91 protein-coding genes and 8 pseudogenes (2 of these 99 running past the window's edge) are annotated in these 115,343 nt (G+C 34.9%); 83 read left to right on the top strand and 16 right to left on the bottom strand.

Annotation, left to right across the window (positions count from 1 at the left end; translation table 11 throughout):
• The 10 genes and pseudogenes from PGC14_RS10385 to tnpB all read left to right on the top strand — a co-directional run.
• A protein-coding gene (locus PGC14_RS10385; protein WP_039765031.1) for a class II glutamine amidotransferase crosses the window boundary here: on the top strand, window positions 1-799 show its 3' portion. It extends 296 nt beyond the left edge of the window; the window shows 799 of its 1,095 coding nt (coding positions 297-1,095); its start codon lies beyond the left edge, outside the window; it ends in the stop codon at window positions 797-799.
• Complete coding sequence (locus tag PGC14_RS10380) at window positions 796-2,304, top strand: glutamate synthase-related protein (RefSeq protein ID WP_011916151.1); 1,509 nt, start codon at window positions 796-798, stop codon at window positions 2,302-2,304. The genes PGC14_RS10385 and PGC14_RS10380 overlap by 4 nt, the downstream gene beginning before the upstream one ends.
• A 4-nt stretch (window positions 2,305-2,308) precedes the next feature.
• The gene (locus PGC14_RS10375; RefSeq protein WP_271628867.1) at window positions 2,309-2,776 is read left to right on the top strand and encodes a 4Fe-4S dicluster domain-containing protein; all 468 of its coding nucleotides are present in this window, start codon (window positions 2,309-2,311) and stop codon (window positions 2,774-2,776) included.
• A 21-nt stretch (window positions 2,777-2,797) separates the two neighbouring features.
• On the top strand, window positions 2,798-4,066 hold the full coding sequence (locus PGC14_RS10370; protein WP_271628866.1) for an NAD(P)/FAD-dependent oxidoreductase: 1,269 nt from the start codon (window positions 2,798-2,800) through the stop codon (window positions 4,064-4,066).
• A gap of 1 nt (window position 4,067) precedes the next feature.
• Window positions 4,068-4,823: a hypothetical protein gene (locus tag PGC14_RS10365; protein WP_039765025.1), complete on the top strand. Its 756-nt coding sequence runs from the start codon at window positions 4,068-4,070 to the stop codon at window positions 4,821-4,823.
• A gap of 114 nt (window positions 4,824-4,937) precedes the next feature.
• On the top strand, window positions 4,938-5,399 hold the full coding sequence (locus tag PGC14_RS10360; protein ID WP_307742515.1) for an HD domain-containing protein: 462 nt from the start codon (window positions 4,938-4,940) through the stop codon (window positions 5,397-5,399).
• Window positions 5,400-5,641: 242 nt separating this feature from the next.
• The gene (locus tag PGC14_RS10355) at window positions 5,642-5,830 is read left to right on the top strand and encodes a response regulator transcription factor (RefSeq protein ID WP_202804050.1); all 189 of its coding nucleotides are present in this window, start codon (window positions 5,642-5,644) and stop codon (window positions 5,828-5,830) included.
• Window positions 5,824-5,985, top strand: a complete 162-nt coding sequence (locus PGC14_RS13265) for a response regulator transcription factor (protein ID WP_083931441.1) — start codon at window positions 5,824-5,826, stop codon at window positions 5,983-5,985. The genes PGC14_RS10355 and PGC14_RS13265 overlap by 7 nt, the downstream gene beginning before the upstream one ends.
• Window positions 5,986-6,175: 190 nt before the next feature.
• Window positions 6,176-6,480, top strand: a pseudogene (locus PGC14_RS10350) (transposase).
• Window positions 6,477-7,655, top strand: coding sequence for an IS200/IS605 family element RNA-guided endonuclease TnpB (gene tnpB, locus PGC14_RS10345; protein WP_039765017.1), 1,179 nt, complete (start codon window positions 6,477-6,479; stop codon window positions 7,653-7,655). Before PGC14_RS10350 ends, tnpB begins: the two are co-directional and overlap by 4 nt.
• 125 nt (window positions 7,656-7,780) lie before the next feature.
• Here tnpB and PGC14_RS10340 read toward each other — a convergent pair whose 3' ends face one another.
• Window positions 7,781-8,410 (bottom strand): hypothetical protein, encoded by a 630-nt coding sequence (locus PGC14_RS10340; protein ID WP_237738193.1) that lies wholly within the window; start codon window positions 8,408-8,410, stop codon window positions 7,781-7,783.
• A gap of 306 nt (window positions 8,411-8,716) precedes the next feature.
• Between PGC14_RS10340 and PGC14_RS10335 the strand changes: the two genes are divergently transcribed.
• The 12 genes from PGC14_RS10335 (at window position 8,717) to PGC14_RS10280 (ending at window position 24,365) form a co-directional block, all read left to right on the top strand.
• Window positions 8,717-11,029, top strand: coding sequence for a glycoside hydrolase family 3 N-terminal domain-containing protein (locus PGC14_RS10335; protein ID WP_271628864.1), 2,313 nt, complete (start codon window positions 8,717-8,719; stop codon window positions 11,027-11,029).
• 183 nt (window positions 11,030-11,212) lie between these two features.
• A complete protein-coding gene (locus tag PGC14_RS10330; protein WP_271628863.1) occupies window positions 11,213-11,911 on the top strand; it encodes a TraX family protein in 699 nt (232 codons plus the stop codon).
• Between the two features lie 132 nt (window positions 11,912-12,043).
• Window positions 12,044-13,030, top strand: a complete 987-nt coding sequence (gene dusB / locus PGC14_RS10325) for a tRNA dihydrouridine synthase DusB (RefSeq protein WP_271628862.1) — start codon at window positions 12,044-12,046, stop codon at window positions 13,028-13,030.
• A gap of 41 nt (window positions 13,031-13,071) precedes the next feature.
• The gene (locus tag PGC14_RS10320; RefSeq protein WP_422653027.1) at window positions 13,072-16,092 is read left to right on the top strand and encodes an S-layer homology domain-containing protein; all 3,021 of its coding nucleotides are present in this window, start codon (window positions 13,072-13,074) and stop codon (window positions 16,090-16,092) included.
• A 57-nt stretch (window positions 16,093-16,149) separates the two neighbouring features.
• Entirely contained in the window at window positions 16,150-17,589 is a 1,440-nt protein-coding gene (locus PGC14_RS10315) for an S-layer homology domain-containing protein (protein WP_422653042.1), read from the top strand.
• A gap of 44 nt (window positions 17,590-17,633) precedes the next feature.
• Window positions 17,634-19,052 (top strand): S41 family peptidase, encoded by a 1,419-nt coding sequence (locus PGC14_RS10310; protein WP_039765005.1) that lies wholly within the window; start codon window positions 17,634-17,636, stop codon window positions 19,050-19,052.
• 156 nt (window positions 19,053-19,208) lie between these two features.
• Complete coding sequence (locus PGC14_RS10305; RefSeq protein ID WP_271628859.1) at window positions 19,209-20,228, top strand: rod shape-determining protein; 1,020 nt, start codon at window positions 19,209-19,211, stop codon at window positions 20,226-20,228.
• A 19-nt stretch (window positions 20,229-20,247) separates the two neighbouring features.
• A complete protein-coding gene (flgF, locus tag PGC14_RS10300) occupies window positions 20,248-21,021 on the top strand; it encodes a flagellar basal-body rod protein FlgF (RefSeq protein WP_039765000.1) in 774 nt (257 codons plus the stop codon).
• A 55-nt stretch (window positions 21,022-21,076) separates the two neighbouring features.
• Complete coding sequence (gene flgG, locus PGC14_RS10295) at window positions 21,077-21,880, top strand: flagellar basal-body rod protein FlgG (RefSeq protein ID WP_039764998.1); 804 nt, start codon at window positions 21,077-21,079, stop codon at window positions 21,878-21,880.
• A gap of 24 nt (window positions 21,881-21,904) precedes the next feature.
• Entirely contained in the window at window positions 21,905-22,255 is a 351-nt protein-coding gene (locus PGC14_RS10290; RefSeq protein WP_039764995.1) for a rod-binding protein, read from the top strand.
• Between the two features lie 190 nt (window positions 22,256-22,445).
• Window positions 22,446-23,261, top strand: coding sequence for a sugar phosphate isomerase/epimerase family protein (locus PGC14_RS10285; RefSeq protein WP_039764993.1), 816 nt, complete (start codon window positions 22,446-22,448; stop codon window positions 23,259-23,261).
• Window positions 23,262-23,264: 3 nt separating this feature from the next.
• Window positions 23,265-24,365, top strand: a complete 1,101-nt coding sequence (locus PGC14_RS10280) for a Gfo/Idh/MocA family protein (protein ID WP_039764990.1) — start codon at window positions 23,265-23,267, stop codon at window positions 24,363-24,365.
• A 76-nt stretch (window positions 24,366-24,441) separates the two neighbouring features.
• Here the strand turns inward: PGC14_RS10280 and PGC14_RS10275 are convergent, their stop codons facing one another.
• Window positions 24,442-25,209: a sugar phosphate isomerase/epimerase family protein gene (locus PGC14_RS10275; protein ID WP_039764988.1), complete on the bottom strand. Its 768-nt coding sequence runs from the start codon at window positions 25,207-25,209 to the stop codon at window positions 24,442-24,444.
• 490 nt (window positions 25,210-25,699) lie between these two features.
• Between PGC14_RS10275 and PGC14_RS10270 the strand changes: the two genes are divergently transcribed.
• The gene (locus PGC14_RS10270) at window positions 25,700-26,650 is read left to right on the top strand and encodes an AEC family transporter (protein WP_271628858.1); all 951 of its coding nucleotides are present in this window, start codon (window positions 25,700-25,702) and stop codon (window positions 26,648-26,650) included.
• Here the strand turns inward: PGC14_RS10270 and PGC14_RS10265 are convergent.
• Entirely contained in the window at window positions 26,643-27,875 is a 1,233-nt protein-coding gene (locus PGC14_RS10265) for an MFS transporter (RefSeq protein ID WP_271628857.1), read from the bottom strand. The genes PGC14_RS10270 and PGC14_RS10265 overlap by 8 nt on opposite strands.
• A 443-nt stretch (window positions 27,876-28,318) precedes the next feature.
• On the opposite strand from PGC14_RS10265, the gene PGC14_RS10260 reads away from it, so the two are divergent.
• From PGC14_RS10260 to PGC14_RS10235, 6 genes are all read left to right on the top strand, one after another.
• Complete coding sequence (locus PGC14_RS10260; protein ID WP_271628856.1) at window positions 28,319-30,670, top strand: AAA family ATPase; 2,352 nt, start codon at window positions 28,319-28,321, stop codon at window positions 30,668-30,670.
• A 15-nt stretch (window positions 30,671-30,685) separates the two neighbouring features.
• Window positions 30,686-32,041 (top strand): hypothetical protein, encoded by a 1,356-nt coding sequence (locus PGC14_RS10255; protein ID WP_271628855.1) that lies wholly within the window; start codon window positions 30,686-30,688, stop codon window positions 32,039-32,041.
• A 43-nt stretch (window positions 32,042-32,084) separates the two neighbouring features.
• The gene (gene glmM / locus PGC14_RS10250) at window positions 32,085-33,434 is read left to right on the top strand and encodes a phosphoglucosamine mutase (RefSeq protein WP_271628854.1); all 1,350 of its coding nucleotides are present in this window, start codon (window positions 32,085-32,087) and stop codon (window positions 33,432-33,434) included.
• A 314-nt stretch (window positions 33,435-33,748) separates the two neighbouring features.
• On the top strand, window positions 33,749-35,584 hold the full coding sequence (glmS, locus tag PGC14_RS10245) for a glutamine--fructose-6-phosphate transaminase (isomerizing) (RefSeq protein WP_271628853.1): 1,836 nt from the start codon (window positions 33,749-33,751) through the stop codon (window positions 35,582-35,584).
• Between the two features lie 727 nt (window positions 35,585-36,311).
• Window positions 36,312-37,301, top strand: coding sequence for a hypothetical protein (locus PGC14_RS10240; RefSeq protein WP_271628852.1), 990 nt, complete (start codon window positions 36,312-36,314; stop codon window positions 37,299-37,301).
• A 392-nt stretch (window positions 37,302-37,693) separates the two neighbouring features.
• The gene (locus tag PGC14_RS10235; protein ID WP_271628851.1) at window positions 37,694-37,900 is read left to right on the top strand and encodes a hypothetical protein; all 207 of its coding nucleotides are present in this window, start codon (window positions 37,694-37,696) and stop codon (window positions 37,898-37,900) included.
• A 105-nt stretch (window positions 37,901-38,005) separates the two neighbouring features.
• On the opposite strand, the gene PGC14_RS10230 is transcribed toward PGC14_RS10235, so the two are convergent.
• Both PGC14_RS10230 and PGC14_RS10225 read right to left on the bottom strand, forming a co-directional pair.
• Window positions 38,006-38,404: a four helix bundle protein gene (locus tag PGC14_RS10230; protein WP_271628850.1), complete on the bottom strand. Its 399-nt coding sequence runs from the start codon at window positions 38,402-38,404 to the stop codon at window positions 38,006-38,008.
• A gap of 262 nt (window positions 38,405-38,666) precedes the next feature.
• Window positions 38,667-38,873: a hypothetical protein gene (locus PGC14_RS10225; protein ID WP_271628849.1), complete on the bottom strand. Its 207-nt coding sequence runs from the start codon at window positions 38,871-38,873 to the stop codon at window positions 38,667-38,669.
• 706 nt (window positions 38,874-39,579) lie between these two features.
• Here PGC14_RS10225 and PGC14_RS10220 point away from each other — a divergent pair.
• The 12 genes from PGC14_RS10220 (at window position 39,580) to PGC14_RS10165 (ending at window position 55,473) form a co-directional block, all read left to right on the top strand.
• Window positions 39,580-39,903 (top strand): hypothetical protein, encoded by a 324-nt coding sequence (locus PGC14_RS10220; RefSeq protein WP_271628848.1) that lies wholly within the window; start codon window positions 39,580-39,582, stop codon window positions 39,901-39,903.
• A gap of 41 nt (window positions 39,904-39,944) precedes the next feature.
• Window positions 39,945-41,489 carry an N-6 DNA methylase gene (locus PGC14_RS10215; RefSeq protein WP_307742514.1) on the top strand — a complete coding sequence of 515 codons (1,545 nt, stop codon included), beginning with the start codon at window positions 39,945-39,947 and terminating at the stop codon, window positions 41,487-41,489.
• Window positions 41,479-42,702: a restriction endonuclease subunit S gene (locus PGC14_RS10210; RefSeq protein WP_271628846.1), complete on the top strand. Its 1,224-nt coding sequence runs from the start codon at window positions 41,479-41,481 to the stop codon at window positions 42,700-42,702. The genes PGC14_RS10215 and PGC14_RS10210 overlap by 11 nt, the downstream gene beginning before the upstream one ends.
• A gap of 35 nt (window positions 42,703-42,737) precedes the next feature.
• The gene (locus PGC14_RS10205; RefSeq protein WP_271628845.1) at window positions 42,738-44,471 is read left to right on the top strand and encodes a DUF262 domain-containing protein; all 1,734 of its coding nucleotides are present in this window, start codon (window positions 42,738-42,740) and stop codon (window positions 44,469-44,471) included.
• Window positions 44,472-44,506: 35 nt separating this feature from the next.
• On the top strand, window positions 44,507-47,608 hold the full coding sequence (locus tag PGC14_RS10200) for a type I restriction endonuclease subunit R (RefSeq protein WP_271628844.1): 3,102 nt from the start codon (window positions 44,507-44,509) through the stop codon (window positions 47,606-47,608).
• A 55-nt stretch (window positions 47,609-47,663) separates the two neighbouring features.
• Window positions 47,664-49,640 (top strand): ATP-dependent nuclease, encoded by a 1,977-nt coding sequence (locus tag PGC14_RS10195; protein ID WP_271628843.1) that lies wholly within the window; start codon window positions 47,664-47,666, stop codon window positions 49,638-49,640.
• Between the two features lie 123 nt (window positions 49,641-49,763).
• The gene (locus tag PGC14_RS10190) at window positions 49,764-49,964 is read left to right on the top strand and encodes a hypothetical protein (RefSeq protein WP_271628842.1); all 201 of its coding nucleotides are present in this window, start codon (window positions 49,764-49,766) and stop codon (window positions 49,962-49,964) included.
• Window positions 49,958-51,034: an LPO_1073/Vpar_1526 family protein gene (locus tag PGC14_RS10185; RefSeq protein WP_271628841.1), complete on the top strand. Its 1,077-nt coding sequence runs from the start codon at window positions 49,958-49,960 to the stop codon at window positions 51,032-51,034. Before PGC14_RS10190 ends, PGC14_RS10185 begins: the two co-directional genes overlap by 7 nt.
• Before the next feature lie 115 nt (window positions 51,035-51,149).
• Window positions 51,150-51,698: a DUF7662 domain-containing protein gene (locus PGC14_RS10180; protein WP_271628840.1), complete on the top strand. Its 549-nt coding sequence runs from the start codon at window positions 51,150-51,152 to the stop codon at window positions 51,696-51,698.
• An 841-nt stretch (window positions 51,699-52,539) separates the two neighbouring features.
• Window positions 52,540-53,337, top strand: coding sequence for a helix-turn-helix domain-containing protein (locus PGC14_RS10175; RefSeq protein ID WP_271628839.1), 798 nt, complete (start codon window positions 52,540-52,542; stop codon window positions 53,335-53,337).
• Window positions 53,334-54,437 (top strand): toprim domain-containing protein, encoded by a 1,104-nt coding sequence (locus tag PGC14_RS10170; protein WP_271628838.1) that lies wholly within the window; start codon window positions 53,334-53,336, stop codon window positions 54,435-54,437. Before PGC14_RS10175 ends, PGC14_RS10170 begins: the two co-directional genes overlap by 4 nt.
• A gap of 874 nt (window positions 54,438-55,311) precedes the next feature.
• Entirely contained in the window at window positions 55,312-55,473 is a 162-nt protein-coding gene (locus tag PGC14_RS10165; protein WP_271628837.1) for a hypothetical protein, read from the top strand.
• A gap of 83 nt (window positions 55,474-55,556) precedes the next feature.
• On the opposite strand, the gene PGC14_RS10160 is transcribed toward PGC14_RS10165, so the two are convergent.
• The 3 genes and pseudogenes from PGC14_RS10160 to PGC14_RS10150 form a co-directional block, all read right to left on the bottom strand.
• Window positions 55,557-56,432: a tyrosine-type recombinase/integrase gene (locus PGC14_RS10160; protein ID WP_271628836.1), complete on the bottom strand. Its 876-nt coding sequence runs from the start codon at window positions 56,430-56,432 to the stop codon at window positions 55,557-55,559.
• A 165-nt stretch (window positions 56,433-56,597) separates the two neighbouring features.
• Window positions 56,598-57,131: a helix-turn-helix domain-containing protein gene (locus tag PGC14_RS10155; protein WP_271628835.1), complete on the bottom strand. Its 534-nt coding sequence runs from the start codon at window positions 57,129-57,131 to the stop codon at window positions 56,598-56,600.
• Between the two features lie 288 nt (window positions 57,132-57,419).
• Window positions 57,420-58,664: pseudogene (locus PGC14_RS10150) on the bottom strand (IS110 family transposase).
• A 626-nt stretch (window positions 58,665-59,290) separates the two neighbouring features.
• Here PGC14_RS10150 and PGC14_RS10145 point away from each other — a divergent pair.
• A pseudogene (locus tag PGC14_RS10145) lies at window positions 59,291-59,722 on the top strand (IS110 family transposase); the annotation flags it as partial.
• 7 nt (window positions 59,723-59,729) lie between these two features.
• Here the strand turns inward: PGC14_RS10145 and PGC14_RS10140 are convergent.
• Complete coding sequence (locus PGC14_RS10140) at window positions 59,730-60,959, bottom strand: IS256-like element ISCsa2 family transposase (RefSeq protein ID WP_271628833.1); 1,230 nt, start codon at window positions 60,957-60,959, stop codon at window positions 59,730-59,732.
• A gap of 181 nt (window positions 60,960-61,140) precedes the next feature.
• On the opposite strand from PGC14_RS10140, the gene PGC14_RS10135 reads away from it, so the two are divergent.
• From PGC14_RS10135 to PGC14_RS10120, 4 genes are all read left to right on the top strand, one after another.
• Window positions 61,141-62,814 (top strand): ATP-binding protein, encoded by a 1,674-nt coding sequence (locus PGC14_RS10135; protein ID WP_271628832.1) that lies wholly within the window; start codon window positions 61,141-61,143, stop codon window positions 62,812-62,814.
• Window positions 62,811-64,619, top strand: coding sequence for a TnsD family transposase (locus PGC14_RS10130; protein ID WP_271628831.1), 1,809 nt, complete (start codon window positions 62,811-62,813; stop codon window positions 64,617-64,619). The genes PGC14_RS10135 and PGC14_RS10130 overlap by 4 nt, the downstream gene beginning before the upstream one ends.
• Window positions 64,620-64,970: 351 nt before the next feature.
• A complete protein-coding gene (locus tag PGC14_RS10125) occupies window positions 64,971-65,849 on the top strand; it encodes an SMODS domain-containing nucleotidyltransferase (RefSeq protein ID WP_271628830.1) in 879 nt (292 codons plus the stop codon).
• Window positions 65,827-66,408 (top strand): SLATT domain-containing protein, encoded by a 582-nt coding sequence (locus tag PGC14_RS10120; protein WP_271628829.1) that lies wholly within the window; start codon window positions 65,827-65,829, stop codon window positions 66,406-66,408. Before PGC14_RS10125 ends, PGC14_RS10120 begins: the two co-directional genes overlap by 23 nt.
• Before the next feature lie 449 nt (window positions 66,409-66,857).
• Here PGC14_RS10120 and PGC14_RS10115 read toward each other — a convergent pair whose 3' ends face one another.
• Window positions 66,858-67,187 (bottom strand): winged helix-turn-helix transcriptional regulator, encoded by a 330-nt coding sequence (locus tag PGC14_RS10115; RefSeq protein ID WP_271628828.1) that lies wholly within the window; start codon window positions 67,185-67,187, stop codon window positions 66,858-66,860.
• A gap of 131 nt (window positions 67,188-67,318) precedes the next feature.
• On the opposite strand from PGC14_RS10115, the gene PGC14_RS10110 reads away from it, so the two are divergent.
• From PGC14_RS10110 to PGC14_RS10095, 4 genes and pseudogenes are all read left to right on the top strand, one after another.
• Window positions 67,319-67,873, top strand: coding sequence for a flavodoxin family protein (locus tag PGC14_RS10110; protein WP_011916180.1), 555 nt, complete (start codon window positions 67,319-67,321; stop codon window positions 67,871-67,873).
• Window positions 67,874-68,121: 248 nt separating this feature from the next.
• Window positions 68,122-68,406: pseudogene (locus tag PGC14_RS10105) on the top strand (UPF0236 family transposase-like protein); the annotation flags it as partial.
• 61 nt (window positions 68,407-68,467) lie between these two features.
• Window positions 68,468-69,643: pseudogene (locus tag PGC14_RS10100) on the top strand (IS256 family transposase).
• A gap of 146 nt (window positions 69,644-69,789) precedes the next feature.
• Window positions 69,790-70,434: a LysE family transporter gene (locus PGC14_RS10095; protein WP_011916183.1), complete on the top strand. Its 645-nt coding sequence runs from the start codon at window positions 69,790-69,792 to the stop codon at window positions 70,432-70,434.
• A gap of 108 nt (window positions 70,435-70,542) precedes the next feature.
• On the opposite strand, the gene PGC14_RS10090 is transcribed toward PGC14_RS10095, so the two are convergent.
• The 5 genes from PGC14_RS10090 to dinB all read right to left on the bottom strand — a co-directional run bounded on the left by PGC14_RS10090 (window position 70,543) and on the right by dinB (window position 73,732).
• Window positions 70,543-71,001 carry a protein-export chaperone SecB gene (locus PGC14_RS10090; protein ID WP_011916184.1) on the bottom strand — a complete coding sequence of 153 codons (459 nt, stop codon included), beginning with the start codon at window positions 70,999-71,001 and terminating at the stop codon, window positions 70,543-70,545.
• A gap of 2 nt (window positions 71,002-71,003) precedes the next feature.
• Window positions 71,004-71,321, bottom strand: a complete 318-nt coding sequence (locus tag PGC14_RS10085) for a hypothetical protein (RefSeq protein ID WP_011916185.1) — start codon at window positions 71,319-71,321, stop codon at window positions 71,004-71,006.
• Window positions 71,302-71,838 carry a hypothetical protein gene (locus tag PGC14_RS10080; protein WP_011916186.1) on the bottom strand — a complete coding sequence of 179 codons (537 nt, stop codon included), beginning with the start codon at window positions 71,836-71,838 and terminating at the stop codon, window positions 71,302-71,304. Before PGC14_RS10080 ends, PGC14_RS10085 begins: the two co-directional genes overlap by 20 nt.
• A 379-nt stretch (window positions 71,839-72,217) precedes the next feature.
• The gene (locus tag PGC14_RS10075; protein ID WP_011916187.1) at window positions 72,218-72,451 is read right to left on the bottom strand and encodes a hypothetical protein; all 234 of its coding nucleotides are present in this window, start codon (window positions 72,449-72,451) and stop codon (window positions 72,218-72,220) included.
• Window positions 72,452-72,496: 45 nt separating this feature from the next.
• Window positions 72,497-73,732: a DNA polymerase IV gene (gene dinB / locus PGC14_RS10070; RefSeq protein ID WP_271628827.1), complete on the bottom strand. Its 1,236-nt coding sequence runs from the start codon at window positions 73,730-73,732 to the stop codon at window positions 72,497-72,499.
• Window positions 73,733-74,042: 310 nt separating this feature from the next.
• Here dinB and nuoE point away from each other — a divergent pair, with 310 nt between their 5' ends.
• The 32 genes and pseudogenes from nuoE (at window position 74,043) to PGC14_RS09915 (ending at window position 113,238) form a co-directional block, all read left to right on the top strand.
• The gene (gene nuoE, locus PGC14_RS10065; RefSeq protein WP_271628826.1) at window positions 74,043-74,567 is read left to right on the top strand and encodes an NADH-quinone oxidoreductase subunit NuoE; all 525 of its coding nucleotides are present in this window, start codon (window positions 74,043-74,045) and stop codon (window positions 74,565-74,567) included.
• A gap of 14 nt (window positions 74,568-74,581) precedes the next feature.
• On the top strand, window positions 74,582-76,336 hold the full coding sequence (gene nuoF / locus PGC14_RS10060; RefSeq protein WP_271628825.1) for an NADH-quinone oxidoreductase subunit NuoF: 1,755 nt from the start codon (window positions 74,582-74,584) through the stop codon (window positions 76,334-76,336).
• 17 nt (window positions 76,337-76,353) lie between these two features.
• Window positions 76,354-79,890: an NAD(P)-binding protein gene (locus PGC14_RS10055; RefSeq protein ID WP_271628824.1), complete on the top strand. Its 3,537-nt coding sequence runs from the start codon at window positions 76,354-76,356 to the stop codon at window positions 79,888-79,890.
• A gap of 120 nt (window positions 79,891-80,010) precedes the next feature.
• On the top strand, window positions 80,011-81,222 hold the full coding sequence (locus PGC14_RS10050; protein ID WP_271628823.1) for an iron-containing alcohol dehydrogenase: 1,212 nt from the start codon (window positions 80,011-80,013) through the stop codon (window positions 81,220-81,222).
• Window positions 81,223-81,658: 436 nt separating this feature from the next.
• A complete protein-coding gene (locus tag PGC14_RS10045) occupies window positions 81,659-81,862 on the top strand; it encodes a hypothetical protein (RefSeq protein WP_011916194.1) in 204 nt (67 codons plus the stop codon).
• A gap of 101 nt (window positions 81,863-81,963) precedes the next feature.
• A pseudogene (locus PGC14_RS10040) lies at window positions 81,964-82,176 on the top strand (DUF4846 domain-containing protein); the annotation flags it as partial.
• Window positions 82,177-82,310: 134 nt separating this feature from the next.
• Window positions 82,311-82,568, top strand: coding sequence for a hypothetical protein (locus PGC14_RS10035; protein WP_228369989.1), 258 nt, complete (start codon window positions 82,311-82,313; stop codon window positions 82,566-82,568).
• A 154-nt stretch (window positions 82,569-82,722) separates the two neighbouring features.
• Window positions 82,723-83,097 (top strand): helix-turn-helix domain-containing protein, encoded by a 375-nt coding sequence (locus PGC14_RS10030; RefSeq protein ID WP_011916196.1) that lies wholly within the window; start codon window positions 82,723-82,725, stop codon window positions 83,095-83,097.
• On the top strand, window positions 83,094-83,552 hold the full coding sequence (locus PGC14_RS10025; RefSeq protein ID WP_011916197.1) for a protein-export chaperone SecB: 459 nt from the start codon (window positions 83,094-83,096) through the stop codon (window positions 83,550-83,552). Before PGC14_RS10030 ends, PGC14_RS10025 begins: the two co-directional genes overlap by 4 nt.
• 69 nt (window positions 83,553-83,621) lie before the next feature.
• A pseudogene (locus tag PGC14_RS13500) lies at window positions 83,622-83,721 on the top strand (NERD domain-containing protein); the annotation flags it as partial.
• 103 nt (window positions 83,722-83,824) lie between these two features.
• A complete protein-coding gene (locus PGC14_RS10020; RefSeq protein WP_011916198.1) occupies window positions 83,825-84,070 on the top strand; it encodes a hypothetical protein in 246 nt (81 codons plus the stop codon).
• 287 nt (window positions 84,071-84,357) lie between these two features.
• Window positions 84,358-84,483, top strand: a complete 126-nt coding sequence (locus PGC14_RS10015; protein ID WP_271628821.1) for a hypothetical protein — start codon at window positions 84,358-84,360, stop codon at window positions 84,481-84,483.
• 198 nt (window positions 84,484-84,681) lie between these two features.
• Window positions 84,682-84,978: a UPF0175 family protein gene (locus PGC14_RS10010; RefSeq protein WP_011916199.1), complete on the top strand. Its 297-nt coding sequence runs from the start codon at window positions 84,682-84,684 to the stop codon at window positions 84,976-84,978.
• The gene (locus tag PGC14_RS10005; RefSeq protein WP_237738191.1) at window positions 84,962-85,117 is read left to right on the top strand and encodes a hypothetical protein; all 156 of its coding nucleotides are present in this window, start codon (window positions 84,962-84,964) and stop codon (window positions 85,115-85,117) included. The genes PGC14_RS10010 and PGC14_RS10005 overlap by 17 nt, the downstream gene beginning before the upstream one ends.
• 137 nt (window positions 85,118-85,254) lie before the next feature.
• A complete protein-coding gene (locus tag PGC14_RS10000; RefSeq protein ID WP_271628820.1) occupies window positions 85,255-85,455 on the top strand; it encodes a DUF3368 domain-containing protein in 201 nt (66 codons plus the stop codon).
• An 82-nt stretch (window positions 85,456-85,537) separates the two neighbouring features.
• A complete protein-coding gene (locus PGC14_RS09995; RefSeq protein ID WP_011916201.1) occupies window positions 85,538-85,741 on the top strand; it encodes a hypothetical protein in 204 nt (67 codons plus the stop codon).
• A 13-nt stretch (window positions 85,742-85,754) separates the two neighbouring features.
• Window positions 85,755-86,693 carry a DUF4846 domain-containing protein gene (locus PGC14_RS09990; RefSeq protein WP_271628819.1) on the top strand — a complete coding sequence of 313 codons (939 nt, stop codon included), beginning with the start codon at window positions 85,755-85,757 and terminating at the stop codon, window positions 86,691-86,693.
• Window positions 86,694-86,711: 18 nt separating this feature from the next.
• Window positions 86,712-87,356, top strand: coding sequence for a nuclease-related domain-containing protein (locus tag PGC14_RS09985; protein ID WP_271628818.1), 645 nt, complete (start codon window positions 86,712-86,714; stop codon window positions 87,354-87,356).
• A gap of 170 nt (window positions 87,357-87,526) precedes the next feature.
• Window positions 87,527-91,648 (top strand): AVAST type 2 anti-phage system protein Avs2, encoded by a 4,122-nt coding sequence (gene avs2 / locus PGC14_RS09980; protein WP_271628817.1) that lies wholly within the window; start codon window positions 87,527-87,529, stop codon window positions 91,646-91,648.
• 594 nt (window positions 91,649-92,242) lie between these two features.
• A pseudogene (locus tag PGC14_RS09975) lies at window positions 92,243-92,518 on the top strand (hypothetical protein); the annotation flags it as partial.
• A 183-nt stretch (window positions 92,519-92,701) separates the two neighbouring features.
• Window positions 92,702-93,304, top strand: a complete 603-nt coding sequence (locus tag PGC14_RS09970) for a DUF1819 family protein (RefSeq protein ID WP_271628815.1) — start codon at window positions 92,702-92,704, stop codon at window positions 93,302-93,304.
• Between the two features lie 11 nt (window positions 93,305-93,315).
• Entirely contained in the window at window positions 93,316-93,876 is a 561-nt protein-coding gene (locus PGC14_RS09965; RefSeq protein WP_271628814.1) for a DUF1788 domain-containing protein, read from the top strand.
• 22 nt (window positions 93,877-93,898) lie between these two features.
• Window positions 93,899-97,459, top strand: coding sequence for a BREX system P-loop protein BrxC (gene brxC / locus PGC14_RS09960; RefSeq protein ID WP_271628813.1), 3,561 nt, complete (start codon window positions 93,899-93,901; stop codon window positions 97,457-97,459).
• Window positions 97,460-97,509: 50 nt separating this feature from the next.
• Complete coding sequence (gene pglX, locus PGC14_RS09955) at window positions 97,510-101,070, top strand: BREX-1 system adenine-specific DNA-methyltransferase PglX (RefSeq protein ID WP_307742490.1); 3,561 nt, start codon at window positions 97,510-97,512, stop codon at window positions 101,068-101,070.
• A gap of 99 nt (window positions 101,071-101,169) precedes the next feature.
• Entirely contained in the window at window positions 101,170-103,722 is a 2,553-nt protein-coding gene (pglZ, locus tag PGC14_RS09950; protein ID WP_271628811.1) for a BREX-1 system phosphatase PglZ type A, read from the top strand.
• An 18-nt stretch (window positions 103,723-103,740) separates the two neighbouring features.
• Window positions 103,741-105,795: a protease Lon-related BREX system protein BrxL gene (brxL, locus tag PGC14_RS09945; RefSeq protein WP_271628810.1), complete on the top strand. Its 2,055-nt coding sequence runs from the start codon at window positions 103,741-103,743 to the stop codon at window positions 105,793-105,795.
• Window positions 105,796-105,880: 85 nt separating this feature from the next.
• Window positions 105,881-106,012: a hypothetical protein gene (locus PGC14_RS09940; RefSeq protein WP_271628809.1), complete on the top strand. Its 132-nt coding sequence runs from the start codon at window positions 105,881-105,883 to the stop codon at window positions 106,010-106,012.
• A complete protein-coding gene (locus tag PGC14_RS09935) occupies window positions 105,969-107,717 on the top strand; it encodes a DUF262 domain-containing protein (protein WP_271628808.1) in 1,749 nt (582 codons plus the stop codon). Before PGC14_RS09940 ends, PGC14_RS09935 begins: the two co-directional genes overlap by 44 nt.
• Before the next feature lie 306 nt (window positions 107,718-108,023).
• Window positions 108,024-109,769: an ATP-dependent nuclease gene (locus PGC14_RS09930; RefSeq protein WP_271628807.1), complete on the top strand. Its 1,746-nt coding sequence runs from the start codon at window positions 108,024-108,026 to the stop codon at window positions 109,767-109,769.
• Entirely contained in the window at window positions 109,766-111,571 is a 1,806-nt protein-coding gene (locus PGC14_RS09925) for a UvrD-helicase domain-containing protein (RefSeq protein ID WP_271628806.1), read from the top strand. Before PGC14_RS09930 ends, PGC14_RS09925 begins: the two co-directional genes overlap by 4 nt.
• A 354-nt stretch (window positions 111,572-111,925) precedes the next feature.
• Window positions 111,926-112,798, top strand: coding sequence for a DNA adenine methylase (locus PGC14_RS09920; RefSeq protein WP_271628805.1), 873 nt, complete (start codon window positions 111,926-111,928; stop codon window positions 112,796-112,798).
• Window positions 112,799-112,812: 14 nt separating this feature from the next.
• Window positions 112,813-113,238, top strand: coding sequence for a PD-(D/E)XK nuclease superfamily protein (locus PGC14_RS09915; RefSeq protein ID WP_011916205.1), 426 nt, complete (start codon window positions 112,813-112,815; stop codon window positions 113,236-113,238).
• A gap of 54 nt (window positions 113,239-113,292) precedes the next feature.
• Here the strand turns inward: PGC14_RS09915 and PGC14_RS09910 are convergent, their stop codons facing one another.
• Window positions 113,293-114,615, bottom strand: coding sequence for an ATP-binding protein (locus PGC14_RS09910; RefSeq protein WP_271628804.1), 1,323 nt, complete (start codon window positions 114,613-114,615; stop codon window positions 113,293-113,295).
• Window positions 114,616-115,032: 417 nt separating this feature from the next.
• Between PGC14_RS09910 and PGC14_RS09905 the strand changes: the two genes are divergently transcribed.
• On the top strand, window positions 115,033-115,343 hold the 5' portion of the coding sequence (locus PGC14_RS09905; RefSeq protein WP_039767221.1) for an ArsR/SmtB family transcription factor. It continues 37 nt past the right edge of the window; 311 of the gene's 348 nt are visible here — the first part of the coding sequence; the start codon lies at window positions 115,033-115,035; the stop codon falls past the right edge of the window.

Here is a 115,343-nt window from a genome sequence, read left to right as displayed (position 1 = left end):
AAGTATTCAGAACGCTCCAATTGTTTGGCGATATTTTGTAAAACCTCTTGAAAAAAGGTTGAGAGACACAGAAAAAACAGAAGAGGACTTTGTGGTGGACAGTGTTATGTTCATAAACAGCCAGATTGATGGTGCATATGTCTTTTCAAGCGGTAAGAACATGGGGGCATTCAAAGGAGTTGGATATCCCGAGGACATAGGCGAGTTTTTCAGAATTGATGAGTACAAAGCATACATCTGGACAGCGCACTCAAGATTTCCGACAAACACACCTGGTTGGTGGGGCGGTGCGCATCCGTTTACGCTGCTTGACTGGTCAATTGTCCACAATGGCGAGATTTCGTCATATGGCACAAATTATAGGTACTTAGAGATGTTTGGATACAAATGTACACTCAGGACAGACACCGAGGTCATGGCATATCTTTTTGACCTTCTTCTAAGAAGGCACAGACTTCCTGTTGAGATTGCAACAAAAGCGTTAGCAGCGCCGTTTTGGAGTGTGATCGACAGGCAAAGCGAACAAGAAAGAGATAAGCTGAGAGCTATCAGGATAGTTTATCAATCATGCCTTGTAAATGGACCATTTTCTATCATTTTAGGTTTCTCAAACGGAATATTAGCATTAAATGATAGGATAAAGCTAAGACCGCTGGTTGCAGCACAAAAAGGCGATTTTGTGTATGTTGCATCAGAAGAGTCGGCTATTAGAGAGATTTGCAAGGATCCAGAAAAGGTCTGGATGCCAAAGGGTGGCGAAGCTGTTTATGTTACTTTGGACGAAGGGGTGATAGTATGATTTCGCTATATGAAAACGAATTTGAGGTCGTAAGGGACGAGCTAAAGTGTATTCGCTGTAAAGTATGTGTGAGACAGTGCGCAAACGAAGTTCATGAATATGATGAAGAAGAAGACAGAGTGGTTGCAGATTCTTCAAAGTGTGTTGCATGCCACAGATGTGTTGTAATGTGCCCAACAAAGGCGCTGACAATCAAAAAGACAGAAAATGCATTCAAAGAGAATGCAAACTGGCTACCTTCTTATATAAATGAAATATACAAACAAGCAGAAACAGGCGGGATACTTTTAACTGGTATGGGAAATGACAAGCCAATACCAATTTACTGGGATAGACTCTTAATAAACGCAAGCCAAGTTACAAATCCGTCAATTGACCCGCTGAGAGAGCCGATGGAGCTTAAAACCTTTATTGGCAGAAAACCTGACAAGCTTGAGTTTGATGAAAATGGTAATCTTAAAACCAAACTTCCGCCACAGCTTGAGTTAGAAGTACCTATTATGTTTTCTGCGATGTCGTTTGGCTCTATTTCACTCAATGCTTGCGAGTCTTTGGCGGCAGCAGCAGTTGAGGTAGGAACATACTGGAATACAGGTGAAGGTGGCCTTCATCAAAAGCTTTACAAGTACAAAGAAAGAGCAATAGTTCAGTGCGCATCAGGAAGATTTGGAGTTGATGTTGACTATTTGAATGCAGGTGCGGCAATTGAGATAAAGATAGGTCAGGGTGCAAAACCGGGGATTGGCGGGCACCTTCCTGGTGAGAAGGTTGGTGAAGAGGTATCAAGAACAAGGATGATTCCAATTGGTTCTGATGCAATCTCACCAGCACCACACCATGATATTTATTCAATTGAAGACTTAAGACAGCTCATTTTTGCGCTAAAAGAGGCAACAAACTACACAAAACCAGTTGGTGTCAAGATTGCAGCAGTTCACAACGTTGCAGCAATTGCCTCTGGTATTGCAAGAGCTGGCGCTGACTTTATCACAATAGACGGTGTCAGAGGCGGAACAGGTGCAGCACCGCTTAGAATAAGAGATAATGTTGGTATACCTATTGAGCTGGCTTTGGCAGCGGTGGACTCAAGACTTAGAGAAGAAGGAATTAGAAATCAGGTGTCAATCATTGTTGCAGGTTCAATCAGAAACAGCGCAGATGTTGTAAAAGCCATTGCACTTGGTGCTGATGCTGTTTTCATTGGAACAGCAGCGCTAATTTCCTTGGGGTGCCACGTTTGCCAAAAGTGCCACACTGGAAAGTGCAACTGGGGTATTGCAACACAGGACCCTGTTTTGGTAAAAAGACTAAATCCAGAGATTGGTGCAAGAAGAGCAGCAAACTTGCTTCGTGCATGGGCTCATGAGATAAAAGAGATGCTGGGTCTGATGGGGATAAATGCTTTGGAGAGCTTGAGAGGAAATAGACTTATGCTTCGAGCAGTAGGACTTACAGAAAAAGAGATGGAGATCTTAGGTGTGAAGCATGCAGGAGAGGGGGTCTAAAAAGGTGGCAAAGAAGATATTTCCAAAAGAAGAGGTGTGTGTGGGCTGCCATTTGTGCGAGGTCTACTGTGTGTATGCCCATTCTAAATACAAAAAGCCAACTGTGAAGGCCCATGAGCTTGTAAAACTTTACAACAAACATAGGGATTCAAAACCAACTCCAAGGATTTTAGTTGAGGAAAAAAGTGGTGAGTGGACAACCTTTGCACTGCAATGCAGACATTGCGACGATGCCCCCTGCACTAAAGCTTGTATCACAGGTGCTATGAAAAAGCTTGAAGACGGAAGAGTCATTTGCGATGAGGAAAAGTGTGTCGGCTGCTGGTCGTGTATAATGGCATGTCCGCACGGGGCAGTAAGGCGTGGGGAGAACAAAAAAGCAGCATCCAAGTGTGATTTGTGCTTAGAACTTGGGGAGCCTGCGTGCGTCAAGAACTGCCCGAACGAGGCACTTGTAATCAAAGAGGTGTAAAAAAGGGGGAAATGAAGCAAGATGAGATATGTTATAATAGGAAACTCTGTTGCAGCCTGTGGCTGTATTGAGGCGATAAGAAAAGTAGATCTCCAAAACCCTATTGTTGTAATCTCAGATGAAAAGTACAGGGTGTATTCAAGACCGCTTATTTCATACTATCTTGGTGGAAAAGTTGACGAGAACAAGATGTATATAAGGGATGAGGATTATTATGAAAAAAACAAGGTAGAAGCAATCCTTGGCAAAAGAGCAGTTTCGGTTGATTTTAAAAACAAAGAGGTTGTGCTGGATGATGGAAGTAAAGTAAAATACGATAAGCTCCTTATTGCAACAGGTGGGAAGCCTTTCGTGCCACCTACAAAAGGATTTGAACTAAAAAATGTCTTTACATTTATCAAGTTTGACGATGTAAAGGCCATAGATGTGGCTATCAAGAATGGTGCAAAAAAGGCAATGGTTATTGGTGCGGGACTTTCTGGTCTTAAAGCAGCAGAGGCGCTTATCAAAAGGGGCTTAGAGGTTACAGTTGTTGAGCTTGCAAACAGGATTTTGGGCTCTATCTTGGATTTAGAGGCATCAAAGATAGTTCAGGATGAACTGGAAAAACACGGGATTGTTTTTAAGCTTGAAACATCTGTTGATGAGATAATTGGGGATGGCAAGGTTGAAAAAGTAAAGCTGAAAAATGGTGAGGTTTTAGATACCGACATAGTTGTGTTTGCCATAGGTGTTGTTCCAAACATTGACTTTTTGAAAGGGACAGAGCTCAAAATCAACCGTGGAATTGTTGTAGATGATCATATGAGGACAAACATTGAAGATGTATATGCAGCAGGTGACTGCGCAGAGGGGTATGACTGCGTCTATCAGCAGCAAAGAGTAATTCCTATTTGGCCAAATGCGTACAATCAGGGCGAGACGGCAGGTTATAATATGGTAGGAGTTGAAAAGACATTTGACAGAGGCTTCCCAATGAACTCTATAGGATTTTTTGATGTGCATATGATAACAGCAGGAATTGTTATGCCAAACTCAGATGATATAGAGGTTCTTGTAAAGCATGATAAGGAAAAAAATAGCTATAGAAAGATTTACATCAAAAACGGTCGTGTTTTAGGGTTTATGTTTATAAACTCAATTGACAGAGCTGGTATGATAACAAACATGATAAAAGAGGGCTTAAATGTTGAGAGCATAAAGCACAGACTCCTTGACGATGATTTTGGATACTTAGATTTGCCAAAAGAGCTGAGGCAAGAGAAGATTTTAGGGGGTGCAAAAGCTTAAAATGGCAGATAAAGGTAAACTTACAATAGATGCAAAGGGTATACACTACAAAGAACTCAATGAGATGATTGAAAATGCCCTAAATGAGGGGTATAAACAGATAGATTTGATAAACGTAAACGGTCAACGCTATATAGGTGATGGGCTAACTTTCCCAGACAGAAAACTTAACATCTATGGCACCCCTGGCAATGATATGGCAGCCTTTATGAACGGGCTTACAATAGAGGTTTTTGCAAACGGTCAAGACGGTATTGGCAATACCATGAACGCGGGCAAAATCATAGTTCATGGCTCAGCAGGGGATATTATAGGCTATGGTATGCGCGGTGGCGAGATATTTATTAAAGGTGATGTTGGATACAGAGTTGGAATTCACATGAAAGAGTATATGGACAAAGTACCTGTACTTGTTGTCGGGGGTAAGGCGGGAGATTTTTTGGGTGAGTACATGGCAGGTGGAAGGATTATTGTACTTGGCCTTACTTTAAAGGAAGATGAGGAGATAACAGGGCTTTATTGTGGAACTGGTATGCACGGCGGAGTCATGTATTTAAGAGGCCAGCTTCAGCCGTATCAGCTGGGAAAAGAAGTGAAGATAGTTGATATGGAGGAAGAAGATTACAAGTTTATAGACAAGTACGTAACAGAGTTTGTAAAATACTTTGGCTACAGCAAAGAGTTTATAATGTCAAAGCCGTTTTATAAGCTAATTCCATACAACAAGCGTCCTTACGGAAAGCTCTATGCTTATTAATAAAAAATTTTTTAGGTGGCCAGTGGTAATTTTGTTTTTGCCATTGGCCGCTTTATATTATTTTTCTCAAAAGAGGGGGTTTTGCTTTTGGATATTGAAAAGATTTTATTTGAAATGATAAAATACTTTAAAACGGACGTGCGAAGAATAAACCATGCAATAAAGGTATTATCATTTGCAAGGCTGATTGGGAAAATGGAAGGGTTAGATGATAGTAAACAGCAGATTTTAGAGATAGCAGCTATACTTCATGACATTGGTATAAAGGTTTGTGAACAAAAGTATGGTTCTACTGCTGGGCATCTTCAAGAAATAGAAGGACCAGAGGTTGCAAAAAGTATTTTAGATGGCTTTGATATAGACAAAAAGACATTAGAAAGGGTTCTTTTTTTAATTGGTAATCATCATTCATACCACAAGATAGATGACATAGACTTTCAGATTTTAGTTGAGGCTGATTTTATTGTAAATATCTACGAGGATGGAATGTCAAAAGACGCTATAAAGCAGGTCAAGGAAAAATACTTTAAGACAAAAACAGGCACAGCACTTCTTAAAACTATGTTTGAGGTGTGAGGGGAAAGCTTTAAAGCAGTAGTTTGGCAGCACGGTCAACAACAAAAGTGTGTGTTGACGTTGAAGAAAATAGAAAATGTTGTACTGATGAAAGAAAGATATTTTTTGCCCTTTAGTGGGGTTGTTTCTTTTAGGGCGTATATGTCCTTTCAAGCAAAGTGTATATAAATTTCCTGAGGGTGATAATTTTACAACATTCAAAAGTGATGAGTTTATCAAACAAGCATTTTCTTGCGGTGCAGATGGATATTATATACCAACCAAAAAGTAGCTCTTCTGAAAACTTAGCAGAGTCAATCAATGCAATTTTACAAAGCAGGCTTATGCTTGACAAAGAGATTGCAAAGGTCTTGCCACCTTTTTTAAGTGAAAAAAGCAAGAAGTCCTGCTTAGAAAAGTTTGATTTAACTGATAGGGAAAAGAGATTATAAAGCTTGTTACAGAAGGCTTTCCAAATAAGGAAATAGCAAAAGCCCTCTTTTTAACAGAGGGCACAGTGAGAAATTACATGTCGGTTATGTTAGAAAAATTAAACTTGGAGAACAGAACTCAGCTTGCAGTGCTTTATTATAAAAATCTTAAATAGAGCTCGCGTAATTTCTAAGAGGTTAATTCTTTTACCTCAATATTGATAAGGTTAACGCCTGTCTACTTGTGTCTTCAGACATGAGTAAAGGCGTTATCATTATGTAATTGCAATATTAGATAAAACTACAATAGATGCTTGTTAATCTCCTTTGCATATATTATAATATATGCAAAGGAAATGACACAAAATGGCAGCAGTTCACCATGGAAGGGGATATGTATATTCCATTCAGTACCATATAGTTTGGTGTGTAAAATACAGTCATAAAATTCTGCAGGGAGAAATAGATACAAAATTAAAAGAAATACTTTTTGAGATAGCAAAAGAACAGGGGTTTGAAATAATAGCAATGGAAACAAATCAGGGCCATAAACTAAACTCTGGGGCGGACATTTATGGAATCCTTCATACTTTGTTGCAACAGTGAGTGAAAATACTGAAGAGCAAATAAGAGAGTATATTAATTCTCAAAAGGAGAAGTATTTCAAATGATAATCACATACAGATACAGGCTATACCCCACGAAAGAACAGGAAAGACAACTGAAGAAAACCTTTGGTTGTGTCAGATTTATATGGAATTATTTTCTTGCGTACCAGAAAGAAGTTTATCAAGAACAGAAGAAATCACCAAATGCTTTTACATGGATAAGACAACTGCAGCAACATCTCAAAAGAGAGTATCCATGGCTTAAGGAAGTGGACAAGTTTGCACTTGAGAACGAAATTAAGAATCTTGAACAAGCATTTAAAAGATTTTTCAGAATACAAGCTAAATATCCAAAGTTTAAGAGAAAGAAATCGCACTACTTTTCATACACAACAAACTTCACAAACAACAATATTCAAGTGGACTTTGGGAGATTAGCTAACAATACCAAACTAAACCGCTGCTGGGGTAGAATAAAACTTCCCAAACTCGGCTGGGTAAAAGCAAGAATTCACAGAACTTTTGACGGCAAAATTAAAACAGCAACTATAAAACTGTTCCCAACCGGGAAGTATTATGTATCTATAACGATAGAACAGGACAAAATAGAAAACCCGAAGATAAATGAGACACCACCAAACTTTGCGATTGCTTTAGACCTTGGAGTCAAAGACTTCTTTGTAGACAGCAGTGGCAGACATGTCGAAAATCCTAAAATCCTTGCAAAGTACGAAAGAAAAATAAAAAAAGTACAGAGAGAACTTTCGAGAAAGAAGGTTGGTAGCAATAACTTTGAGAAAACAAGAAAGAAACTTGCAAAACTGTATGAAAAGGTAGCAAATATCAGGATAGATTTTCTGCACAAATGGTCTTCACAGATTATTTGCGAAAACCAAGCAATAATTTGTGAAGACTTAAAAGTAAAAAATCTTGTGAGGCATCATCATTTGGCAAAGAGTATTATGGATGTATCATGGTCAAAATTTGTGGAGATGCTGGAATACAAATCGAAGAGGTATAACAGGATATTTCTAAAGGTACCATCAAATTTTCCCTCATCCCAGATTTGCAGCAATTGTGGATATAGAAATGAAGCGCTAAAGGACTTAAAAATAAGGACATGGCAATGTCCAGGTTGTGGAGTAGTACATGATAGGGATGAGAACGCAGCCAGAAACATACTGAAGCAGGGGTTGTTACAACTGGGTATTACTGTAGCTGTCGAGAATAGCAGGTAGGGCTGGGGCGGTCCGAGCCAATTCAAGGCAATGTCTGTGGAGACTGGACCTCTACTGCTGGGGTATCCCCAGTAGCAAGCCCGGTCAATGAAGCAGGAAGCCCGCGACTTCAGTCGTGGGTGGCTTCACGAATATTTAGGATTTAGAATCTTTAATCTTTCAAGGGAGTACGACTTTAGATACTCTTTCATTATACCTTCAAAATATTTAGCAGGTATTTGGACCTTGACCTTGTACACAGGGATTTTTGTGTTGCGAATATTCAGATAAGTTTCGTTAATTACTGTTTTTTGTTTTAAAACAAGCTCATAAATCTTTTTTTCTCTTTTTTCAAAAACTGGATTTATCTCAGACAGCCCCGAAGAAGCAAAAAATAACTTATACATCTGGCTATTTTCTGGAACTTCACAGAAAATAAGAGAGTCTGCTGGACTTTTAATGTAAAGCTTTTTATCCTTAACAAAATATATAGTATCATCTGTTTGAGAAATGATATAGATTTGATTGTTTTTCCTATCTAAAATCAGTTCTTCCTGATAGCTCAATAGTCCAAGTTCATAGTTTTCGGGATTTATTACGGTTTTTTGTTTATACCTTATTTTGGAGGCTTTATTTAAATTATCTAAAGCATCTCTTAAAGAAACATTAGGTACTGTTGTTTTAGTCTGGGCAATTACAATAGAAGCTTGATACGAAATTGTTAAAAGGCAAATTGAAAGAAGAATGGATAATACTGAGGCAATTTTCTTTCTCATGGTTAATTTCCTCCCTTACGTAGATAATTTGTAAATTTTCTCAAAGAATTATAACATCCAGTAGAAAATATTTCAATTCCTATTTTTGCATGTCAATTTCTTATTGAAGTTGTTTACTAGAACTGATATAATAAATATGCACACATTGTAGAGTGTGATAATGTAACTTTTAAGAAGTTACATTTAATTTTTAGTTTGTTTGAAACCGTTTTCTAAATTCAATTTTGTTTGATTTTATTTGGTATCTACCCCCAGCACATTTTTTTAAACCTTTTAAAATCCAAAAAATTGGAGGTGTTTTAAAAAGTGTCAATTGAAAAGAAAGTGATTGATCTTTTGCAGAAGATGACAATTGAAGAAAAGGTGTATCAACTCACAAGCATTCTTATACAAGATATTTTGGAGAATGACAAATTCTCACCACAAAAAGCAAAAGAAAAGATACCACACGGAATTGGGCAGATTACAAGGCTGGCAGGTGCGAGCAATCTGTCACCACAAGAGGCAGCAAAGACTGCAAACGAGATTCAAAAGTTCTTGATTGAAAACACACGACTTGGGATTCCTGCAATGATACATGAAGAATCTTGCTCGGGCTTTATGGCGAAAGGTGCAACTGTTTTTCCACAGAGCATAGGCGTTGCCTGCACATTTGACAATGAAATTGTTGAAGAACTTGCAAAAGTGATAAGAACACAGATGAAGGCGGTAGGTGCGCATCAAGCTTTAGCACCGCTGATTGATGTTGCAAGAGATGCACGCTGGGGAAGGGTTGAAGAAACTTTTGGAGAAGACCCATACCTTGTTGCAAATATGGCAGTAAGCTATGTAAAAGGGTTGCAAGGTGATGATATAAAAGAAGGAATTGTTGCAACAGGAAAACACTTTGTTGGGTATGCAATGTCAGAAGGTGGAATGAACTGGGCACCTGTCCACATTCCAGAAAGAGAGCTGAGAGAGGTATATCTTTATCCATTTGAGGTTGCAGTAAAAGTTGCGGACTTGAAGTCCATCATGCCTGCATATCACGAGATTGACGGGATTCCGTGCCATGCTAACAGAAAATTACTTACCGATATAGCAAGAAATGAATGGGGATTTGACGGAATATATGTTTCAGACTACAGTGGTGTGAGGAACCTCTTAGATTATCACAAGTCTGTAAAGACTTATGAAGAGGCAGCAGCACTTTCACTTTGGGCAGGGCTTGACATTGAGCTTCCAAAGATTGAATGTTTCACAGAAGAATTTATAAAAGCTTTAAAAGAAGGCAAATTTGACATGACTTTGGTTGATGCAGCAGTAAAAAGAGTTTTAGAGATGAAGTTCAGACTTGGGCTTTTTGACAATCCATATATCAAAACTGATGGTATTGTAGAGCTATTTGATAACAAAGAACAGAGACAGCTTTCAAGAAGAGTTGCACAAGAGTCTATGGTACTTTTGAAGAACGACAATTTCCTGCCACTTTCAAAGGATTCAAAGAAGATTGCAGTAATTGGTCCAAATGCAAATTCTGTGAGAAATCTTTTGGGTGACTATTCATACCCTGCTCATATAGCAACACTTGAGATGTTCTTCATCAAAGAAGACAAAGGAGTTGGCAACGAAGAAGAGTTTGTTAGAAACGTAATCAACATGAAGTCTATTTTTGAAGCGATAAAGGACAAGGTTTCAAGCAATACTGAAGTTGTGTATGCAAAAGGTTGCGATGTGAATTCACAAGATAGGTCAGGATTTGAGGAAGCAAAAAAAGCAGCAGCGGACGCAGATGCGGTAATTTTGGTTGTTGGCGACAAGGCAGGTTTAAGACTTGACTGTACATCTGGCGAGTCAAGAGACAGAGCATCTTTAAGACTGCCTGGCGTTCAAGAGGATTTAGTAAAAGAAATTGTAAGCGTAAATCCAAACACAGTTGTGGTTTTAGTAAATGGTAGACCGGTTGCACTTGACTGGATTATGGAAAATGTCAAAGCTGTGCTTGAGGCATGGTTCCCAGGTGAGGAAGGTGCAAATGCTATTGCAGATGTTCTGTTTGGGGATTACAACCCAGGTGGTAAACTTGCAATTTCATTCCCACGAGATGTTGGTCAGGTTCCAGTTTACTATGGACACAAACCATCTGGTGGAAAGTCTTGTTGGCATGGGGATTATGTTGAGATGTCAACAAAACCGCTTTTGCCATTTGGCTATGGGCTTTCATATACCACTTTTGAGTACAAAAACTTTGCTATTGAAAAAGAAAAGATTGGCATGGACGAGAGCATAAAAATATCTGTTGAAATTGAGAACACAGGAAAATACGAAGGAGACGAGATTGTACAGCTTTACACAAGAAAGGAAGAGTATTTGGTAACCAGACCTATCAAAGAGCTAAAAGGCTACAAGAGAGTTCATCTAAAACCGGGTGAGAAGAAGAATGTTGTATTTGAACTCTATCCAGACTTGTTTGCGTTCTATGACTATGATATGAACAGGGTAGTGACACCTGGAGTTGTTGAGGTTATGATAGGTGCATCATCAGAGGACATTAAGTTTACAGGAACTTTTGAAATAGTGGGAAGCAAGAAGGATGCAAAAGAGCTTAAACACTACTTTAGCAAAGTTTGGTGCGAATAATATTTGAAGTTCAAAAAAACGAGGTTGCTGCACTTTTCTGAATTAAAAGGGAGTGTGGCAGCCTCATTTTTTTATAGCAACAATTTCTTTAAGGTAGTAAACAATATTTAAAAAGGATTTTAGTCTCGTAAAGTAGAAATATACAATTAATTACCTTATTTTAATTTGAAGGGAGAGTTATTTGTGGAAAAAATAATTTCAAATTTAAATACACTACCTTTGTTTATGCTTATGTCAAAAAAGCTTACAAAATCTAAGTCCAATCTTTTAAAGCTCATTGCTGCTGCTTCTATGCTAATTGACCACATAGGTTATTTGTATTTTCCCAATAGAGTACTTTTTAGAATAGTTGGACGAATTGCATTTCCTATCTTTGCTTTTCAGGTAGCAGCTGGTTTTAAGTTTACATCAAATCCTAAGAGGTATTTAAAAAGACTTTTCATATTTGCGCTGGTTTCACAGATTCCGTTTAGTCTTATGACAGGGGACCCATACGAGCTAAATGTAATTGCTACATTCTTCTTTGCAGCTGTAGCTTTATTTTTTATTCAGAAGAGATGGTATTTTCTTGTTATAATTCCACTTGCAATCTCTTATTTTGTTCCTATGGACTATGGAATATATGGTGTTTTGTCAATTCTAATTTTTTACTTATCCTTTGATATGCCGCTTTTGCAACTGATAGGATTTTGTATCCTTACGTGGTTTGAAGTACACCTTATTGGCTGGCCTGTCCAGTTTTATTCAATAATATCTGTAGTCCTGATTTTACTAATTAGAATGCTACCAGTTGAATTTGAACTAAGGCTAAACAAATACTTTTTCTACTGGTTTTACCCTGTTCACATGCTGCTTCTTGTTGTGATAGGAAAGATATTTTAAGATGGGAATTTTCAAAGATTTGTAATTTTGAATGTTTAAAAAATGTGATAAGATTATGATAAGTAAAGACAAATTAAAACAAGAGAGAGATTGTATTATAAAAAGCCTTTTTGAAGGGAGCAATAAGCCAGAATGCTAAACATCAAAGGAAAACTCTTCTTAGCACCAATGGCAGGGTTTACAGACAAGGTATTTAGAAGCCTTTGCAGCAGGTTTGGTGCAGATGTTACCGTAACTGAGATGGTGAGTGCAAAGGCGATCGCAATGGGAAGCCAAAAGACAAAAGAACTAATTTCGTTTTCTGAAGATGAAAAGATAAAAGGTGTTCAAATTTTTGGAAGCGACCCACATGTAATGGCTGAAGCGGTCAAAATTATTCAGGATGAATTTGAGTACGATTTTGTTGACATAAACATGGGCTGCCCTGTTCCAAAAGTTGTAAAAAGCGGTGAAGGAAGTGCGCTGATGAAAAATCCTTCTTTGGCAGCAAAGATAGTTGAAAAGGTTACCAGAGTGAGCAGAAAACCTGTGTCTGTCAAGATACGAAAAGGGTTTGATGAGGAGAATATAAATGCACCAGAGTTTGCCTATATCATGCAAGAAAGTGGTGCAAGTTTTATAACAGTCCATGGCAGGACACGCACACAGATGTATTCAGGGAAGGCTGACTGGGAGATAGTAAAAATGGTAAAGGAAAAGGTTAAAATTCCGGTTGTTGCCAACGGCGATATAGTGGATTTTGAGTCAGCAAAAAAAGCGTATGAAATAACAGAAGCAGATAGCATCATGATAGGAAGAGCAGCTCTTGGGAACCCTTGGGTATTTCTTCAGATAAAAGAGGGATTTGAAAACGGGCAGGTTACAACAAGAGTCTTACCTCATGAGAAAATCAAAGTTGCAATTGAATTTTTCAGGCAGCTATGCACTGAAAAAAGCGAGAAGATGGCAGTGCTTGAGGCAAGAAAGCATCTTAGTTTTTTTATAAAAGGGATAGAAAATGCAGCCAAAATTAGAGATAAAATTAACAGGATTGATAATGCAGAGATTTTGATTTCGTATCTTGAACAGCTGAAGGCCGAGCTTGAACAGAAATTAAAAAAGGTCGATAATATTTTATAGAATTTTTTTAAAATCTTTTTTGACATAATGAAAATGAGAAGGTGGACAAGTTGAGAAGGAAAAATCCGTTTTTATCTTTATTGATAATTTTGGTGTTTGCATTAAGCCTTTTTACACCTGCATGGGCTCAACAGGCTATTGAATACACAACTGTTGCCGATTATTCCAAGATGATTAAAAATACCGAGATACTACAGCTTCCTCAGAATCCAGTATCCAAAAAGGGACTTTTGTTTTTAGCAGCGCTGGGATTTCTAAATTCGACAAACAAGGAAAATATAAAACCATCTGATATACTTACAAAAGAAGAAGCACTTTCGATAATTTTAAACAGTGCAGGAAAACAGCAAGATGCCTTCTTGAGAGCAGAAAAGTTAGAATCAAAAAGAGTATCTGGCACAAAGCTTGTGGTACCATACAACTACCTTTATTTAGGATATATACAACTTGCATATGACCTGAAAGTAATTTCCAAAAAAGAATATCAAGATGCAATGTCACAGGTACGGCCAAGTCAAAAAGACCATGAAAAGATGACAGATGATCTTATCAAAAAGAACAACGAAATTGTTTCAAGAGCTATCTATGAAGGTAGGCCATATTCATATGATGACCTGATTTTTGTAAGGTCGGCACCTGCCACACGTCAGGAAGTTGCCCGCTGGGTTGTGTTAACATTCAAAATACCGCAAAGCTACGAAAACTTAGCCAAAACCTACCCTGACTATGATAAGATTGATAGTAAGTTTTTATCTTCAATAAATACTCTTCTTAAAAACGGAAGCTTAATCGGAAGGACTGATGGTTATCTTCATCCTGATGACTATATAACATATGAGGAGCTAAGTTTCATTTTGTATAATCTTAAAGATTACATTGTAAAGGCGAACAATCTTAAAGAAATGTCTGCTGAGTTAAAAAATATTCAAAGATATTCTGATAAGACTGTGTACAACTTTGAAGACGACAATGGAAATGATATAGAAATAACTACAATTCCAGGGAAACAAGATTTTGTTGTTCTAACAGACTCTGGTGCAGGTTTGTCCTCTTCATTGCAACAAGGGGACTATATTGACCTTTATGTAAATGACAAGGGTCAGGTTGTATTGGGTGAGGTTTTATCCAAAGCAGGAACAGTGACATTGAAAGGTGTCATTACGAAGATTGATGTAAAAAAGAATACAATTCAAATAAAAATGCCAGATGGCAAGGCCTATGATCTTTTAGTAAATCCCAAGGCTATAATTTACGATACAAGAGCTTCAAAAGCTATAAATCTTTCAGATTTGTCAGTTGGAAATATTGCTGTAGTAGTTGCAAAAAAGAACAGAGCAGATAACATTGAGGTTTTGTCTTATCAAGACCAAGACATCAGCAGAGTGGAAGGTGTTATTTCTCAGATCTCAAATGACAGAATTGTTATTAACTCAAACGGGAAGCTAATGTCGTTTTTGCTATCCCCTGATACAGCTTATATTGACAAAGGAGATTTTACAAGAGGACTTACAAAAAATGATTTTTATCAAGGCATGAAGGTTTTAGTTGGAGAGTATGGTGGGTTTGCTCAGTATATCAGCACAACCTATGATGAGAGAGCTGAGGATATAGTCGGTGGTATACTTTATGAGATTGATACAAACTTAAGTTATATTGAAATTTACAATCAAGACGGTGTCAGAAAAAGCTACAGGTTTTCTAAAAAAATGGGACTAAAGGTTATAAAAGATGGTAAAACCACTTCACCTGACAGTCTTTCGAAGGGCGATATAGTATATCTTTATTTTAATGGCGATTTTGTTAGAAGTATCACTGCAAGCTCAAATCTCCAGCCAAAGATTGCTAAAATCGAAAATATCCAGAGAAATCCGATTACAAAAATGCCTGAGAAGATATATCTTAATATTAATGGCAAAGTATATGGACCTTATGAACTGAGTAGCGATGTTGAGGTTGTAAAAAGTAACTCAAAAGGAAGTCTTAAGGATTTGGTTCAAGGTCAGTATGTAAAAGTCACCGGGTCCTTTTTTGGAGCCTCAGCAAATATCAAAAAGATTGAAATATCTACAAATGATTATGTAAAGAATATCTATATTGCAAAAGCAACTACAATCGGTAATATTTTGTATTTGTCAGATATTTCTATTTTGCGAAACAACCAGTTTGAAAGGTTGTATGACTACAAGACATTTAAAATACCATCTGACGCACTGTTTATTGTAGATGGTATAAAACAAAAAAGCACACCCATTTTACAGAATTTCTCTGTAGTGGTAATTACAAAGGATAGGTTTTCGCAAGAGACTGTAGCTACAGTCTTTGCTCTTTCAAAAGGGTGGTTTTCTCAACTGCAAGGTGAAGTGACAAATGTTAAGTCAGGTACCATTACGCTATCTGGTGAGCAATTAAACTTCAACCAAAACTCATACATTGTTGAAAATGGACTTCTTTCAAATACAGCTCCAAAAGTTGGGGATGAGATTATAGCTGTATCTGATGGGAAAAACCTTGTTGTTGCAAAATACAAAGAAGCAGTTTCAAAACCTATTATAGTAAGAGGCGAAGTTTCAGAGATTAGCGAGCTTGAATATATTAAGCTTAAAAACTTTGTATACCTTGACAAACAAAATGGCTGGCAATTTGTTTCAACCCCGCTTGTGCTTTCATACGACACCCAGACAGTATACTGTGATGTATATGGCATAAATAATCCAAAGGATATTTTAGGGCTTATAAACAAAAGTGTGTATGTTATTCATGATGGAAAGTACGCAAAGTCCATTATTGATGCAAGTTTTGGTGGGTATATAGTTATAGGGACAATTGGTAAAAATGGACAAGTTTTAAATCCGCAGTACCATGATATGGTTACAAAAACCTGGAATAAGATAAACACAAGCCTTGTTTTAGATCCGGCAAATGCAATTTTGATAAATAGTTCAGGTGATATTACATCGCAGCCACCGCAGTATGGGGATGAAGTGATCTTGCTTGTGCCTCAAACCAGCTTTAACATTTCTAAAGGAGTAGTAGAGCCATCTATTGTTATAATTAATTACTAAAAAACTTTAAGGTTTTTTGAGCAGTTTTAAAAGGGGGCATAACTTTTGAAGAAAAGGATTCTTGCTTTATTAATTGTCATTGCAAGTATTTTTCTTGGTCCCATTAAAATGGCATTTTCTGAAGAAGGGTATTTAGGTTATGAAGGTGGAATATCTTCCTACAAGGAATCTGACCCGAAGAAGACCAAAATAGATTATTACGAATACACTTTTGTGACGGGCCAACCTGTTTTGCTTTCTGGAACACTTGATGCAAAAATTAGAGCTGCTGGAAAGTCTGAGACAATTTCTTACTCATATGATTTAAAGGACTCAACAGGCAAGATTACAGTAAAGAGGACGGTTAGTTTCAAAGGGAGCTTGACAAAACTTCCAAATGGTAGTATAACAAAGGAGTATACGTTGAGCAGCTACAAAGAGACACTGACAGTTGGTGGGGCTGTTTATAACCTTCAAAACTATTCATTTTCAAAATCAACAGCAGTAGATACAAACCCTGCTGTGAACTTCTATCAAGGTGAGTGGAATCTTATCAAAACATATGATGGAGGTTTGAAGATTTCGATTGAAGGTGAAAACTATGGATATGATGGGTACTGGGGGAGTGGTGAATTTCAAAAAGTAAAACAGACTATTGAAACACCTTCATGGTTTGGCGTTGCAAACTTTAACATCGCACTTGTACAAAAAACGCTGTTAGAATTTAAAAAGAACGATACACCATCAAGTATCACCGGTACATATGTTCTAAAATCTAAAGTAGAGGGTAACCTTGACATAACCTATGACATGCCTACATTTACCAAAAACGGTGAGGTCTTGACAAAGCGAAACAAGGGTAAGATTCAAAAAAACATTGAGAAGTCTCCAATCATCAGAATGGCTGTTATTCCAAGCCTGCCCAAGGTAAAAGGATATGAATATGAAGAGGCGGTAAATACATGTTTTGCCTTCAATGGTTTTGACAACAAAGATGATTTTGTTCCAACAGAGTATATTACAAGAGCTCAATTTGCAAAGCTTTTACTTGACACGCTGAACATTTATAGTAACTATTACAACCCGCGAACAGTTCAGAAAAAATCAATCTACAAGGATGTTCCGCTAAATCACAAGTATTATGGGTATATATATGCAATTACAAAAGCCGGACTTATGAAAGGGAAGTCCGATGATTATTTCAAACCTGAAGACTATATAACAAGAGCTGAAGCAGCTTTGGTAATTTCAAGAGTAATAGGTTTTGACAAAAAGATAACTCAGCCCATAACACAGACAAGCTATTTAGACGATAGCAGCATTCCCACATGGGCAAAAGATGCTGCTCAGGTTTTAAAAGACACAGGAATTATGGCAGGTACTGAAGAGAATATGTTCATGCCCCAGGAAAGGCTTACAAAAGGTGTTGCTGCTAATATCATATTTAATCTTATTAACTATCTTAGAAATGATCTTCCACAGCAGTATCTTAACATGAGCATTTTTCACACTGATTAAAAAAGAAGATAAAAACAATATATTAATGGAGGTAAAGGTGTAAAATGAGCAAAAACAAGAAACTTTTTCTCAAAATTATTGCAATTGTAATTGCATTGTCTTTATTTGTTGCAATTCCTGTATATTCTCAGTTTTTTATAATCTCAAATGACTATCCCACAGATCAGCAAATGGACTATATCAAAAAAGTGCTGCAAGTTGCCAAGGTTTATCATATTGGAAAGTACAGCTATGATGATTTGATTGACATGATGTTTGCAGGACTTTTCAAGAGCCTTGACAAGTACTCAGAATATATGAAACCACAAGAGGCTAAAGACTTTACAGAGAGTGTGAATGGGGAGTTTTCTGGAATAGGTGTTCAGATAGAAAAACAAGATGATTATATTGTGATAACTGGTGTGTTTGATGGAACGCCAGCAAAAGAGGCAGGATTAAAGGTTGGTGATAAAATCATTGCAGCAGATGGGAAATCTCTTGTTGGCAAGACAACAGATGATGCTGTAAAGCTTATTCGCGGGCAAGAGGGAACAACTGTTGTGATTGACATCTTGCGAGATGGCAAAACTTACAGATTTTCTATTGTAAGAAGAAAGATAAAGATTCCTGTTGTTGAGTACAAGGTGTTAGAAAATAATATCGGTTATATTAAACTTACACAGTTTTCACAAGGTGCGTCAAATGAAGTCAAGAGGGCTCTTGATGAGTTTGACAAAAAGGGAATTAGAAATATCATATTTGATGTACGAAACAATCCCGGTGGGCTTTTGGATGAGGTTGTAAAGATTTGTGAGTTCTTTGTACCAGAGGGACCAATTGTAACAATTGAATACAATACCTTCAAGGATGAGTATAAATCAAAGAATAAAAATCCAAAATACAAACTTGCTGTTTTGACAAATGAATCAAGTGCTTCTGCCTCTGAGATATTTGCCCAAGCTATTAAAGACAGGAAGGTTGGTGTTGTGATTGGTACAAAGACATACGGCAAAGGGACAGTCCAGACACTAATCTCGCTTCCCGAAACAGCTACTAAAAAAGGGTATATGGCAAAGGTTACAGTTGCTAAGTATAAATCACCGTCTGGGTACTATGTAGATGGCAAAGGTGTTATACCAAATATTGAGGTGCAGGATGATTCGCTTTCCCAGTTTGGACCTGACAAGATTTTGGCTTTAACAGCAACTAAGAAATACAAAAAAGGCGATATGGATTTTGAAGTACTTGCTGCTCAGCAAAGACTTTATTATTTGAGGTATTTGGGTAGCTGGACTGGAAAAATGGACGATGCGACTGTGAATGCACTCAAGAAGTTCCAAAAAGATAATAAACTTTCACCAAATGGAGTACTTGATATAACAACTCAAAAGAAGTTAAATGAAAGGTTTACGGAGTTTTTAAAGTCAAAGTATGTTGACAAGCAGCTACAAAGAGCTATTCAGTACTTTAAGCAAGGAAAGTAAAAATGGAAAGGGACCTTCTTTGGCAGAATCCTGAGAAGGTCCCTTTTTTGATTTTGAAATTTGTTAATAAAATTGATTGAAAATATCTAAATTAAAAATTAAAATATTGTTAAGGTAATATAACAAAAATAAAGAGAGGAAAGGATAGGTCTCAATATGGCATTTGGAACAGATATAGGAATCGATTTGGGAACAGCAACAGTTTTGGTGTATGTCAAGGGCAAGGGTATAGTTTTGAGAGAACCGTCTGTTGTTGCAATAGAGCAGACAAGGAAACAGATTTTAGCAGTTGGGGAAGAAGCAAGGCGAATGATAGGAAGAACTCCTGGAAACATTGTGGCGGTAAGGCCACTCAGAGATGGTGTTATATCAGACTATGAAGTGACAGAAGCAATGTTAAAGTATTTTCTTGGGAAAGTGCTTGGCAGGCGTGTATTTTTCAAGCCGAGGGTTGTTGTGTGTGTCCCATCAGGTGTAACAGAGGTTGAAAAAAGGGCTGTTTTGGATGCTACATATGAAGCAGGAGCAAAGCAGACATTCTTGATTGAAGAGCCAATTGCAGCAGCAATTGGTGCAGGTCTTGATATTTCAAGGCCGATGGGATGTATGGTAATAGACATTGGTGGGGGTACAACAGACATTGCAGTAATTTCGCTTGGTGGAGCGGTTGTGAGTGAGTCAATTAAAGTTGCAGGGGATAAATTTGACGAGGCAATTATCCGATATATAAGAAAGAAGCACAGTGTTGCAATTGGTGAAAGAACAGCAGAAGAACTCAAGATAAACATAGGATGTGCTTACAAAAAACCAAAGGTAGAATCTATGGAGGTCCGTGGAAGAAGCCTTCTTACTGGTCTTCCAAAGACAATTATTGTCACATCAGACGAGATGTTGCAGGCCTTAGAAGAACCAGTGTCGGCTATAATTGAAGCTGTTCACAGAGTACTTGAGAACACGCCACCTGAGCTTGCAGCTGATATTACATCGACAGGGATTGTTATGACAGGTGGGGGAAGTCTTTTATGGGGTTTGGACAAGCTGATTTCTGAAAAGACAGGTATTCCAACCAGAATTGCAGATGACCCAATTTCATGTGTTGCGCTGGGTACAGGAAAGGCGTTAGAAGCACTTGATCAACTGGAATCAAGTTTGATAAAGGACTCAAGAGTAAGGTAAAAAAAGGGGATTTTATAAAATGATTAGAGGAATTTACACATCTGCATCAGGGATGATTCTAAACCAAAAACTCATGGATTTAACTGCTAACAATATTGCAAATGTGAGTACAACTGGGTTTAAAAGAGATATTGCCCAGGTTGAAAGCTTTAGAAGGATGATGACCTACAGGATATACGATGACTCTTCAAATAGTATTGACAATGCAATTGGGTATATGTCACTCGGAGCAGACGTTTCAAGGATTGTTAGCGATTTTTCTCAGGGGCTTTACATAAAGACAGACGAACCTTTGAACTTGGCGATAAGAGGAAGTGGATTTTTTGCTGTAGAAAAAGTTGATCCTCAAACAGGTCAAGTTCAGGTTTACTATACAAGAAATGGTGCATTTACACTAAATTCAAATGGTGAGCTTGTGACACTTGAAGGTTTTCGTGTCCTTGGACAAAACGGAAGGATTGTACTGCAAAATCAGGGACAAATCAGGATTGATGAGCAGGGTAACATCTATCAAGACGGCAGATTTGTTGACCGTTTGAGACTTGTCGATTTCCAAGACAAAACTCTTTTGCGTAAAATCGGCAATAATCTTTTTGAAGCAGATGCACAAAGTCAGCAGATAGCTTTTAGTGGAAGGGTTTTACAAGGATATTTGGAAGGGTCAAATGTAAATTCTGTCCAAGAGATGGTCAATATGATAAATGTTTTGAGAGCGTATGAGGCTAACCAAAAGGCTTTTATTGCACAGGATGAGACTTTGCAGAAGGCTGTGAATGAGATTGCGAGAAAGTAGTCAAAATGTAACTTGTAAGAAGAATTAGAGAGGTAAAAGGAGGAAAGGAAATAAGATGATGAGAGCTCTTTATTCTGCTGCCCTGGGTATGAAAGCGCAGCAGACAAATGTTGATATCATATCCAACAACCTTGCAAATGTGAACACAACAGCTTTCAAAAAAGACAAAGCAGAGTTTAAAGACCTTTTGTATGAGACTTTGTCGCGAGCAGATGTTGTTGCAGGTGATGGGAAGCCTGTAAGTCTCCAAATAGGTCATGGTGTGACAATATCTGCTATCACAAAGAGCTTTTCAGAAGGTAACTTGGAGAGGACTGAAAACCCGCTTGATTTGGCAATTCAGGGGGAAGGATTTTTTGTGGTATCAACCCCTAATGGTCCAAGGTATACAAGGGATGGAAGTTTCAAGGTTTCCAACGTTGAAGGACAGATAAAACTTGTGACCTCAGATGGATATCCTGTCTTGGCAGAGGGCGACACAGAGATTGTTCTTCCGGAAACTGCAATATCAAGTATCACAATAGATGAAACAGGAAGGATAACTTACAAGGACGCAGAAGGTCAAATCCAGGATTCAGGATTTAAAATCAAGATAGTAAGGTTTATAAATCCTCAAGGACTTTTGGCAGAAGGCAAGAACTTATATAACGTCTCTGCTGCATCTGGCGACCCTGTTTCTGAAGAGGAGATAGAAGGTCCAAAGAGCAGAATACTTCAAGGATTCCTCGAGATGTCAAACGTTCAGGTTGTTGATGAGATGGTAAAGCTTATTATTGCCCAAAGAGCGTATGAGATCAATTCCAAGGCTATCCAAACAGCTGACGATATGCTCTCTATGGCAAACAACCTGAAGAGATAAAAGAATAGAGGCAGGTAGTTATCAATGAATGGGATAATGAGTTTTAATATTCAGGCAGGTTATCAGAAGTCGATAGATAATTCTGTAATAGACAGGCTTGAAAAAGCGTATTCTGAGAAAGACGAACAAAAGCTAAAAGAGGCTTGTGAGGAATTTGAAGCTGTCATGTTGTCGGCCATTTTTAAGCAGATGCAAAAGTCAATTCCCAAAGGTGGTCTTTTTCAAGAAAGTATTGCAGATGATATTTTTAACGACATGTTTGTTGACGAGGTTTCAAAAAAGGCTTCAAAACAAGGTGGAATTGGTCTTTCCAAGCTTTTGTATGATTCGATGATAAAAAAGATTGAAAATGAATATAAATTCAAAGGGGAATAAAAACAGCCGGCAATTTTGCCGGTTTATTTTTTTGCTTTGTTGAAAATTGAAACTAATAGGTGTAAAATATATTTAAAAACACACAAAAGCAAAAAATTTTTCTTAATCCCAATTTTTTAACCGTTTTCATTTTGACATTTTAGTTGGGATTTGTGCAAAATGGAATTTAAACAAGGGGGCGCAAAAGAAAGTGTATAAATTTATATTCTCAGCATTTGGAGATGAGATAGCAAGCAATTTAGATGAGCAAATAGAAGTTTTGCAAAGACATGGTATTGAATATTTAGAGTTTCGTTCTGCAAATGGCAAAAGCGTTGCTGACTATACTGAAAATGAAGCAAAGGAGGTTTTAAAAAAGTTAAAAGACAGTGGTATAAAGGTTTCAGCAATAGGGTCTCCAATCGGCAAGGTTGATGTAAACTGCGACTTTGAAAAGTATCTTGAGCTTTTCAAGCACATCGTTGAGCTTGCCCACATCCTTGAGACAAGGTACATACGCATCTTTTCGTTTTATGTTCCAGAGGGTGAAGAAGAAAAGTATACAGATGTCGTCATAGAGAGGATTTCAAAGTTTACCGAGATTGCTAAGAGAGAAAATCTTGTTCTTCTTCACGAGAACGAAAAGGAGATATATGGAAGCAATGCCGAAAGGTGTTTTAAAATCCTCTCCACAATCAACTCACCAAATTTGAGAGCAACATTTGACCCGGCAAATTTTGTTCAGTGCAAAGTAGAGGTCTATCCTCACGCATTTGAGCTTTTAAAGGATTATATTGAGTACGTGCATGTAAAAGATGCAAAATTTTCAGACGGGAGTGTCACAGTTGCAGGTGAAGGTGATGGAAGGATAAAAGACGTGATAGCTGCACTAAAGAGGAGAGGTTTTTGTGGTTTTTTGTCGATAGAGCCTCATCTTAACAATAACCTTCCTGGTGGTGGACCTGAAAACTTTGCAAAAGCTTTTAGAGCGATTAAAAAGATTATAGATGAGGAAGGAGAGGTTTAAAAAATGTCAAAGCTTAAGTTTGGCATTGTTGGCTGTGGGGTTATATCAAAGACGCATGCGACTGCTATCTCAGCTCTTTCAAGCGATGCAGAGCTTGTTGCTGTGTGCGATGTGGCAGAAGACAGAGCCAGAAAACTTGCTCAAGATTTTGGTGTAAAAAAGATATATACTGACTATGAAAAGATGCTTCTTGATCCTGAGATTGATGTTGTATCTGTCTGCACACCCTCTGGTATGCATGCTGACATGGCAGTCTTGGCAGCAGACGCAAAAAAACATGTGATTGTTGAAAAGCCAATGGATATAACGTTGTCTAAAGCTGACAAAATAATAGAAGCTCAAAACAGGAACAACGTGGTGATTTCTATAATTTCACAGCACAGGTACAGCGATTGTATGCAGCTTTTAAAAAGGCTCACAGCAGAAGGAAAGTTTGGAAACATTGTTTTAGCAACAAGCTATACTAAATGGTACAGGTCTCAGGAATATTATGACAGCGGAGATTGGCGTGGGACATGGAGCTTAGATGGTGGCGGTGCACTTATGAACCAGTCTATACACTATATAGACATGGTTCAATGGATTGTTGGAAAGGTCATAGAGGTGTATGCATATTGTGTAACCCGGGCACACAAGCGTATTGAGGTTGAAGATGGAGCTGTTGCAGCGGTCAAGTTTGAAAATGGGGCGATAGGCGAGATAGTTGGAACAACAAGTGCATATCCAGGTTTTGAAACAAGGCTTGAGATTTTTGGTGAAAATGGTTCTGCAATAGCTATTAACACCCAGCTTAAAAGTCTTTACTTCAAAGATGGGTCTGAAAAGGAGTATTTGGAGAGCTACAAAAAAGAGGAAGATGGCCCTGCTGGTGCATCTTCTGCTGCCATCAAAGAAGAAGGACATGTAAGACAGTACAGAGATGTAATAAATGCTATAAAAACCAGGACAAAACCACTTATCCCTGCTGAGGAAGGGAGACATCCTGTTGAAATAATACTTGCCATTTACCTCTCAAGCCTGAGAGGGAAACCTGTAAAGCTTCCTCTTGAAAGTGACGAGGAGGTCTTAAAGGAGATTGAAAAGATAAAAGGTAAAGGATTCTAAATAGGAAAAAAGGGGCTTGCACAGAATTTGTGCTAAAAGCCCCTTGATTGTTCTTATCTATGTTTGAAAGGTTTCTTTACTTTACATAATTTTTCGTTAAAAAATCTAAGCTGAGTCTCAAACTTTCAAAAGGACTTCTTTGACAAATATCCTGCTCAATTATATACCACTGAACACCTGCATCAATACAGGCTTCTATTATTCCATCCCAGTCTAAATTTCCAAAACCCACCTCAAACATGCCTTGCTTAAAATCTTCAAGCATTCCCATGTCTTTTAAATGAACAAGTGGAATTCGACCTTTTAGTTTTCGTATCCACTTTTCAGGACTTGCTCCAGCAAACTGAACCCAGTAAGTATCGATTTCAAACATTAATACTTCTGGGTCAGAATTTTCAATTAAAATCTCAAGCCATGTTTTACTGTCATATCTTTTAAACTCAAAACTGTGGTTGTGATAAGAAAGCGATATATTTTCTTCTTTTAACTTTTTTCCAATTTCATTGCACTCTTTTGCAAATTCAAGTGCTCCTTCAAAACTTCTAAATTTGTTTGGAGCAGAGGGGATTACAATATGATAACAGCCTAATATCTTATGCTCTTCGATTACAGATTCAATTTCATTTTTCAGCCTTTCAAAAGGGGTATGTGTTGCACAAACTGTTAATGAAAGTTCGTCAAGCATATTTTTTAATTTACAAGTATCAATCTTAGCCATGCCTGAGATTTGTACAGCTCTAAAACCAATTTCGCTAATCTTTTTTAAGGTGTTATATATATCTTCTTCAGTTTTTAAAAACTCACGCAGTGTGTAAAGCTGAGCTGCTATTTGTTCTTGCTTCATTTGAATTTAACACCACTTTTCTTTTTTATTTGTAAGATCTATTTAATTGTAGCACAAAACTTTACTCTTTAATAGCCCCAAAAAATGTTATCACGAATAGACAAAAGAACGGAGATGACCTTATTATCAAGATGTTGTAGTTTAGAAGGAAAAATTACAAAACCTTGATATTTTGTTATAAACAACTGCTGAAAAATTTAATACACCCTGCAATATTTATGCTGCTCTTTTTCTTCATCCAGGGCGGATGGTGCTGGTCTGCCAAAACACGAAAATGGCTTGTTACCAATTTTAAAATCATTCCAATCTAAAAGCCCAAAGATGTTTCCAAGACCAATAAAGCCCATGCACCGTTTTAAGACTTATGAGTTGCCCCAGTTGTCAGTATGGTGACAATCAAATATTGTCTACCAAATGAAATTTTTGATGGTATAATAATTTGAAAACTGTCCTTTTTTGCAAATAGAAGTTTTAAAGGGGGCAAAAAATGTTGTTGTATACATTTTTAAATGCCATTCAGGGAGTACTGGTGATTTTATTTGTTCTCATGCTCGGGTATTTTCTTGCAAAGTACAGATGGTTTGACTCAAAAGTATCAGACCTTTTTGCAAAGCTTGTTGTAAATGTGTCACTGCCGCTTTATATGATAGCAAACCTTACTTCCACCTTTACAAAAAGTGAACTTGAACATTCAGCAAAAGGGCTTTTGATTCCGTTTTTGTCAATCCTGCTTTCTTATAGCGTGGCTGTTATAATAGCAAAAGTTGCAAATGTAAAGGCTCACAGAAGAGGCCTTTTTGCAGCCATATTTTCGCTTTCAAATTCGATATTTGTAGGGCTTCCTATGTCTCTTGCGCTTTTTGGAGATGTCGCAACACCTTATACACTGCTGTATTACATGGCAAACACTACTATATGGTGGACATTGGGTGTATATGGGATTATCCGAGACAACAAAACCGAAAATCAAAAGGTTTTGAATATAGATACTCTAAAGCGCATATTTAACCCGCCTTTGATTGGATTTTTGATAGGAGTTGGTCTTGTACTTTTGCAGATAAAGCTTCCAAAATTTATATTTGACAGTTTTAAAATGGTAGGAGGGCTTACCACCCCCCTTTCCATCTTCTGTGTAGGTATAACAATGTACGAGATGGGATTTAAAAATTTCAGGTTAGATAAAGATAGCATTTTAGTATTTGCAGGAAGATTTCTTGTCACACCTTTTATCACATGGCTTCTTTCACATTTTATTCCCGTTCCTAAACTCATGCGAGATGTATTTATCATAATGTCTGCAATGCCTGTGATGGTAAATTCAGCTATAATTTCAAGGGTATATAATGGTGACTATGAATTTGCTACTGCTATGATTACATATTCCACTGTGTTTTCGGTTGTAATAATGCCGTTTTTGATGGTGCTAATTAAGATTATTTAGTTTTCTCAAGGGACTTTCTCTCAAATGTGGTGATAAGAACCATTGTGGTTAAAACTATAGTAACCAGGCCGGATATATAAAACCCAGCCCAGGGAGAGATTTTTTGCGAAATTGTTCCTGTAAATAGATTGCCAATCGGTGTTGTTCCAGCATTGCAAAGAAAGTAAATACTCAGTACCCTTGCTCTGAAGTCATCGCTTGATGAAAGCTGCAAAAGAGCGTTTGCGCTTGTGTTAAAGCTTATTGCAAGAAGCCCTACAAGCACAAATAGCACGCAAGCAACTTTATAGCTTTTGTTTATTCCCAGAAGAATGTAAACCAGTGAAACAGAAAGAATGAATTTAAAAAGAAGATTTAGATTAATCTTTTCCTTTCTTCTTGTAGCTGTCAAAAATGCGCCTATAAGTGATCCAATTCCCATCGATGACATCAAAAGCCCAAAACCTGTTTCATTTCTGCCCAGAGCAAGTTTTGCATACACAGGGATAAGAACGTTAAAATTGAGTATGAATGTGCCCATGATTAAAACAAGCGATATTGCTCTCAGAAGCACTTTGGTCATATATACATACTTGAGCCCTTCTATCACCTCTGCAAAAACACTTTTACCATTTTCCTCTTTTTGAGGCTCTTTGGCGTCAATCAGAAATACGCCTATAATGACTGGCACAAAACTTATAGCGTTTGCCAAAAAACACATTTCAATTCCAACTGTTGATATTATCAAGCTTGCGACAGCAGGACCTATGATTCTTGCAAGGTTGAAAATCATAGAGTTAAGACCAACAGCGTTTGGCAAGTCCTCTTTTCCAACGAGAATTATCATGTAAGATTGCCTTGCAGGATTATCAAATGTTGTAACAACTCCTCTCATAAGGGCTAAAACAACTAAGTGCCAGTACTGAACAACATCTGTGTATGTAATCAAAAATAAAACAAAAGCAAAGAATAAAAGAAGGCTTTGAGTGATCAGAATTACTCTTTTTTTCTGCTTTCTGTCCAAGATTGCACCGGCAAAAAGGGAAAGAATCATAACAGGGACCTGCTCTATAGCTGTGACAATACTTAGAAGCAGTGCTGAATTTGTAAGCTCTAAAGCCAGCCATTGCATTGCCATGTTCTGCATCCATGAACCAATCACAGATATTGCCTGCCCAAACCAGTAATATCTATAGTTTCTGTGCCGGAGAGCTCTGAACGGTCCAGACGTTAAAACAAGTTGCATCAATTTTCCACCTTCTTGTAGATGTTGTGAGGAATATATTTGATTCTTGTGGGTAAAAGTATCACCCTCCTTTTGATATTAAATTTTAATATAACACCTCTTAGAATTATTATAACATCTGAACTAATCACAATCAAATCAGCATTTTGAAAATAGTCAATATGTACAAATTTAATTGGATATTGTGTACAAAGGTAGTTTTTTCGAAAAAAAAGTTAAGCAGAATTCAATAGCAGTATATGTGGAAATATTGTGTTATTATGTTGAATAGTTTTGATATAGAAGATAGACAAATGTATAAAGAAAGTTTCAAGATCTGAGGCAAAAGTTAAGATTAAAAAGATATTTGAGGATTTTGTAGCACCAATAGTGAAAAGAGTGTGCTATAATAGCATTAAAGTAAATAAAGGAGAAACAACCCTGCTTTGGAGGCATAGACTAAAATGAAGGTTGAAGATGTGAAAGAAAGGCTTTTTCAAGATAGTTATATAGATATAGCTGTTGAGGAATATTTAAGGTTTAAAGAAAGTAACGAATATGGCGAAAGATACAAAGAGCCAGTTTTGAAAAAACTCAATGATTATTTAAAGAACAAAAGAATAACAGCAGAAAATATCCTGGAAGTTATCAAAGAATTTCAAAATCAAAATCCAACAAGTGGAAGTTTTGTTCATTGGAAAAGCTTGCTTGATTTGTTCAACTTTGCAATGCAAGAACCTTTTAAAGTGGCTGAGCTTTTAAACTTTTTATATGAAGACTCTGCGGATTTAACTCTGAGGATAAAAAGGTTTATAGAGAGTGCTAAAGATTACAATCCTAAGAGCAGTTTTGGCACTCCACTTATTGGATATTTATTAGCAGGGTACGATATGCGCAGGTATCCCTTGTATAAAGATGATGCTTTTAAAGATTTTCTTAGGTCGTTCGGAATTGATGAATTTGCAAAAGATGTTGCTGAAAAGTATTACAATTACTACTCAATATGCGGAATTTTAATAGATTACTTTGTAAAAAAAGACTATATGAAAAATCCTTCTATGTTAGATGCTCAAGATTTTATTTTTTGTATCACATCTTACAAACAGTTAGTGTGTAAGATAGCTGTCAAGTATCTGTATAGTCATGCAAAACTCCTTCATGCTTTTGAGAGGGATATTACAAAATTTATTAATTATATTAATAATCTTCCAGAAGATTATATTGTACACTTAAAGGACAAATATTCAGAGAATGAAAAAGTAAATCTCATAAGATTTAAAATAGCTGAGATGATTTTGGAAAACAAAAAGATAACAGTTGAAGATTTTGAAGAGCTGAAAAATGACGTTCAAAGCAAATCAGAGAAAAATATCTTAAAACCCTGGTCTGATTTTGGAATTTTGTTTCCTTTTTATTTTGATAGATTTAAAGAAAAAGTAGATATAGAATTGAGAAAAATTTACAATGCTATAAAATCAATAGAACACTTTTCTGATTTTGAATTCAAAGAAAACAAATACATCTGCAACTTTGAAGGACCAGCTAATTTTGGATCTTCAAGATGTTGGATTGCTTTGTATCCTAAGGATAAAGAGACACACAAAACATCAGCACAACTGTTTATTGATGTGAGCGCAGAAGGTGTTAAGTATGGTCTTTGGATTGGTTCAGAATTAAAACAAAGAATAAAGGGAGAAGTAGAAGATATTGAAATTATTACGAACGTAGAAGATTTTTCTTTTTCAAAGGTTGAAAAAAAGCTTGTTGATGTTTTTGATAAATTCAAAGAACTTAATTATTCGGAGCAAAATAATGAAGTTAGCACTCAAGAAGCAAAGAAGCCTGAAATAAGTGTCGATTTTGACAAAACCCTAAGAATAGAAAATTTATTTTTCGAAGATGAAGAGGTTTTACTCAAAAGAATCTCCACAGCACTAAAATTGGGTAAACATATTATCTTGATTGGTCCACCTGGCACAGGTAAAACAAAACTGGCAAAAGAAATATGCAAAAGTTATGGTGTTGAGTATGAAATGGTCACAGCTATGTCAGATTGGTCAACATATGATACAATTGGTGGATATAAACCTGACATTGATGGCCGTCTGTTCTTTGATGAAGGAGTATTCTTGAGGCTTTTTAAAGACAAAAATAGCAAAATACTCACCAATAAATGGCTAATAATTGATGAGATTAACAGAGCAGATATAGACAAGGCATTTGGTGCTCTTTTTTCAGTGATAACAGGTCAAAAAGTAATTCTGAGTTTTAAAACCAAGGAAGGTGAAAACATAGTTATAAGGCCTCAAGAAAGTGATGACGATATCTATCCCAAAGATCACGAATATATTTTGCCAAGAGATTTTAGAATAATTGGCACAATGAATACATTTGACAAAACTTCACTTTATGAGATGAGCTATGCATTCATGAGAAGATTTGCCTTCATTCCTGTCACCATTCCCAAAAACATTGATGGTGAACTTGTAGACAAGTATTTGAAAATTTGGGGAATAGAAGATAGGAGTATTAACAACATTAACTTAAAAGAGGGTTTAGCAAAGGTTTGGGAAATCACTAATAGATATCGAAAAATTGGGCCAGGAATTATTGAAGATGTAGCAAGATATGTAAGCATTGAAGGGGATTATACTTCTGCAGTAATTTTGTATATTTTACCACAGTTTGAAGGACTTTTAGAAAATGAGATAAAAAACTTTGTGGAAGAATTATGTCAAAGTGAAGTCGATGATTTTGCAAAGCAGAAAGAAAAGTTAAAAGATTTTGTAAGTGATTTTTTTGGTATTAGCTTTTGACAATGGGTGATAGTTATGAAAACACCAAAGGAAGTACTTTATGAAGCCATTAAAGACCATTTGATTATTTACCTCAAATCCGGCAAATTGTCACTGTTTACTTTTTTAAACAAATTGAATTTGAATATTCATAGGATAGAAGACCTATTAAGAATTCATTTTTTACTAAAATCAGAAGTAAGAGATTTTGTATTAAATCTTCCAAGTATGCTAAGAAAGTTAAAAGTCTCAACCATTCTAAGTGAAGAAACAAATCATGTTCAAGTTAAAGGTCAGATAAATTGGCAGAAGACACTTATAAGAAGATTTAACCAAAATTGTAAAGATTCAACACTCTTGTGTTGCAATCAGACAAATAAACTGTATAGTACAAAGGAAAACCTTGTTTTGAAGGAATTCGTAAGAGTATTGTATGAAACTATATTTCTGGATATTGGTATGGAAAGGTTTACCAAATTTGAATGGTATGAAAAGGGAAAAGAGATAAATAAAATTGTTAAGGAACTGTATGAAAAAAATTCATACTTAAGTAAGATAGACCTTAACCATGCAAAGATAACGGATAGAATGATTGAAATGGTTTCAAAGCACAGAAATAATTTATATAGTCAAGCTGCAAAGCTTTTAAGAGAATATAGAAGAGTTGTGCGGCTTGATTTAGAAGAGGAAGAAATAAAAAATCTATTTGAGAAAACTTTTATTGAAGTGGCTGATGAGAGTACGTTGTTTGAACTCTACTGGATAATTAGAATTTTGCGAGATAACGCTTCAGATGAAAAGTTATTTGTTGTAGATGGGAAAAATAATAAAATTGCTATGTGGGAAGATGAGGTATTTGAGTATCATCTTTATCACAATGTTTCTAATTTAAAAGACATTATGTTTAAAGTGGGGTTTGAAGAGGTGGAAGATGTAGATAATGAGTATTTCAAAAGATATACAAATGCAAGGAAAATGGCTAAACAACTGGCTCTTTGTATTTTTGGCAACAGAGATATTTCTGATGACAGTTTTTGGAGTGGTAGGCCTGATATTCTAATAGAAATTCGCAATAAAGACAATGGCGAATTGGTGAAATTGGTAATTGGAGAGGTGAAATATACTACAGATAGGGAATACATGGTGGAAGGCCTTTGCCAGTTATTGGAATACATCTATTTTGTGAAACAAAACGGTAAATATCTCTTTAACAATCAGAAAAATAGAGTTGAACTTCAAGGTATTCTTTTTGTTGATAACATTGAATTTATACCTCTTGAAAAAAACTACTGGATTAAAATTTATACTCCACACTCCAGTAAAGTTATTCTTTGCCCAAAGAACCAACTAAATAAATGTTCACATTGTTATTTTTCGAACATAGGTATATAATAGATAAAGTAATAAATCACTTTCATATGAAAGGGGGACGAGAATGGGAAGACTTTTTGGGACAGATGGTGTGAGAGGCGTTGCAAATAAAGAACTTACATGCGAACTTGCGTTTGACTTGGGAAGGGCTGGAGCGTATGTGCTCACTGAAACCAAGCAAAAGCCCAAAATTTTAATTGGCAAGGACACGAGGATCTCATGTGATATGCTGGAAGCTGCACTTTGTGCTGGACTTACATCTGTCGGAGCAGATGTGTATTTGGCAGGAGTTATTACAACACCTGCAATAGCTCACTTGGTAAAATCCCACGGATTTGATGCAGGGATTATGATCTCCGCATCACACAATCCTTATGAATTCAACGGTATTAAGTTTTTTAATTCTCAGGGCTTCAAGCTTTCTGACCAGATTGAAGAAAAAATTGAGGACATTATTTTAAACAAAAAATGGAATGAGGTTCCACACGCTCAATTTGATGCAATAGGCAGGGTAAATAGAGTTGATCTTAAAAAGGACTATCAAGAATACTTAAAATCGACATTAAATGGTGCAAGCTTCAAAGGACTTAAGATTGTCATTGACTGTGCAAATGGTGCAGCCTCTGCAATAGCACCAGAAGTTTTTGAAGATCTTGGAGCAGAGGTCGTGGTAATAAACAATCAGCCAGATGGTACAAACATCAACAAAGAGTGTGGCTCTACGCACCTTAAAATGTTGCAGCAAGAAGTTGTTAAAAACAAAGCTGACTTTGGCATTGCATATGATGGTGATGCAGACAGGACGCTTTTTGTTGATGAAGAGGGCAATACTGTTGATGGGGACAAAATAATGCTTCTTTTAGCACAAAACCTAAAACAGCAGGGAAGACTAAGTTGCAACACCTTGGTTGTGACAGTCATGAGCAACATGGGACTTTTTGTTGCAGCAAAAGAACTTGGCATCAACCTGGAAGTTACAAAAGTTGGAGACAGGTATGTTCTTGAAAAGTTGCTTGAAGGCGGATATTCAATTGGCGGCGAGCAGTCAGGCCACATAATACTTTTAGACTATGCAACAACAGGCGATGGAATTTTAACCAGCCTTCAGCTGACAAAGCTTATTAGAGAAAGCGGTAAGAAGCTTTCTGAGCTTGGAAAGATCATGAAGGTATATCCTCAAGTGCTTGTAAACGCTAAGGTTGAAAATGGAAAGAAAGACCTTTATTCAAAAGACCCTGTAATTTTAGAGGCAATCAAGAAGGTTGAAGAAAAGCTAAACGGCAAAGGAAGAGTCTTGATAAGACCATCTGGCACAGAGCCTTTAATCAGGGTAATGATTGAAGGCGAGGATTATGAAGAGATTAAAAAAGATGCAGATAATCTTGCAAGCTTGATTGAGTCAAGGCTTTCATAAAAGTTTCTAAGCTAAGTTAAAAAAAGCTTTTTTTAACAAAAAGCTTTTTCAAAGCGCCAGGACCTCTGGAAATTATAGCGCTATTGCCTTTGCGCATTTTTTCCAGAGGTTGACGAGGACTGGGGAGAATCGAGGTTTTCGGCGGGTGCCCCAGCGGGGTTTTGCCTTTTTCCCTCGCAACTTTCTGCTACAAACCCCGGAAGGCAACTTCTGGGACAAAGGCAGAAAGAAAAAAGGCTTATATCCTTGTATTGGCTATGAGAAAATAGCAGCTTGGAAATTAAATATAAAGCTCAAAAGGAGGACAAAAACAAATGTGCGGAATTGTTGGCTATGTTGGCACAAAAAACTGTGTCCCTATTTTGCTCTCTGGGCTTAAAAGACTTGAGTACAGGGGATACGATTCTGCCGGTGTGGCAGTTATCGATATAGATAAATCAAAGATTGACATAGTAAAGACAAAAGGAAGGCTTACCATTTTGGAAGAGAAGCTAAATCAGAATCCAATTGAAGGTTTTGTTGGGATTGGTCATACAAGATGGGCAACACACGGTGAGCCGTCTGATGAGAACTCACATCCGCATGTGAGCCAGAACGGCAAGGTTGCAATTGTCCACAACGGAATCATAGAAAACTATTTGAAGCTGAAAGAATTTCTCATAAAGAAAGGTTACACTTTTGCATCAGATACAGACACTGAGGTTGTTGCTCATCTTATAGAGTATTACTATGACGGTGACATTTTAGATGCATTTATAAAGACTCTTGAAAAGATACAGGGCTCATATGCGCTTGGTGTTCTTTGTCTTGACAGACCGGATATGATACTTGCAGCAAGAAAAGACAGTCCATTAATTGTGGGACTTGGCCAGGGTGAAAACTTCATAGCATCAGATATCCCAGCTATACTGGAGTACACAAGAGATACCTATATTCTTGAAGAAAATGAGATTGCCATTGTGACAAAAGATAAGGTAGAGATTGTAAATACCGAAAAAGAGCCAGTTAAAAAAGAGGTATTTCATGTTACATGGGATGTATCAAGTGCAGAAAAGGGCGGCTATGAACATTTCATGATAAAAGAGATAATGGAGCAGCCCAAGGCTATCAGAGATACCTTGACAGGTAGGCTTCCAGACAGTGGTTTTGAAGTGAACCTTGATGGAATTAAGATTACCAAAGAGGATTTACAAAAACTCAACAAGATATTTATCGTTGCATGTGGTACAGCATACCATGCGGGGATTGTAGGAAAGCATGTCATTGAAAAGCTCACAAGAATTCCTGTTGAGGTTGACATAGCAAGTGAGTTCAGATACAGAGACCCAATCGTAGATGAGAATACATTAACAATTGTGATTTCCCAGTCTGGTGAGACAATAGACACACTTGTTGCAATGAGAGAGGCAAAGGCAAGAGGTTCAAGAACGCTTGGGATTGTCAATGTTGTTGGCTCCTCAATTGCAAGAGAAGTAGATGACTGTCTTTATACATGGGCAGGGCCAGAGATTGCGGTCGCATCAACAAAAGCTTACACAACACAGCTAATATGCCTGTATCTTATTGCACTTGACTTTGCGACAAAGCTTGGAACAATTTCTTATGAAGACTTTGCAAAAATCAGAGATGAGATCAAACGACTTCCTGAAAAGGTTGAGTATGTTTTGATACACAGGGAAAATATACAAAAGTATGCGTCTGAGCATTTCAATGCAAAGGACATCTTTTATTTGGGAAGAGGCTTGGACTTTGCAGTTGCAATGGAAGGGTCTTTAAAACTCAAAGAGATTTCGTACATTCACTCAGAAGCATATGCAGCAGGTGAGCTAAAACATGGAACAATTGCACTGATTGAAGACGGAACATTTGTAATTGCGCTGGCAACACAGGAAAAGCTTTTTGAAAAGATGGTAAGCAACATAAAAGAGGTAAAATCACGTGGTGCTGTTGTACTTTCTGTTGCTCAGGAGGGAAATACCGACATAGAAAATGTATCAGACCATGTTTTGTATATTCCAAGGACACTTGACATTTTAGCACCAGTTTTGACAGTTGTGCCACTGCAGCTTTTTGCATACTACACAGCAGTCCAGAGAGGCTGCGATGTTGACAAGCCAAGGAACTTGGCAAAGAGTGTGACTGTGGAGTGATTTGAAAAAATTCAACAAAATAGTGTATATTTCATTTAAATCTTTTCCGCATGCGAAAAAAGTGGTTCCGTTGAGTGAGTGTTAAGGGAAAAGGATTAAGGTTCAAGCAGTATTGAGGAAGATGAGGGATAAGTGGTGAGGAGTCGAGAAATGCAGCTGCGACGCCACTTATCCCTTTTTCCTTTTATCCTTGACCCTGTTCCATTTAGAAAGACTTTTTTCGCACAAAATAGGAGTATGATTGGGAATTTTTAGTAGAAATATTGTTGTTTCACGGAAAAACTTTATTACCTCCCAGGAAATGCCATGCAGGTTTTATGCGGGTTGGAGGGATTGGAAATGGAAAGGGTTTTTTTTAAATCAACATAGTTAGGGGCAAGGAAAAAGGAGATAAGGATCAAGTTTGGAAATTGTTTTTGTCTGAAGTTTTGCCGTGAAAAATAAAGTCATTCCGAAAAGGGAAAAAAGTTTTTCCATTTAATTGAATGAAAAAGGAAGTAATCTTATAAGAAATAAGATATTTTATGAAGAATAATGATTTGTTATATTTAGATTAGTTTAAGTTAGCAAAGAAAGGCTTGGGAAAATATCAACTTCTTAAAAATCTTAAAAAATTTTTTTAAAGTCATGCGAAACAAAGCTCTAATATCTTTCAATCAAGTGCATTAGGATGTGATATTCAAGAATTTAGGAGTGGAATAAGAAGTATTAGTTTGGAGGTGTTGCTATGGGTGATCTTATTAAAAATGCAGATATGAAACGACCGCATGTTGTAATATTGGGAGCTGGTGCAAGTAGGGCTGCTTTACCTAATGGCGACAAGAATGGAAGAAAATTACCCATTATGAATGGGTTCCTGAAAACAACAGGCCTTGAAAATATATTAGATGGCGTGAATTTAACTTTTAAAAGCGACAACTTGGAAGATATATATAGCGAATTACATAGTAAACATGAATATAAAGATGTATGTAAGAGACTGGAAGATGCTATATGGGATTATTTTAGTAGTCTTGAATTACCCGATTATCCAACTATATATGATTATTTGCTTTTGTCTCTTCGAAAGAAAGATGTTATAGCATCATTTAACTGGGATCCATTACTTTTACAAGCATATAGAAGGGTATACAAAATTACCTCAAAACTGCCAGAATTATTATTCTTGCATGGGAATGTGGCAGTTGGTGTGTGTGAACAATGTAAGAAAGTAGGGTTTATAAGTGATAGATGTAGTGGATGTGGGAGACAATTTAAAAAGTCAAGGTTACTTTATCCGATTAAAGAAAAGAATTATCATTTAGATCCATTTATAAAAAGTCAATGGGATAATATTCAGCGTTATTTAAAAAATGCTTTTTCCTTTACGGTTTTTGGATATAGTGCACCAAAATCGGATGTAAGTGCTATTGAATTGCTCAAGCAAGCTTGGGGAAGGCCAAGTGAAAGAAATTTGGAACAAATTCAAATTATAGATATAAAAGAAGATGAAGAATTAAGAGAAGCATGGGATGATTTTATACATACTCACCATTATGAGATCCATAAGTCTTTCTTTGAGTCTTCCCTCGCAAAGTTTCCAAGAAGAATAAATGAAGCATACTGGGCAATGTTCATGGATTGCATATTTGTCGATACACATGAGTTTCATCAAGGCTCAAGTTTTGAAGAGTTAAAAAAACAGGTTCAAAATCTTGTACAATACGAGAATGATTAGTTAACTTAAGGTAATTTACTAAATTCATAGTTTTTAAGTGAGGAATTTCCAATATTTATATTATATTTGATCGAATTCTCAATATTTTAGAGGATGTATGGGGGAATATAGCATTTAAAAAATTTAGGGAAAGAAAAATGGAAAGAATTACATAGTTAGGGGCGAGGAAAAAAGAGAGAAGGGTTAAGTTTGGAAATTGTTTTTGACCAAAGTCTTTTATGAGTAAAAATGTTGTTCCAAAAATGTAAAAAAGTTTTTTCTTTATTTCTTAGACCCTTGAACCTTGTTTAAAAACATCTTCTTTTAATAGATATAAAAATTTGATATTATTATGGCAGGGAGATAAGGAGGGACAGAAACTGGAGCGAAGGATATTTTTCAGAAGTGGCTGTATGATAGAATGCTATGATAATGACAAGAAGGCATTAGAACAAAAGGTTACTGAAATAATCAATAAAAGCAAAGATTATCTTAGACAACTCGAAGAAGGGGATGTTGGCAGAATTGCTGATATTAACGAACGAATTTTTATCAGGTTCTATGTTACGGAAAAAAGTATAATAATAGATGAAGTGCAGGAACAGGTTTATATAGTGTAAGGAATAGGTTGATGAAGGATTTTAGGAATAAAGTAGTAAAAAAGGGGAATAGGTAGAGTGGCTGTAAATTACCTATTCCCACGAAATTCAGAAAGAATGCAGAGATTATACTATTTCCTTTTCATCTGCTCGTTCTTGCAGTTTTCTTATATAGCCGATTAACATTCTAATTATTTCAATTGTTTTTTGTTCGAGCTTATTATAGTCTTCTTGTGAGATATATTTGTTATCAAGGGCTGTAATAAGCCAGTGTCTTGTTTCTGATGCGCTTGCTAATGCATTATTTAAAAAGTTTATCTGCTTTTTCTTATAAAGCTGGCCGTTGCCCTCAGCAATATTAGAGCCAATGGAGGTGACGGCCCTTATTATTTGTGATTTTGTTGCATATGTTTCAAACTGAGGGAAATTAGCAGTTATTAAATATATATCTTGAGCTAATTCCCTTGCCTTTTGCCAGACAATTAGCGTCTTAAAATCCTTTATGCAGATATCATTTTGCTCCATCCCTATCACTCTCCCTTCTTAAAATGTTATTATTTGCTCTTATAGTAACTGAAAATGGATTTTAAAATCAAATTTTACTAAAAGTTTATTAGAAAAAGGATTAAGGATTTAAAAGTATTGGTGCATAGAACTATAAAATAAAAAGCCTCTACCCTGCTTCTCAGAGTAGAGGCTTTATTTTTCGTTTTTAAAAATGAACGGAACGATTTTGAATATGTGAAACTTTAATCAAAGATTTTCCTTTTTAAAATCGAAATTGTATTTATATTACAAAGGCTTCAGCCAATCTTGCTGCAAATACTGTGAAGCAATTTAGCGGCAAGAAAAATGTTTTTTTGTATACCGTTTCAAGCTCCCTGTTTTCATTCGGGACTGCTATTTCAACTTCATCTCGCCAAAAATCTTTTCGCCGCACGCAAATCCAAAAAATGCCTTTTGGCGAGCAGACCAGTTTAACAAATTTTACCATATTGAATTTTCAGCCCCTTTCATAATCTATTTATTTGGCGCATACACATCTTAGCATTTATAATCGGATCCATCAATAGGTTTATAAAAAAATTGCAAAAAATATTCGAATTAAAACTTGAACAAAGCAGTATAATACATTTTTAAAAACGCTTTACTATAAGCATTATCTTTTTTCTAAACCTGTTTTGGTTTTCAAAAACGAATTTAGAATTATAAGACTGCATTCCGATGGTATTAGTTTATGTAGCTCCAAAGTTATTTTTTGGATGAGGCAGCTTTATTAATGTCTGTTAATTTCTATTAATCTTTATTAATCCGTATTAATGTCCGTTAATTGAAATTAATAGAGATTAACAGCAATTAATTAATTTTTGTATCAATACATCAAAAGCCAATTAGGTTAGGCATTATGCTTGAAAATAACAATAAGGAAAGATATTGAAGATATTGGACACGATTTTAAAAACAAATCAAGCATTAGAGAATAAAAGGAATTCACTGCTAAAAACATTAGTATTGTGAGAAAAACAGAGTATATTTGCAATAAAACAAAATAATTTGCCAAAGTCAGTCTTAAAAGGTAATTTTCAATGCTGCAGTATAAGCTTAGTTTTACTCATGAAGTTTAAAGAAAAATCTAAAAAAAACTTGATGAATTTTATTATACATTGTGCTATGATTAAAGAGAGGGAGGGATTTGTTTCGTGAGAAAGCCTCATCAGATTTGGGCTTTAGTGAGTCCAGCGATGCATAGGAAACTAAAGGAGTATGCAGTTGAAAACAAAATAGCTTCTACCCGTGCCAAGATGATTATGTATATCCTTTACAATTTTCATCCAGACAACCTTTTGGAAGATTACACTTTCCAGTCGAAGTTGGGGAAAATGGTTAATATAAAAGTTTCCGATGCAGAGCTTGAGTATATCAAAAGCCTTGCTCAACGCTACAATGTAACTATTAGCCGCTTGCTGAGAAATATGGTTTATACTTATTTCCATAGTATGGAGAAGGAAAAGCAGAAAGCCTAATTTTTATTAACAAAATAACATCTGGAGGAGTGAAAAGAGAAATGGGTCAGAATAACGATGGAGTGTTAAACTTTGCTTCAACTCTTTGGGCAGCAGCCGATAGATTGCGAAACAACATGGAACCCTCAGAGTATAAACACATTGTGCTTGGACTTATATTTTTGAAATACATTTCTGATGCATTCAAATATCGAAGGGAAGAGTTAGAGCGCTTAGTAAAAGACCCTGAAAACGAGGAATATTATTGCGAAACTGAAGAGGAAGCGCAGCTTGTATTGGAAGATAAAGATGAGTACATAGCTGCGAATGTATTCTATGTGCCTAAGGAGGCACGATACGAATACATAATGGCAAATGCTCGGCGAAGCGATATAGGAAAACTTATTGATGACGCTATGGATTTGATTGAGAAAGAAAATCCAAAGCAGCTACGAGGTGTTCTTCCAAAGGTATACACCAAAGCGCCTTTAGATCCACACACTCTTGGTGAAATTGTCAATTTGATTGGCAGCATTAATTTTGGTAGAAACGAGGAACTGGATGTTTTAGGGAGAGTTTATGAGTATTTTCTTTCCGAATTTGCCAGAAAAGAGGGCAAGAGAGGTGGCGAGTTTTTTACGCCACCAAGTGTTGTCAAACTTCTTGTTGAAATGATTCAGCCTCTTCATGGCAGGGTTTTTGACCCATGCTGCGGTTCTGGGGGTATGTTTGTCCAGAGCATACGCTTTGTAGAGGCTCATGCAGGCAAGAAGGGAGACATTTCAATCTATGGGCAGGAGTCCAATCCGACCACTTACAGGCTGTGTAAAATGAATCTTGCAATTCGGGGCATTGAAGCAGATATAAGATTGGGCAATTCCTTCACAGATGACCAGTTTAAAGATTTGAGAGCAGATTATATATTAGCAAATCCGCCGTTCAATGACAGTGCCTGGGGAGCAGATAGGTTGGCGAATGATGTGAGGTGGAAATACGGGCTGCCACCAGATTCCAACGCAAATTATGCATGGATACAGCATTTTATTTATCATCTTGCGCCAAAAGGTGTTGCTGGTTTTGTACTCGCCAACGGTTCTATGACTACCAGCAACAATGCGGAGTATGAGATAAGGAAAAGGATCATAGAGGATAATCTTGTAGATTGTATGGTAGCACTGCCACCACAGCTATTTTACACAACAGGAATTCCTGCATGTTTGTGGTTCATCCGCAAAGGCAGGGAAACGAAGGAAACTCTTTTTATCGATGCCAGAAAGATGGGGGTTATGGTAGACAGGACACATAGAGAACTTACCGATGAAGAAATTCAAAAGATTGCACAGACTTATCACAACTGGAGAAATAAAAGTGGGTATGAAGATGTAAAAGGCTTTTGTGCTTCGGTTCCTATGGAGGTTATCGCACAAAACGATTATGTCCTTGCACCTGGAAGATATGTAGGTGTAGAGGATACACAAGAAGATGATATACCTTTTGAAGAAAAAATGGCAGAGCTAACTGAAAAACTATATCAGCAGATGAAAGAAGCAAGAAGGCTTGACGAAATTATAAAGGCGAATCTGGAGGAGTTGGGATATGGGGAGTGAGTGGATAAATGTAAAATTGGGTGATATATGTAATATAAATATGGAGCAATCTCCAAAATCTGAAACTTATAATGAAAATGGAGAAGGGTTACCTTTTTACCAAGGCAGAACAGACTTTGGGGATAGAAAACCAAAAGTCACTAAATATTGTAGTCATCCAATGAAAATTGCTGAAAAAGGAGAAGTCCTGTTAAGTGTAAGAGCTCCTGTTGGGGATGTAAATATTGCTAATAATAAATGTTGTATTGGAAGAGGTATTGCTGCTCTTTCAATAATTAAAGGTGATAACCGATTTCTATATTATTTACTAAAAGCTAATAAAACGAGATGGGATAACTATTCTTCGGGAACTGTTTTTCCTGCTATTAGTAAAGATGATATAAAAAATTTTGAAGTGTACATACCAAGCAATTTATATGAACAACAAAAGATTGCCTCCATTCTTTCTGCTTTTGACGACAAGATCGAACTCAACAACGAGATGAACAAAACCTTGGAAGAAATAGCCCAGGCTATATTTAAACACTGGTTCATTGATTTTGAGTTTCCAGACGAAAATGGAGAGCCTTATAAATCAAGCGGGGGAGAATTTGTAGATAGCGAATTGGGACCGATACCGAAGGGGTGGGAGGTTAAAGAGATTAAGGATATATGTAAAGATAATAGGGTTATAACTGGAAAAACACCTTCAACAAGAATAAAGGAAAATTATGGAGATTATATGATGTTTATTACTATTCCTGATATGCATGACAAAGTATTTGTAATTGATACACAAAAGAAATTATCTCGAAAAGGCGTTAATGCGCAAAAAAATAAAACTATACCTCCATTAAGTATTTGTGTTAGTTGTATTGCTACACCAGGACTGGTCAGTTTAACTTCTGAGTATAGCCAAACGAATCAACAAATTAATAGTATAGTATGCAAAGACGATATTAGTCCATATTATGTTTATTTTTTAATGAAATCATATAAACACCATATTATTAACTTAGGTAGTGGAGGAACAGCGACTTTGAATTTAAATAAGAGTGAATTTGAAAAGATAAAGGTTATTTTACCAAAAGATGATGTTATGGAAAAGTTTCACCGTAAAGTAGAAAGCATTTTTGATAGGATTTTATTAAATCTCAAATCAAACCTTATTTTGTCAAGTTTACGCGATACCCTGCTTCCCAAACTTATCTCAGGCGAAATAAGGGTGATGTGAAAATTGATTAAAGATCTTGAAAGGAGAATAAAAGTATGTCATTTCAAACGCCGATTACTATATATGATGCCATAAAAAATATAAGCAGCAGAAAGTATCTGCTGCCTGCAATACAGAGGGAATTTGTTTGGAGCGAAGATCAAATAGAGCGGCTTTTTGATTCAATTATGAGGGGTTATCCTATTGGTTCATTTCTCTTTTGGAAAGTTTCAAAAGAAAGCGTTAAAAAATATCAGTTCTATGAATTTATCTGCCACTATCATCAAGGCAAGACCCACAATCAGAAAGCAGTTTTGCTGGGAGATGAGGAGATAATCTCAGTGCTTGATGGACAGCAGAGGCTAACTTCCCTTTATATCGCTTTAAAAGGAAGTTACGCCTCAAAAGTTCCTTACAGGCGATGGAATGACCCTGCCGCTTTTCCTAAGAAGTATCTCTATTTGAATTTGCTTAAAGAAGCTGATGATGAAGATTTGAATTACGATTTTAGATTTCTCACAGAAGAAGATGCTAAGAAAAGGGATGAAAATACATTCTGGTTCAAAGTTGGAGATATTCTTAATTTTGATCCTCAGGACCCTTCACAGATCAATGACTATTTGATCGAAAATCAGCTTGCCACAAATAAATTTGCATCCAGAACCCTTTTCAGATTATCAGATGTGATTTTTAAACGGCCAATAATAAATTACTATCTTGAAGAAGATCAAGAACTTGATAAGGTGTTGAATGTTTTTATTCGAGTAAATAGCGGTGGCACGCAGTTGAGCTATTCCGATTTGCTTCTTTCCATTGCTACTGCCCAGTGGGATGAAAAAGACGCTCGCGAAGAAATTATAAATTTTGTAGATGAAATTAATAGTGTTGGCAGAGGATTTAGCTTTAATAAGGATTTTGTTTTAAAGACATGCCTCGTCCTCTGTGATTTTAATGATATCAGATTTAAAGTTGATAATTTTAACAAACAGAATATGTCAGTTATTCAGGACAATTGGGACAAGATAAAGGAAAGCATAAGGACAAGCATTGAATTGATAAATACATTCGGATTTGATTATCAGACATTGACTTCGAATAATGCCATTATACCGATAGCTTATTACTTGTATAAAAAAGACTTGAATAGCAGTTTTGTAACTTCTGTAAATTTTAAAAATGAACGCGAGAAGATAAAAAAATGGCTTCATATCGTCCTTCTGAAGCAAACTTTTGGTGGCAATTCAGACTATATTTTAAGTGTTACAAGGGACATTATAAGACAAAACTTAAATGGTTTCCCAGTTGAAATTATGAAGCAAAGGTTGAGAGGGACTCCAAAATCACTTGACTTTGGCGACGAGGAAATAGAAAATTTGCTGGAATACAAGTATGGCAAAAAGTATACTTTTTCAGTTTTGGCTCTTTTATATCCCACACTGGACTATAACAATCTCTTTCACCAGGATCATATACATCCTAAAAGCTTTTTTACGAGTAGGGAAAAACTCCTTAAATTAGGAGTAAAACCAGAAGACATTGATTTTTGTCTTGAAAATTACAATAAGATCCCAAATTTGCAACTTTTAGAAGGCAACATAAATATGTCTAAAAGTGCAAAGCCCTTTGTGGAATGGCTTGATGAAAACTACAAAGATGACACTGCCAAAAATCAATATAAAGAACTCCATTATTTGACAGGGTTGGATCTTTCTATTGTTAATTTTAAAGAATTTTTCTGCAAGCGCAGAGAAATGATGAAGAATAGGCTTAGACAGATTTTAGTATCTTGAAAAAATAGATTTTGTGTAAAAAGGGTGAATAATCCATGAATCTCAATCAAAATTTTGAGAGTGTTGTAGAGCAGGCAGCCATCAAATGGTTTAAAGATATAGGCTACGAATATTTACATGGCAGTGAGATACCAGTAGAAGACAGAGAAGACTACAGAGAAGTTATTTTAAAAAACAGGCTTTATAATGCCCTAATAAGATTGAATCCCGAACTTCCGCTGGACTGCATTGAGGAAGCGGTGCGCCAGTTAAAGAACCTCCAGTATCCGAGGATAGAATTGAACAACAGAGAGATACATAAAATATACCGCAATGGTGCGAAAGTTACAAGACGCAACAGAGACGGTGAAGAGGTCGGAGAAATAGTAAAGATATTTGACTATGAAAAACCAGAAAACAATGAATTTCTTGTTTGTAACCAAGTAATAATCAAGGGCGCGGGTGTAAGAATCCCTGATATTGTGGTTTATATTAACGGCCTGCCAATAGGGTTATTCGAACTTAAAAATCCATTGGATGAGACGGCTACAATAGAAGGGGCGTATAGACAGCTTGAGCTATACAAAAGGGATATTCCAGACATTTTTGCTTACAATGAGATCTGCGTTGTGTCTGATGGGACCGAAGCAAAAGCAGGAACGCTTACCGCACCATGGGAGAGGTTTTCTGCATGGAAATCCATTGACGGTGTCAGCAGCGTAGAGGGGATGCCAGAACTTGAAGTTTTGATAAAAGGCATGTTTGATAAAAGAAGAGTTCTCGACATAATAAGAAACTTTATCACCTTTTCCACTGCGAAGGATGAAGTAATTAAAATTATGGCTATGTATCACCAGTATTACGGTGTTAACAAAGCAGTGGAGGAAACAATCAGGGCGACATCTCCAGGCGGTGATAGAAGGATCGGCACATTCTGGCACACGCAGGGCAGCGGCAAAAGCCTTTCCATGGTGTTTTATACGGGAAAAATAATAGAGCTTAAAGAACTTCAGAATCCTACAATTGTAGTCATTACCGACCGCAATGATCTTGACGACCAGCTGTATGAAACCTTTTGCAATGCAAGCGACCTGATTCCATATCCAAAACAGGCAGAGAGCGTTGAAGATTTAAAAGAAAAACTCTCACAGGTTGCAGCAGGCGGCATATTCTTTACAACAATACAGAAATTTCAGGCGGAAGCAGAAGAGGTTCCAGAGGTTGCTGATCAAAAACTTAAAAAAGCTTTAAAGAAGGGCAAAACCTATCCCCTTCTTTCTGACCGTAGCAATATCATTGTTATTGTCGATGAAGCTCACAGGTCGCACTATGAATTTATTGACGGCTTTGCGAAGTATATAAGGCAGGCGCTTCCTAACGCCAGCTTCATTGGCTTTACGGGGACACCTATTGATCTTGAAGACAGGTCTACACTTCAGGTGTTTGGAGACTATATCAGCATCTACGATATGAAGCAGGCGGTAGAAGACAAAGCCATTGTGCCCATTTATTATGAGGGAAGGTTGGTAAAGCTTCATTTGATAAACGAAGATATTGACAGAGACTTTGAAGAAGTGACAGAAGGTGAGGAAGAAGAGGTAAAGAACAAACTCAAGACAAAATGGGCAGCTTTGGAGGCATTAGTGGGGACCAAAGAAAGGATTGAAACCATAGCAAGGGATATTGTAGAGCACTTCGAAGAAAGGTGCAAGGTTCTTGAGGGCAAAGGCATGATAGTATGTATGAGCCGAAGGATTTGCGTTGACCTTTACAACGAAATAATTAAGTTAAGACCGCACTGGCACAGTGATGACTTAGACAAAGGCGTAATTAAAATTGTAATGTCAGGAAATCCTTCGAAAGATCCTAAAGAATTTTTGCCACACCTGTATACGAAGTCTCAAATAAAAGAGATTGAAAAAAGGATGAAAGACCCCAACGATCCTCTTAAACTGGTAATTGTCAGGGATATGTGGCTTACGGGCTTTGATGTGCCGTGTTTGCATACTATGTATATTGACAAACCTATGAAGGGCCACAACTTAATGCAGGCTATAGCCAGAGTAAACAGGGTATTTAAGGACAAACCTGCAGGATTGGTTGTAGATTACATCGGTATTGCTGATGACTTAAAACTGGCACTGGCAAACTACACAAGAAGTACGGGCAGAGAGGCTGCTACCTTACCCATAGACGAAGCAATAAGGATTATGCAGGAGAAGTACGACATTGTTTGTTCATATTTCCACGGTATTGATTTTTCGGGTTGGGAAGAAAAAAGTGCAGAGGACAAATTAAGTCTTTTAAAGCAGGCTATGGATTTGATCAATAAAGATGAAACCACAAAGAAAAATTTTTTGGATCAGTGCATGGCATTGTGCAAAGCTTTTGCCCTTGTAGTACCCCGAGAAGAGGCTATGCGTATTCGTTCGGATGTTGCCTTTTTCCAGGCAGTAAGAAGCAATATTGTTAAATACACTCCACCAAAGGGACTATCCATTGAAGAGCTGGACAGTGCCATAAAGCAGATTATTTCCGAGGGTGTTGCTGCAAGCGACAAACCAATTGACATATTTGACGCAGCTGGATTGAAAAAGCCAGACTTGTCTATTCTGAGTGAGGAATTTTTAGATAAACTTATGGGGCAAGAGAATAAAAACTTACAGATTGAGGTTTTGCGCAAGTTGTTGAATGATGAAATCAAAGCCAAAATCAGGAAGAATCATGTAAAGTATGCTTCTTTTAAAGAAATGATAGAAAGAGTTTTAAATAAGTATCATAATCGTGCTATTACATCTGCTGAGGTTATAAAACACCTTATTGATTTGGCAAAAGAAATGCAGAATATGGACAAACGGGCGAAAGAAATGAACTTAACGGAAGAAGAAATGGCTTTTTATGATATCGTATGTCAAGGGGAAGAGGCTGTTTTAAATGACGAGGAAGCAAAGGAAATTGCAAGAGAGCTTGTGCGAATTATAAAAAGTAAAACCGAGGGACAGGTAGATTGGACTATAAAAGAAAACATTAAGGCATCCATCAGGGCAACAGTAAAAAGATTACTAAGAAGAAAGGGCTTCAAAGATCCACAAAAGCTGGATAATGTAGTTAAATTGGTCATTGAACAGGCTGTATCTCTCTTTGAAGATGCTGCTTGATGGATAAGTATTTGTTTTTAGTGAAATATGACTGTCTTGAGGTGGAGTGGGAAGAATGTATTTACATAGGGTAATTATTAAGAATTTTAGAAGCATTGAATATATCGATATAACTTTTGCTAAGGGGAAAAACATTATTGTTGGGAAAAACAATTGTGGTAAGAGCAATATTATTAAAGCAATAGATTTGGTTTTAGGGGAAAGTAATCCAGCATATGTGAAAAATGAGAATATAACAGAGAAAGATTTTTTCACATACAAAATTAAGGATGAAACGAAAGAGGAAATTGTAGTTACTAATGATATTTTTATTTATTGTGAATTGAGGCGAGATGAAGGAGAAGATATTCCTTATGATATGATGCTTGAGTGCTCGGGGTTTTATAAGTATTCACGATCGATAGATAAAGATGCTATAAAAAGTTGTTTTGAAAATGAATTTTTAATAAATCCTGATGAGTTAAGATATGAGGAAAAACAGTATATAAATCCAAAGAAAAATATTGACCAGGTTATAGAGGAATTTGAAAATAAATATATATTTGCCTTTGTTTTGAAAGCACATAGGAATGAAGATGGAGATGTAAAGAAGGATTTGCGATTTTTTTATAGAGAAGATGAAAATTCAAATTGGACAATGGCATTTTCAGCACCAATTCGCAATGAATTCCTTCAAAGTGCGATAATACCCTCTTTTAGGGATCCAATGGTGCAGTTAAGAATTAACCAGTGGAGCTGGTATGGGAAACTATTACGGCATCTAACTAAAAACCACAATAAAGATGATGAGTTGAAGAAAGCTTTTTCACGAGTTAAAGAAATCGCTGACGAAGTATTTAGTGATGTAAAACAAAAAATTAGTAACGGTTCTTTTAATGTGGCTTTTCCTGGAACTGAAATATTGTTTCAATTTAGTGCGGATGAAAAACCAGATATTTACAAGAATGTGGTCATATATATCGACGATGGATACAAATCATTAATTACGGATAAAGGTTCAGGCATTCAAAGTGCTACGATTATAGGTTTATTTAGCTACTATATAAATTATGTTAATACAAAATCATCTGCTTTACTTTGTTTAGAAGAACCAGAACTTTATTTACATCCCCATGCTTGCAGAACTATTAATTACAAGTTGGACGAGTTTTTAAATGACGGCAAAAACCAGGTTATAATTACCACACATAGTCCAGAATTTTTAAAAACAATAGAACCAAATATGAATATAATCCTTGCAAGAAAAAATGAAGGGAGAACTGCTATACATCAATTAAATGTAAAAAAGTTTAAAGATGTATTGGTTGATAACAATCAAAATGAGGTGTTTTTTGCAGATAAAGTGATTGTTTGTGAGGGATATGATAACTACATAATCAAATGGGTCGCAGAGGAACTGTATGGTAACAAACTTAATGAAGAAAACATATCGGTTATAAGTGTTGGAGGCAAGGATAATATAAGTAAATTTGTTGACTTAACTTTAAAATTAGGAATTGACACTTATATCGTAGCTGATTTTGATTATTTTTTAAGGGATAAAGATGAAGAGAAAGTTAGAAAGTACAAAGACAAAGGTGCTAAGTGTCATGAGAGTATCGAAAATTTAGGAGAAAGGTTCTTTATTAGTCGTTTTGGAGAAGAGGGAAAGAAGATATTTGGGCTAGTGTCGAAAATTAGAAATATTATAAAGCAAAATTATGAAGAGAAGTTTTATACAGCAAAAAGCATAGAAGATTTTAGAGGTGAAGAAAAGTTTGACAGATTAGAAGCCATTTTAAGGACATTAAGAACGAACGGCATATGCATTCTTTCTGGGGATATTGAAAGCTTTTTTAATAAAGACTTCCAATTAGTTAGCGAAACCCATAAATTATCATTAGAAAAAATCTTTGAGATAAATTCTATATTGAACAAGGGAGGTAAAATTTCCAGTATATTTAATGTTGTAGAAATAAAAGAATTTCTTGATGGGATCTTTCACACATCTGAAACATCAGATGGCTGTATGCAGGGATGTGTTAGTGTTTGAATATCAACTATTGGTTTAGCTAAAGCTTGCAGCAGATAAAATATCGCATTATGAATTAGCACAATGTAAGATTTTGAAAAGGGAAAACTCATAAATTTGAAGAGGAAAGAAGGGGTTGTTTTTATGTTAAACTGGCTTATTACTAATAAGGAATGGGTTTTTAGTGGTATAGGTGTTGCTGTTTTAACAGTCTTATTTTCTCTTTTCAAGTCTAAAGGTGATAAGCGTATTAGTCAAAAACAAATTGCAGGGGATAACTCTATAAACATTCAAATTGGCGAAAATGTTAAAATAAGCAAATCTGGAGATGATATTGAATGTTAAATAGAACTAAACAAGTTCAAAAAAGTGGTAATAATTCAACCAACATTCAAGCCAATGAAGTAAAAATAATAAATGGTATAACTTACACAGAAACAAGGCAAATTGCTCAAGAAGTGTTTGAGGCTAATTTTTATCGTCTTTCGGAACAGGCTATGCAAGTAGCTAAAGCAAGGGTCAATGAACTTATGGATTACTTTCTTTCTGAGCTTCAAAAGAGAGCACCGCATGCCCTTTCATCGGTGTTAGACCCTGACATGCAATTCGTTCTCTATACCTCACTAAGAGAATATGCTCGGACAGGTGATAAAGACCTTGGTCAACTACTTGTTGACATTCTGGTGGATCGCGCGAAAAACAACGAGAGAACATTAATGCAAATAGTTCTAAACGAGTCTTTATCCGTTGTACCAAAACTGACAATAGAACAATTCGATGCTTTATCCTTGATTTTCCTTATTAAATACACTAAATGCTCGGAGATGAGGAATATCCAAATTTTATCAGCTTATATAGATGGATATTATGTTCCTTTTATGGGCAACCTAACAAAAGAACCATCATACTATCAACATTTAGAGTATACGGGGTGCGGTTCGATAAGCATAGGGGAAATTCGTATTGAAAGGGTATTTCGTGAGACATATTCGGGTTTGTTTTGTAGAGGGTTTAAAAAAGATGAATTTTTGGCTCAAATTATTTCTGGCGAAACATTTTCTTCTGAGGAGATAAATGCACTCGAAGCATTATTTACTCCATGTTTGCATAACAGTAATTTATACCAACTTAATGCCAAAGACGATGAAGATTTAGAGAAACGGTGTACATCTATGGGTATAAGTAAAGAAAATATTACTAAAATAAAAGACATTTATTCAAAATACCTGATGTCTGAACAAGAAGTGAAAGAATTCTTAAGAAAGGTTCATCCTTGTATGGACAAATTGTTTGATTACTGGGATAACTCCTATATGAAGAATATGGTTCTAACCAGTGTAGGTATTGCAATTGCACATGCTAATATACGGCGAAAAATCAACGAAAATTTTGATTTGTCTATATGGATCAAATAAAAAGAATATTATTATCGAGTATTTTGATCATGGATAACACATTAATATAAGGATTAGGGCTGTAACCTATATAGGGAATCGGTTAAAAGGTAAAAATCAGGGGATGGCTTCATAAATGATTGTTAATATGTTTTATATACATCTATACAAATTTAAGTATGTTTGCAACATAATTCCTGAAATCGATGATAATGGGAATATTATTGAGTATTATCCGCAAGAGTTGTATAGAAAGAAGGAAAATGTTAAATTGCATGAATACGGCAAAAGGCCGTTTTGCAGGTTCAAAATCCCTACTTGTTGGGCTGGTAAAGAAGGTGTCTATTGCATATATTCGGATGATCAATTGGTTTATGTAGGTGAATGTGTAGACCTAAGCAAACGATTTAATATGGGTTGTGGCAATATCTCTCCCGTATTTGTTCGTAACGATGGGTATGAAAAGTTATCTGCTTATCTGAAAAGAATTAATGGAGATTCTATAAAATTGACTTTTAATGAAATTGAGAGGATTATAAACAGACCGCTTCCTCAATCGGCTTATAGATATAAAGCGTGGTGGGCGAATGGTGGGCATTCGCATTCAAATTACTGGTTGAATGCTGGTTGGAAAGTAGAAAGGGTTGCCCTTGGAAACTATATTGTGTTTTCAAGAATAAGATAAAAGCTTGAGAAAGAGAGGTATTTCCGCAACTATCAGCGACGGTAGTTGCTTTTTGTTTTTTGCTTTCATTATTTTCCGAAAGTGTACAAAGGAAAACAAAATAATAAAAATTTATACTGTAATCTTCAGAATTGACTTTACTAACTCAATAAGATGTTTAAGCCAAAATTTTGGAATCGGATCTTACAAAAGAGAGGAAAGAAAAATAACTTTTTATAAATAACTTCTCCTTAGAAAATATGTTACTGATCATGTCATATAATTTAAGGCAATATTTCTCATAGAGGGAGTTGGGGGCGAGTCGGCGAGTCGATTTGACAAAAAAATTTTTTTACGAAAGATTATAGATAAGGCCGTTTTAAATGCTCATTTATTCGTTTTGTGCTTTTTCGATTTTAAAGGTAGAGTTTTTGTAAAATCGTGTATGAAGCATCTTACCCATAGATAACTTGGACTGAAATTTCAAATTTTGTATGGTAGAATCCGAGCAGCTGTTAGCACTGGCAGCTGCTTTTTTTATTTCCTGTATTTTTGGAAAGTCAGTAACTCTGAAAAATTAACGGCAGGGGAGTAAAATTTGAGTTTTATCCTTATTATGTTCTAAAATGATAAGGAAAATCCCCTAAGTAAATTTTATTTTGCGGGCAAGCTTAAAAACGAAATTTTGGAATCGGCTCTTGCAATAAAGCGGAATGAAAGACAAATTAAAAGATAACTTCACACCTTATAAATGTCTATAAATTTTTGTTTAAGTATAAAACCTATATAAGTACTAGTACTCAAGGAAGGAAGTGTCGCTTGCCTGCTGCGCCCGCAAGTTTAAAGAAAGGAGGAGGATCCGATGAGTAAGAATAAAAAGAATAAAGTTATAAAGATTGAACAGGTATCGGATGGATATAAAATCTTTTACGAGACGCCTCAAAAAAATTTGTTGGCTTATACGATTCACTACGGTTTGCTAAATTTTACTGAGAAAGAATTGGCAAATACAAACAGGATAGGCGGTTATACTGCCGTTTATATTGAAGATTCAATTATTTACGCAAAGGACATGAGTCTATGGGAAAAATTGGTCTTTATGATGATTAAGTCATACTGCAACATAAACTACGAAGCATATCCTTCGATTGAGCTGTTGGAGAATGCGGCTGGCCATTCACACACAACTATAATTGAAGCAATCGACAAACTGGCGGAAAAAGGAACAATATTTGCAATTCGAAGCAGACGCAGAAACGGAACTGATCAGCGCTTTATGAATAACTTATACAAATTTAAAAAGGCAAATGATTCCGAATATTTAACTTATGTCCCGCTGAATCTTGTTTTTTCTAAAAGTTTGAACATAAATTCAAAGATGCTGTATATATTTCTGCTTGCAAAAGTGAAGAACGGATACATGGTAACTGTGACAAAAGAAGAGCTCAAAGAGTATTTATGCGTGCGCACATGGGACACTGTAAAGAAACATATAGAAACTCTCCATCGGCTTGGGTTTATTTATACTTACTGTAATGCAACAATAGGACCTGAAAAAGAGAAAGGGATTCGTTTTCTGCTTCGGCGCATTTGCCCGAAAGAATTAATGATTACAGACGAAGACATCGAGAATATTATTGGAACGGAGGTGGTATCTTGATTTCAAAAAGGATTGAGCGGACGGTGATAAGAAATACAAATGTAATTGAATTGCTTGATGATTTAGATGTCAGTTACAAAAAATACGGCGATGAAGTGAGGATTGTTTGTCCTTTTCACAGAAATGCAAACGGTTATAACCTTTCAATAAATGTAAAAAAGAGAGTTTTCTGCTGTTTTAGTCACGGTTGTGAACAGAATGGTTACAACCTTGTTGATCTTGTTATGCGGATAATGAAAACAGATGACAGAGAAAGAGCAATTCGTTATATGGCAAGCTTGGCAAATTTGGAAATAGATTATTTAGGCCGAAACATTACTAAGGATAGTTATAAAACTAAAAAAGGATTATTATCGTTCAAAGACAGCACTCTTTCATTCATAAAGGAATGTAGAACGGTTGAAGAAGAAGATGAATCTGCTGTATATAAAGAATCGCAAATTCGCGAATGGCATAATGCATTATTAGAGAGTAAATATCCTCTCCGTTATCTTACTGAAGAGCGCAAACTCACTGACTGGGACATTGAGAATTTTTATCTTGGCTTTGATCCTGAAGAAAAAGATATTATTTTCCCTGTCTATTCAACAGAGGGAAAACTGAAGGCGGTTGTAAGGCGCACATTGTCAGAGGAAAAGGCTGAGTATTTTGGTAAATATAAAGTTATAGGGGCAAAAAGCGAATGCCTTTATGGTTTAAAGGAAGCACGGGATATGGATTATAATTTAAGCAGGCTTATTTTGGTTGAAGGTGTCTTTGACGCTATAGCCCTACAGCGCATTGGCTACAGTGCGGTAGCGCTATTGGGTACTTCAGTTTCTAAATATCAATTGAAAATACTGTATGAACTGTCGCCTGCTGAGATAATACTGTGTCTTGATAATGACAGCTGCAAAGGTGAAGATGAAGATTCGGGGAAAAACGGAGTGCTCAAAAGTATTAATCAGTTTTCAAAAGCGGGTTTTAATCTTGACGAGATTAGTGTTATCCAGCTTTCAGGATATCAGGATCCTGACGAAGTTCCCGAAAAGGAATTCAGAAAAATGTATGAAAATAGAATATCAGCAATTGATTTTTATCTTACGCAACAAGTACGGTAATTTTGGAATCGGCTTTGACAGAAAAATGGAAGGAAGAACAAAATAACATCGCATATCGATTATGTCTCATAGAGGGAGTTGGGGGGGCGAAACGGCTTGCCGTAAAGAGCTGGGCATATACATTTGTTACAAAGGAGAAAAGGAGCTTTTTGCAACATCAGTCTTGCCAAGTACTAAAAAAGATGATAAGATGTAAGCGAGGAAAAACCTGGAAATAAAAAGCAATTAAGACAGGAGGGCTATAGATGAAAGTAATCTACGAAAAATTCGTTTTCTCCCCTCGCAGGGGAGCGTTCTGGATATATGTTGTTCAATTTAGCTTTTGGCGAGGTGAGATTATGCTTGCAGTGCCGAGCGGCAGCGGAAAACGCTTAGTCTGGCATAAGCGGTATTATTTCCCGTTTGCCGCATCTCTCCTTACAATTTCGGTTCGCCTCGCGGAAGCGTTCGCACTATAGGAGCCCTGTTTATGCAGGGCTTTTTATTTTGCTGCAGAGCGGGGGAGGGAAGGGAAAAGGGAAAATTTGTATTGTCAGTTTATGATAAAATTAAAAAAATGTTACAAAGCAAAAAGCTCGAGACATAAAAATCTTGATTATTAATAAGATATTTTGTTTAATATGTTTTAGAAAACGAAATGGGGTTTTGCAAGATGACCAAGTGTTTGAAACCCTCCTTCTTTTTCTTTTTGCTTGTATATTTTGAAGGAGCACAAATTGCTCCTTCTTTATTTTTAGAAACAAGTAACGATTTTAAAAACGGACAGCTTACATATAAATGAAAGTTTCGAAATAGGATAAAAGGCGCTTTTGCTCATTTGGTTTGTGCACTATAATGTATCCATCCATATTTGAGTCAGGGGTGGTGTATTTAATTGAAAGAGGAGAAATATAATGCTGAAGATGTCTTGGAGCAGATAATTTGTATTGCGTATTACGAACATGATGTAGCGGGATTTGGACGCAAGGTGGCTGATGTTCTTTATGAACAAGGATATATAGATGAGGCAGTTTACGAATTGCTGGTAGGGAAATAGATCACTGCATATGAGAGGCACTTTTTTGAAAATAGAAACCGCAGGGTTTTTAAGCAGTCCCGCGGTTTTTTGTTTGCATTATGTTAGGTAAGTTTTTCTACTGCAGCAGCCTTATCAGCTCGGCTAACTCGAACATAGAAGTCCATGGTGGTTTGAATACTTGAATGTCCCGCTAATTTACTAACTACGGGAATAGGCGTCCCTTCTTGGACCAGCCGAGTGCAGAATGTATGACGCAAAACATGAGCAGAAATTTCTTCTATACCAGCAATGCAGCAGTACTTTTTGATAATTTTATCAACCGATTCTCTTCTCAACGGGCCGCGCTGGCCAATGAAGATCCTATCACTCGATGACGGCCTTATTGCGAGATATTCTTCCAAAGCCTTTTTGACCTGTGAATTTAAAGGTATTTCTCGATACTTACCGCCTTTACCGTTGCGGATAACAATATATGAGTAATTTTGGCTGCCATTTCGTGCGGTTAAATGTATGTCTTCTGTGGTTAAAGAAACAAGTTCGGAAACTCTTATTCCTGTGTTTATCAGAAGCTCGATCAAAGCTATATCTCGCTTATTTCCGCTTGCGTATACTGCCCGCTTAAGCCTGTTAAGTTCATTGCGGCCAATAGTTTTAACTTCTCTGTCATGTATATCTGCTAAAGAAATACCTTGAATGTCTGTTTCTATTCCTGTACCTGTGTTGATAAGAAACATATTAAATTTTTTTAAAGCAGCCATTTTCCTGTTGATTGAGGATGGCTTTTGCTTCGCTATATTCAGCAAATAGTTGCGGTATTCACGAGCGTCTTGCTCAAGAATTCTACCATCGAATTCCTTCGCATATGTATCGGAAAACCACTTCAAGAATTCTTTTATGTCGGTGCAATAACTTATAATTGTATTTTGACTTTTCCCTGTTTGTTTTAATTCCTCTTCAAACTTTTCTAACCAATCCACAACAGTTACCTCCCAAACTATAAATCGGATTGGCTACATAATTTGGCTTCATAACCTAATGTTATGTAGCGAGTTTTACGATTTTAAAAACGAATTTTTCAGTTGTTTCGTTTCTAAAAACCAAAATAAGCAGTAAAAATCTCGCCACATAATATTTTTTGATCCCTAATCTAGCTGGTACAGTAGCATAAATATTTTATTCATAAGCTGCAACATAGATATTTTTTCCTTTTCATGATAGGTTAGAACTTCTTTTGTTATCTTTCCATTCTCATTTCGCAGTCTTAAAAGGTCATTGAAATATACTATCAAATCATTTAGAGCTTCAAGCAAAGGTTGTAGTTGCTTCTCTGAGATAACTTCTTTTATGTAATTCTCTAAAACAGTTTCCCAATTTACTTGAAAACTGTATATGGCTGATAAGTTTCCAATCATAATGTTTTCGATACCTAAAATAGAGTTTTTGTCACCTTTTTCAGTATTTACTGCATTATCACTTCTGACATTTGTTCTTCCCAGCAAAAAATCAGTACTTACATTGAAGAAGTCAGCAATTTTTACAAGCTTGTCAAATGTTGGTTCTGCTTCATTGCGTTCATACTTTGCCCAAGCTCCTGTTGTAATGCCAAGCATTTCAGCCATTTGCTGCATGGTTAAGCCTTTTTCTGTCCTTAACATCCTTAATCTTTCACCAAACATATTCACCCTTCTTTCACTTTTTATACTATTAGTATACCATTTCACTTTCGATAAAAAAAGTTAAAAATTTTTCGTGTTAAAAGTTGAAATTATACTTACAGTATATTATAATCAAAATATACCAAAGGTATAATAAAGACAAACGGTAAAATGTCAAGAGGGTTTTTAAAAAAATTTTTTTAGATAATTAGGGCAAAAAAGACAATAGAATATCGAGCCGCTCAGCATGGAAAAATTTAACTGGCAGCTTGTTTGGGAAAGATTATTAAATTAAGAAATTGGGACTAACTAAGTATTGTAAACATCACCTCTTTCTTGATATATTTGACCTTTGCTGAGCATGGCAAAGATCAGAGGGATTAATCGTCTTGCGGTTAGGACGAGGGCACGTTTATGCTGGTGTTTGGTAACCTCTGAGAACTTCTTGTTGTAGAAAGCTTTGTAGCGTACTGTGTGCTACAGCACACAGTTAGCAGCCTCAACAAGATAGTATCTCAGGTATTGGTTACCACACTTAGCTAATGAGACATCTTGGGCATTGAAGTTGCCTGATTGGTACTGAGTCCAAACCAGGCCAGAGTACTTTGCCAAAGCAGCTTCATTTTTGAAGCGCTTGATATCACCGATTTCAGCGATGATGCCGGCTGCAAGAACATCTCCTATGCCAGGGATGGTAGTCAGGGTTTGAGAGAAAGCTTTAAGTAGTTTAGAGATTTCTTTGTCGAGTTTTTTGAGTTGTTCTTGCATAAATCTAATATTTTCAAGAGTCATAGACAAAGCTAAGTCATTTGCCTCAGCCAACAGAGGATGTAATCTGTATGAACGCTTAGCAGCGGTTTTAAGTATTTCAGCGATTTTATTGACATCTGAGAGTCTATTGTTGCCGTTATCGGATACGAACTTAATTAAATCTTCTAAAGGCATGGAGGCAATGTCGTCAGGTGTAAAGTTTTCGATGATAGCACAAGAAGCTTTACCGAAGATATCTGAAAATGGACAGTCTTGAGAATAAGTAGAGAATTTAAGGTATATGAGATTGAGAGCTCTGTTTTTTTCGCGAGTTAGATTGTGAACAAGATGATAGCGCATTCTGGTAAGGCGTTGTAGTGCAGCATATTTAAAATCAGGCAAAGGTGTTGGGTTGAGTTTGCTGAACCTGACACATTCAGCGATGATAATTGCATCGATGCTATCTGTTTTAGGCAAGAAAGTGTAGATTTTTTTGAAGCCTTTGACTATGCTTGGGTTGAGAACATAAAAAGTTGGTTTATATGGCAGCAGTTCAGATGAAGAAGCAAGATACAAGTGCAGATGCCAAGCGTAATGTGAAGTTGCTTCCATGCCAAACTTAATACAGGATAGATTATACTGGCTGAGGCAGTCAATAACTCTTTTGATTAATTCGTTAGCGCCTTCTTGATCATTAGGCAAGGAAAAAGGTTTTTTAATCAAGTGATTACCGGCATCATCGATGAAGAAGATAGAATTTGACTGACTACTGATATCAATGCCCACGATTAAAGTATTTGGCAATTTGAAGACCTCCTTTTTGCAAGTAGTGGTAAGAAAAAGTGTTAAGCCCTTTATCCCTGGGGATTACATGTAATGCAGCCTCGCCGATATTAGAGCTACGGAGCAGTTTACAGGGTGCACACATCTGATATGCTCAAATCAGATGTGGTAACCTGACCGTGCACAGCAAACGAGTAAACATTACTCATGTAATCCTTTGGGGTTCAGTCTTTCTCAAGCTGTGGCGTGCAGATATCAAAGCACGTCCAGCAGGAGGTGATCAAAAATATCCAAATAAACTAAATCAGGCTTAAACTTTTTCTGATTTTAGTTTACCAAAGATAAAGGGCAAATTTAAACTGTAGCAGTCAATTTTAATATTCAATTTTTGAGAAATGAGTGTTTTAAGAAAGGTGCATTATCAAAATGAATTTCCAGTAATCAATTGGTACTGATAATTAAATGTACCAATTGAGATATGAAGTTTTAAGTGATTTGATAATCATATTATACGAGCATTCCTGTAATGAACGAAAATGAGTGAAAATGAAGAGAAATGAGATTTGAAGAGATAAGGTACCTCCTGGTAAAATACAGAATGTAAGTTGTACAACTTACGACAAAACACAACAAAGGAGGTACCCTCTTTGAAGTATACACAAAATGAAAAGATATTACAAGTAACAGAGAGAACTTTAGTTGTAGGAGTAGACATAGCAAAGGAAAGGCATGTAGGCAGAGCATTTGATTTTAGAGGAGTGGAGCTTGGCAAGAGAATAGAGTTTGAGAATAGGAAAGAAGGTATGGAGAAATTTTTGGATTGGGCAAATAAGATAATGAAAGCAAATGGCAAAGACAACATGATAGTAGGGATAGAGCCTACAGGGCATTACTGGCTGTGCTTTGAGCAGTATCTGAGAGAGAATGGCATAAAAGTGGTTTTAGTGAATCCTTTTCACGTGAAGAGGAGCAAGGAGCTTGATGATAATACGCAAACTAAGAGCGATATAAAGGATCCGAAGACGATAGCGATGCTTGTGAAGGATGGAAGATATACAGAGCCAAATATACCCGAGGGGAGACTTGTCAAGAATTTTGTGTTTCCATTTCATAGCGTATATTGTAGAGCTGTAATATATTGTAACTACATTTTTTAAGAATAGGTACTCCGTTTTTCCACTTGCCCCGACGCAAGTTTTCTCTTTGTAAATATATATTTATCTCTAAAACTTCTACAGATTGAAAATAACCACCGGAGTTTATTCTTATCTTTTCAATCATACTGTTTACGCTTTCTACAGCATTAGTAGTATAAATGTACTTTCTTAAATCTTCAGGATACCTCATATGTGCAAGATAGAACTCTGCTTTTTCGCAAATACCTTTTATGAATCGAGGATATTTTGAGGAGTATTGCTCACAAAGAAGTTTGAACTTTGAAATAGCTTCGTCAAAATCAGCAGAGGAAGTTCTTAGTTTATCAAGCTCTTTGTTGAAAACGGAAGCATCATCTTTTGCCATATGTTTTCTGACATTGCGTTGAAGGTGAACAAAACATAGTTGATGGTCGGCAAGGGGATAAGCGAGTCTAACAGCATCGATAATGCCTGGAAAATCATCGCTTACAACTATTAAGACTTTTTTAAGACCTCTTGTAATTAAGTCGTCAAAGACTCTCATCCAATCGGCTTTGTTTTCTTTGCCGAAGAAAGTGTAGATACCGAAGATATCTTTTTTGCCTTCTAAATCAATGCCAAGCACGACATAGCAAGTAGCTTGTTTAACTTTTGAGTTATCTTTAATTTCGCAATGGTAACCGTCAATGATAAGAGCAAAAGCACTTTCAGGAAGTTCTCTTTGTTTGAAAAGTTGAAGCTCGTTTTTAAGATCGCTTTTGATTTTTTCGATTTCGTCTTCAGAATAAGGCAGATTCATGCTTTTAAGAGTTTGGACAAGAGAACTTTCTGAGTAACCATTGGCGACTAAAGACATGAGCAGGTCAGTGTATGAGCTGTCAACCCTTTTGTAGCGGTCAGGGAGAATGGAAGGTCGAAAGTTACCAGAGCGTGTGCGAGGAACAGAAATTTCAAGGCTGCCAACAGGTGTTGCAAGTTTTCTGCCGTAAAAACCATTGCCTTTATCGTTTTCGTTTTTAGCAAGGTAAACAGTTCTTTCTGATAACATAAAGCAATCGAGCAAGTTTTCCAAAAGCTGTTTTAAAGCTGGGCGAGTAGGATCATCTTTGGAGCAATACATATTTAATACTTGCTCGATAGCCATATTTTTAGCGGTTTCAAAAATTTCATTTTTCTCCATAATCGTGAGCCCCCCTTTGGTGATTATTTCAACACTAATTATACAGTGGACACAATTTTATTTTAACTCCCAGGGCTGGCTCCTGTCGTCATACTTGGAGGCAGTCAAGATTCACTGGGGGAAGAGGAAGGGCAGCTGGGATTATTGAAGAGAAAGCAGAAGGAGGCACTACAGAAAAGGGATGGATAAACTGAAAATACCAAACGGTACGGTGGCTGTCCCTGCAGAATATAAAGAGCAGGTAATTCCCGAATACCGAGGGAATCCCTTTATCGAAGCTCTTCCCCCGATTTTAAGTGCTGAAGAGGCTGCTGAAAGGCTTGCTTATTACCCGCCATATCATCCCGAGGAGAGGAAACTTGAAAGCCATTACCGCATCCACATGGTTCAGCGGCTTTTTCAAATATTTCAGCCACTTCCCGTTCATCTTGACATGGAAAGCAGGATCTCAAGGGTATTGAGGCAGGGTTACCTTGCCCGCAACCCTTTAAAGCCCCAGTTTGTGCAGTATCTGAAAAAATCAGATGAGGTAATAAAGGGAATTAACGGAGTTTTGGAAAGCAATGAATTGTTTCGGACTACTGCATCAGGTTTCACTATCGTAGGTGTAAGCGGCATGGGTAAAAGCACGGCGATAAATCAGATTTTACGCATGTATCCCCAGGTGATCATACATTCGCGCTATAAAGAAACTAAATTAAGCGTGTATCAATTGGTTTGGCTCAAGCTTGACTGCCCGTTCGACGGCTCCATCAAAGGTTTGTGTATGGAGTTTTTTAACAAAGTGGACAACCTGTTGGGGACAGACTACTATAAAAAATTCGGAAATGGGCGCTACAGCGTCGACAATATGGTAACTGCTATCTGCAAGATCGCACAGAACCTCGGCCTTGGCCTGCTTGTAATCGATGAAATCCAGCACCTCAATGAAGCAAAAAGCGGTGGAGATCAGCGTATGCTAAACTTCTTTGTCACTTTGGTCAATATGCTCGGCCTACCCATAGTTCTGATCGGCACGCCAAAGGCTTTGAGCGTGCTGCAGTCTCAATTCAGACAGGCAAGGCGTGGCAGCGGGCAGGGGGATATGATCTGGGAAAGGCTAAAAAAAGACGACACATGGCAGCTCCTTATAGATGCACTGTGGGGCTATCAGTGGACCAAAAAGGAAACCTCGCTTACCGATGAAATCAATGAAGTGCTGTATGAAGAAAGCCAGGGTATTACCGATATTGCCGTTAAGCTCTATGCTATGTCACAAATTAAAGCCATTGTTTCGGGAAAAGAAGAAATCACACCAAATCTTATAAGGCAGGTTGCCAAAGAAAATTTGCAGCTGGTTCAGCCCATGCTGGAGGCTTTGAAAAAGGGAAGCTTAAGGGAGATTGCAAAATATGACGATATCTGCACCGTAATAAATGTTGACTTTGCAGGTTTCCTTGACAGGAGTAAACAAACAGTAGAGACGGAAATGCGGCTGAAAGCGCTGCAAAAGCAAAGACAACAAGAAGAAAAAGAAGTATTACTTTCTAAAAAAGAGCAGGCGATTACAAAACTGTTAGAGCTTAATATCGAAGCAAAGAAAGCTCAAAAAGCGGTCGAACAGGTTATAGAAGCAGAAGGGGAAAAGATTGATGTTTCGGAGCTGGTGGTAAAGGCGATCCAGCTTCTTTCTTCACCTGTAGAAAAAACAAATCGTAAACCCAGACGCACTATCAAAAACATGAACGAAAACGACATCCGTTTTATTGTCGAGGAAGGCAGGAAGAAGCAAATGACGGCTTATGAGGCGTTAAAGGAGAAGGGGCTCATAAAAGGTATAGACAATGTTATATTCCAAGTGGGGCGATCTGGATGATGCCCTTCTTTCCTACACCTTACCCCGATGAGCTGCTATACAGCGTCCTGGCGCGGTACCACCTGCGGAGCGGAAATATCAGCTTTAAAGCCACCATGGAAGACGCTTTCGGTACTAAAAATGCCACGGCTGTAGTGGAACTTCCATCGAACATTAATGCTTTAATAAGCAACCTGCCACTTAACACTGAATATACTGCGGACTATCTTATAGACAACCACACTCTTTTCCCGTTTTACACAGCTTTCCTGCCTCCAAAGAAGAGCCAGTGGGTCAGGAATAATATGAGGAAAAGAAATGGAAAAGGAATTTACGGCAAAACTGGTATTATGGCGAGCAGTATAGTGGCAAACAAATATTTCAAATTCTGCCCGCTGTGTAACGAGGAAGATAAGGAAAAATACGGAGAAATTTACTGGCACCGTATCCATCAGATCCCTGGGGTGCTTGTCTGTCCCAAACATCAGGTAATGCTTTGCGACAGCAAAGTGCCGATTAAGGGCTATAATAAGCATCAGTATGTTGCTGCCAGCGAGGAAAATTGTATCAAGTCAGATAAGGTAGTTGTATACTCGGATAAAACTATGTCACATTTAATAAATCTAGCGAAAGATGTTGAGTTTTTGCTTAACAACCAGTTTGAAAGGCGCCCTGCGGAATGGTTTCATGAGCAGTATCGAGCGAAGTTAATAGAGCAAGGCTTTGCTACTATAAATGGGAATGTAATGCAGAAAAAACTAACCAAGGAATTTGTACAGTTTTACGGTGAGGAATTTTTGACACTTGTGCAATCGAGTATTGAAATCGGCAGTGAGAATAATTGGCTTGCAGATATGGTCAGAGGGAGTAAAAGGGCAAGCCATCCTATAAGGCATTTGCTTTTGGCAAGGTTTTTGGGTATAACCATCTCCGATTTGTTTTACAGGCAGTTAACCTATAAGCCGTTCGGAGACGGGCCCTGGCCGTGCCTTAACCCTGCGGCGGAACATTACCTTAAACCCGTGGTAAAGCAATTAAAGATCTCTTACAGCAATGATACAAAAAGACCCGTTGGGACATTTTCCTGTGACTGCGGTTTTGTGTATGTAAGGACAGGACCTGATGTTACTGAAGAATCTCGGTATAAGGTTGGGAGGATAAAGAAATTCGGGCATGTGTGGGAGGCGAAACTTAAGGAACTTGTCGAAAAGGGATTGAGCTTGAGGCAAACAGCAAAGCTGATGGGAGCAGATCCGAAGACGGTAAAGAAATATGCAGCCAAGCTGGGACTTGAGACTTACTGGGATAAAAGAAGTAAACAGGAACTTATTCAATATAAAGGGAGCAGCATTACGAATGCTGATAAGAAGGATTATTACCGAGGAGAATGGCTTAAGTTAATGAATCAGTATCCTGACAAAAGCAAAACGGAACTTCGTCAGTTAAACAAGGCAGTTTACGCTTGGCTGTATAGAAATGACAAAGAATGGCTTAAGTTTAATTCTCCAGAGCCGATATACAAATATAGAAATGCGCGCGTTGATTGGGACAAAAGGGACGAGGAGATATTGGACAAAGTAAAAGTAGTGGTCGAAGAAATGCTGAACTCTACTGAAAAGCCAGAGCGGATTACTATAAGTCTGATTGGCAGCAAGTTGGGTATAAGGGGACTCCTTGAGAAACATTTGGACAAAATGCCACTTACCAAGCAGTATCTTGATTCGGTTGAGGAAAGCAGGAGGGACTTCCAGTTAAGGAGGGTAAAGTGGGCGGTTCAGGAGTTAAAGAGACAGGGAGAAGTTCCAAAGCTGTGGAAAGTGTTGTGAAAAGCAGGTATAAGGAAGGAATTTTGCCAAGAAATGGAGAATTATATCACTGAAATTATTATGAAAGAATAATTCAATAAGTGAATCATGACAGATACAGGAACTTTTATTTTTTAGATTTTTCCGTGTTTTTAAAGTTTATAATGATGTTTGCTTACCATTTGGAACCTATATGATATAATAAAAAAGGTAAATAAAAAGCCTAAAAATAGGGTGGTCATCAAAATTTAAATTATGCAAGTTGTAACTATGATGGTAATTAGAACTCAAGACGAGAAATACATAAGAGGCTCTAAACTATATTAGTAAGAATAAAAAATTTATGAAAATTAAATAAGGGAGATGGAGAATGTGAGCGTATCACAAATATTTTCCCAATTTTGCAACAACTTAAAAGTCGATAATAAAGATACTATAAGCTATAGATATAAGCAAATTACTAAAAGGCTAAACCAAGATTTTTGGGGTACTGAATCTGATGTTGATCATAGTTTGTATGGCGGTTCATACGGTAGGGGTACTGCTATCAATTTTGTAAGTGATATAGATATGTATTTTGTATTGCCTTATAAGTATTATGTGCAATACAGTAATTATCAAGGAAATGGACAGTCTGCGCTTTTACAGGCGGTTAAAAATTCTATTAGTAAAACATATTCAACTACTAAATTAAGAGGTGACGGGCAGGTTGTTATTGTCGAGTTTTCAGATGGTGTTATATTTGAGGTTGTACCTGTATTTATAAATAAAGATGGTGTTACATATACATATCCCGATGCAAATAACGGTGGTTCATGGAAGGTTACTAAATTTAAGATGGAAATTGATGCAATAAATGAAATGAATAAGAAATGTAATGGTAACCTTAAAGAATTATGTAAAATGGTAAGGGCTTGGCGTAATAATGTAAATCTAAAAATGGGAGGGCTTTTAATAGATACATTGTGCTATAATTTCATTATGAATTGGGAATATAAGGACAAAAGCTATACTTATTATGACTGGTTAAGTAGAGATTTTTTTAAATATCTTTCAAATCAAAATCCTGATCAAGAATATTGGTTAGCACCTGGAAGCAATCAATATGTATGGAAGAAAGAAAATTTTATTTACAAGGCTAAACAAGCGTATAATATAGCAAAAGAGGCTTGCGAATGTCATTCAAATAATAAAGACGAAGATGCAAAAGAATTGTGGAGGGAAATTTATGGAAGTAAGTTCCCAAACTGATGAAAGTATAAATATATTAGAAACTCAAATTAGACAATGTTTTGGAAGCATTGTTTGGACACATAAAACTCATGAAAAGCAAGCGGATCTTTATTTAAAAAATTTCAATAAATTTAAGATAACTCAAATAATACTATCTGCTGTTACTACTTCAGGGTTAATAATATCTATACTTGGTGATAATAAAATAGGAACGATAATAAGTACAGTATTGTCAGCAATACTACTTTGTATAAATTTAATTTTTTTGAATTATGATTTAAGTAAAATGGCACAAAAACACATTGATACTGCTAATAAATTATGGGAAGTGAGAGAAGAATATATCTCACTATTAACAGATATAAAAGCAGGATTTTTAGATGAAGATACTATTCGTATAAAAAGGGATGAGCTTAATCGAAAAGTTGCAGAAATTTACAATAATGCTCCCAGAACAACAAGTAAGGCATACAAACTGGCATCTGAAGCTCTAAAAAAAAATGAAGAATTTACTTTTTCTGATGATGAAATTGATAGGTTTCTACCGAAAGAGCTGTGGAGAAAATTAACACCCTAAGAACGAATATATGTATTGTTTTATAGAACTAAAACTTGATCCTTACCACTTATTTCCAAACGATGTATATTTCATTTAAATCTTTTCCGCATGCGAAAAAAGTGGTTCCGTTTGGGTAGGGAAAAGGGAAAAGGATTAAGGGGCAAGCGGTAGAGAGGAAGATGAGGGATAAGTGGTGAGGAGTCGAGAAATGCAGCTACGACGCCACTTATCCCTTTTTCCTTTTGCCCTTGAAGCTGTCCATTCGGAAGAACTTTTTTCGCACAAATTTGAAAGGTGTATGGGAAATTTTAGTAGAAATATAGCTTAATTACGGAAAAACTTTATTACCTTCCAGAAAATGCCATGTAGAGTTTATGCGGGTTTGAGGGATTGGAAATGGAAAGGGTTTTTTTTAAATCAACAATAGGGATAAGTGGTTACAGCAATATCAAAAAAAGATGTACCACTTATCCCTTAATTTTTTTATACCTCTCTCCCCACTCATACATAGCATCAAGAATGGGTTTTAAGCTAAGCCCAAGCTCTGTGAGCGTATACTCAACCCTTGGCGGAACTTCTGGGTAAACCTTTCTAATAACAAGTCCATCTTTTTCCATTGAACGCAGCTGCTGTGTGAGAACTTTCTGGCTAATGCCATTTATGCACTTTAGAAGTTGATTAAACCTTTTTGTACCGTGCAAGAGCTCTCTCAAAATAAGGATTTTCCATTTACTACCTATCAAAGCTAACGTAATTTCCACAGGACAGAGTGGCACATTCTCATTTGAATTTTTCAATGTTCATAACCCCTTTTTTTTCTTTAAGGTTACCTAAAGTATAGTATATCACAAAAAAGTACCTACTTGCAATTATATACTAACAGTGAATAATATATTATTTGTAATCAGTGGGAAGGAGGGATTCCAAAGTGAAGGTAATAGGAATTATTGGCAGTCCGCGCAAAGGTGGCAATACCGAAATTTTGGTTGAAAAAATCTTAAGCGGTGCAAAAGAAGCAGGGCTTGATGTGGAAATATTTAAATTGAATGAGCTGAATATTCATCCCTGCCAGGGATGTAATTTTTGCCAAGAAAACGGCAGGTGCCAACAGCAAGACGACATGCAAAAAATATATAATGCGCTGTATGCTGCCGATGCACTGGTTGTTGGTTCTCCAATTTACATGAGCTATGTTACAGCCCAGACCAAGCTTTTTTTAGACAGACTGTATGCGCTTTTAAAGATTGGAGAAGGTTCAAGAATACCTGCTGGCAAAAAGTGTGTTCTTGTATATACTCAAGGTGCTGGCACAGATGGAGAGAAGATAATGAACGAAATAGCTGGATTTTTTAAATGGGCATTTAATATGGAGATAAAAGCTATAATAGGTAGTAATAACCTAAATCCTGCAGGCGAAGTGACAAATAGAAAAGAATTACTTGAAAGAGCTTTTGAGGTGGGAAAAGAGATTGTAAAAGGATAATATAATAAAATTTAAAAATTGAAGATAGAAGTTAATAATTACAGTAAATAATTACAATAGGGATAAGTGCAATTGTTGAAAATAAAGTGTTCAAGTTTCTACTTTTCCATAGATTCTTAGTGTAAAATATTTATAGGATATTGAATGGAAAAAGCTCCCTCCTCTTGGTAGAAGAGAAAAAATGATGTAGAATATAAGGTTGAAAAAACTAAAGAGAAAAGGAAAAGCAAACCAAAGGAAGGAGCAAAATGAGTAAAGATATTGTAACAAAAATAAAAGAACTTTTAAAGACTTTTGAGGACGGATTGGAGAAGATAGTGCGAAGGGAGAAGGATTTAACAGAATATTCAATTGAGCTTAAGAAGCAATTGGACCAGATAGGTAAGGGGATAATAGAGGAGGCATGTAAATTTATAGATGAATCAGTAAAAGAAAACAAAGAGAGGAAGAAGAGGTATAAGGTTGTAAGGAAAGATAAGAGAAGTTTAAAGACAATATTTGGGGATATTGAATATGAGAGGAGGGAGTTAAAATAAAATTGTGTCCACTGTATAATTTAGTATTGAAATAATCATCAAAGGGGGACTACTTAAAATGAATAAAAACGAAATTTTCGAAACTACTAAAAACATGGCCCAAGAAGCAAGTATTAAATATGTATTGCTTCCTGTGATGGCTCTATCCGCCCAGCTCTAAAGCAACTACAAGTAAAACTTGCAACACCTGCCTTGTGTCTTGAAATCTCTGTCCCTCGAACACGCCTTTAGAATTTCCGACCTTCTATCCTCTTCTTTTTCGCTACAAAAGAGTTGATAGTTCGTACACCGATCTTCTTATATCGCAAGTATGTCAATGGTTATTCTTTAGCGTTCCCTTGTCCAGACTTTGAAAAACTTAAATCTCCCTTATTCCGAAAACAAAATCCTAAAAATCAAAGAAGACCTCAAAAAATGAACTTCAATTATTCAAACAAAAAGAATTGCCCACAAGTGCTTTTGCTTCTTTTCATCGATGGTTATTCAGAAGTGAAGTTAAGGATAATTCTAAGATAAAACTTGCTACTTGCAATGCCAGCCTCGGTATCGACTCAAAAAAGGTAAAAAAGACATTTTGGTATTCTGCTCTTTCTTCGGAAAAGAAAATAAGGCTGATTGGATGAAAGTATTTAAAGACTTAATTACAAGAGGTTTTAAAGAAGTTTTAATTGTTATAAGCGATGATTTTCCTGGTATTATAGATGCTGTCAAACTTGCTTACCCTCTTGCTGAGCTTGAGCTTGCTTTTGTCCACCTTGAGCAAAATAGCTGAAAAAATATATGACAAAATTATAGAGCTTTCAGCTTTTAACAAGAGTTTAGAAAGATTTAGAATTTCTTTCTCCGATTTTGACAAAGCTGCAGCAAAATTTAAAGAACTTTGCGATGGATACCTTTCAAAATATCCTCGATTTGTTAAAACAATATCAGAAAAAGCAGAGTTTTATCTTGCCCATATGAAATACCCCATATGAAATACCCTGAAGAATTAAGAAAGCATATTTATACCACAAGCGCCGTTGGAAGTGTAAATAGCATGATTGAAAAGTAAAGAAGTAAAATTCAGGTGGATATATCAAGACTGCCAAAGTCTTAGAAATTAATATTTACTTACAGCAAGAAACCTTACGCCGTACAAAATGGAAAAATAGAGCTTTTCAGTATTAGAAAATACATCAATAACATAACCCAACTTTACAACTTGCGTTATAAATTGGAAACACAAAATTCTTGACAAGTCTCGAAGTTAGTTAATTAAAGAAAATTGTGTTGTTAGTACTTTCATAAACGGTAAGATTTTATTAAAATAAAATTAATTAATATCAAAATTTGCTGTTATTATATTGAAGTCGACTTTTATAATAAGAGAGGTTAATTAATATGGCTTTATGGGGAATTTTTATCAGTGCGTTTTTAATAGGCTTTTCAGGAGCAATGATGCCAGGGCCAATGTTAGGGGTCACGATTGACGGCAGTCTAAAAAAAGGGTGGACAGCAGGACCTTTGACAGTATTAGGACACGGAATGCTGGAACTTATATTAATTGTCATCATGACATTCGGGCTTAAAGATTTTTTTACTAATCCGACAGTTGCAGGATTTGTTGGACTATTTGGCGGTGCTTTCCTTGCATGGATGGGGTATGGAATGATAAAGTCCGGCATAAACAAGTCAGTTTCTCTGGAAAATCAAATAACGGGAAATAGTGCAGGCATGAGAAATCTTGTATTGGCAGGAGCACTTGTAAGCGCTACTAATCCTTACTTCATTCTCTGGTGGGCGTCTACGGGGATGGAATTAATACGCCAGTCTTATACTTTAGGGTTAATTGGCGTTTTGTTCTTTTTTATAGGACATATTTTATCGGACTTTGTGTGGTATTCAGCAATTTCCATGGCACTTTCCAGAGGAAAAAAACTGATAAGTGATGTTGTATATCGCTGGATTATTTTGTTGTTAGGCATATTTATTTTAGCATTTTCAATCTATTTTATAAATAGTGGTTGGAAAATGCTTCAAACCTGATGATATAATTTCAAGAGGGACCTAATGAAAAAAGGTACTATTGCCTTGTAATAGATTTAAAATTTAAACTGGAGGGCAAGCTCTATGAAATCAATTAATATATACCACTCATTCTCCTTGGAAACCTGAATTTTCTTTGTCTTTTTTTTCTTGTTCTTTAATAAAATTAACCACATTTATCACGGGCAAAATAAGAGGATTAATATTAGCTGCTTTTGTTATATCTGAAACAGTTGAACGTAAATAAGGAAATAAAATTGCTGTACCGTTATATTTAGTTAATTCAATAAATTTTTCTCGTTCTATGTTTTCACTTCCTCTAAAATAACCTGTTAATGAAATTTCTAAACTAAAAGGAAAATTATTCTCTTCTGCGTTTCCAAATATGTTACACTTTAATGTAACGGTCGATTTTTTTTCTTCTTCTCTTACATTTATGTTGACAGCTAAAGAAAATCTTACTTCTATTGGCTTATTTTCTAATTTTGCTTGATGATTATAATTATAATGAATATAATCAACCACATAATTTTCAAATCTGAAATACGGAGCACTAACTTCTTTCATCACTAAGCCACCTTTTGCCCTATATTTAAATCCTCTATATTTATATTAATTTCTTCATTATTCTCAAAAACATAATATGGATAAGTGGAGTACCACATATCTCCCTTTAAGCTCAAGTTATCAATGTAATCGTTATTTTCAATCTTACTTGTATTAACCCCTACTGGATAAGCTATTTCGAAATCATAGTAAAGTTCTTCTATAGACTCTTCTTTGCTATTCTCAATTTCTTCTAATAACCGTAATAATTCTTCATCGGTCATGTTATCTATCTGTTTATTGATATAATCAAAATATTCCTTAACAGTAATAGGTCTCATTGATATATACCTCCTCAATGCTTTTTATGCATTCAATATTTTTCACACATACTTGAACCTGTATAGGATATATGTTAGTGCCTGATATTGGTTTGCTGCTGGGAACTATATATGCAGCTCTGACAACATCAAAAGGACAAAGTCTATACATTAAATCTATTACATGCAACTCTCTCCACCTAAATTTATTATTCCCCTTATTATCAATTCTATTCTTAATTTTATGAACAAGTGCTTTAAACAATTCAAATGTTTCCAAATCACACAAATCCAACAGAGTATCAGCTTCTATTCGACTTTTTATTATTACCCAGTCGCGATATTTTCTTGCCTTGGTACACCAATTATAAGCCTGCTTTAAATCATTTTCAAAAAAATAAACACCTTCACCTAACCACTGCTTTTTACCCCTCGATATCAAAAATTTTTTGCTTGCTAATATTTTTATAGCACTTTCACGAGTTGTTCCATGATAGCCTGTACAGGAATAAGGTCTTATTAATTTAAGTTTTTCCATATCAATGATATGTATCTCCCTTTGTTAGCTTATTTTAAAATTTCACAATTAACATTCTAACGACATTATAACACTTGAAGAAAAAAAGTGAAGTATAAAATTTGGAAATTTTCCTTGTCAGTTCTAAGTCAAATATGTTATTAAATAAAGTTATTGATGCCACATCTTTATAGATAAAGATAGTTTCAATCAAGTTTATAGCCACTGTCTGCTAATAACATTCTTAGGTTTGTTGTCTAATATCTCCTACACAGGATCAAGATGTTCTGGAATTGTTGAATAAAAAATGTTATCTCATGCACAGCTTTAGCAGGGTTTAACCCGCCTCTGAGACTACCGTGGATAAATGTACATAAGCTTAGAGAGATGAAACATAAAACTATGTAAATTCCACAAACCACCTATTCTCATCACAAAAAAGATACAGTACTTTTGAGCGGACAAGGATTTTATATCTTATGCCTTGTCCGCCTGCTTTTAAAGAGGCAGCATTTCTTTTTTCTATAATTTTGTCAATCTCATATGTTTTCCCATCAACCCAGACAAACGAAATTGGAGTTATTTCTCCTTCCTTTGAAAAATGAGCATAAACTTCTACAAATATTTTTCTCATTTTAAAAACCCTCACCCTCTCATGTTTGTTTTGAAAAACAAAATTTTATTTGAAAAATGCAACAGGATGAATTTTGTTGTGCAGAGGAATCTCGCAAGGCAAGTCAGATTTAGTCAAAAGTATAGCTGGCAAAACTGCGCTCTGCCCAAACCTTCTTCGAATTTGGTCAATAGCTTTTTCAAGCTGTTCTAATTTGAGCTTTTTCAAACTGTCAAACTCAAGCTGATAAAATGAGTTTGCACAAACAAGATCTAAAGCTCTTACGCCAAGCGACCTTATGCTATTTTTAAAGTTCCAGTGTTTTTTAAATATTTCAAAAGCTTTTTGAGAGATTTCTCTTGCCAGAAAAGTGGGTGTTTGGAGTTTTTCTTGCCTTGTTATTGAAAAAAGGAAGCTATCTCTTATCCAAACTTGGACTGTATAACATTTTAAATACTGCTGACGAAGCCTCTGCGCAACAGATTCAGAAAGCATTCTAATAACATATTCTGCATCTTCATAGCAAGTCAAATCTCTTGGCAGTGTTATGCTATTGCCAATTCCCTTGATGTTGTCTTCAAAAAGTGGGGGAGTAACAGGTGTTGTGTCAAGCCCGTTTGCAAATATCCAGAGTACCTCACCCCATTTGCCAAGGATTCTTTTAAGATATTCAGGTGAGCTTTTGGCTATATCACCTATTGTATAAATTGCCCTTGAACTGAGCTTCTTTTCTGTTGCGCTACCGACATACAAGAGGTCTTTTGCAGGCAGCGGCCAGACAATTTGTTTAAAGTTTTCTTTTGTGATAACTGTTACAGCATCGGGTTTTTTGTAGTCGCTTCCAAGCTTTGCAAATACTTTGTTAAATGATACTCCAACAGATACCGTCAGACCAAGCTCAGTTTTTATTCTTTCTTTGATTTCATAAGCAATCTTTCTGCCACTTCCTAAAATTTTTGTAGACTCTGTCACATCAAGCCAGCACTCGTCAATTCCAAAAGGCTCTATCAAATCTGTATACTCAGAGTAAATTTGTTGCACAAGTTTTGAAAATCGGATATAAAGAGGAAAATTAGGCTTTAAAATTACAAGGTTTGGACATTTTCTCAGTGCCTGCCATATAACATCGCCTGTTTGAATACCATATGATTTTGCAATCTGATTTTTTGCAAGAACTATTCCATGTCGAAGCTCACTTTCACCACAAACAGCAACAGGTTTGTTTTTCAGCTCAGGATGATAAAGACATTCAACAGACGCATAGAAGTTATTAAGGTCACAGTGCAAAATCACCCTGCCCACTTTTTCTCACCTATAGAACATAAGTTTGTATATACATTATAACACCGAAAATATGTTTGATAAATAGAAATATTAGGCAAATTCAAAAAAAGCTATTCAGGTTTGTTCCATACTCGAAATATATAGCCATTTGATACTGAAATAAGATTTGCAAGGAGAAAAAGGTTTAATAAAGGAATGACGGCAAGGAACTGTTTTGTTACCGCTAAACATTGTGCAATGTGAAAAAATGATTTATAATAAATTGATGACTAACTATGAAAGACTTCTCATGCTTTTGATTTTTTAGATACAGGAAGGGATGATGTATATGAGTTGCCCTGAATGTGAAAACAGATTGGTCTCTAATTTTAAAAACCAGAAAGTAGATCTTTCTTTGCTTGACCCTGTTTTGGATGAGTACAAAGGAGAAAAGAGTAACATTATAGCGATTTTACAAAAAACACAAGAGATTTACGGATTTCTGCCATTAGATGCACTAAGTTATATCTCAGAAAAAACAGGTGTAAAAAAGGCTAAGATATATGGAATTGCAACCTTTTATGCTCAATTTAGGTTAAAGCCAGTTGGGAAATATGTGATCTTACAATGCCAAGGGACTGCATGCCATGTGAATGGGTCTGAAGAGATTAAGAATGCCTTGTGTGATGAATTGAATATAAAGCCAGGTGATACAACAGAAGACGGGATGTTCACCTTAGAAGAGGTTGCATGTCTTGGTTGCTGTAGTCTTGCACCTGTTATGATGATAAATGGTGAAACATATGGAAAACTTACACCTGATAAGGTAAGGGAAATTATACGTAGGATATATGAAAGAGAGAAAAATGTATAGAAGAGGTGGCAGAGATGAAAATTCGAGTGGGACTTGGCAGCTGTGGTATGGCGGCAGGCGGGAACAAGGTCATGGAATGTATACAACAGGAGTTACGCTCCAGAAACCTTGATATTCCAGTGGAACCAACAGGTTGTATTGGTCTTTGCTTTTTTGAGCCACTTGTTGATGTCATAGATGGTGATGATGTATACACCTATGGCAATGTTACGCCTGAGATGATACCCAAGATAATTGAAAGCCATGTCATAGGCAAAAAACCGCTTGATGAATTTATTGTATCTACCTCTTTCGAACCGTACCCGATGTTGAAGTCGCAGGTAAGAATTGCACTAAAAAATTGTGGCCGAATAAATCCTGAAGATATCGATGATTATATAAAGAATGGTGGTTATGAAGCGCTTAAAAAAGTGCTAACGTCAATGACGCCTGAAGAGGTTATTGAAGAGATAAAGATTTCAGGGTTACGCGGTAGAGGCGGTGCAGGATTTCCGACATGGTTTAAGTGGGATGCGGCAAGAAAAGCAAGTGGAGATATAAAATATGTGGTTTGTAATGCTGATGAGGGTGACCCTGGTGCTTTTATGGACAGGAGTATTCTTGAAGGTGATCCTCATGCAGTTTTAGAGGGAATGACTATTGCTGCATATGCTATTGGTGCAAAGGAAGGGTACATTTATGTTCGTGCTGAATATCCACTTGCAATAAAGCGTCTGGAGATAGCAATAGAGCAGGCAAGAAATAGAAACCTGCTTGGGAATAATATTCTAAATACCAATTTTAGCTTTGATATAAAGCTAAAAAAAGGTGCAGGGGCATTTGTATGTGGTGAAGAAACTGCACTTATTGCGTCTATAGAAGGCGAAAGAGGTATGCCAAGACTAAAACCGCCATTTCCGGCTCAATCAGGGCTATGGGGTAGGCCTACAAATATAAACAATGTTGAGACATATGCAAATGTACCATGGATAATCACAAATGGAGGCAAGGCTTTTGCAAGCTTAGGAACAGAAAAAAGTAAGGGAACAAAAGTGTTTGCACTTGCTGGTAAGATAAAAAGAGGTGGATTGGTTGAAGTTCCTATGGGCATGTCACTACGCGAGGTTATATACAACATAGGTGGCGGTATAAAAGACGACAAAGCATTTAAAGCAGTGCAGATGGGCGGACCTTCTGGTGGATGCATTCCGGCCGACCTTATAGATACTCCAGTTGACTACGAAAGCATAACAAAAACTGGTGCTATAATGGGTTCTGGTGGAATGATAGTAATGGACGAAACTACCTGTATGGTTGATATAGCAAGATTCTTCTTAGAATTTACTTGTAAAGAATCCTGCGGTAAATGTACTTATTGTCGTGTCGGTACAAGACGTATGCTGGAGATTTTAGATAGGATATGCAATGGCGAGGGTAGGGACGACGACTTAGAATTGCTTGAAGAGCTGGCAGTTAGTGTTAAAGACGGTTCACTGTGTGGACTTGGACAGACTGCTCCAAACCCAGTCCTTACAACTCTTAGATATTTTAAAGATGAGTATATAGCACATATAAGAGATAAAAAGTGTCCTGCAAAGCAATGTAAAGCGCTGATAACCTACTCTATATTGCCTGAAAAATGTACAGGTTGTGGACTTTGTGCAAGAAAATGTCCAACTAAAGCAATAACAGGTGAGCGATTAAAACCACATGTTATTGATCAGAGCAAATGCACAAAGTGTGGAACGTGTATGAATGTTTGCAGATTTGGTGCTGTCAATGTTGAATAAAGAGGGAGAGGATGTTTATGCGACTTGTAAGGGTGAACATTGACAACAAAGAGATATTTGCCGAGGAAGGGAAAACAATCTTAGAAGTAGCACATGAGAATAATATAGAAATTCCCCATCTTTGCTATGATAAAAGGTTAAAACCTTACGGTGCATGTGGGCTCTGCGTTGTAGAAATAGAAGGCTCACCTAAATTGGCAAGAGCATGTTCAACATATGTTACTGATAAAATGGTTATAAAAACAGATTCACCACGTGTCAGAAATGCACGCAAGATGGCTTTAGAGCTTTTGTTATCCGAGCACAGAGGAGATTGTAGACCTCCCTGTGTCCTGGCTTGCCCTGCTCACACCGATTGCCAAGGGTATGTGGGACTTATTGCAAATGGTCAGTTTAGAGAAGCGGTTGCGCTCATAAAAGAACAGTTGCCGTTTCCTGCAAGTATAGGTAGAGTGTGCCCACACCCTTGTGAGGAAGCATGCAGAAGAAATATGGTGGACCAACCTATTGCTATTGCCGAGCTCAAAAGATTTGTAGGGGACATTGACCTTTTGGACGATGGCTATATACCGCCGATAAAACCAAAGACAGGTAAAAAGGTTGCTATTGTTGGTGGTGGGCCGGCTGGGCTTACATGTGCGTTTTTCTTGGCAAAAGAAGGTCATGACATAGTTGTTTATGAGGCTATGCCAAAAGCTGGTGGTATGTTAAGATACGGTATACCTGAATACAGACTTCCAAAGAGGATATTGGATAAAGAAATTGAGCTAATTGAAAAAATGGGCGTTCAAATTAAGACTAATATGCGGCTTGGTGCTGATATTTCTTTAGAGTATCTTCGCAAAAACTATGATGCAGTTTTCTTAGCAGTTGGTGCTTGGAAAAGCTCAACACTGGGATGTCCGGGAGACAGTGCAGAAGGTGTTATAGGTGGGATTGAGTTTTTGCGAAAGGTTTCTATGAACCAGCCAGTAAATCTTGGACAGCGTGTTCTTGTAGTTGGCGGTGGTAACACTGCTATGGATGCTGCAAGAACAGCAATAAGACTTGGTGCAAAAGAGGTTACAGTGCTTTATCGTAGAACGCGTGAAGAGATGCCTGCCGAGGATATAGAAGTAAATGAAGCGGAAGAGGAAGGAGTAAAGTTCCAGTTCCTTGTTGCACCTATTGAGGTAATAACTGATGGAGGCAGGGTCAGGGCGCTTAAGTGTCAGAGAATGCGACTTGGTGATATGGATGAATCAGGAAGAAGAAGACCTGTGCCAATAGAGGGTGCTGAGGTTATTTTTGAAGCTGATACAATTATATCTGCAATTGGTCAGAAAGTAAGAGTGGAAGATGTAGAAGGGTTGGAGCTTACAAGACATGGTACAATAAAGGTTGATGAAGGCACATATCAAACAAGTCTTGAGGGTGTATTTGCAGGTGGTGATGCTGTAACAGGTCCAAAGATTGCAATAGAAGCTATAGCACAAGGGAAAAACGCAGCAAGGGTTATCGATAGCTATCTTAGGGGCAAGTTAGAGCCAATTAAAGAACCATATTATGTAAAGCAAGAAGACCTTACGCCAGAAGACTTTAAAGATAGAGAGAGAAAACCAAGGGTACCATTAAAGGTAGCAAATGCCGAAGAAAGAAAGAATAACTTCAGAGAGATAACATCAACAATGACAGAAGAAGAGGCAATTGCAGAAGCATCAAGGTGTCTTGAGTGTGGATGCATGGATTACTTTGAGTGCCAGCTTTATAAATATGTTAACCAGTACGATGTAGATCCTCAGCGGCTTTCAGGTTACAAGCACAAAAGATATGAGCCTCAGAAGCATCCGTTTATTGAAAGAAATCCCGACAAATGTATTTTGTGCGGTCTTTGCATAAGAGTTTGTGAAGAGGTAGTTGGAGTTTGCGCGCTTGGATTTGTGAACCGCGGCTTTGAAACAATAGTCAAGCCAGAGTTTGGTTTACCGTTAGAAGAGACAAGCTGTATATCCTGTGGACAGTGTGCTGACATATGCCCAACAGGCGCATGCATTGGCAAACAACCTGTTGCAAAGCAAGTACCAGTTAATACTGTTGCTACAAAAACTGTATGTACTTTCTGTGGCATGGGCTGTGAAATGCTGGTAGAGACAAAGGGGAATTTGATATTTGATGCATCACCAGTTCAATCAAATGAGGGCATGCTTTGTGCTTTTGGCAGGTTTGGTATAAAGTATGTAAACGACAAAGACAGAATTTTAGCACCTTTGATTAAAGTAAATGGAGAACTATCTAAAACCACTTTTGACCAAGCACTGATTGAGACTGCTAAAAAACTTCAAGCAATTAGAGCATCATATGGTAAGGATAGTATAGCAATAATTGCATCACAGAGGTTGACAAATGAAGAGGCTTTACTTCTTACAAAACTGGCACAAAAACTTGACACTACTGTGATAGGTTCTTTCAATTTGAGGGAGTCTGTACTCGATAGAATATTTGGTTTGAACGCTTCAACTAATAGTTTTGATGAAATTTACTCTACTGACCTTATTGTAGCTGTTGGCAAGGTAGCAGAAAACCATGCAGTAATGGGTGCTAAACTGAAAAAAGCAGTTGAATTGGGTGCAAAACTAGTTACAATAAACAATGGAGAGACAAGAGCAGATGAGTGGGCAATTGCAAAATACAAGATAAATAATACAGTCTTCTTCAAGGCCACAATAAAAGCTTTATTCGAAATGAAAGCTGTCGATGAAGATTATGTATCTAAAATAGCAGTTAATTTAGATGAACTAAAAGATGATGTAAAGAATGTTGAGGTTACAGATGAAGCAAGTGAGTTTGCAAAAATCATAGCTGGTGCGAAAACTGCTATGGTGATTGTAGACGAAGATACTGTATCAGACACAACCATTGGGCTACTTGCTGATATATTAACATTGACACAAAAAATTGGAAGACCACGCTGTGGTATAATTAAAGTAACTGGCCTTGGCAATACTCAAGGTGCTTGGGATATGGGTATTAGAATGAGCAAAGAAGGAATAGTAAAGCTGATTAATGAAGGAAAGGTCAAGGCTGCGTTCATAGTAAGTGAGGATCCACAAGCTGCAGATAAGAACCTGGGAGAAGTTTTAGACAAACTGGAATGTTTGATTGTTGCTGATGTATTTTTGACAGAAACGGGCAAGAGAGCCGATGTTGTTCTTCCACTTGTGAGCCATGTTGAGAGCACAGGAACTGTGACAAGAGCTGACGGAAAGATACAAAATCTGAACTTGGTACTAAAGCCAAAGAGTGGGCTTTCTAATTTGGAGTTGTTGTTGAAATTGGCTGAACTATTTGGTTTGCAATATAACTTAGAGAAACTAAACCGCGAAATGGTTGAATTGCTCCAAAATGAGAACAAGTATAATCAGCAAATACTTTACACAGAAGGGTTTGCAACTCCAGATAAGACCGTACACTTATTTGTATCAAAGGATGCACCTGCTTTTGTAGAAAAAGCAGTATTTGACACAGTGAAAAATCGATTTGAAAAATACTTACAAGATAAGCATTTGAAATACTAAAAATAGGCTCTCTTAACAAGAGAGCCTATTTTGATTTTTAATATTTTTGATTGACAAAAAACAAACAATGTTTATATAATAATAATTGGAATGTTAATTTTTTAACAGGAGGTAATTTGTATGTGGGAAACTAAAATAAATCCTTTCAAGGTATTTGAACTTAGGTGTAAAAACACAACATATTTCGGAATTGGTGCTATTAATAAAATAGGCGACATTTTGGAGGATTTGAAGAAGAGGGGAATAAATAAAGTTATACTTATAACTGGCAAAAGCTCGTACAAAATAAGTGGAGCCTGGGATATTGTAAAGCCTGCACTGGAAGAAAAGAAAGTTGACTTTTGTATTTATGACAAAGTTGGGCCAAATCCAACTGTTGATATGATCGAAGAAGCGGTTGAAATGGCTAAAAGTTTTGGTGCACAAGCAGTTATTGGTATCGGTGGAGGAAGTCCAATTGATACTGCAAAAAGCGTTGCTGTACTTCTTGAATACAAAGACAGGAATGCAAGAGAACTTTACGAGCAAAAGTTTGCTCCTGAAAAAGCTGTTCCAATAATAGCTATAAACTTGACACATGGTACAGGTACAGAAGTTGATAGATTTGCTGTTGCAACTATACCTGAGAAAAATTACAAGCCTGCAATTGCATATGATTGTATCTATCCATTATACTCAATAGATGATCCTCAGCTTATGACAAAACTTGATAAAACACAAACTGTTGCAGTTACAGTAGACGCGCTCAATCACGTTACAGAAGCCTCAACAACATTGGTAGCATCCCCATACAGTATTTTAACCGCACAGGAGACTGTAAGGCTTATAGCAAAATATCTACCTGTTGCAATAAATGAGCCACAAAACCTTATTGCAAGGTATTACCTTTTGTATGCATCAGCATTAGCAGGTATCTCGTTTGATAACGGACTTTTACATCTTACACATGCTCTTGAACACCCGCTAAGTGCTGTAAAGCCTGAACTTCCACATGGCTTGGGACTTGGAGCACTTCTTCCTGCTATAGTCAAGACAATTTATCCATATCAGGCTGAAGTTTTGGCATCTGTTTATGAGCCAATTGTTCCTAACTTAAAAGGAGTGCCTTCAGAGGCAGAATTTGCAGCTAAGAAAGTGGAAGAGTGGTTGTTTGAAATGGGGTGCGATAAGAAACTTTCTGACTTTGGATTTAGCCAGAGCGACGTTGATAATCTTGTGGACTTGGCACTTGAGACACCGTCTTTAGGGTTACTCCTTTCAATGTCTCCAGTTAAAGCAACCAAAGAAGTAATTAAAAAGATTTACGAAGAATCATTGTACCCAATGAAGTGAGACTTTGATTGTGGCAGATAAAAGTAAATATCTGTGACTTCTCTATAATGAGCAATAGTTGGGGTGGCATTTTTTAGTACCACCCCAACATTGTTAATAAACACTTTAGTATTTCTTGTCTTTCTATTAACTTGTCAGAAGAGCATCCTTTCAGGCTTATTCACCTAAGCTTTTTTGTCCTCACAGAGGCTAAACTTACATTTTACTCAGCACATCATAAAAGAGAAGGATGCTAAAATGTTGATGTGCAATTTAGGAAATTTTAAATTTAGCAAGTGTATGGTATAATTAGAGATAAGTACTATGAATAGTGTAGATATTTATATAACAGCTAAACTTTCACTACTTCTAATTGATGTACATACTGTAAAAGAAAATAAAACAATTAAATCAAAAAGTATATTGAAAGCTTTAGCCTGAAAGGTGGTCAATAATGATGAAATTTGGTATGAGAAAACCAAGCATAAGAAAAAGCATAGCTGCAAGGACAAGTATCAAAAGGTTTATCAGGCATAGTTTAGGCTTGAAAGCACCGAGGGGCTATGGATGGATAACAAATCCTAAAAAATACATGTACAACAAAATCTATAACAGAACAACTTTTAGCATATTTTCACTTTTTAAGAAGTTATTCAAATGAGGATCTATATGAAGTGAAAGTTTTAATAGGGAAAAGGCAATATATAATCTTTGCCTATGGTGAGACACTTTTATTTTTGCAAGAGTGTACTTCTAAGTTATGGACACTTCGCAATTGTTATTGATATGGCACAAAATTTGAGGGCATGTGAGAAGATTTTCCTATTTGCTCAAAGCTACATGCCCGCTCAAGATATACACATCCTAAAAAACCCGGCAGATGAAAATGACAATCCATGGTATTCAGTAAATTTTGAGGACATTTTAGTAACGGCAGAGTGGCAGTTCAAAAAGGGGTACGTTTATAGGTTTTAGTGAGTAAAAACTTATGTGTAACCTGTTTAGTGTGTATTAGTTTCAAATGACTAACAAAAGATTTGTAAAAATTTTGTTGACAAATATAACTTATAAGTTATATAATTAAGGTGTCAAGGATGGAATTTAACAAAGTGGAAAATATAATTTATCCAGAGGGGTTTATTTCAAACTATATTTATTGTCATTCAGGGCTTAATAGTGACTTAGAAGAGATTATAGATAAAAGTGGTGAAAAAGCCCAGTTTGGTCGGAAATTTAGAAAAGCACTTAAGTTTTTAGAAGCTCTCAAGAAAAGTTGTACTAATCAATCTCAGATTTTTGAGAAATTAAAGAGGGAAGAAAAGCCCAGCCAAACAGAAAAATCCAAAAAGTTATTCTTATGCAATTGAAAAAGCGAAAGAACGTCTTGAGGAGCTCAAATCTACATATCCTGATTTAAAACTGGTTACTACTTAGTTTTTGCTATTAAATCGCAAGGGTTAGTAGAGTAAATAAGTGGATATAATATTATAGAAGAAATTTTGTTTTTAGAGGTGAACGTAAATGAATGAACTAATTAAGTTGGAATCTCCATATAAAATAGTGGAGAAATATGTAAGTGAAGAAGATAAAAAATATTTTGAATTAGATGATATTCTAGTGAATATCGCATTAAGCTTGATAAATTACAGAATAAAAAATAATCTAACCCAAAAAGAATTAGCTCAAAAGCTTGGTATGACGCAGGCAATGGTTTCAAAGCTTGAAAGTGGAGAGTATAATCCTACTGTAAAAATGCTTTATGAGATATCAAAAGCTCTTGGTTTAGAATTTAAAGTCGAGTTGAGAGAAAAGACAGAACCTATGGAACAGTGGATTGAATGTAGTGAGTCTTTTATTGACGTGGGAAGTAGCAACAGAGTAGGTGATGCGGCTTGATAGATATAGATATGATAAAGGCTGATTTTCAAATTATTTCTAGTAGAGTTGTAAAATTTGAGCTTGAAACAAGGGATTGGAACGAAGAGAAGGAAAATATTAGTGTAAGCAATAACTATGATTATGAAATTATAAAACTTGAAGAAAATGAACAGTTGTATTATGGGGTTCTCCACTTCAAATCGTATTTTACTGCTAAGGTTAAAAATAAACTTTTGTTTAAAGTTAATATTATATATGAAGGTGCATTTATAGGCAAAAAAGAAAAATTAGGTATGCAAGATTTCAAGAATATGTTAGAATTAAATGGAATAGTGACGTTAGCTCACTTGACACGGGCATATGTGATTTCTTGTACAGCCCTGGCAGGCTTTAATCCTCCTGTAAGATTACCCTTGATAAACATACATAAGTTAAAGGAAATGAAGGAGCAGACCATGACGCAAAAACAATGAGTTGGCAATGTTTGGGAAAACTTGTACTTTATTTGACTACAACTATTGATAGATAAAAAATTATTAAAACAGAACTGGATTCATGGAAATGAGTATGATGAATATTGGACACAGGTAATTTATAAAAGAAAAACTCTATAATCCATTCAGGCAAAATTATGTGCATATTCCTAAGAACTTCAATTGAAGAAACTTTAGCAAAAACACCCTTTTAAAAAATTGTTATTAACTTACTTGCGACTGTTTTGAAAGAGAAGGTGGAAGCAAAAAGGATGATAAATATGCTTTTTGATATGGGGCAGATTAACAGAGGGAAGGAAATTGTAAATACTGGCATAGTCACCCTAATTCTTCTCTTATTTGGAGATTTTATTATTAACTTAACATCTCTCGGTATTAACGAAGAATTAATAAAAAAGATTGTGTTTAATGGAATAGTTTTTATTAATATACTTTTATTTACTGACTTTCTGATAAGAAGAATGGACTATCAATATTGGATAATTGAAAATTGGTGAGAAAATAGGATGTTGCTATCGTTCAGAGGCTTTTGTTGAGTGACTTAGTAGATTTGTTTTAAAAGATTCCTTGAAGAAAGCGGCTGTAGTAGAGAATAAAATAACTAGTTAGGATGAAAATCTACCCAAATTACATTTTTAGCAAATGCTATATTTTCAAAGGGCAGGCTGTGTAAAAGCTCTGCTCTTTTTTTGTCATTTTACTTGAAAAAATTTTATAAAAAAGTTATATTGTTGTTAAGAAGAATAATAGTGAGCAAGTGTTTGGTTGGAGAGCAAGTGGAAAGATGAAATTTGGCATGAGAAAACCAAGTATAAGGAAAAGTATAGCTGCAAGGACAAGCGTCAAAAGGTTTATCAGGCATAATTTGGGTTTGAAAGCTACCGAGGGGATCAAGATAGTAATTTTTTGAAATTAAAGGAATTAAATGTGAGCAGCTAACGTTTTATGCAGTTGATATAAGGATACTCAGATGATTTTTATATTCCTTAAATAGAAGAAGCTAAAGACTCTTATAAGTTAGCGGTGTTGGTCAAAGAATTTGTTATTAAGAAAGTTGAAGTTTAAATCAAAGAAAGAAAAATTATATAATAAGGAGATGATTTTTTAAATGGAAACAAGCAAATTTGAATTCGAACTTCCTAAGGAAATTATTAATTATTTACCAAGTGATAATGAAGAGTTTTTAAAGAAAATTAAGGAACTTATAGTTTACACATTAGTAAAAGAAGAAAGGATTTCATTTGGTAAGGCAGCTGAAATACTTGGAATGAATAAAATAGATTATTTGGCTGACTTAGGTGCCTTAGGCATAAGCTATTTTGACCAAACCATTGAAGAAGTAATTGAAGATAAAAAGAATTTGGATAAGTTGTTGGAGGATCACAAAAGTGATAGTAGTTTCTAACACAACTCCAATTATTGCTTTAGCAAAGATAAATAAGTTGGAGATTTTAGAGTATTTATTTGGAAGAATTATATTTCAGAAGGAGTTTACAAAGAACTTATATCTAATAAAAAGTTCATCTTCGAGATTGAACAGATAACCAAGAGTAGTTTTATAATTACAAAAGAAGTCAAAAATCGATTAGCAGTAGAATTAGTTCAAAAAATGCATGGTTTAAACATAGGTGAAAGTGAATCAATAATATTATTTAAGGAGCTAGGTGGAGACCTTTTAATCATGGATGAAAAGAAAGGTAGGAAAGTGGCATCTTCTCTGGATATAAAACTTACAGGAACATTAGGTATTTTATTGAAGGCAAAACAGGAAGGTATAATCATTGAGTTAAAACCCTTATTAGAAAAGTTAATCGAATCAAATATCAGGATAAGCCATAAGCTATATAAGGAAATTTTGAAAAGTGCTAACGAAGTATTCTAATTTAAATGTTTCAAGAAACTTTTTAAATCAAATGATATGATTAAGAATATGATAGAAAATAATCCGAAAGGTGGTCGATAAAATGAAATTTGGTATAAGAAAACCAAATATAAGGAAAAGCATAGCTGCAAGAACAAGCGTCAAAAGGTTTATCAGGCATAATTTGGGCTTGAAAGCACCAAGAGGATATGGGTGGATGACAAATCCTAAAAAATACATGTACAACAAAATCTACAACAGAACCACTTTTAGCATATTTTCACTTTTGAAAAAGCTGTTTAAATGAGGAGCTGACTAAGATGCCGATGATAAGAAAGCTGATATATTTAGCAACAGCAGCTATTTTTATTTTTTCTTTAATGGTTGGTTGTACAACTGAACAATCTCAATTGGAAAAAACTGAAATTGCAAAAAAGCCAAAATTAAAAGAAAAGGATGGTATTACTTTTCCCACTAATAAATCAGAACAGAGTTACAAGGAAAGTCTGATAAATAGCCATGGCAAAACGATAAGTGAAAGAATAAAAGTACCAGAAGGATATCAAAGAGTTGAAGTTCCAAGAGGATCTTTTGCTGAGTTTTTAAGGAATCTACCTCTCAAACCCCATGGCACAAAGGTAAAGTACTATAATGGTGAAGAAAAACCAAACGACGTATATGTTGCAGTAGTTGATATGGATGTTGGCACAAGAGATTTGCAGCAGTGTGCAGATGCTGTCATAAGGCTTTATTCAGAGTATCTTTATAAGAACAGGCAATATGGCAAAATTCATTTTAACTTCACAAATGGCTTTAGAGCTGATTTTAAAAAGTGGATGCAAGGTTATAGAATAAGAGTTGAAGGCAACAAAGCTTATTGGATAAAAGCTGCTGGATATGATGATAGTTATGAATGTTTTAGAAAATATCTTGACATGGTATTTGCATATGCTGGAACACTGTCACTTTCTCAAGAAATGAAAAGAGTACCACTGAATGATTTGCAAATTGGAGATGTATTTTTAAAAGGAAGCGACCCTGGACATTGCGTTATTGTAGTTGATATGGCCCAAAATCCGAAGACGGGTGAGAAGATATTCTTGCTTGCACAAAGCTATATGCCAGCCCAAGACATTCACATTTTAAAAAACCCGGCAAACGAAGATGGCAATCCATGGTATTCAGTAAGCTTTGGTGATGTTTTAGTAACACCAGAATGGCAGTTTACAAAAGATCAGGTTTATAGGTTTGGGGATTAGAGAGAGGGGGAAAAAAGTTTGAAATTAGCTTTTAATCTGCTTTTAGATTTATGGTATGTATGGGTTTTGCTAATAATAAGCGCAATACTATCACTATTGAGACCGAAGATAAAAGGAGTATTAGGTGAAAAGTCAGTTTCGTTTTTTCTGGCTCGATTAGACCCTAAAAAGTATAAAGTTTTGAATAACCTTTTAATTAAAGTTGGTTCTAAAACAGTTCAGATAGATCATGTTGTTGTTTCGAATTATGGAGTATTTGTTATTGAGACAAAAAATTATCAGGGTTTGATATATGGCAAAGAATATGATGAATACTGGACGCAAGTTATATACAAAAGAAAAGAAAAATTTTACAATCCGATTAGGCAAAACTATGGTCACATCCAAGCGCTTAAAGAAATATTATCAGATTTAGGTGATATAAAATTTATCTCAGTGATAGTTTTTACCACAAAGGCTGATTTAAAAATTGAAACAAAAACAGATGTTGTTTGGACAACTAAACTTATAAAAACGATAAAGAAGTATAATAGAGAATGTTTGACTGATGAACAAAAAGAGAAAATTTTTCAGAGGCTTTGTTCCATGAATGTTAATAGTTACAAGAATATGAGAGAGCATGTGAGAAGTGTTAGAAGCAATAAATTAAAGGTAAACAAATGAAGCGTAAGTTGTTAAAATCAAAATTGAAGAAATTAAAGGTTGAAAATATCTTCAGCAACGGGTATGTCTGTAATACTCCTTATATACCACAAAATAATAACTAAATTCTGCATTGCGAATATAATCGAATTAGCGGAAATTGAGATAAATTTAATTGAGGAGAGATAAGGATGACAGAAGTATCTCCAGATATTTTCATAAAAGGTGAATGGATAAAAATTCACTTAAATGACATAAAAAATAAAGCTGGTGCAAGATATATACCAAAACTGCATATAGAGCTTCCTATTGCTGAAGTATTTGATGGAATTAGTAGAACTCCAAAATTCTACCAAAATATTCGTAGTTATTACGGAGAGTTAGTCAGAGAATATAGAGAGATAACAGTAATATATGAAATTGACAATTTGAAAAATATATCAGCAGAATTCAAAAGGGAGATTAATACAATTCTGACACTTATAGGAAACATAAAAGAATATAATACAGAACAAATACCTTGGAATGAAATAAAGAAAGTAGCTGAAAATGTTGAAAAATTAGTGAGTAGACTAATTGATGAGCTTTGGATATATAAAAAAACTCTTAAAGATAAAAATAGTTCATTACCACTAAGAGAAAAAATAGATTCTGATATACGCTATCTTTTAAGTATTAATAATAAAATTCAATACTTTATTAATCTTGCTACAAGCACAAAAGGGAAACTTTCTAATCATCCTTTCTTATTACTAACTGGCGAAGCAGGAATTGGTAAAACACATTTATTGTGTGATATAGTTGAAAAAAGAATTAATTTTGGTTTACCAGCGATATTGCTCTTTGGTGAATATTTTAATGAGGGAACTGATGTTTGGGAACAAATTATTAGACAACTTAATTTACCTACTAATATAAATACTAAGGAAGTTTTTTTAGGAATACTTAGTAAGGCAGGAGAATGTTCGAGATGTAGAGTGTTACTTGTTATAGACGCTCTGAATGAAGCAAAATCTCCAAATCTATGGAAAAAACACTTAGAAGAAATAATTCATGAAGTAAAAAAATATCCTAATATTGCTTTAGTTATTAGCATCCGGAGTGGATTTGAAGAAGAAGTTTTAACTGAAGAACTAATAAAACAGTTCGTTGAAGTAAAACATCAAGGGTTTGCATTCAAAGAATGGGAAGCAGTGGTTAAATTTTTTAATGAATTTTCTCTTCCACTTCCTGAAGTTCCTTTGCTAACTCCCGAATTTCAGAATCCGTTATTTTTACTTCTATTTTGCAAGGCTTTGGCAAACGAAGGCAGAAAGAAAAAAGGAAAAGAAGTATTAAGGGGGCATGAAGGTTTTACATATATTTTTGAAACATATGTAGATAGCGTAGCAGAAAACATAGAAGATGAGTTTGGAATATCCCATTTAAAGGGGGAAAATCTTTGGGATACAGTTATTGAAAAAATAGCAGAGGTAATGGTAGAACATAGTACAGACAGGATCTGCGAAGAAAAACTGATAGAAATAATCGAAAATGCTCATCCAAATATTGAGGTTGATAAATTAATAAAATCATTAGAAAGAAATTTATTATTAGTAAAAGTCCCAAGATACTCAAAAAAATTTATTAAAAATGATGGTTATGATTATAGATTTCCATATCAAAAGTTTAGTGATCATCTAATTGTTAGGTATTTGCTAAAAAAATGTAGAAAAGAGAGTATGGAACTAGAAGATTTATTAAAGAAAAATACGAATATAATAAAATTATTGAAACGGAATTATGGATTAATTGAAGCTTTATCTATTCAGTACCCTGAATGGTATAAAGGAAAAGAATTTTTTGAAGTTGCTTCTTTTATTAAAGATTCACCATATATATATGAAGCTTTTATAGAAAGTCTTATATGGAGAAGACCAGAAGTATTTTCTGAAATAACTATTAGAAAAATTTCTAATTTTTTCAAAGAAAAAGTGTTAGTATCTGTTTTAGAAAAAAATAAAACTAATGATGATTATTTTCTTTATCCTCACGATATATATAAATTGTTAGAAGCAATTTTAAGCGTTACTTCAGTTCCTAAACATCCATTAAATGCAGATTTCTTGCATAAGCACTTAATGGAATACTCAATGCCTGAAAGAGATGCTTGGTGGTCAACATTTTTACACTTTCAGCATGGAGATAAAGGTGCAGTAGAAAGAATCATAGAATGGTCATTATCAGATTATGACAAATCGAACATAAAAGATGAGTTTATCCTTTTACTTTCTACTGCTTTAGCGTGGTTTTTGACCACATCAAACAGATTTATTCGCGATAAATCAACAAAAGCTTTAGTTTCGCTCATTCAACATAGACTTCATTTGCTACCTGTGCTTTTAGAGAAATTTAAAGAAGTTGACGATATGTATATAAAAGAAAGGCTCTTTGCTGTTGCTTACGCGTGTACTTTAAGGAATCAAGATGATTTGGAAAATATTAAAAGATTAGCTAACTGGGTTTATGAGAATGTTTTCAAAAATAATAAACCTCCAATTCATATACTACTTCGTGATTATGCACGTGGAATAATTGAGGTTGCTTTAAGAAAAGGAGTAATCCTTGAAATTGACGAAAGCAAAGTTAATCCACCTTATGAAAGTGATTGGTCTGAAAATATACCTACTGAAGAGGAACTAAAAAAGAAATATTGTCCTGCAAGCTATGCCGATGGTAACACAATAGAGAATGGTTTTTTAGATATTTGGTTTTCTGTTATGGATTGGGGGGATTTTGCGAGGTATATAATTGGGACAAATCTGGGTTATTTTCCTTGGAGTAGGAGAAAAATTAATTCAGTTGAACCGAATAGAAAAAAGTTATTTGAAGATTTTAAAAAACAATTAACGGATTATCAGAGGAATTTGTTAGAGAAAGCCACAAATCCATTTTATGGAGTTAAAATAGAAGACTTTTTAAACCACCTAAAATATCTTGAAATTAAGAATAGAAAGATTGAGGGCAGAGAAAAAGAAAGAACAGAAGCATGGCAAGAATTTAAAAATTCTCTATCTGAAATTCAAAAAGATTACTTTGAGAAAGAAATAGAACCTTTTCTTGATGAGAGTGGAAGAATTAATGACCCTTTAGAAAATTTTGATTTAAGTTTTGTTCAAAGATGGATATTTAATCGTGTTGTGCAGTTGGGTTACGATCCACAAATACATGGTAAATTTGACAGAATGATAAATAGCAGATTCAATGTAGGACGTGACAGTCATAAACCGGAGAGAATAGGCAAAAAATATCAATGGATTGCTTACCATGAATTTATGGCATTAGTTTCTGACCATTTTGAATTTAAAGGAGATAATTTAGATGATGAACCAAAGTCGTATAAAGGACCTTGGAATCCCCACGTCAGGGATATTGACCCTACTTTGCTTGTTAAAAATGATGAGCATTTGAGAGAGTCTTTATCTCTAAAAAATTGGTTATTAACATATGGAAAATATGATGCATGGAAAGAAATGGAAGAAAATATAATCTGGTTAAAAATGGAAAACGACTTGCCGGATCCGACAAATATTATTGAAATTGTTGATGACAGTGTACAGAATTGGTTAATGTTAGAGGGATTTATAAAGTGGGAAGAAGAAACCCCACCTGAATATAAGAAATATGAAATACCTATTAGAGAACTTTGGTATATGATAAAAAGCTATATTGTTAGAAAAAAAGACCTTGCAAAGATACTGGAGTGGACTAAAAAGCAAAATTTTTGGGGAAGATGGATGCCGGAATCTCATGCATTTAATGAGATATTTTTAGGTGAATTTCCTAACTCTTTAGCTTTTGAAGATTTGAGAGGTGATTATAATATCTGGACAAATGAAGGAAATAAAGGAAGTTTGCCTGTTCCGGTAGTTGTTACCGATGATGTTTATTTAAATGAATTTATTTATGACTGTTCCTATGAGGAAGCAATTTCTATAGAACTTCCATGTAAATGGCTTGTTGATAAATTACAAATAAGACATAAATATCTTGATGGAAGATGGTTTAATGAAAATGGTGAAGTAGTTATTTTACCGACGGCAATATTTGATAGACAATATCCAATTTCAGCGCTACTTATTAGAAAAGAGTTTTTAATTGAATTTATTGAAAAAAGTGAATATGCTATTTTTTGGACATTAATTGGCGAAAAGAATTTAATTGGAGGAGGATTAAACCATTGGGATTATAAAGGACATATGGTAATAAACGGTGTTTACACAATAGATAGAAGCCAGATTGTAGGAAATTTTACTGCAAAGTTTGAAAAATAAATTAGTTACTATCCTATACTTATCTATACATCCAGAGATTAGCCCTCGGTGTTAATCGTTTATACAGGTTAATTTTATTTTTTTCCATATAGGAGTTTATATAAATCACAATATTTGCAAGAGATTTAGCAAGGAAAAATCATATTTTGAAACCAGGAGTGAATGCGAAAAGTTGAACTTTGGCAGGCAGTTTTGGTATAATCTCTTTAAATGTAGGATTGGTTGCGCAGAGTTTGCTTCTATGAGAAAGTAAAAAACAGGTATGTTTTATATTTTCCCTTTAATATCGAAATTTAGAAAGTGATCTGTTAATTACAACGGAGGAGATCTATTCTACAGCAGTAAGTTTTCTAAGGAGAATACAAACAAAAATTATTTTATAAAAACAAAGTTCAAGACATTTTCAAAAATGAAATAAAAAATATAAAGAAAATAAAAGAACTGATGATCTATGCATTAGTAAAAAAAGAAATATTTTCTTTGGTAAAGTTGCTAAAATACTTGGTATGAATAAAATAGGTATTTGACCTGATTTGAATGCCTTAGGGATAAATTATTTTGATAAAAAATAAAATTTCCTAGAGGTAACCCCCCATGAAACACCTATTCGAACTTTGTAAACCCAGGGATGATGTATTTACCACAAGAAGCTCAGAAGATGTGCAAGAAATTTCAGAACTTCTTTCTGACAAGATCAACCCAGAAAGGTTTTTTGAACAAACTTACATAACAAATGGTATGAAAAGACTATTTGATGTTGCTTTTAAAAGGTTTAAAAGTATTGACGATGAACAAGGCATGATTGTTTTGAGGCAAGCAATGGGTGACGGCAAGACCCATAACATGATTGCCTTGGGGCTTTTGGCAAAATAACCAGAGCTGATAAGTGAGGTCTAGTGTAGTAATATTCCATTAAACTTTCACATCTTTAAGAGATGTAATATAAATAGGAAATTTACACTTTTATAACTTCGTTTTAAACTGTAGTATTCGGAGAAATTATTATTACCCAAAGTCAACTATATGCTAAAACCATCATCAGGAGTGATAAATTTGGAAGACAAAAGAAAATACACAGCCACGCTTACAAGTGATGCATTTTTGTATTATGAGCTCAAGCGAGTGTTAAAACTTAAAGTTCAAGGCATCTCAGATGAACAAATTCGCAAAAAAGTTATGGAAGAGAATCTGTTTCAGTACAAGTCAAAAAGAAGCCTTAGAAGACTACTTTCATCTGTAATGAGAAGAGTGAAGGTTTTAGATGATTATTTGATTAATATGGTCGTGAATGATCCAATGGAAACAGGAAAGCTTGTCAACTTGTATGCAATAATGAAAACAAGCAGACTTTTTTACGAGTTTATGAACGAGGTGGTAAGAGAGAAATTTGAGTATAATGACATGGTTTTAGAAAAAAAAGATGTAAATTTATTCTTCAGACATAAAGCAGAACAAAGCGAAATTGTTGCTAAATGGACTGATAATACAATTTCTAAACTTAAGCAAGTTATTCTGAAAATCTTAACTGATGCCGGAGTTCTTGAAAGTCCCAAAACAGGAAAACTCAATAAAATAATTATGCCAGTGGAGCTTAAGAGTCATTTAATTGAAATTGGCGATATTGACTATGTCATAGCCATGGGTGAGAAAATTTAGGGGGTGTTAGATTGACAAACATTTTGGAAAGGCTTGAGATTTTGAAAGACAAAATTATGTCAGATAAATTTGTTGAGGGATTTGGATTGGGTAATGAGCTAAGCTACTACATATTTGATTACGACCCAAAAGATGAGCTGCTTGTCAGGAAGGTTGTTAAATATATTGTTAAAGAAGCTAACAGCCATTCGAAAAAAGTGATAGAAGTAGATTTGTTTAAAATATTTATTGAGATTTTAAAGGAGGAAGATATTTTTGATGCTGTGTTAGAGATGGAGAAGAAGGAGTGCAAAGAAGCTCTTCTAAATGCTATAACAACTTATATAAATCCCAGAAGATTTGCACAAAAGATAGTGAGTTATTCAACAAACTATGATATAATATTTTTAACAGGTATTGGGAAAATATATCCTTTTATGAGAGCTCATAATGTATTGAATAGCTTGCAAGAATTTTTAAATAAAAAACCTGTTGTTTTATTTTATCCAGGTAAATACAAAGATCAAAGCCTTGTTTTATTCAATAAATTTAAAGATGACAATTATTACAGAGCTTTTCCTGCAGTATATTGATGGTTTTTTGGAGGGGAAAAAAGTGCAATTAAAAGATATGTTTTTAAAAGATATTAGGCGTGAAATTACAGGTGTAATCAAAGTTGGGCAGACAGATGAAGAAATAATAAAACAGGAATTAGAGGAATATGTTGTAACAAGAGAAATACGAGAAAGACTATATATTTTTTATAATAACTATGCTAAAAGCATTGATGGTACAACTGATAAAATTGGTGTTTGGATATCAGGCTTTTTTGGCAGTGGTAAATCACATCTTTTGAAGATACTTTCATATCTTTTAAGTAACAAACAAGTAAAAGGTAAAAAAGCAATAGATTACTTTGAAGACAAAATTGAAGACCCACTTCTTTTTGCAGAGATGAAGAGAATAGCTAATGTAAAGACTGAGACAATACTCTTCAACATTGAATCGAAAAACCCTATTAACAATAAGAATAAAGAAGATGCTATCTTGAGGATATTTGTTAATGTATTTAACGAGCACAGAAATCTGTGTTCGGAAATTCCAGGTGTTGCAGCAATGGAATCTCAGTTAATTAAAGAAAACTTATATGAGAAGTTTAAAGAAGAATTTTTAAAATTGAGAGGAAAACCTTGGGAAGATAGGCGAAATGCTATTTATTTTGATAAAGAATATGTAGCAAAGGCTTTAGCAAATGTGTTTGACATATCAATAGATGATGCAAGAGAGTACATAAACAATAAGGTCTTGAATTATGAAATTACAATTGAGAAATTTGCAAAAGAAGTAAAAGAATATGTGGACAGCAAGGGTGACAATTTTCATTTAATATTCCTTGTAGATGAAATTGGTCAATATATTGGTGATAATACATCTTTAATGCTAAATCTTCAAACTGTAGTTGAAGACTTAGGCAGATATTGCATGGGGAAGGTATGGGTAATAGTTACATCACAAGAGGAAATAGACAGGTATACAAAAGTTCAAGGAAATGATTTTTCGAAGATTCAAGGAAGATTTGATACAAGGCTCAGCTTATCCTCAATTTCTGTGGATGAAGTCATAAAAAAGCGCTTGCTTGAAAAAAACGAGAATGCAAAACTTCTTTTAAGAGTGTTGTATGAAGAGAAAAGTGTGATTCTTAAAAACTTGATAACATTCAAAGAAGCAAAAAGCGACCTTTTAGGCTATGAAGACGAAAATGAGTTTGTTGATGTTTATCCATTTATTCCCTATCAATTCAAGATATTGCAAAGGGTATTTGACGAAGTTAGAAAACACGGTAATTCTGGAAAGCATTTGTCCAGAGGCGAACGTTCTATGATATCTGCTTTTAGAGAGGCGGCAATAAAATTTGCTGATAAAGAAGAAGGAGTATTAATACCATTCTGGGCATTTTATGATACAATAGAAGAGTTTTTAAGCCCTGCAATATCAGGTGTTATAAGAAGAGCTATGGATAATCCTGCTTTAAAGGATGACCCTATTAATATTCAGTTGTTAAAGGTTCTTTTCTTGATAAAGTATCTTGACGATGAAATACCGTCTAATTTGGAAAATATAACAACTTTAATGGTAAGCAGTATTGATGAAGACAAACTTAGTTTAAAAGAACATATAAGAGAAGCCTTGAATAAACTTGAATCAGAAAATTTAATTCAAAAAAATGGTGATAGATATATTTTCCTCACAGATGATGAACAAGACGTTAACAGGGAAATAAAAGCAGAAGAAGTGGACGAGGATTTGCTCAAGAAAGAACTGTCCAGTTATATTTTTGAAGACATTTATGATGACAATAAATATAGATACTCTAATATATATCAGTTTCCGTTCAACAAGAAAATGGATGAAAAAGAAAGGGGTTCTCAGCAATACAGCATAGGAATTAACATATTGTCGCCTCTTTCAAGCAATTATTATAAGGACGACACAGAATTGCGTATGATGTCCCAAGATAGTAAAGAGGTTCTTGTAAAGTTGGGTGGTAACAGCGAATACATAGATGAGTTGACAGAGGCATTAAAAATAGAATCCTATATTAAAAAGAAAAATATAAATTTATTGCCAGAGAATATACAAGAAATAATAACCTCAAAACAAAGAGAGGCGAATGTAAGAAGGAAAAGGACCCAGGAATTGTTGAGAGATGCAATTATGCAAGGGACATTTTATATTTTGGGGCAAAAAGTAGATTTAAGAGGAAGTTCACCAAAAGAAAAGATAAATGCAGCCTTTGAGATACTTGTAAATAATGTTTACAACAAATTAGGTTATATCCAAAAGAATATAAGAGACGAAAACGAGATTTTAGAAATACTTACAGGTGACTCACAGCAGCTTGCTTTTAGCTCCTCAAATACAAACGACAATGAACTTGCTGAAAAAGAAGTGCTTGATTTCATAGATATGCAAGACCTATACCATCAGCAGCTTACAATGAAAGGTTTATTGAATCAGTTTACCAGTGCACCTTATGGATGGACAAATTATGATATTGCTGGCATTGTGGCAAAACTATTTAGGAAACAGGAAATCAAATTGAGAATAAATGGTGAGTATTTGGATTTAAGCGACCCTGCAAAAATTGTAAAGAGCTTAACAAGGCAATCTGAAGTTGAGAAATTGGTTATAAACAGAAGGAGAAAGATTGATGCTGATGTCATAAAAAGAGTAAAGAATATTTGCCTTGAATTGTTTGGAAGTATAGACTTACCTGATGATGAAGATAAATTAGTTGAACGTATAAAGGATATGTTTGATAAAGAAATAAAGAAGATAAATTCATATATGGAAAAGTATAAAGTAAACTCTAAGTATCCAGGTAAAAGCGTGTTTGAACAGGGATTGAAGATGCTCAATGAGTTTTTGATTGAGAAGGATAATCTGACTTTGTTCAACAAGTTGATAGATAAAAAAAATGAGCTTCTACAGTGGAAGGATGAAGTTGAAAAGCCTATTTTCTTCTTTGATAAACAGGTTGAGATTTTTGACAAGGGATTACAAATATATAACAAATGTGAGAAAAACGTGATTTATTTAACTCAAGAAATAAAAGAACAAATGGATGAATTAAAAGAGATTTTAGATAGTCCTTCTCCATATAAAGAAATTAAAGCCATACCGACTATAGTTCAGAAGATAGAAAATGCTTTTAATGAGATTGTAAGAACACAAAAGGAATCTGTAAAAAGGCAAATAAGAGAAGATTTTGACACTATTTTGACAAAAGCTAATCAGTATGGTCTTTTTGAAGTTTCTAAAAAGATAAATGATTTTTATAACAACTTATTATCTATAATTGAAAAAAGCATAGATTTGGAACAAATCTATGCTGTATTGGGGCAAAGCAGTGCAAAGAAAAAGGATTTTGAAAATGAAATAGAATCCGAATACTTTAAGCAAAACCAAAAGATTGATAGTGATTCAACTCCAGTTTCAACTGAGGTTTCTGTTTTTAACGTTGATAAAACAACCCAAACTATAAAAATTAAAGTGTCAAATTTAACAGGTAAAAAAATTGTAAAGTCAAAAGAGGATATAGAAAGTTTTATTAATGAGCTGAAAAATAAGTTAATTGAAATGTTAAATAACCATGAAGCAATAGAAATAGAGTAAATAAAGTATAATTGATTTGACTTATTTATGCAGCTGGGTGAGGGGTGCATATGTTGAACAAAAATGTATTAAAAAAATTTGCCATTGAAAGCAGAAGAGAATTGATTGAAAAGATTAAATTAAAGGCGTTTCAATATGGCATTGAAGAAGGCAAAATCAAAAAGTCAGATATTGAAAGCAGTGATTCAGTAGTCGTTAACGGAAGACCACTTAGTAAAATTGAGAAAGAACAAAGAAAAAAACTGATTGATAGGATAATAGAATTTAATAAGCAAGGCGAAGACGGATACAAAAGAATTATAGAGGAAGTTGCATATACTTGGTTTAACAGGTTCATTGCTTTGAGATTTATGGAAGTCAACAATTATTTACCTATAAAAATGAGAGCATTGTCCTCATCGAATCCAGAAAGCGTTGAACCCGACTTGATAAAAGAGGCGTTAAGAGTTGACCTTCCTGTTGATAAGCAAAAAGTGTATGAGATGAAGATGAACAATGATTTAGATGGGCTTTTTAAATACATGATAATACTCTTATGCAACAGCTTAAACAAATCTCTTCCATTCTTATTTGAAAAAATAGGAGATTATACTGAGCTTTTGTTTCCAGATGGACTTTTAAATGAGGGCGCTTTTGTGAGAAGATTAACTGATGTAAATGTAATTCCTGAAGAAGATTGGAAGAATGTGGAGATAATTGGTTGGATGTATCAATTTTATATTGTAGAAGAAAAGGATAGAGTTTTTGCACAAAAAACAAAACATAGAAAAGATGAAATTCCATTTGTTACTCAACTTTTTACACCAGATTGGATAGTAAGATACATGGTGCAAAACTCTTTGGGAAGATACTGGATAGAATCTCATCCTGAGCATAGTGATTTAAAAAACGAATGGGAGTTTTATCTTGAAAATCCAAACAAAGAGCCAGATTTTGAAAAAAAGTTAGCCCCATTTATAAACAGAGATTTGAATGTAGAGGATATAAAGTGTTTTGACCCTGCTTGTGGCTCAGGGCATATATTGGTTTATATGTTTGACGTTTTGTATAGAATATATGAAAAATGTGGTTATTTTAAAAGCGAAATACCAAAATTAGTAATAGAGAAAAATCTTTACGGTCTTGATATAGATGATAGAGCATATCAGCTTGCATGTTTTTCTGTGATTATGAAGGGAATGGAATACAATAATAAACTTCTTAGTATTATTGAAAAAGAAGGAATTGAGCTAAATATTGCTTCTATCCAAGAGACTAATAGTTTAACTAATGATGATATAGTTTATATAGCAGGGGAGTCATCAGGCGAAAATTATGAGAAAACAAAGGAATTTATTGAAAAGTTTAGAGATGCAAAAATATATGGTTCGCTTATAAGGATAGATGAATTTGATGAGGAATTTTTTAACAAAAGATTAGTACATATAATGAACAATCCGCCAAAAGACTTGTTTGAAAACCAACGTAGAGATAAAGTAATTGAATTACTACCACGGCTTATAAAGCAGGCAAGTATAATGAAACAAAAGTATGATGTTTTGGTAACTAATCCACCCTATATTGGGTCAAAAAATATGAATGAAAAACTTAGTGAATATCTTAAAGAAAAATTTAAGGATTCAAAATCTGATACATGTACGGCATTTATGGAATTAGACGACTATTATTTAAAAGATAATGGCTTTTTGGCAATGATAAATCAAAATTCTTGGATGTTTTTATCAAGCTTTGAAAATCTAAGGAAAAAGATAATAAATAATAGAGTTATTTATTCTATGCTTCATTTAGGTCCTAGAGCATTTGAGGAAATAGGTGGAGAAGTTGTTCAAACAACAGCCTTTGTTATTAGAAAAAACAAAATTGATTATCCTGGAGTATATATAAGATTGGTTGACTTTGACAATTCTGAGCTAAAGAAAGAAAAGACATTAGAAGCTATTAAAAATCCAAATTTGTCATATAGATATACTGCATATAGCAAAAAGTTTGAAAAGATTCCTGGAATGCCAATTGCGTATTGGGTAAGTGATAAAATAAGAGAGATATTTGAAAAAGAAATGTCCTTAGGTAATATTGCTGAACCGAGACAGGGTTTAGTAACTGGTGATAATGAAAGGTTTTTAAGGTTATGGTTTGAAGTTGATATTAATGGAATTGGATTTGGATATAGTAGCAGAGAAGAAGTACAGAAAAGTGGCCTAAAATGGTTTCCATATAACAAAGGTGGAGAATATAGAAAGTGGTATGGTAATAATGAATATGTTGTGAATTGGTATAATGATGGGGAAGAGATAAGAAATTTTTTTGATGAATACGGCAAATTAAGATCGAGACCCCAGAATATGGAATATTATTTTAGAGAAGGTATTACTTGGTCAAGAATAAGTTCTGCAAAATTTGGAGTAAGATATTCACCCGGAGGTTTTATATTTTCAGATGCTGGATGTAATTTATTTACAACTGATTTAAATAGATTTTACTTATTGAGTTTATTATCTTCTAAAATTGCATATCATTTTTACTTGATTTTAAATCCGACATTAACTTTCCAGGTAGGTGACATAGCTAAATTGCCAATAATTATTGATAACAAATATGAAGATGTTATTGTTCAGTTATCGCAACAAAATATAGAAATCTCCAAAACCGATTGGGACTCATTTGAATCATCATGGGATTTTAAAAGGCATCCTCTATTAATTCATAAAAATGGTGCCAAAACAATAAAAGAGGCTTTTGAAAATTGGGCAAAGTTTGCTGAAAAACAGTTTTACAAGTTAAAAGAGAATGAAGAAGAACTAAATAGAATTTTCATTGAAATATATGGACTTCAAGATGAATTAACTCCTGAGGTTGATGAAAAAGATGTCACTGTCAGAAAAGCAGATGAAGAGAGGGATATAAAATCGTTCATATCCTATGCAGTGGGCTGTATGTTTGGAAGATATTCATTGGACCAAGATGGTCTTGTTTATGCAGGTGGAGAGTTTGATTACTCAAAATATAAGACATTTAAACCTGTTGAAGACAATATCATTCCAGTCCTTGATGATGTTTATTTCGAAAATGATATAGTATCAAGGTTTGTAGAGTTTGTAAAAGTTACATTTGGAGAAGAGACATTATCTGAAAACTTGGATTATATAGCTGATGTTTTGGGGAGAAAAAATGGAGAAACAGCAAAAGATACCATAAGAAGATATTTTCTTAACGATTTTTACAAAGACCATGTTCAGATGTATAAAAAAAGACCAATTTATTGGCTATTTACATCTGGGGATCAGAAAGTTTTCAATTGTTTGATATACATGCATAGGTATGACAAAACTCTACTATCCAGAATAAGAGTCAATTATTTGCATGAGTTTCAAGACAAATTAGATATCCAGAAGAAATTGCTCATAGATATTATGAGAGACGATAGTTATAGCAAAAAGGAAAAGAAAGAAGCAGAAAAGAAGCTTAAAAACCTTGAAAAGAAAATAAATGAGCTCAAAAAATATGATGAGATATTGCATCATAAGGCTGATATGCAAATAGAAATAGATTTAGATGATGGTGTTACTGCCAATTACGAAAAGTTCAATGATCTGTTAGCACCAATTAAGTGACATACTTTTAGCCACCTACTACTTTTATCAATGGTAGGTGCTGTTTTTTTATATTATAATATTGCTTAGAATCTCAAACAGTTATAAGGAGTTGTAAAGATGGTCAATGAAGACATAATAAATGCTCTTAAAAAAGAATTTAGTTCTTCTTTAAAGGATGGAGAGGAGCGAAAAATAGTTATTTGGAATGATTTAGAGAGAGAGTTTGAAGACATAATAGACCAAATTCAAATAGATGGCGTGAAGGTTCACAAATTAACAGGCAACAATAATTTTTACACAAAATATTTAATTGAAGAGCAAGACCCAACCACGAACTATTTAATATACAATCCTATTAAAATAACAGATGAGAGAGACAATTGGCTTATTGATATGTTTTTATATTCTTCACAATTTTATGCAGATAAAATCTCACTTTTGATGAGAGAGTTAAATGTGAGCAATTCTTTAAGGGAGCTATTCAAAAAGTATAAAAGCTTCTTTAACGCTATTGAAAGAAGAAAAAAATTAAGCAAGTTAATAGACAGGATTGATACAGAAGAACAGCTCGAGCTTTCCATTTTAGCCGTTTTAAGCGGTTCTAAAACAATAGAGTTTGAGGAGATTTTAAGAAATGTTTTAATGGTATCACTTGAGGAAGAGGAGAATAAAAAGTATTTAGATATAAAAAAATATGGGTTAGAAGATGCATTTTGGGAGTATGTTAGGAAAAGATACGGTTTTAATTTACCAAACAGAACATTAAAAGAGTTTTTCATATATTTGATTTCGACTGTATTGGCAAATTATATAAACGAAGAAAAACTGAATAAAATTGGCAAGTACATAGGAAAGAACAAACCTAATTGTGTGATTTTTATCGACCATTGGATGAATCATGTAAATGATGCAAAAGTATATGAAAATCTGGCGAACGAATATGAAAAAGAAGTAGATATAGCTGAGATAATTAGCAGGCTGGATGTAAATGACTATAAGGACATTGATATTTTAAAAATATTTGATAAACAAATAATCACATATATTGTAGACTCATTAGAAAATGATTTGGAAGATTATGATGGCTACATAGAGCTTATTAAAAGCAGAAGAGCTAAGCATTTTTATGAGAAGTATGAAAACATTTATGAGGCTTTATTGAACGTAATTGAGATGTATAAGTTTCATAAGAAATACAAACTTGGTATTCCACAAACAAGTGTTGATAAAATGTTTAAACAATATGTTGAAGAATTTTATAAAATGGACATGAACTATCGCAAATTCTGCTATTATTATGATAGACAGCCTGAAAGTAATATTTTAAATAGATTGAATAAACTTGTGGAAAATCTTTATGTCAATTGGTATTTAACGGAACTTGGCGTTAATTGGACAAATGCAATAGATGAACAAATGAAGACAAAATGGAGTATTATTGATGTTGTAAACCAGAGAGATTTTTACAAGACATACGTAAAACCAAGGATTTCAAAAGGAGAGAGAATATTTGTAATAATTTCAGATGCTTTGAGATATGAGATTGGTGTTGAAATAGCAGAGAAACTCAACGAAAGAGTTATTGGTTCAACAAATATTCATGCAATGCTTTCTTCTGTGCCGACAATAACAAAGCTTGGCATGGCATCTTTGCTTCCAAATGAAACTATTGAGATAAAAGATGATGGTAAGGTTTGTGTTGATGGTATTGATAGTAGTGGATTGGAGAATAGGAACAAAATATTAAAGAAGAATTTCGAGAATAGTATTGCTGTTGACTATCATAAGCTTCCTAAAAACAAAGAAGAATTTTTAGAAGCATTAAAAGGATATAAATTAATTTACATATATCATGACACAATTGATGCAACTGCAGACAGCGGAGCAACAGAGGTTTATACAATCGAAACCATTGAAAAAGCAATCAAAGAAATACTTGATTTGGTTCATAAAATAACAAATTGGCTTGGTGGAGTTAATATTTACATTACAGCCGACCACGGCTTTATATATCAGAGAAAAGATTTAGAAGAGAGCGACAAGATAGATAAAGAAATTGCTAATTATATAGATAGAAGCCGAAGAAGTATTATTTCAAAAGAAAACAAGGATATTGATGGTGTGGTAAAAATAAATATGAGTTATTTATTAAACAATCAAGGCTATTATGCTTATATGCCAAAGTCAAATATCAGATTTAAAATCCAAGGGGAAGGGGCAAAATTTGTCCATGGGGGCTTGAGTCTGCAGGAAATCGTGATACCTGTAATTGAATTTAAAAATATTAGAAGCACAAGCAAGGATGCTATTAAGTCAGAAAAGGCGAAAATTAAGTTAATAAATGAGTCAAGAAAAATAACAAATAGCATATTTACATTGAATTTCTTCCAAACAGAGAAGATTAGTGAAAAAGTAACTCCTGCGATTTATGAGATTTATATGAGAGATGAAAATAATAACATAATCTCAAATATTGAAACTATAATTGCAGATTTAGAAAATGAAAAACCAGAACAAAGAGTTATAAAGGTCAGGTTAGTTCTTAAAGCTATGGAATACGATAAGAGTAAAAAGTATTATTTAGTTATCAAGGATAAAGACAAAGGATTAATTAGCGAGGAAATTCCTTTTAATATAAATTTAGGTATAATAAGTGATTTTGAATTTTAAAAATGGAGGGCTTTTAAAATGCCAAAGGAGGAACAATATTTAGGGACAGATTTGGATAAAAAATTGAATGAATATTTTCCGGGCAGAGTTGTTAGAAAGGATTTAACAAAAGCTCTAAAAGAGGGCTTCAATGTTCCTGTTTATGTTCTTGAATACTTGCTTGGTATGTATTGTGCAACAGATGATGAGGAAAGTATTGAAGAAGGTATAAATAGAGTTAAGAAGATATTAGCTGAGAATTATGTAAGACCTGATGAGGCAGAAAAAGTAAAATCAAAGATAAGAGAATTTGGGCAATATACCATAATTGATAAAATAACAGTAAGATTAAATGAAAAAATTGACAGGTATGAAGCAGAATTTTCCAATTTGGGCATAAAAAACGTTCCAATATCACCTTCATATGTTAAAGAATTTGAAAAATTATTAGAGGGCGGAATATGGTGTATTTTAAAAATAAATTATTTTTTTGATGAAGAGGCACGAAATAGGAATCCATTTAATATATCGAGTTTAAAACCTATTCAAATACCCAAAGTTGATATTAATGAAATTCTGGATGCGAGGAAATATTTTACAAAGGAAGAATGGATTGATGTTTTAATTCGCTCAACAGGTTTGGAACCCACTCATTTTCCTTATAACGTCAAATGGCATTTAATTGAAAGACTTGTGCCGTTTGTTGAGAACAACTACAATTTATGCGAACTTGGACCAAGAGGAACTGGTAAGTCTCATGTTTATAAAGAACTCTCACCTAATAGCATTCTTGTATCAGGTGGACAAAGTACAGTTGCAAACCTTTTTTACAACATGTCAACAAGAAAAGTAGGTCTTGTTGGACTTTGGGATGTTGTAGCGTTTGATGAAGTCGCAGGAATTAGGTTTAAAGATAAAGACGGAATTCAAATTATGAAGGATTACATGGCTTCCGGTTCATTTGCAAGGGGTAAAGAAGAAATAAGTGCATCAGCTTCATTAGTTTTTATAGGGAATATCAATCAAAGTGTTGATGTGCTGGTTAAAACATCGCATTTGTTTGCGCCATTTCCAGAAGAGATTGCAAATGACTCAGCCTTTTTTGATAGAATGCATTATTATTTGCCTGGCTGGGAAATTCCCAAAATGAGACCTGAGTATTTAACAGACAGATATGGATTTATATCTGACTATATTTCAGAGTTTTTTAGAGAGATGAGAAAAAGAACTTTTACTGATGTTATAGATAAATACTTCAAGCTTGGTAATAACTTGAACCAGAGAGATGTGATTGCTGTTAAAAAGACTGTCTCAGGTTTAATAAAGCTCATATATCCTGACGGAAACTTTAATAAGGAAGATTTAAAAGAGATATTAACTTATGCTTTAATAGGTAGAAGACGAGTAAAAGAACAACTTAAGAAAATTGGCGGTATGGAATTTTATGATGTTAATTTTTCATTTATAGATAGAGAAACGATGGAAGAAGAATATGTATCAGTGCCTGAGCAAGGAGGAGGTAAACTGATACCCGAAGGACTATCGAAACCAGGAGTTGTTTACACTGTTGGACATTCATCCTCAGGAATGATAGGAGTTTATAAAATAGAAACGCAGGTTGTATCTGGAACAGGAAAGTTTGAAAAAAGTGGTGTTGGCTCAGATAGAGAAGTGAAAGAAAGCCTTGATACAGCATTTAGATACTTTACAGCCAACTCTAAGCAAATAAGTGCGTCGATTTCTACAAAAACAAAAGATTTTTTAATGCATATAACTGATTTGCAGGGAATAGGACTTTCAAAAGAGGTTGCAGTGGCACAGTTAATTGCTCTTTGCTCAGCGTCATTGGAAAAGCCTGTTCAGGAATCTCTTGTTGTTCTTGGTAATATGAACTTTGCAGGAACGTTAATGAAGATTGACAACTTTGCAAATTGCCTTCAGGTATGTGTTGATGCAGGAGCAAAGAAAGTTTTAATTCCTGCTTCAGCTGTTGTAGACCTTCAAACAGTTCCGCCAGATTTATTGATAAAGATTCAGCCTATATTTTACTCAGACCCTATTGATGCAGTTTTTAAAGCCTTAGGTGCTGTTTGAATTAGAAAAGGATGGCTGGATGGAAACATTAAAACAGTTGAAGTTTTAAATTCCAAACATCCATTTGATATAAAATATAGAGAGCATGTCGAAAAAGTCGACTGGGAAAGCTGCAAAAAGGTTTTGGACAATGAGCAAAGAAAGGAGTGGCTGTATAGGGGGTGGAGTAATTGATGAATCTCCAGCAAGGACAGATGAACTTGTTGGACTTAGTTAGAAAGGCTTATAATGGTGAATGTATGCTACCCGATTTTCAAAGAAATTTTGTTTGGACAAGATATGACATTGAAGAGCTTATAAAATCACTTCTTCAAGGTATGTTTATAGGAACTTTTTTGATTTTAGAAACGAATCCACAAAGTGTTCCTTTTAAGGTGATTTTTGTAGAAGGGGCAGAGAAAGTAAATCCCCAAATATGTGAGCAACCCAAGATATTAATTTTGGATGGACAACAAAGACTTACATCTTTATTTTACGCTATATATAGTCCTGATATTCCTCTACGTAATTCTGAAAATCCGTATGCATTTTTTATTGATTTAGAAAAACTTGCTGAAGATAACATTGAGGACGCGGTATTCAGCTGGTCAAAAAAATGGAGAGAGTTCAAGGAGATTATTGAAGAAAACGGAGATTACAATCTTGAGGTTTTAAAGGCGAAGAAAATATTGCCATTGACAGTGTTTAAACATATTCCTGAGTTCTATAGATTATGGTTTGGGGAGTATAAATTGTTATTTGAAGACCAGGAAACAAATAAAATATTTGCTTATATCGATAACATGATAAAATATAACATTTTTACTCTATCGCTTGGTCTTTCGTATAATGACAAACCTGATGAAATTGCTGCTCTATTTGAAAAAATCAATAGAAGTGGTGTAAAACTTTCTATTTATGATCTTCTTGTAGCAAGATTTTACAAGTTCATAAGACTTCGTGAAAAGTGGGAAGAAGTATTTGAAAATAGTGTTAATATTAAAAAACTTGCAGGAAGAATAGATAACACCACAGTTCCCTATTCATTTATTCAAGCTCTTGCTTTAGCGGCGGACAAAAATATCAGTTCACGAGAAATGCTAAAGATAGATAATAACATTCTTTCAGACCAGAGCTGGGCCAAAGTGGTTGATATTGCAGAAAACAAGGTATTGCCTTATTTGCTTCAGATAAATAACTTTGGCATTGTGGATTTTGAAAAGTGGCTACCTTACTATCCCATTGTCACGATGATGATTGCACTCTTTTTGAAATTTGAGCATCCTGACACAGATAAAATTGAAAAATGGTACTGGAGTGCAGTTTTTTCAGAACGATATTCAGGTTCTACCGAAACCGCTATGGCAAAAGACTTCAAAGAAGTATGTGCATGGTTTAACAATAATAACTTAATACCTGAGGTTGTAGAAAAGTTAAGAAATCAATTAGAGAGTAATGTATATACTTTGAAAGAGGTAAGGAGAAAGGGAAGTTCAAAATATATCGGAATTTTCAATCTTTTATTTAAAAACGGAGCAAAGGATTTTTATTATCCTGAGAACATTGCTTTTAACCAGCTTGATGACCATCATATTTTTCCAGTGAGCTTTTTGAAAGCCAAAGGGGTAGAGGTTGATGTTGACTCAATTATGAACAGGACATTGATTTTTGAAAATACTAACAGAAGCATATCTCGTCGCAGTCCAGGTGATTACATAAGAAAGATGATTGAAATTCAAAAATCAAAAGGCCTATCAGAACAAGAAGCAGAACACAAGGTGAAAAAGATATTAAAGGGTCATTTCATTGATGAAGAAATGTATTTATTGTTAAAAAACACTACTGATAATCTAACACCTTCGGAGATTAAAGAGAACTTTGAAAGATTTATAAATAAACGAGAAAAGCTAATTTTGAATGAGATAAAAAGGCTGATAGGATAAGCCAAAAACTTTCAAGGGAAGGCTGAATGTGGTGAGATTTGAAAAGTATTGTGCACATATCGGATAAGTTGAATTAGAGGAGCTGCCTAAAAAGGTTTTGGATAATGACCAAAGGAAAGAGTGGCTGATGAGGGAGTCGAGTGAAGCAAAATATAGGGATTATAGATAGAATTTTGCAAAATAGAGAGTTTATAATAGTATAAGTCTAATAAGAATCTTTATAAATGTGAAAAGTTTAAAAAATTCATTTTTGACTTAAAAAGTATTAGATAATAATTAGTCTTAAGAACTAAGGAGTGTGGTTTTATGAGAATTATAAGGACAAAAATAAGAAATTATCGAAATCTTGATAACATTGAAATATGTTTAAGTCCGCATTTAAACTTTATTGTTGGAGAGAATAATTTAGGTAAATCAAATTTTTTAGAAATGTTAGATACACTTTTTAACAGAGCAGCTTTTGAAGAAATTGATTTTTTAAGAAAAGATGAACCTATTGAAATAGAGTTTACTTTAATGTTAGAAGATGCCGAAAAAGGAGTGTTTGGGGATTTATTTGATCCACTAGATTGTGAAAAAATTAATATTTTGGCAAAACAAGAAACTCCAGAGGATAGTATAAGATATTTTCACATAGAAAGTGGTATGGAAATTCCCAAACAAGATATTCGATGTATTAATTTTATTAAGTATGATTCCTTAAGAATGCCAAGAGATGAATTAACATTTTACAAAAATAAAGGAGTAGGTAAGTTTTTAAGCTATTTAGTTGATAAAATGTTAGAAGAGGATAAATATAACAACGAAGTGTTTATAAACAGAGATACATTGGTACCTATTATTGAATATATCAACAACAATCTGAATTATATAAGACTTTTTAAAGTCTTTGGTATTTCTGCCGATATAGAAGAAAACATTAAAGATTTAATTTTCAGATTACTTTGCTTAAAGGATCAGCAAGGTTTTGATATTAAAAAATTGGGTTACGGCGTGCAATTTTTGTTACTAGTTGTGCTTTCTATTTTGGAGAAGATAATGTACCTTTTTGAGAACAAAAGATTTAGTAAAAGTATTTTTGAAAAAATAGAAAGAGAGAAAAGAATAAAAGGAATTTCTTTAGTGTTAGGAGTTGATGAACCAGAAATTCATCTCCATCCATATATGCAAAGGAATCTAGTTAAATATATAAAAAATATCATAACCAATAAGGATGATAATTTTCAAAAAATACTAAAAGAGCTTTTTGGTTTAGACACAATTTATGGACAAGTAATTATAGTTACTCATTCTCCTAACATTATTCTCGATGAATATTCGGAAATAATTAGATTTTATCCATCTACCAATAAATCTATTGGAGTAGTGAGTGGGAAGAATTTCAAATTAGATATTCAATTAGAAAAACAATTGAGGCGAAATATGCAATATATTAAAGAAGCTTTATTTTCCAAGTGTGTTGTAATTGTAGAAGGTGACACTGAATTTGGTGCGTTGCCGTTATGGGCTAATAAGATATTAGGGGATATAGATGAATATGGCGTCAGTTTTATAAGGGCAGATAGCAAAGACAGCATAAAACCAATTACTAATTTAATGTCACACTTTAACATTCCATCTGTTTCAATTGTTGATAAAGATCAGGGTGTAGACGAAGATATAAAAAGTATAAAAAATCTAATAATTACAAATGCTAAAGATTTTGAAGAGGAGATTGTTAATATGCTTCTATGTAAAAAAATTGATTTACTATTTGAGATAGTGAAAGATTATGATAATGCTTCACTGAACAGAAGCATACAAAAAAGCAAGTTAGAAAAAATAAGTAAGTCATATAACATTATGATTAACTGGGAAAATCGAGATTATAAATTTGTTGAAATAGTAAATTATAAAAATCTAGATCTTGTAAAAGCTATGTTTCTAGCTTGGTTAGACATTAATAAATCGGTTACACTAGGAAGATTCTTAGGAGAAAAAATTGATGTTGAATTTGTACCTGAACCCTATAAATATGCAATCAATCTTGCGAAAGGATGTTGTGAAGTATGATAGAAGAAAATATAAAAGAGATAATTAAACGTGAACATAACAATGATAATGAACAAATAGAAGTTATCTTTTCTGATAAAAAGAGAATATTAGTAGAAGCGCCGGCTGGTTGTGGAAAGACTAAAACTATGATAAGTAAGATAGCTTATATGATTGCTACTAAACAAATTTGTAATCCCAAAAAAATTTTAGTGTTAACTTTTAGCGTGAATGCTGCTTACAAAATTAAAAAAGAACTTTCTAGTATATTGCCATCTTTGTTATCGCGTTTTTTAATATCACCTTTAGAAATTAACAATAATGTATTTGTTTCAAATTATCATGGTTTTTGTCGGAGAATATTAAAGTTATATGGCTATTTACTTGATGAAAATCTTGCTAAAATTGAATATTTAAAGGGTGTAGATGATGACAAACCGGAAAAGTTAGTAGAATTAAAAATAGGTTTGCCTTCTGAGGTAGCAGACCAAATATCTTCTTATAGTGATGCTATTAAAACACTTAATAAAAAATATTTAAATAAGTACTTTGAGTATTACATAGAAAAGATAAAGGAATATTTTTTACCAAATGGGTATATTCCATTTAATGCTATTTTGCTTTTGACCCTGAAGTTATTTAGTGAATATGAACGAATATTAGATTTTTATCGCTCTTATTATCCAATTATTATAATTGATGAATTTCAAGATACTAATATTTTAGGATGGACATTATTAAAAAAATTGGTTACAGAAAATACACATCTTATGATTATGGGTGATTCGCTTCAAAGAATATATGGTTTTATTGGAGCAATTCCTAATATTATGGAAAAAGCTAAACAAAAATTTGGTTTGTATGAGTTTAAGTTAAGTAAGAATTATAGATATAATGGCAATGAGGATATGTTAACATTAGATAAGAATGTCAGAAAAATTGCCCAAAATCCCCTAGATCCAGCTATTGAAAAAAATGCAATTGTGGATATACTTGAATTTTCAAATCAAATAGAAGAAGCTAATGGAATAATAAGTTTGATAAAAAAAATATTAGGACAAACGCCATCAGCAAAGATTGCTATTTTGGTGAAACAAAGAAGCAAAAACACCTCTATTATTCTAGATTTATTTGGAAAGAACAATATTTCGTATTTTTATGCTCTATATAGCGAAGAAGATGTAAGTTATATTAATTTTCACCAAATGTTACTTCAAGAATTTATTGATATAGTTTCTACTTATAAAAATAGATTCAACAAAACAATTTGCAATAAAATTATACAAGAAGCAAGAAAAATTGTAAATGAAAAGAATGAAGATAAAGAAATTGTTAATTCATTATTCTATTTATTTCAAATTTTTTTGGAGAAGATATTTACTGATTTTAATTTTCTTTCTATGGAAGAGAAGATAGAGTTAATCCGTGATGTATTGGAAAACAAAGCGCTGAAACAATATATGGGATACATAGATGCAAATATAATTATTTCCACAATTCATGGTGCAAAAGGACTAGAATGGGAGTATGTGATTCTCCCTGATTTAGAACAATATTCGTTCCCAAATTGGAAAGGTTTATGTGGTAAATGTAGAAATAAACAAGAATGTGAAATTGACTGGAATCAAGCAGATAGCAACTTTGAAAAGGAGTTTTATGAAGAATTGAATCTTTTTTACGTTGGTGTTACAAGGGCACGAAAAAAAGTATATTTTACATGGAGCAAAAAAAGATTAAATAAAAATAACAAGGAAGAACAGACAAAGCTTAGCTGTTTATTAAGATTACCAGGAATTATACACAGAAAAAATAATGCTTTCTAAATGAAAATTATGGTGTTTATTTTAGGTGACTTAAGTCTACGATAGGGTAAAAGGAAAATTACAATTGTGTTTCTAAGTAAACAAATTTATCCTCTAAAACAGATATTTCTATAAATAAACAAAGATAAGTAACATAAAGATGTAACTTGAAAAAGGATATTTATCTCAAAAATAAACCAAGGTGTAAAAAAAATAAAAAGAATGTTTTAACACCATTTTATTTCTAATCAAAGCAGTTTCACTTTTTGAATTTAAAACTTAAGAAAGTTAAGAAAAATTTATTCCTTGCACACCAAACAAATGTATGGTATAATCAAATCAATAGTTAATTTAAATCTGGAGTATGGTTTTGCAATGAGGACTCAAATTACTTTTTTTCACCAAAAGGTTGTGCCTATAGTGAAATGGGCGGGTGGTAAGAGGCAGATAATAAAAAGTTTGCTTGAAAAGCTGCCAAGCCATTTTTCCACATATTTTGAACCTTTTTTGGGTGGCGGAGCACTTTTGATAGAACTTTACAATAAAGGAATTTTGAAAAATGCTGTCGTTTCAGATATTAATCTTGAACTCATAAACCTTTACACTGCGATTAAAAATTGTCCAGATGAGGTAGTTTACTATATTAAAAATTTAGATTTTAAAAACGCTGAAGATGATTACTATAAGGCAAGAGAACTTTACAATTCTATTAAAATAAAAAATATGGGTACAATTGAAAATGAAAACTTACTCAAAGCAGTGTTATTGCTCTATTTGAACAGACACTGTTACAATGGGCTTTACAGGGTGAATTCCAAAGGCGAATTCAATGTTCCTTTTGGAAGATATAAAAATCCTAAAATGCCAACCAGTGAAGAAATATTTGCCTTTTCAGAAATGCTACAATCTGTTGAAATTTTACATGCAGACTTTGAAGAAGCGGTGAAAAAGGTTTCTGAGTTTGATTTTGTATATTTCGATCCTCCATACATGCCTGTGTCCAAAACAGCTAATTTTACTGACTACACAGTCGCAGGTTTTTCAAAAGTGGAACAAGTAAGGCTGAAAAATGTTTGTGATAACCTGAGTAAAAAGGGTTGTTTTGTTATGATAAGCAACTCAGATTCAGAGTTTATAAGAGATCTTTATAGAAATTACAACATTGAGGTAATAGAGGCAAAAAGACTCATTAATTCAACTGCAGAGAAAAGGACTGGTCATAAAGAAGTCATTATAACTAATTATTGAAAAGAGGTGTTATTGTGTCACCTGGTGGAAGAGGTACTCGGACAGGGAAGGTTCATGAAAAGTTGATTCAACAAGCATTGTTAGAAAATTACCCTGGTGCGTTTAAGGAACAAGTTGTGGTTGGCAATGATCTCTTTGGGAATAAATATAAAGCTGATTTTGTTTTAAATGATGAGATAATTATAAGTGCTAAGTGGCAGCAAACACACGGGACCGCAGAGCAAAAAATAGTTTATGAGATAATCACCTTGGTTAAAATTTTAAAGGAAAATCCAAAGTATAAAAAAGCTTATATTATAATCAGTGGAACAGGATATACTAAGAAAGCAAAAGATTTCTATTTAAATCAAAAACATGTTGAGTATATAAAAGAGGGGAACTTGATAGAAATAATATCTTTTGAAGATTTTGTCAAAAGATCAAATTTAAAATTACTGTAAAAGTAGAAAGATATTAGAAAACTCAGAAGGGCTAAGCGCAAATCTGCCACTGCCTTAGCCCTTTTCCATTTTAACCTGTGCCTCATACCAGTCAACAAATTGCTTAGCTGTTCTTGCTGAGCGGCCGTTGTAGTTCATTTCCCACTGCAGAGCAAGCCTGTGAAGCTTTTCTGTAATTTCAATTCCCCTTTTCTTTGCAATCTCATCAACAATTGCAAGGTATTCCTGCTGGGTTGGGGATGGGTATGTGACTACTATTCCAAACCTGTCAGCAAGAGAAAGTTTTTCTTCTAAAGTGTCGTTAAAGTGTACTTCATCATCAGAAAGACCATTTCTGTCGCTAAACCTTTCTTTTACCAAGTGTCTTCTGTTTGAGGTTGCATATATCACAACATTTTGAGGCATTGCCTCTAAAGATCCTTCTAAAATGGCTTTTAGTTTAGTATAATTTTCCTTGATGTCTTCAAAAGACAAATCATCTACAAAGATTATAAACCTAAGCGGTACATCTCTTAAGATTCTTATTAATTTTGGAAAAGTGTAAAACTGGTCTTTGTACACCTCAACAACTCTCAAACCCATGTGAGAAAACTCGTTCAAAAGCGCCTTTACAGTTGATGACTTTCCAGTTCCTCTGCTGCCATAAAGCAAGACATTGTTAACCCTTTGGCCATTTAAAAACGCCAAAGTGTTTTCAACAACAATCTTTTTCTGCCTGTCAATATTTACAAGGCTATCTAATCTTATTGGGTCTAAATTTTCAATACCCACAAGATTATTTCCGTCCCATGAAAAGCCTTTGTACCTTGCAAAGATTCCAAAGCCATTTTGCTTGTGGAATTCTACAAGCTCCTCAATTAAACTACTCCAAGGACTTGTATCCAAGAACTTCTCAATGATATTTTTGACAGTATTGTCAAGGGTGGTGTGCGATAAGGCATTTGTGCTTTCACTCACTAAAAAATTTTCAGCCGAAAAGTTTGGGAAGTTATCCAAGCTTTTCAAATATTTTTCAATATCTTTTCCTGAAAAGTTTGATATAAACTCAAGACAGTCTAAATCATGGGCTGCAGCTTTTTTTAGACTCTCATCTACTGCTATATTGTTAATACCTTTTGCTGATAATTTTGCGAAGGCATTTTCACTAAAAATAATTTTCTCAATAATGTATTCTTTCAAACTACACCCTGTGCTGGCTTCTAAAAGATTATAATAAACTGTACTGTAAAGATTTATAACTTTTTTAAAATCCTGATTTCCGTCGTCAATATAGCAGATAAGATTATACAGCTTTTCAAGAACACTATCATGAAGAAGGCTTCGATAGACTTTTAAACTTTCAAAACAGAGTCTATAGAGCCTTATTTTCTCCTCCATTGTAGCATATCTCCTTTGTAACAAAATTAAAATCTTTTGTAATAAAAGTTTTAATCAACTTTCCCTTGATTTTTAACCGAAGAGCCATAAGCTACTGAAAGATTTTCCAAACACTCAATGGTATCTATCTCACATCCAATTCCAATTTCAACAAGTTTTCCTATTACAATCTTTGCTTTTGTGTTCTCAAGATATATTTCATCACCTTCAATTAATTCTGCTTAAAGGAATGGAAAAAACCTTTAAAGATAGTTGATAAAAGTGGTATTCTCTTTGTCTATACATTTATTTTAGAACACCCAGTCTCTTTTGAAAAGTCTCTACTATTAAATTCATAATTTTTATTGACAAACTGTTAACAATCTGATAGTGTATGATTAAATTCAAATATACTCATACAAAGGTAGAGTGGAAAGTATGAATCTTGATGAAATTTTCAAGGCCTTGGGTGACCAAAATAGGCTTAGGATTTTAAATCTTCTTTTAGAAAATGAGCTTTGTGTGTGTGAAATTGAAAAGGTCTTAGGCCTTACTCAGTCGAATGTCTCAAGGCATCTTCATGAGCTAAAGAACAAGAGAATTGTTTCTTGCAGAAAAACATCACAGTGGGTTTACTATCGCGTATCTGATGAGTTTTGCAAAGAATATGGTGAGTTTTGTGAGTTTTTGAAAACAAAACTTTCTTTGCAGGAACTTTTTAAAAGCGATTTGGCAAGGTGTGAAGAAGA

Origin of the sequence: Caldicellulosiruptor sp. DIB 104C (genome assembly GCF_028198085.1) — a bacterium.
Lineage (GTDB): Bacteria > Bacillota > Thermoanaerobacteria > Caldicellulosiruptorales > Caldicellulosiruptoraceae > Caldicellulosiruptor > Caldicellulosiruptor saccharolyticus.
Note: the sequence above shows the minus strand (reverse complement) of the source record. Positions and strands in the feature narration are given on the sequence as shown.

Bases quoted from the DNA above. Each gene is read 5' to 3' on its own strand.
- PGC14_RS10380 (WP_011916151.1), top strand. From the start codon at position 796: ATGATTTCGCTATATGAAAACGAATTTGAGGTCGTAAGGGACGAGCTA.
- PGC14_RS10370 (WP_271628866.1), top strand. From the start codon at position 2,798: ATGAGATATGTTATAATAGGAAACTCTGTTGCAGCCTGTGGCTGTATT.
- PGC14_RS10365 (WP_039765025.1), top strand. From the start codon at position 4,068: ATGGCAGATAAAGGTAAACTTACAATAGATGCAAAGGGTATACACTAC.
- PGC14_RS10360 (WP_307742515.1), top strand. From the start codon at position 4,938: ATGATAAAATACTTTAAAACGGACGTGCGAAGAATAAACCATGCAATA.
- PGC14_RS10355 (WP_202804050.1), top strand. From the start codon at position 5,642: ATGGATATTATATACCAACCAAAAAGTAGCTCTTCTGAAAACTTAGCA.
- tnpB (WP_039765017.1), top strand. From the start codon at position 6,477: ATGATAATCACATACAGATACAGGCTATACCCCACGAAAGAACAGGAA.
- PGC14_RS10340 (WP_237738193.1), bottom strand. From the start codon at position 8,410: ATGAGAAAGAAAATTGCCTCAGTATTATCCATTCTTCTTTCAATTTGC.
- dusB (WP_271628862.1), top strand. From the start codon at position 12,044: ATGCTAAACATCAAAGGAAAACTCTTCTTAGCACCAATGGCAGGGTTT.
- PGC14_RS10310 (WP_039765005.1), top strand. From the start codon at position 17,634: ATGAGCAAAAACAAGAAACTTTTTCTCAAAATTATTGCAATTGTAATT.
- PGC14_RS10305 (WP_271628859.1), top strand. From the start codon at position 19,209: ATGGCATTTGGAACAGATATAGGAATCGATTTGGGAACAGCAACAGTT.
- flgF (WP_039765000.1), top strand. From the start codon at position 20,248: ATGATTAGAGGAATTTACACATCTGCATCAGGGATGATTCTAAACCAA.
- flgG (WP_039764998.1), top strand. From the start codon at position 21,077: ATGATGAGAGCTCTTTATTCTGCTGCCCTGGGTATGAAAGCGCAGCAG.
- PGC14_RS10290 (WP_039764995.1), top strand. From the start codon at position 21,905: ATGAATGGGATAATGAGTTTTAATATTCAGGCAGGTTATCAGAAGTCG.
- PGC14_RS10280 (WP_039764990.1), top strand. From the start codon at position 23,265: ATGTCAAAGCTTAAGTTTGGCATTGTTGGCTGTGGGGTTATATCAAAG.
- PGC14_RS10275 (WP_039764988.1), bottom strand. From the start codon at position 25,209: ATGAAGCAAGAACAAATAGCAGCTCAGCTTTACACACTGCGTGAGTTT.
- PGC14_RS10265 (WP_271628857.1), bottom strand. From the start codon at position 27,875: ATGCAACTTGTTTTAACGTCTGGACCGTTCAGAGCTCTCCGGCACAGA.
- PGC14_RS10260 (WP_271628856.1), top strand. From the start codon at position 28,319: ATGAAGGTTGAAGATGTGAAAGAAAGGCTTTTTCAAGATAGTTATATA.
- PGC14_RS10255 (WP_271628855.1), top strand. From the start codon at position 30,686: ATGAAAACACCAAAGGAAGTACTTTATGAAGCCATTAAAGACCATTTG.
- glmM (WP_271628854.1), top strand. From the start codon at position 32,085: ATGGGAAGACTTTTTGGGACAGATGGTGTGAGAGGCGTTGCAAATAAA.
- glmS (WP_271628853.1), top strand. From the start codon at position 33,749: ATGTGCGGAATTGTTGGCTATGTTGGCACAAAAAACTGTGTCCCTATT.
- PGC14_RS10240 (WP_271628852.1), top strand. From the start codon at position 36,312: ATGGGTGATCTTATTAAAAATGCAGATATGAAACGACCGCATGTTGTA.
- PGC14_RS10235 (WP_271628851.1), top strand. From the start codon at position 37,694: ATGATAGAATGCTATGATAATGACAAGAAGGCATTAGAACAAAAGGTT.
- PGC14_RS10230 (WP_271628850.1), bottom strand. From the start codon at position 38,404: ATGGAGCAAAATGATATCTGCATAAAGGATTTTAAGACGCTAATTGTC.
- PGC14_RS10225 (WP_271628849.1), bottom strand. From the start codon at position 38,873: ATGGTAAAATTTGTTAAACTGGTCTGCTCGCCAAAAGGCATTTTTTGG.
- PGC14_RS10215 (WP_307742514.1), top strand. From the start codon at position 39,945: ATGGGTCAGAATAACGATGGAGTGTTAAACTTTGCTTCAACTCTTTGG.
- PGC14_RS10210 (WP_271628846.1), top strand. From the start codon at position 41,479: ATGGGGAGTGAGTGGATAAATGTAAAATTGGGTGATATATGTAATATA.
- PGC14_RS10205 (WP_271628845.1), top strand. From the start codon at position 42,738: ATGTCATTTCAAACGCCGATTACTATATATGATGCCATAAAAAATATA.
- PGC14_RS10200 (WP_271628844.1), top strand. From the start codon at position 44,507: ATGAATCTCAATCAAAATTTTGAGAGTGTTGTAGAGCAGGCAGCCATC.
- PGC14_RS10195 (WP_271628843.1), top strand. From the start codon at position 47,664: ATGTATTTACATAGGGTAATTATTAAGAATTTTAGAAGCATTGAATAT.
- PGC14_RS10190 (WP_271628842.1), top strand. From the start codon at position 49,764: ATGTTAAACTGGCTTATTACTAATAAGGAATGGGTTTTTAGTGGTATA.
- PGC14_RS10185 (WP_271628841.1), top strand. From the start codon at position 49,958: ATGTTAAATAGAACTAAACAAGTTCAAAAAAGTGGTAATAATTCAACC.
- PGC14_RS10180 (WP_271628840.1), top strand. From the start codon at position 51,150: ATGATTGTTAATATGTTTTATATACATCTATACAAATTTAAGTATGTT.
- PGC14_RS10175 (WP_271628839.1), top strand. From the start codon at position 52,540: ATGAGTAAGAATAAAAAGAATAAAGTTATAAAGATTGAACAGGTATCG.
- PGC14_RS10155 (WP_271628835.1), bottom strand. From the start codon at position 57,131: ATGTTTGGTGAAAGATTAAGGATGTTAAGGACAGAAAAAGGCTTAACC.
- PGC14_RS10140 (WP_271628833.1), bottom strand. From the start codon at position 60,959: ATGGAGAAAAATGAAATTTTTGAAACCGCTAAAAATATGGCTATCGAG.
- PGC14_RS10135 (WP_271628832.1), top strand. From the start codon at position 61,141: ATGGATAAACTGAAAATACCAAACGGTACGGTGGCTGTCCCTGCAGAA.
- PGC14_RS10130 (WP_271628831.1), top strand. From the start codon at position 62,811: ATGATGCCCTTCTTTCCTACACCTTACCCCGATGAGCTGCTATACAGC.
- PGC14_RS10120 (WP_271628829.1), top strand. From the start codon at position 65,827: ATGGAAGTAAGTTCCCAAACTGATGAAAGTATAAATATATTAGAAACT.
- PGC14_RS10095 (WP_011916183.1), top strand. From the start codon at position 69,790: ATGGCTTTATGGGGAATTTTTATCAGTGCGTTTTTAATAGGCTTTTCA.
- PGC14_RS10090 (WP_011916184.1), bottom strand. From the start codon at position 71,001: ATGAAAGAAGTTAGTGCTCCGTATTTCAGATTTGAAAATTATGTGGTT.
- PGC14_RS10085 (WP_011916185.1), bottom strand. From the start codon at position 71,321: ATGAGACCTATTACTGTTAAGGAATATTTTGATTATATCAATAAACAG.
- PGC14_RS10080 (WP_011916186.1), bottom strand. From the start codon at position 71,838: ATGGAAAAACTTAAATTAATAAGACCTTATTCCTGTACAGGCTATCAT.
- PGC14_RS10075 (WP_011916187.1), bottom strand. From the start codon at position 72,451: ATGAGAAAAATATTTGTAGAAGTTTATGCTCATTTTTCAAAGGAAGGA.
- nuoE (WP_271628826.1), top strand. From the start codon at position 74,043: ATGAGTTGCCCTGAATGTGAAAACAGATTGGTCTCTAATTTTAAAAAC.
- nuoF (WP_271628825.1), top strand. From the start codon at position 74,582: ATGAAAATTCGAGTGGGACTTGGCAGCTGTGGTATGGCGGCAGGCGGG.
- PGC14_RS10055 (WP_271628824.1), top strand. From the start codon at position 76,354: ATGCGACTTGTAAGGGTGAACATTGACAACAAAGAGATATTTGCCGAG.
- PGC14_RS10050 (WP_271628823.1), top strand. From the start codon at position 80,011: ATGTGGGAAACTAAAATAAATCCTTTCAAGGTATTTGAACTTAGGTGT.
- PGC14_RS10045 (WP_011916194.1), top strand. From the start codon at position 81,659: ATGAAATTTGGTATGAGAAAACCAAGCATAAGAAAAAGCATAGCTGCA.
- PGC14_RS10030 (WP_011916196.1), top strand. From the start codon at position 82,723: ATGAATGAACTAATTAAGTTGGAATCTCCATATAAAATAGTGGAGAAA.
- PGC14_RS10020 (WP_011916198.1), top strand. From the start codon at position 83,825: ATGATAAATATGCTTTTTGATATGGGGCAGATTAACAGAGGGAAGGAA.
- PGC14_RS10015 (WP_271628821.1), top strand. From the start codon at position 84,358: ATGAAATTTGGCATGAGAAAACCAAGTATAAGGAAAAGTATAGCTGCA.
- PGC14_RS10010 (WP_011916199.1), top strand. From the start codon at position 84,682: ATGGAAACAAGCAAATTTGAATTCGAACTTCCTAAGGAAATTATTAAT.
- PGC14_RS10000 (WP_271628820.1), top strand. From the start codon at position 85,255: ATGGATGAAAAGAAAGGTAGGAAAGTGGCATCTTCTCTGGATATAAAA.
- PGC14_RS09995 (WP_011916201.1), top strand. From the start codon at position 85,538: ATGAAATTTGGTATAAGAAAACCAAATATAAGGAAAAGCATAGCTGCA.
- PGC14_RS09990 (WP_271628819.1), top strand. From the start codon at position 85,755: ATGCCGATGATAAGAAAGCTGATATATTTAGCAACAGCAGCTATTTTT.
- avs2 (WP_271628817.1), top strand. From the start codon at position 87,527: ATGACAGAAGTATCTCCAGATATTTTCATAAAAGGTGAATGGATAAAA.
- pglX (WP_307742490.1), top strand. From the start codon at position 97,510: ATGTTGAACAAAAATGTATTAAAAAAATTTGCCATTGAAAGCAGAAGA.
- pglZ (WP_271628811.1), top strand. From the start codon at position 101,170: ATGGTCAATGAAGACATAATAAATGCTCTTAAAAAAGAATTTAGTTCT.
- brxL (WP_271628810.1), top strand. From the start codon at position 103,741: ATGCCAAAGGAGGAACAATATTTAGGGACAGATTTGGATAAAAAATTG.
- PGC14_RS09940 (WP_271628809.1), top strand. From the start codon at position 105,881: ATGTCGAAAAAGTCGACTGGGAAAGCTGCAAAAAGGTTTTGGACAATG.
- PGC14_RS09935 (WP_271628808.1), top strand. From the start codon at position 105,969: ATGAATCTCCAGCAAGGACAGATGAACTTGTTGGACTTAGTTAGAAAG.
- PGC14_RS09930 (WP_271628807.1), top strand. From the start codon at position 108,024: ATGAGAATTATAAGGACAAAAATAAGAAATTATCGAAATCTTGATAAC.
- PGC14_RS09925 (WP_271628806.1), top strand. From the start codon at position 109,766: ATGATAGAAGAAAATATAAAAGAGATAATTAAACGTGAACATAACAAT.
- PGC14_RS09920 (WP_271628805.1), top strand. From the start codon at position 111,926: ATGAGGACTCAAATTACTTTTTTTCACCAAAAGGTTGTGCCTATAGTG.
- PGC14_RS09910 (WP_271628804.1), bottom strand. From the start codon at position 114,615: ATGGAGGAGAAAATAAGGCTCTATAGACTCTGTTTTGAAAGTTTAAAA.